This window comes from Ruminococcus sp. AF17-1AC (genome assembly GCF_003461385.1).
GTDB classification, from domain to species: domain Bacteria; phylum Bacillota; class Clostridia; order Oscillospirales; family Ruminococcaceae; genus Hominimerdicola; species Hominimerdicola aceti.
Map to the genome: position 1 here is coordinate 1 of NZ_QTWZ01000001.1, position 115343 is coordinate 115343.

General features: G+C 44.0%; 97 protein-coding genes (1 of these 97 running past the window's edge). 31 read left to right on the forward strand and 66 right to left on the reverse strand.

Features of this window, described 5'->3' with window-relative positions; translation table 11 throughout:
• Positions 1–109: 109 nt before the first annotated feature.
• The 3 genes from mfd to glmU all read right to left on the reverse strand — a co-directional run bounded on the left by mfd (position 110) and on the right by glmU (position 5947).
• Positions 110–3565 carry a transcription-repair coupling factor gene (gene mfd, locus DWW81_RS00005; RefSeq protein ID WP_117896553.1) on the reverse strand — a complete coding sequence of 1152 codons (3456 nt, stop codon included), beginning with the start codon at positions 3563–3565 and terminating at the stop codon, positions 110–112.
• 106 nt (positions 3566–3671) lie between these two features.
• Positions 3672–4295: an aminoacyl-tRNA hydrolase gene (gene pth / locus DWW81_RS00010; RefSeq protein ID WP_117865607.1), complete on the reverse strand. Its 624-nt coding sequence runs from the start codon at positions 4293–4295 to the stop codon at positions 3672–3674.
• 224 nt (positions 4296–4519) lie between these two features.
• A complete protein-coding gene (gene glmU / locus DWW81_RS00015; protein ID WP_117896554.1) occupies positions 4520–5947 on the reverse strand; it encodes a bifunctional UDP-N-acetylglucosamine diphosphorylase/glucosamine-1-phosphate N-acetyltransferase GlmU in 1428 nt (475 codons plus the stop codon).
• A gap of 226 nt (positions 5948–6173) precedes the next feature.
• Here glmU and DWW81_RS00020 point away from each other — a divergent pair, with 226 nt between their 5' ends.
• Together DWW81_RS00020 and DWW81_RS00025 are read left to right on the forward strand one after the other, a co-directional pair.
• On the forward strand, positions 6174–6992 hold the full coding sequence (locus tag DWW81_RS00020; RefSeq protein WP_181982618.1) for an AraC family transcriptional regulator: 819 nt from the start codon (positions 6174–6176) through the stop codon (positions 6990–6992).
• A 13-nt stretch (positions 6993–7005) separates the two neighbouring features.
• Positions 7006–7500 (forward strand): hypothetical protein, encoded by a 495-nt coding sequence (locus DWW81_RS00025; RefSeq protein WP_117896556.1) that lies wholly within the window; start codon positions 7006–7008, stop codon positions 7498–7500.
• A gap of 175 nt (positions 7501–7675) precedes the next feature.
• Here the strand turns inward: DWW81_RS00025 and DWW81_RS00030 are convergent, their stop codons facing one another.
• Positions 7676–8674 carry a glycoside hydrolase family 130 protein gene (locus tag DWW81_RS00030; protein WP_046440570.1) on the reverse strand — a complete coding sequence of 333 codons (999 nt, stop codon included), beginning with the start codon at positions 8672–8674 and terminating at the stop codon, positions 7676–7678.
• A gap of 580 nt (positions 8675–9254) precedes the next feature.
• Between DWW81_RS00030 and DWW81_RS00035 the strand changes: the two genes are divergently transcribed.
• Complete coding sequence (locus tag DWW81_RS00035; protein ID WP_117896557.1) at positions 9255–10532, forward strand: aminotransferase class I/II-fold pyridoxal phosphate-dependent enzyme; 1278 nt, start codon at positions 9255–9257, stop codon at positions 10530–10532.
• A 335-nt stretch (positions 10533–10867) separates the two neighbouring features.
• On the opposite strand, the gene DWW81_RS00040 is transcribed toward DWW81_RS00035, so the two are convergent.
• The 5 genes from DWW81_RS00040 to DWW81_RS00060 form a co-directional block, all read right to left on the reverse strand.
• Positions 10868–11731, reverse strand: coding sequence for a carbohydrate ABC transporter permease (locus DWW81_RS00040; RefSeq protein ID WP_117896558.1), 864 nt, complete (start codon positions 11729–11731; stop codon positions 10868–10870).
• Positions 11731–12699, reverse strand: coding sequence for a sugar ABC transporter permease (locus tag DWW81_RS00045; RefSeq protein WP_022288679.1), 969 nt, complete (start codon positions 12697–12699; stop codon positions 11731–11733). Before DWW81_RS00045 ends, DWW81_RS00040 begins: the two co-directional genes overlap by 1 nt.
• A gap of 73 nt (positions 12700–12772) precedes the next feature.
• Positions 12773–14140, reverse strand: a complete 1368-nt coding sequence (locus DWW81_RS00050; RefSeq protein WP_117896559.1) for an extracellular solute-binding protein — start codon at positions 14138–14140, stop codon at positions 12773–12775.
• 400 nt (positions 14141–14540) lie between these two features.
• Positions 14541–15536, reverse strand: coding sequence for a LacI family DNA-binding transcriptional regulator (locus tag DWW81_RS00055; RefSeq protein ID WP_117896560.1), 996 nt, complete (start codon positions 15534–15536; stop codon positions 14541–14543).
• 138 nt (positions 15537–15674) lie between these two features.
• A complete protein-coding gene (locus tag DWW81_RS00060) occupies positions 15675–16313 on the reverse strand; it encodes a hypothetical protein (RefSeq protein ID WP_117865586.1) in 639 nt (212 codons plus the stop codon).
• 250 nt (positions 16314–16563) lie between these two features.
• On the opposite strand from DWW81_RS00060, the gene spoIVB reads away from it, so the two are divergent.
• Complete coding sequence (gene spoIVB, locus DWW81_RS00065) at positions 16564–17790, forward strand: SpoIVB peptidase (RefSeq protein ID WP_117896561.1); 1227 nt, start codon at positions 16564–16566, stop codon at positions 17788–17790.
• A 270-nt stretch (positions 17791–18060) separates the two neighbouring features.
• Positions 18061–18843, forward strand: a complete 783-nt coding sequence (gene spo0A / locus DWW81_RS00070) for a sporulation transcription factor Spo0A (protein WP_117892584.1) — start codon at positions 18061–18063, stop codon at positions 18841–18843.
• A gap of 249 nt (positions 18844–19092) precedes the next feature.
• On the opposite strand, the gene DWW81_RS00075 is transcribed toward spo0A, so the two are convergent.
• Positions 19093–20508, reverse strand: coding sequence for a sugar transferase (locus tag DWW81_RS00075; RefSeq protein ID WP_117896623.1), 1416 nt, complete (start codon positions 20506–20508; stop codon positions 19093–19095).
• 282 nt (positions 20509–20790) lie between these two features.
• Between DWW81_RS00075 and metF the strand changes: the two genes are divergently transcribed.
• A complete protein-coding gene (gene metF / locus DWW81_RS00080; protein ID WP_117896562.1) occupies positions 20791–21645 on the forward strand; it encodes a methylenetetrahydrofolate reductase [NAD(P)H] in 855 nt (284 codons plus the stop codon).
• A gap of 270 nt (positions 21646–21915) precedes the next feature.
• On the opposite strand, the gene DWW81_RS00085 is transcribed toward metF, so the two are convergent.
• The 5 genes from DWW81_RS00085 to DWW81_RS00105 form a co-directional block, all read right to left on the reverse strand.
• On the reverse strand, positions 21916–23190 hold the full coding sequence (locus DWW81_RS00085) for an ABC transporter permease (RefSeq protein ID WP_117896563.1): 1275 nt from the start codon (positions 23188–23190) through the stop codon (positions 21916–21918).
• A gap of 16 nt (positions 23191–23206) precedes the next feature.
• On the reverse strand, positions 23207–25057 hold the full coding sequence (locus DWW81_RS00090; protein WP_117896564.1) for a biotin/lipoyl-binding protein: 1851 nt from the start codon (positions 25055–25057) through the stop codon (positions 23207–23209).
• Positions 25054–25740, reverse strand: coding sequence for an ABC transporter ATP-binding protein (locus DWW81_RS00095; protein ID WP_117896565.1), 687 nt, complete (start codon positions 25738–25740; stop codon positions 25054–25056). Before DWW81_RS00095 ends, DWW81_RS00090 begins: the two co-directional genes overlap by 4 nt.
• 12 nt (positions 25741–25752) lie before the next feature.
• Positions 25753–27201: an efflux RND transporter periplasmic adaptor subunit gene (locus DWW81_RS00100; RefSeq protein ID WP_181982620.1), complete on the reverse strand. Its 1449-nt coding sequence runs from the start codon at positions 27199–27201 to the stop codon at positions 25753–25755.
• 469 nt (positions 27202–27670) lie between these two features.
• Positions 27671–27946 carry a hypothetical protein gene (locus DWW81_RS00105; protein WP_117896567.1) on the reverse strand — a complete coding sequence of 92 codons (276 nt, stop codon included), beginning with the start codon at positions 27944–27946 and terminating at the stop codon, positions 27671–27673.
• Between the two features lie 336 nt (positions 27947–28282).
• On the opposite strand from DWW81_RS00105, the gene DWW81_RS00110 reads away from it, so the two are divergent.
• Complete coding sequence (locus tag DWW81_RS00110; protein WP_242989547.1) at positions 28283–28912, forward strand: orotate phosphoribosyltransferase; 630 nt, start codon at positions 28283–28285, stop codon at positions 28910–28912.
• A 133-nt stretch (positions 28913–29045) separates the two neighbouring features.
• On the opposite strand, the gene DWW81_RS00115 is transcribed toward DWW81_RS00110, so the two are convergent.
• The 4 genes from DWW81_RS00115 to DWW81_RS00130 form a co-directional block, all read right to left on the reverse strand.
• Positions 29046–29597, reverse strand: coding sequence for a TIGR04002 family protein (locus DWW81_RS00115; protein WP_117896568.1), 552 nt, complete (start codon positions 29595–29597; stop codon positions 29046–29048).
• 215 nt (positions 29598–29812) lie between these two features.
• The gene (gene pdxT, locus DWW81_RS00120) at positions 29813–30382 is read right to left on the reverse strand and encodes a pyridoxal 5'-phosphate synthase glutaminase subunit PdxT (RefSeq protein ID WP_117896569.1); all 570 of its coding nucleotides are present in this window, start codon (positions 30380–30382) and stop codon (positions 29813–29815) included.
• Position 30383: 1 nt separating this feature from the next.
• Positions 30384–31259, reverse strand: a complete 876-nt coding sequence (gene pdxS / locus DWW81_RS00125; protein ID WP_278278267.1) for a pyridoxal 5'-phosphate synthase lyase subunit PdxS — start codon at positions 31257–31259, stop codon at positions 30384–30386.
• A 371-nt stretch (positions 31260–31630) separates the two neighbouring features.
• Entirely contained in the window at positions 31631–32065 is a 435-nt protein-coding gene (locus tag DWW81_RS00130) for an Rrf2 family transcriptional regulator (protein ID WP_117896571.1), read from the reverse strand.
• A 204-nt stretch (positions 32066–32269) separates the two neighbouring features.
• Between DWW81_RS00130 and zapA the strand changes: the two genes are divergently transcribed.
• The 10 genes from zapA (at position 32270) to DWW81_RS00180 (ending at position 42987) form a co-directional block, all read left to right on the forward strand.
• A complete protein-coding gene (gene zapA, locus DWW81_RS00135; protein WP_117896572.1) occupies positions 32270–32776 on the forward strand; it encodes a cell division protein ZapA in 507 nt (168 codons plus the stop codon).
• Positions 32776–34848 carry a U32 family peptidase gene (locus DWW81_RS00140; RefSeq protein WP_117896573.1) on the forward strand — a complete coding sequence of 691 codons (2073 nt, stop codon included), beginning with the start codon at positions 32776–32778 and terminating at the stop codon, positions 34846–34848. Before zapA ends, DWW81_RS00140 begins: the two co-directional genes overlap by 1 nt.
• A gap of 1 nt (position 34849) precedes the next feature.
• Complete coding sequence (gene dut, locus DWW81_RS00145; RefSeq protein WP_022288698.1) at positions 34850–35290, forward strand: dUTP diphosphatase; 441 nt, start codon at positions 34850–34852, stop codon at positions 35288–35290.
• 18 nt (positions 35291–35308) lie between these two features.
• Positions 35309–36457 (forward strand): amidohydrolase, encoded by a 1149-nt coding sequence (locus tag DWW81_RS00150; protein WP_117896574.1) that lies wholly within the window; start codon positions 35309–35311, stop codon positions 36455–36457.
• 837 nt (positions 36458–37294) lie between these two features.
• Positions 37295–39358 (forward strand): chemotaxis protein CheA, encoded by a 2064-nt coding sequence (locus tag DWW81_RS00155; RefSeq protein ID WP_117896625.1) that lies wholly within the window; start codon positions 37295–37297, stop codon positions 39356–39358.
• A gap of 2 nt (positions 39359–39360) precedes the next feature.
• Positions 39361–39804 carry a chemotaxis protein CheW gene (locus DWW81_RS00160; protein ID WP_022288702.1) on the forward strand — a complete coding sequence of 148 codons (444 nt, stop codon included), beginning with the start codon at positions 39361–39363 and terminating at the stop codon, positions 39802–39804.
• A 25-nt stretch (positions 39805–39829) separates the two neighbouring features.
• The gene (locus tag DWW81_RS00165) at positions 39830–40666 is read left to right on the forward strand and encodes a protein-glutamate O-methyltransferase CheR (protein WP_117896575.1); all 837 of its coding nucleotides are present in this window, start codon (positions 39830–39832) and stop codon (positions 40664–40666) included.
• Positions 40663–41652: a CheB methylesterase domain-containing protein gene (locus DWW81_RS00170; RefSeq protein WP_117896576.1), complete on the forward strand. Its 990-nt coding sequence runs from the start codon at positions 40663–40665 to the stop codon at positions 41650–41652. The genes DWW81_RS00165 and DWW81_RS00170 overlap by 4 nt, the downstream gene beginning before the upstream one ends.
• A gap of 25 nt (positions 41653–41677) precedes the next feature.
• The gene (locus DWW81_RS00175) at positions 41678–42142 is read left to right on the forward strand and encodes a chemotaxis protein CheW (protein WP_181982621.1); all 465 of its coding nucleotides are present in this window, start codon (positions 41678–41680) and stop codon (positions 42140–42142) included.
• A gap of 2 nt (positions 42143–42144) precedes the next feature.
• Positions 42145–42987: a fumarate hydratase gene (locus DWW81_RS00180; protein WP_117896578.1), complete on the forward strand. Its 843-nt coding sequence runs from the start codon at positions 42145–42147 to the stop codon at positions 42985–42987.
• Between the two features lie 200 nt (positions 42988–43187).
• Here DWW81_RS00180 and DWW81_RS00185 read toward each other — a convergent pair whose 3' ends face one another.
• Positions 43188–44480 (reverse strand): amino acid carrier protein, encoded by a 1293-nt coding sequence (locus DWW81_RS00185; protein ID WP_117896579.1) that lies wholly within the window; start codon positions 44478–44480, stop codon positions 43188–43190.
• Between the two features lie 142 nt (positions 44481–44622).
• On the opposite strand from DWW81_RS00185, the gene DWW81_RS00190 reads away from it, so the two are divergent.
• From DWW81_RS00190 to DWW81_RS00220, 6 genes are all read left to right on the forward strand, one after another.
• Positions 44623–45078: a hypothetical protein gene (locus tag DWW81_RS00190; protein WP_046440618.1), complete on the forward strand. Its 456-nt coding sequence runs from the start codon at positions 44623–44625 to the stop codon at positions 45076–45078.
• Positions 45079–45102: 24 nt separating this feature from the next.
• Positions 45103–46590 (forward strand): PH domain-containing protein, encoded by a 1488-nt coding sequence (locus DWW81_RS00195; RefSeq protein ID WP_117896580.1) that lies wholly within the window; start codon positions 45103–45105, stop codon positions 46588–46590.
• A gap of 578 nt (positions 46591–47168) precedes the next feature.
• Positions 47169–47702, forward strand: a complete 534-nt coding sequence (locus DWW81_RS00205; RefSeq protein ID WP_022288710.1) for an RNA polymerase sigma factor — start codon at positions 47169–47171, stop codon at positions 47700–47702.
• A complete protein-coding gene (locus DWW81_RS00210; RefSeq protein ID WP_117896582.1) occupies positions 47702–50164 on the forward strand; it encodes a hypothetical protein in 2463 nt (820 codons plus the stop codon). The genes DWW81_RS00205 and DWW81_RS00210 overlap by 1 nt, the downstream gene beginning before the upstream one ends.
• A 216-nt stretch (positions 50165–50380) precedes the next feature.
• Complete coding sequence (locus DWW81_RS00215) at positions 50381–51733, forward strand: MATE family efflux transporter (RefSeq protein ID WP_117896583.1); 1353 nt, start codon at positions 50381–50383, stop codon at positions 51731–51733.
• A 179-nt stretch (positions 51734–51912) separates the two neighbouring features.
• A complete protein-coding gene (locus tag DWW81_RS00220; protein ID WP_117896584.1) occupies positions 51913–52416 on the forward strand; it encodes a hypothetical protein in 504 nt (167 codons plus the stop codon).
• Positions 52417–52767: 351 nt separating this feature from the next.
• Here DWW81_RS00220 and spoVAC read toward each other — a convergent pair whose 3' ends face one another.
• Positions 52768–53214, reverse strand: coding sequence for a stage V sporulation protein AC (gene spoVAC, locus DWW81_RS00225; RefSeq protein WP_022288714.1), 447 nt, complete (start codon positions 53212–53214; stop codon positions 52768–52770).
• A 287-nt stretch (positions 53215–53501) separates the two neighbouring features.
• On the opposite strand from spoVAC, the gene DWW81_RS00230 reads away from it, so the two are divergent.
• The gene (locus tag DWW81_RS00230; RefSeq protein ID WP_117877152.1) at positions 53502–54323 is read left to right on the forward strand and encodes a hypothetical protein; all 822 of its coding nucleotides are present in this window, start codon (positions 53502–53504) and stop codon (positions 54321–54323) included.
• Between the two features lie 261 nt (positions 54324–54584).
• On the opposite strand, the gene DWW81_RS00235 is transcribed toward DWW81_RS00230, so the two are convergent.
• From DWW81_RS00235 to DWW81_RS00255, 5 genes are all read right to left on the reverse strand, one after another.
• Positions 54585–55895, reverse strand: coding sequence for a trypsin-like peptidase domain-containing protein (locus DWW81_RS00235; RefSeq protein ID WP_117896585.1), 1311 nt, complete (start codon positions 55893–55895; stop codon positions 54585–54587).
• A gap of 9 nt (positions 55896–55904) precedes the next feature.
• Complete coding sequence (locus tag DWW81_RS00240) at positions 55905–57326, reverse strand: HAMP domain-containing sensor histidine kinase (RefSeq protein WP_117863610.1); 1422 nt, start codon at positions 57324–57326, stop codon at positions 55905–55907.
• Positions 57319–58023, reverse strand: coding sequence for a response regulator transcription factor (locus tag DWW81_RS00245; protein ID WP_022288718.1), 705 nt, complete (start codon positions 58021–58023; stop codon positions 57319–57321). The genes DWW81_RS00240 and DWW81_RS00245 overlap by 8 nt, the downstream gene beginning before the upstream one ends.
• 381 nt (positions 58024–58404) lie before the next feature.
• Entirely contained in the window at positions 58405–60048 is a 1644-nt protein-coding gene (gene groL / locus DWW81_RS00250) for a chaperonin GroEL (protein WP_117877148.1), read from the reverse strand.
• A 43-nt stretch (positions 60049–60091) separates the two neighbouring features.
• Positions 60092–60364, reverse strand: a complete 273-nt coding sequence (locus DWW81_RS00255; RefSeq protein WP_022288719.1) for a co-chaperone GroES — start codon at positions 60362–60364, stop codon at positions 60092–60094.
• A gap of 1031 nt (positions 60365–61395) precedes the next feature.
• Between DWW81_RS00255 and xylA the strand changes: the two genes are divergently transcribed.
• A complete protein-coding gene (xylA, locus tag DWW81_RS00260) occupies positions 61396–62721 on the forward strand; it encodes a xylose isomerase (RefSeq protein ID WP_022287212.1) in 1326 nt (441 codons plus the stop codon).
• A 104-nt stretch (positions 62722–62825) separates the two neighbouring features.
• Here xylA and DWW81_RS00265 read toward each other — a convergent pair whose 3' ends face one another.
• On the reverse strand, positions 62826–64091 hold the full coding sequence (locus DWW81_RS00265) for a cation:proton antiporter (protein WP_117896586.1): 1266 nt from the start codon (positions 64089–64091) through the stop codon (positions 62826–62828).
• Positions 64092–64311: 220 nt separating this feature from the next.
• A complete protein-coding gene (locus tag DWW81_RS00270) occupies positions 64312–65520 on the reverse strand; it encodes a cellulase (glycosyl hydrolase family 5) (RefSeq protein ID WP_181982622.1) in 1209 nt (402 codons plus the stop codon).
• A 314-nt stretch (positions 65521–65834) separates the two neighbouring features.
• Here DWW81_RS00270 and DWW81_RS00275 point away from each other — a divergent pair, with 314 nt between their 5' ends.
• Positions 65835–68549: a cellulase family glycosylhydrolase gene (locus DWW81_RS00275; protein ID WP_181982623.1), complete on the forward strand. Its 2715-nt coding sequence runs from the start codon at positions 65835–65837 to the stop codon at positions 68547–68549.
• A gap of 128 nt (positions 68550–68677) precedes the next feature.
• On the opposite strand, the gene DWW81_RS00280 is transcribed toward DWW81_RS00275, so the two are convergent.
• The 5 genes from DWW81_RS00280 to DWW81_RS00300 form a co-directional block, all read right to left on the reverse strand.
• The gene (locus DWW81_RS00280) at positions 68678–70441 is read right to left on the reverse strand and encodes a glycosyltransferase family 39 protein (RefSeq protein WP_117896588.1); all 1764 of its coding nucleotides are present in this window, start codon (positions 70439–70441) and stop codon (positions 68678–68680) included.
• 1 nt (position 70442) lies between these two features.
• Positions 70443–72005 (reverse strand): NAD(P)/FAD-dependent oxidoreductase, encoded by a 1563-nt coding sequence (locus tag DWW81_RS00285; protein ID WP_117896589.1) that lies wholly within the window; start codon positions 72003–72005, stop codon positions 70443–70445.
• A 17-nt stretch (positions 72006–72022) separates the two neighbouring features.
• Positions 72023–72484: a GtrA family protein gene (locus tag DWW81_RS00290; protein ID WP_117896590.1), complete on the reverse strand. Its 462-nt coding sequence runs from the start codon at positions 72482–72484 to the stop codon at positions 72023–72025.
• A gap of 420 nt (positions 72485–72904) precedes the next feature.
• Entirely contained in the window at positions 72905–74776 is a 1872-nt protein-coding gene (locus DWW81_RS00295) for a GGDEF domain-containing protein (protein ID WP_117896591.1), read from the reverse strand.
• 148 nt (positions 74777–74924) lie between these two features.
• Entirely contained in the window at positions 74925–75623 is a 699-nt protein-coding gene (locus DWW81_RS00300; RefSeq protein WP_117896592.1) for a hypothetical protein, read from the reverse strand.
• Positions 75624–76411: 788 nt separating this feature from the next.
• Here DWW81_RS00300 and DWW81_RS00310 point away from each other — a divergent pair.
• Positions 76412–77722 carry an SGNH/GDSL hydrolase family protein gene (locus DWW81_RS00310; RefSeq protein WP_117896594.1) on the forward strand — a complete coding sequence of 437 codons (1311 nt, stop codon included), beginning with the start codon at positions 76412–76414 and terminating at the stop codon, positions 77720–77722.
• Positions 77723–77797: 75 nt separating this feature from the next.
• On the opposite strand, the gene DWW81_RS00315 is transcribed toward DWW81_RS00310, so the two are convergent.
• The 7 genes from DWW81_RS00315 to DWW81_RS00345 all read right to left on the reverse strand — a co-directional run bounded on the left by DWW81_RS00315 (position 77798) and on the right by DWW81_RS00345 (position 84979).
• Positions 77798–78502, reverse strand: coding sequence for a hypothetical protein (locus tag DWW81_RS00315; RefSeq protein WP_117896595.1), 705 nt, complete (start codon positions 78500–78502; stop codon positions 77798–77800).
• A gap of 1 nt (position 78503) precedes the next feature.
• A complete protein-coding gene (locus DWW81_RS00320; protein ID WP_046439175.1) occupies positions 78504–79256 on the reverse strand; it encodes a hypothetical protein in 753 nt (250 codons plus the stop codon).
• Positions 79253–80116, reverse strand: coding sequence for an ABC transporter ATP-binding protein (locus DWW81_RS00325; RefSeq protein WP_117896596.1), 864 nt, complete (start codon positions 80114–80116; stop codon positions 79253–79255). Before DWW81_RS00325 ends, DWW81_RS00320 begins: the two co-directional genes overlap by 4 nt.
• Positions 80109–80480, reverse strand: a complete 372-nt coding sequence (locus tag DWW81_RS00330) for a GntR family transcriptional regulator (RefSeq protein WP_117896597.1) — start codon at positions 80478–80480, stop codon at positions 80109–80111. Before DWW81_RS00330 ends, DWW81_RS00325 begins: the two co-directional genes overlap by 8 nt.
• 362 nt (positions 80481–80842) lie before the next feature.
• Positions 80843–81367: a hypothetical protein gene (locus DWW81_RS00335; protein WP_117896598.1), complete on the reverse strand. Its 525-nt coding sequence runs from the start codon at positions 81365–81367 to the stop codon at positions 80843–80845.
• A gap of 20 nt (positions 81368–81387) precedes the next feature.
• A complete protein-coding gene (locus DWW81_RS00340; protein WP_117863600.1) occupies positions 81388–82374 on the reverse strand; it encodes a hypothetical protein in 987 nt (328 codons plus the stop codon).
• 196 nt (positions 82375–82570) lie between these two features.
• Positions 82571–84979, reverse strand: a complete 2409-nt coding sequence (locus DWW81_RS00345; protein ID WP_117896599.1) for a glycosyl hydrolase family 65 protein — start codon at positions 84977–84979, stop codon at positions 82571–82573.
• 343 nt (positions 84980–85322) lie between these two features.
• Here DWW81_RS00345 and DWW81_RS00350 point away from each other — a divergent pair, with 343 nt between their 5' ends.
• A complete protein-coding gene (locus tag DWW81_RS00350; protein WP_117896600.1) occupies positions 85323–86348 on the forward strand; it encodes a hypothetical protein in 1026 nt (341 codons plus the stop codon).
• 16 nt (positions 86349–86364) lie between these two features.
• Entirely contained in the window at positions 86365–86925 is a 561-nt protein-coding gene (locus tag DWW81_RS00355) for a hypothetical protein (RefSeq protein WP_117896601.1), read from the forward strand.
• A 55-nt stretch (positions 86926–86980) separates the two neighbouring features.
• On the opposite strand, the gene DWW81_RS00360 is transcribed toward DWW81_RS00355, so the two are convergent.
• From DWW81_RS00360 to DWW81_RS00450, 19 genes are all read right to left on the reverse strand, one after another.
• Entirely contained in the window at positions 86981–87262 is a 282-nt protein-coding gene (locus tag DWW81_RS00360; protein ID WP_038670225.1) for a hypothetical protein, read from the reverse strand.
• Positions 87263–87495: 233 nt separating this feature from the next.
• Positions 87496–89001 (reverse strand): DUF4340 domain-containing protein, encoded by a 1506-nt coding sequence (locus DWW81_RS00365; protein WP_117896602.1) that lies wholly within the window; start codon positions 88999–89001, stop codon positions 87496–87498.
• 19 nt (positions 89002–89020) lie between these two features.
• The gene (locus DWW81_RS00370) at positions 89021–90745 is read right to left on the reverse strand and encodes a GldG family protein (protein ID WP_117896603.1); all 1725 of its coding nucleotides are present in this window, start codon (positions 90743–90745) and stop codon (positions 89021–89023) included.
• A 15-nt stretch (positions 90746–90760) separates the two neighbouring features.
• Positions 90761–91465 (reverse strand): ABC transporter permease, encoded by a 705-nt coding sequence (locus tag DWW81_RS00375; RefSeq protein ID WP_022287265.1) that lies wholly within the window; start codon positions 91463–91465, stop codon positions 90761–90763.
• Positions 91465–92442, reverse strand: coding sequence for an ATP-binding cassette domain-containing protein (locus tag DWW81_RS00380; RefSeq protein WP_022287264.1), 978 nt, complete (start codon positions 92440–92442; stop codon positions 91465–91467). Before DWW81_RS00380 ends, DWW81_RS00375 begins: the two co-directional genes overlap by 1 nt.
• 282 nt (positions 92443–92724) lie before the next feature.
• Positions 92725–94173, reverse strand: a complete 1449-nt coding sequence (gene gltX / locus DWW81_RS00385; RefSeq protein WP_117863594.1) for a glutamate--tRNA ligase — start codon at positions 94171–94173, stop codon at positions 92725–92727.
• A gap of 27 nt (positions 94174–94200) precedes the next feature.
• The gene (locus DWW81_RS00390; protein ID WP_046439159.1) at positions 94201–94740 is read right to left on the reverse strand and encodes a transposase; all 540 of its coding nucleotides are present in this window, start codon (positions 94738–94740) and stop codon (positions 94201–94203) included.
• Positions 94737–95666: a riboflavin biosynthesis protein RibF gene (gene ribF / locus DWW81_RS00395; protein ID WP_117896604.1), complete on the reverse strand. Its 930-nt coding sequence runs from the start codon at positions 95664–95666 to the stop codon at positions 94737–94739. The genes DWW81_RS00390 and ribF overlap by 4 nt, the downstream gene beginning before the upstream one ends.
• 26 nt (positions 95667–95692) lie before the next feature.
• Positions 95693–96607: a tRNA pseudouridine(55) synthase TruB gene (gene truB / locus DWW81_RS00400; protein ID WP_117896605.1), complete on the reverse strand. Its 915-nt coding sequence runs from the start codon at positions 96605–96607 to the stop codon at positions 95693–95695.
• The gene (locus tag DWW81_RS00405; protein WP_117896606.1) at positions 96607–97554 is read right to left on the reverse strand and encodes a bifunctional oligoribonuclease/PAP phosphatase NrnA; all 948 of its coding nucleotides are present in this window, start codon (positions 97552–97554) and stop codon (positions 96607–96609) included. Before DWW81_RS00405 ends, truB begins: the two co-directional genes overlap by 1 nt.
• Positions 97555–97569: 15 nt before the next feature.
• Positions 97570–97953, reverse strand: a complete 384-nt coding sequence (gene rbfA, locus DWW81_RS00410) for a 30S ribosome-binding factor RbfA (protein ID WP_117856888.1) — start codon at positions 97951–97953, stop codon at positions 97570–97572.
• 65 nt (positions 97954–98018) lie between these two features.
• Positions 98019–100571, reverse strand: a complete 2553-nt coding sequence (gene infB / locus DWW81_RS00415; protein WP_242989548.1) for a translation initiation factor IF-2 — start codon at positions 100569–100571, stop codon at positions 98019–98021.
• A 28-nt stretch (positions 100572–100599) separates the two neighbouring features.
• Entirely contained in the window at positions 100600–100932 is a 333-nt protein-coding gene (locus DWW81_RS00420; protein ID WP_038670206.1) for a 50S ribosomal protein L7, read from the reverse strand.
• Complete coding sequence (locus DWW81_RS00425; protein ID WP_038672821.1) at positions 100925–101194, reverse strand: YlxR family protein; 270 nt, start codon at positions 101192–101194, stop codon at positions 100925–100927. The genes DWW81_RS00420 and DWW81_RS00425 overlap by 8 nt, the downstream gene beginning before the upstream one ends.
• Positions 101184–102260, reverse strand: coding sequence for a transcription termination factor NusA (gene nusA, locus DWW81_RS00430; protein ID WP_117892165.1), 1077 nt, complete (start codon positions 102258–102260; stop codon positions 101184–101186). Before nusA ends, DWW81_RS00425 begins: the two co-directional genes overlap by 11 nt.
• Positions 102261–102333: 73 nt before the next feature.
• Entirely contained in the window at positions 102334–102828 is a 495-nt protein-coding gene (gene rimP / locus DWW81_RS00435) for a ribosome maturation factor RimP (protein WP_117896607.1), read from the reverse strand.
• Positions 102829–103043: 215 nt separating this feature from the next.
• Positions 103044–103442, reverse strand: a complete 399-nt coding sequence (locus DWW81_RS00440) for a hypothetical protein (RefSeq protein WP_242988935.1) — start codon at positions 103440–103442, stop codon at positions 103044–103046.
• A gap of 39 nt (positions 103443–103481) precedes the next feature.
• Entirely contained in the window at positions 103482–104399 is a 918-nt protein-coding gene (locus DWW81_RS00445) for an LCP family protein (RefSeq protein WP_022287251.1), read from the reverse strand.
• A 122-nt stretch (positions 104400–104521) separates the two neighbouring features.
• The gene (locus tag DWW81_RS00450; protein ID WP_242989549.1) at positions 104522–105178 is read right to left on the reverse strand and encodes an SLOG family protein; all 657 of its coding nucleotides are present in this window, start codon (positions 105176–105178) and stop codon (positions 104522–104524) included.
• A gap of 80 nt (positions 105179–105258) precedes the next feature.
• On the opposite strand from DWW81_RS00450, the gene alr reads away from it, so the two are divergent.
• Together alr and DWW81_RS00460 are read left to right on the forward strand one after the other, a co-directional pair.
• On the forward strand, positions 105259–106422 hold the full coding sequence (alr, locus tag DWW81_RS00455) for an alanine racemase (RefSeq protein WP_117856891.1): 1164 nt from the start codon (positions 105259–105261) through the stop codon (positions 106420–106422).
• A 16-nt stretch (positions 106423–106438) separates the two neighbouring features.
• The gene (locus tag DWW81_RS00460) at positions 106439–107716 is read left to right on the forward strand and encodes an amidohydrolase (RefSeq protein WP_117896608.1); all 1278 of its coding nucleotides are present in this window, start codon (positions 106439–106441) and stop codon (positions 107714–107716) included.
• Positions 107717–107814: 98 nt separating this feature from the next.
• On the opposite strand, the gene DWW81_RS00465 is transcribed toward DWW81_RS00460, so the two are convergent.
• From DWW81_RS00465 to DWW81_RS00495, 7 genes are all read right to left on the reverse strand, one after another.
• Positions 107815–108609, reverse strand: a complete 795-nt coding sequence (locus tag DWW81_RS00465; RefSeq protein WP_117896609.1) for a zinc ribbon domain-containing protein — start codon at positions 108607–108609, stop codon at positions 107815–107817.
• 35 nt (positions 108610–108644) lie between these two features.
• Positions 108645–109148 (reverse strand): hypothetical protein, encoded by a 504-nt coding sequence (locus DWW81_RS00470; protein ID WP_147338942.1) that lies wholly within the window; start codon positions 109146–109148, stop codon positions 108645–108647.
• A 69-nt stretch (positions 109149–109217) separates the two neighbouring features.
• The gene (locus DWW81_RS00475) at positions 109218–109979 is read right to left on the reverse strand and encodes a zinc ribbon domain-containing protein (protein WP_117896611.1); all 762 of its coding nucleotides are present in this window, start codon (positions 109977–109979) and stop codon (positions 109218–109220) included.
• 178 nt (positions 109980–110157) lie between these two features.
• Positions 110158–110988 carry a purine-nucleoside phosphorylase gene (locus tag DWW81_RS00480; protein ID WP_117856903.1) on the reverse strand — a complete coding sequence of 277 codons (831 nt, stop codon included), beginning with the start codon at positions 110986–110988 and terminating at the stop codon, positions 110158–110160.
• 14 nt (positions 110989–111002) lie between these two features.
• Entirely contained in the window at positions 111003–113954 is a 2952-nt protein-coding gene (locus DWW81_RS00485) for an ABC transporter permease (protein WP_181982937.1), read from the reverse strand.
• 42 nt (positions 113955–113996) lie between these two features.
• Positions 113997–115049 (reverse strand): efflux RND transporter periplasmic adaptor subunit, encoded by a 1053-nt coding sequence (locus DWW81_RS00490; protein WP_117896613.1) that lies wholly within the window; start codon positions 115047–115049, stop codon positions 113997–113999.
• Between the two features lie 259 nt (positions 115050–115308).
• Positions 115309–115343 carry the end of a carbohydrate ABC transporter permease gene (locus DWW81_RS00495; RefSeq protein ID WP_117856911.1) on the reverse strand. Its footprint extends 1015 nt past the window's final position, so 35 of the gene's 1050 nt are visible here — the last part of the coding sequence; the start codon falls outside the window, past its right edge; it ends in the stop codon at positions 115309–115311.

Sequence of the window (115343 nt, forward strand, 5' to 3'; positions counted from 1 at the left end):
TTGTTCCTTTAATACAAAAAGTGACAGCTGAGCGTCGCTCAGTTGTCACTTTGCTCGGTGTTTCCTCTGCTTTGTGTTAATGATTTACTCGGTATGGCTCCGCCATTCCTCACTCCTCATTCCTCATTAATCTTACCGTTTCCGCCATTAATTCTGCCGCTTTCTGCTTTTTCTCCAATGTCACTGCAAAATACGGTTTCTCTCCGTCAAAAAACCTGATCCTATTCTTATATGCTCCATACAACGCTTGTATCTGCTCCACCTCTGCGGTTTTCACAAAGAACAGCACCTTATCCCCTCTTTGTGTTATTTCTTTTATGCCAAGCTTTGAAGCAGTATTTCTCGTAATTGCAACGTTCACCAATCCCAGCACCGATTTCGGTGGGTCGCCGTATCTATCTATAAGCTCGTCGATAACGTCCCTGGAATCCTCCTCATTGCCTATGGAAGCTATCTTCCTATAGCAATCTATCCTCTGTGACAGATTTTCTATATAATGGTCAGGTATAAATGCGTCTATGGATATATCCACCAAACAATCCTCAGGTGACGGTGGCAGAGCCTCTCCCTTTTGTTCAGCTATAGCCTCATTGAGCAATCTCAGGTACATATCATAGCCTACTGCCTCCATATGACCATGCTGTTTACCGCTGAGTATAGAGCCTGCACCTCTTATTTCAAGGTCACGCAATGCTATCCTGAAGCCTGAGCCGAACTGTGTGAACTCTCTTATTGCATCAAGCCTTTTTGCCGCTACCTCAGTGAGTACCTTGCCACGTCTGAAAGTGAAGTACGCAAAAGCACGGCGGTTTGATCTTCCCACACGTCCACGGAGCTGATAGAGCTGTGAAAGGCCTAATCTGTCAGCGTCCTCTATTATAAGTGTATTTACATTCGGCACGTCAACACCCGTTTCGATTATGGTGGTGCAGACCAGTATATCTATTTCTCTGTCGCAAAGCTGCCGCCATATTTCCGACAGCTCCTCCTCGGGCATTTGTCCGTGTGCGAACGCTATCCTTGCGTCAGGGAGCATTTCCTGAAGCTTATTTGCGGTCATCATGATAGTTTCCACCCTGTTGTGGATATAATACACCTGACCGCCACGTCGCAGCTCCTTGCTTATTGCCTGCGCTATAACGCCCATATTATGCTCTATAACATAGGTCTGAACAGGGTGTCTGTCCATAGGCGGCTCCTCTATGACCGACATATCTCTGATACCGCTCATTGCCATGTTAAGCGTTCTTGGTATCGGGGTAGCCGAAAGTGTAAGCACATCAACACCCTTGAAAGTTTCCTTGAACTTTTCCTTATGGGCAACACCAAAACGCTGTTCCTCGTCTATGATAACAAGGCCCAAGTCCTTGAACTTAACGTCTTTCTGCACAAGCCTGTGCGTGCCTATGATAAGGTCGATAGTGCCACGGTTAAGCTCTCTTATTATCTGCTGTTGCTCCTTTGGTTTTCTAAATCTCGACAAAAGCTCCACCTTCACCGGGAAATGCTCAAATCTTTTTATCGCCGTCTGATAATGCTGCCATGCAAGAACAGTTGTTGGCACAAGTATAGCCACCTGCTTGTTATCAAGCATACACTTGAACGCCGCACGGAGAGCCACCTCCGTTTTGCCGAAGCCCACATCTCCGCAGAGAAGTCTGTCCATTGGGGACGGCTTTTCCATATCTGACTTTATCTCCTGTATAGATCTTAACTGATCGTCGGTTTCCTGATAATCGAAACGCTCCTCAAAATCCGCCTGCCAATCGTTGTCAGGGGAAAAAGCAAAACCCTTTGCCATTTGTCTTTGAGCATAAAGCTTTGTAAGCTCCTCCGCCATATCCTTTACGGCAGACTTTACCTTGTTTCGTGTCTTTGTCCACTCCATAGAGTTGAGCTTATTGAGCTTCACTGCCCCGTCATCTCTAGGACCTATATATCTTGACACAAGGTCAAGCTGAGTAACAGGCACATAAAGCACGTCCGTACCTGCATATTTTATTGTGATATAATCCTTTGTTACGCCGTTCGTTTCTATATTTTTTATTCCTGAAAATCTGCCTATGCCGTACATAGCATGAACAACAAGGTCGCCTGTCTGTATATCCGAAAGGCTTTTTATCTCTTCTCCTGCCTTGTGACGGGATTTTCTCTTCTTTGCACTCATGGCTTTCATCTGAGTGATAGCCGCACAGCCTATGTCAGGATAATCAAAGCCACCTGACAGACAGCCCGTGCGCAGGTATACCTTACCCTTTATTATCTCGCTGTCCTCAGTGAGGATCTCCGCAGAGATGCCAGCATCATTAAGGTCTTTATTTATAATAGGAAGCGTCTTTTCCGAGCCTGCCAGCACAACAGTGCAATACCCCTGAGAGCAGAGATTTTTCAGTTCTTCTTCAAGATTGATGATATTACCGCCCCAAGCCGCCGTTTGTCGGCAGTCGGTATTGATAAGCTTTTTGAACTTCACGCCGTTGTTAGAGCGCATAAAGCTGTCAAGAAACACCGACTTCATTTGTGTTATTTTTAGTTCCGCTTGTGGTATATCAAGATAAAAGCCCTCCAGCTTTCTGAACAGTATGCCGTCCTCATAAAGAAGCTTCATATCCTCCGAAAGCTGAGCAAGAGCCGCCTTGCCCTTTTCGATACAGTTAGTATACTCCGACACAAGGCAAACACCGCTTTGAAAATAGTCAAAAATAGTTGTGAGCTTGTCATAGCACACAGTATAATACTTATCAAGATTAGTGAGGGTGATACCGCTCTGAGCCGTTTCTATATCCCTTGAAATATTCGTTCTTATCTTATCGGTACGGCTTCCACGAACAGACTTCGACAAGGCTTCAAGCTTTGTCACAAGGTCATCAGTGTCAGGGAAAATTATCTCCAAGGCAGGGAAAACCGCTATCTCGTCTATTGGGTCGGTACGTCTTTGGCTTTCGGGGTCAAAATATGATATAGAGTCAACCTCGTCGCCCCAAAGCTCTATTCTCACAGGACGTGACTCCTGCACAGGGAAAATATCGGCGATAGAGCCTCTCACAGAAAACTGCGCCTGACCCTCCACCTGATCTGTTCTTGTATATCCGCCTGCAAGCAGCTTGTTCGTAAGCTCCTCAAGACTCAGTTCGCCCCCTGTTTTTACCTCAAAGGAAAACTCTTTCAGCTTATCCTGCGGAATAGTTCCCTGCAAGCAAGCTTCCATACTTGCGGCGATTATCTTGCATTTGCCCTGAGTGATAAGAGAAAGAGCTTCCAGCCTTTTATGCTCATATTCTCTTGAAACGCCCTCCATGTATGCAAAGTTCAGGTCTTTTGCAGGAAAAACGCAGGCAAGCTGTTCCCCAGCCATTTCGTTTATATCCCCTGTCATTCTAATGGCAGACGCTTCGTCGTCGCATATAACAAGGCAAGGGGAAAGCCTGCTGAGAGCCATTGCGGTCTGAGCCTTGTGTATATTTGAAACGCCAGTGACCGCACAAGGAGTAAACCCTTTGAGCAGGCAGTTTTTCACATCTTTATAAAAGCCAAGACGGCTCGCCATTTCGTAAAAAATATTCATCTTGCTGTTCTCCGAAAAAAAGTTTTAATAACAATATAACTGTAGGGGACGGCGCCCTCGACGTCCCGATATTTGTCTTTATCAATATGTCGGTCAAAAATTGTCCCTAATTGAACTTGTTCATAGCCTCGTTTATCTTGCCCTGCACCATAAGCTCCACAGCCTCGCAGGTGTTTTTATCCACATCAGAAAGCTTTTTCATTTCCTCGTCAGTGAATCTTGAAAGCACCCAGTCAGCCAAGTTGTAATCAGGATGAGGCTTTTTGCCCACGCCTATTTTTACCCTTGGGAAATCCTGACCGCCACACAGTGCGATAATGCTTTTTATGCCGTTATGACCCCCAGCCGAACCGTTTCTGCGTATCCTCATTTTGCCCACGTCAAGTGAAATATCGTCATAGACCACGACAACATTTTCAAGCGGTATATCATAAAAGTCCATAGCGTCGCTGACAGCCTCACCGCTATTGTTCATGAAAGTTTCAGGCTTCATGACAAGACAGCTTTTTCCACCTATAACGGCACGTCCCACAAGAGCCTTGAACTTATGTGTATTCACCGAAAAGCCGTATTTCTTTTCCATAGCCGCCACCGCAAGAAAGCCTGCGTTATGGCGAGTATTCTCATAAGCCACGCCGGGATTGCCAAGCCCCACGATAATATACTCAGGCTTGCCCATAGCCGTTTCCCTCTCGGCAGACAATTTCTTTAATTTCTCAAATATATCCATTGTAAATTCTCCTATCTTTTATAATATGTCAGCCCCGACAGCTTATTCTATCCACGCACAATAACCCCGTCTTTATGCAAGACGGGGTATAAACAAAAGCCGACATTTTACTGTCGGCTTTATTATAGCATATGAGATTTTGTTTGTCAAACGAAAAATGAATAAAATTAGCAGAAAGCAAAAGCAAGTGGCTGTTCGTTCACACTCAAAGCTAATATCCGCTCTTACTTCTCCTCAGACTTGCCGTGGATAGCCTCGAACTTTTCTGTTCTCGCCTTGAGCTTCTTCTCAGCGTAGCCCTCTTTGATAGTTTCTCTGCCACGCTCGATAGCAAGTGCGTTGTCAGGGATATCAGTTGTGATAGTAGAGCCTGCCGCTGTGTATGCACCCTTGCCGACTCTTACAGGTGCAACAAGGTTTGTGTTGCAGCCGATGAAAGCATTGTCCTCGATAACAGTTCTGAACTTCTTGTCGCCGTTGTAGTTTACTGTTACAACGCCGCAGCCGAAGTTTACATTTGAACCGACGTCAGAATCGCCGATGTATGTAAGATGTGCCACCGCTGTGTATTCGCCGATAGTGGAGTTCTTTATCTCCACAAAGTCACCTATCTTCGCACCCTTCTTGATGTGTGAATTAGGTCTGAGCTGAACATAAGGTCCTATCTTAACGTCGTCCTCGATAACAGACTCGTAAGCCTGAACGTTGTTGAGGTTTACGCCGTTTCCTACAGTTGTGTTCTCTATTATGCAGTTGTTGCCGATATTGCAGTTCTCGCCGATAGTGGTGTTTCCTCTAAGTATAACTCCGCTGTGTATCTTTGTTCCATGACCGATAGTAACATTGTTTCCGATAGAAACACCGTCTGTGCAGCAGAACTCGATACCCTCGTCAAGCCACTTTCCTATTATCTCATATCTTGCGATATCATTGAGTGCAAGCAGACCACGTCTGTCATTTGCACCAAGCGCAACATGAGGATTTGCAGAAATAAATGCGTCAGCCTTTTTGCCCTTTGCAATAAGCAGTTCGATGCAGTCTGTAAGATAATACTCACCCTGAGCGTTCTCAGGCTTGATGTCGAAAAGAACTTCCAGCAGATCAGCCGTCTTGAACCAGTAACAGCCTGAGTTTATCTCAGTGATAGCAAGCTGCATAGGTGTGCAGTCCTTGTGCTCAACTATTCCTGAAATGCCATTCTCAGTGCGGATTATTCTGCCGTAGCCTGTAGGGTTCTCAACTCTTGATGTAACAACAGTTACGCCGCAGTCCTTTTCAGTATGAAGCTCCAGCGCACCCTTGATAGTTTCTGCGTCGATAAAAGGAGCATCGCCGTAGAGTATAAGTGTGTTTCCCTCAGCGTGAGCTTTAAGGAAGTCAGCCGCCTGCATAACAGCATGACCTGTGCCAAGTCGCTCTTCCTGCATAACAGTGCAGATATCAGCCTTTGACTTTCTCTGTGCAAGATAATCCTCTATCTGCTGACCCTCGTAGCCTTTTACAACGCAGATATCGTCAAGCTCTGCATTTTCGCAGGCTGTCAGCACCCACTCCAGCATAGGCTCGCCGATAACATTGCACAAAGCCTTTGGCATATTGGTCTTCATTCTCTTGCCCTGTCCGCCGGCAAGAATAATAACATTGTTCTCCATAATACAAATTCCTTTCAGATACGTCCCACAAAATAAGACTTGGCACTTTCGCACCATTTCCTTATTATTATAATACGGTTGGGATAAAAAGTCAACAGTTGGTTCATATTTTACCGCAATTTATTCTTTTGCTTGACAACATATTGCGACACTGCTATAATAAAATGTGTAGTTATCATGTTAATATATTGCAGTTTTTTCTGCTTCAGATATGGGGGAAAAATATATGCAGAAACAATTCTATCCTGTTATAGGAACTGAAAAAGCTCTGCCATTTTATATCATCGGCATAGGCGTGAGCTGCTGGCAGTTTCCTGTCAGCAGACCGGAGGGCTATGATTATCCTCAGCTTTTCGTCTGTCTTGAGGGCGAGGGTGAGGTAACGGTAGACGGCAAGACCGTAAAAATAATGCCTGACAGCATTTTCTATATACCACCGCACTGTCCCCACGAATATAGATCCATGACTCATTCATGGTATCTTGACTGGGTGTGCTTTGACGGCAAACAGGCTCTCGAGCTGCTGAAAGAATGGGATCTTAACAAATTTCATGTTTTCTTAAACTGTGGTGCAGATCGTATGCACAAGCTTTTTGACAGCGCATATTACACCATAAAAAGCGATAAGGCATACGGCAACTATTATGCCTCCGCACAGCTTTACGATATGCTTCTTGAATACCGCAAGCTTTCGGACGATAAGTTCCCATACAAGAGCCGTGTAAATTCCGAAGCCGTCGCAAAGGTCATGAAATACACCGAGGAGAATTATTCAAAGCCTATAAAACTCGCAGATATGGCGGCTGTGGCAGGGGTATCAGAACAGCACCTTTGCAGACTTTTCAAGAAAAATTTCAGCATAAGACCAATGGAATATTTAAACACAGTGCGCATAAGCCACGCAAAGGAGCTTCTTACCTACTCATCAAAGACAGTTGCGGAGATAGCTTCGGAAACAGGCTTCAGCGACAGCTCGTATTTTTATGTTGTATTCAAAAAGCACGAGAACATCTCTCCGGCGGAATACAGAAAGATAAAGGCATAAGGTGGCAATAAATATGGAACAAAAATATATCTATTCCTTTTCTCAGATAGAGGATAAGGTCAAAGCTTTGCATGAAACCAATACTGAGGCTGCAGCAGCCGTTGCCCTTTCGTGGCTGGGGCTGAGCCGTGATGAGCTTAAAACACTCAGGGTATCAGACTACAACAGCACAATGCGAATGCTCCACTCTGCAGGCAGAGTGGTGTACGTCCGTGAAGATCTTATAGCAGATATGCTTAAAGCTATATGTGAGGAGGCTCCTGAATACAGCATGGGCTTTTTCATCACAGACGTGAACTCTGCATACGAAGCCGCAGAAAAGCAGAAGCTTTCCCCTATCAGCGTGCTTAAAATGAGATACTTCTACGAAAAGCACAGTGCAAAGCTTTCAGGAGAGCCTGAGGACAGAGTATTTCTCAAAGAGATACTGCGCTCAGTTGGCGAAAGCGAAGCTGATATGGAAAAGCAATTCGCCGAATACGAAAAGGACGCACCTGAAAAAATATAGACCATTGCTACCGCACAAATACATCGTCTGTATGTAGTTCATTTGCTTACACATCTATTTGTTATAATTCACAAGACGGCTTTCAAAGCCGTCTTTTTTATGTCCTAACAACAAAAAGAGCAAAACCGAAGTTCTGCTCTTTTGTAAACTATTCTATTAGTCTATCAGATCGAAATTAGATAGAAGAATGGCTCTTTACATAGTCAACAACAGCGTCAACAGTTGTGTAAGCAAGACCTACGCAAGTGTCAGCACAGCCGTAGTAAATAGCAATTCTGCCTGTGTCAGCGTCGCAAAGTGTTGCGCATGGGAATGTTACGTTCTGAACATCGCCTACGCACTCATAGATCTCTCTTGGGTTGATGAGATACTCGCCGCATCTGTACTTGACCTTCCATGGCTGCTCCTTGTCAAGGATGCAAGCTGAGAAGCTGTATACAAAGCCGTTGCAAGACTCAAGAACACCGTGATAGAAGCAGAGCCAGCCCTCGTCTGTCTCTATTGGAATAGGACCTGCACCGATCTTCTTGGACTCCCAGCCCTTGAGAGGACCCATAACGTGTCTGTGCTCGCCCCAGTACTTCATGTCAGGTGACTGTGAAATGTACATATCACCGAATGGAGTGTGACCTGAGTCAGAAGGTCTTGAGAACATTACATACTTGCCGTCAATCTTTCTTGGGAAGAGTACGCCGTTTCTGTTGAATGGGAGAAATGCGTTCTCGCACTGATAGAATGTCTTGAAATCATATGTATAGCCTACGCCGATAGTTGGCTTCCAGCCGTATGCATTACACCATGTTACCCAATATCTGTCTTCGATGAAGCATACTCTTGGGTCATAACCATATCCCCACTGATTTACTTCTTCTGTAGACTTTTCAGCCTGCTCGAACATAATTCTTGTTGGGTTGATGTTCCAGTGAATACCGTCCTCGGAGAAACCAGCATGGAGAGCCATGTTTCTTTCCTTATCGTCAACACGGAATACACCTGCGAACTTGCCCTCGAAAGGAACTACCGCACTGTTGAAGATAGAGTTTGATGTAGGAAGAAGATTTCTAGGAATGATAGGGTTTCTGTTATCTCTCCAGATCACTTCATTGCAGTCAGCCGGCTTATCCTGCCAAGGCATATTTGGGATAGCCTGTCCGTTGATTACTTTAACGCTCATGTTAAAATCCACCTTTCATAATATAAAAAATGATTACTTTTTATTTTTCCCCCGAATACATATGCGAATATATCCTCCGCTTATTCAAGGCGATGTCATTCGGCTTGCCATTTTGGTAAAACGCCGTTGTTACTATTAAAGCATACTTTAAGAAAAATTTCAAGTCCCTATTTTTGCTGAAAACGTTTAGAATTTGAATGTAAACGTATTCTTCTTAAATTTAACATTTTATTAACACTTTGCTTGTTTCATATTTTTGCATTGCGATAAAAAACTGCGGTTTTCTGTATCTGCAGGCTCAGTTAGTTCTAACAAAACAAAAAACGGATCATCAACAAGCGTTTTGAATGTAAATTATAAAAGTTGCCCATAATGGCCATATTCGCATAAGCATATTCGTGCAAGTTTCTGATTTTTTGCAGGAATGATAAAAAGCACTTGCAAAAACAGTGAAAAGGGTATACAATATAAGTAAGGATATCAGATACGTTCGGCAGAGTGCGGCGAAAGTCGGGATTTGCCGAATTGTTCTGTATAGTAGTGTACTATAATTTATAATTTACAAGTGGAGGACATTGATATGAAACTAACAGAAATGTCTGCAGAGGAACTGGCAGCATTCAAGGCGGAAGTCCAGAAAGAATATGACGATTTCAAGGCTCAGGGATTGTCGCTGAACATGGCAAGAGGAAAGCCGTCTGCCGAACAGCTCGACCTGACAGAGGGTCTGCTCACAGCAGTAAAGAGCAGCGAGGATTGTTTCGCTGAGGACGGCACAGATTGCAGAAACTACGGCGGTCTTGACGGTCTGCCTGAAGCAAAGGCGCTTTTTGCTCCTATGCTGGGCGTAAAGCCTGACGAACTTATCATTTGCGGAAACTCAAGCCTTAACATCATGTATGACACTATCGCAAAGTTCATGCTTTTCGGCACAGGCGACGGTGAAAAGCCTTGGAAGGATACAAAAGTAAAGTGGCTCTGCCCTGTTCCGGGATATGACAGACATTTTCTTATAACAGAAAAAATGGGCTTTGAGCTTGTAAACATTCCAATGGACAAAAACGGTCCTGACATGGATATGGTAGAAAAGCTCGTTGCCGAGGACGATACTATAAAGGGTATATGGTGTGTTCCAATGTACGCTAACCCTACAGGCACAACATACTCTGACGAAGTAGTAAAGCGTCTTGCAGCCATGAAGACAAAGGCTAAGGATTTCAAGATATTCTGGGATAACGCATATTGTATCCACCACCTTTCTGATACGCCTGACACACTTCTCAACATTCTTGACGAGTGTGAAAAGGCAGGCAACCCTGACAGAGTTTATATGCTCGCCTCCACTTCAAAGGTAACGTTCCCTGGTGCAGGCGTTGCAATGATAGCGTCATCTGAAAAGAACATCAAGTACCTCAAATCCATGATGACAGTTCAGACTATCGGCTATGACAAGATAAATCAGCTCCGCCACGTTAAGTTCTTCGGCACATATGAAAACCTTATGGAGCATATGAAGAAGCACAGAGCTATAATCGAGCCTAAGTTCAAGATAGTTCTTGACACTCTCGAAAAGGAGATAGCACCTCTGGGAATCGGAAGCTGGGAGAAGCCAAACGGCGGTTACTTTATAAGCTTCAACGCTCTTAACGGCTGTGCAAAGAGAATTTGTCAGCTTTGCAAAGAGGCAGGCGTAGTCCTCACAGGTGCAGGTGCAACATACCCTTACGGAAAGGACCCTGACGATTCAAACATCAGAATTGCTCCTACATTCCCGCCTGAGAACGAGCTTAAAATTGCAGCCGACGTGTTCGCTACAGCAGTTAAGCTTGCAAGTGCAGAAAAGCTTCTTGCAGAATAATTCAACAAAGTCAAGATAACAATACTCTCTATATAAAAAAGCGATGACCTTGCAAAAGGCTCATCGCTTTTTTGTTTGCCTATAAAGCAAAAGCGGTATCGACCTCCTAAAAGGTCATACCGCCTGCTATGGTAAGGAAATTAAAGGCAACACCGCACAAGGCACGCCTGTCGGCTTTGCACGCAATCTGCTTGCAGATTTTCCGTCATATAGCACAGAAATTTCTTGACATACGTCAGTATGCCTGCAAAATTTCTGCACTATCTGACAAAAAATCTGACTGCGCATCTTACGCACAATCCTTGTGCGGTGCTGCCTTAAAATAGAAATAAAGCTTATTCTTTTACAGCTCCCGAAACAAGTCCGCTGTAAATGTACTTTTGCAGTAAGAGGAATATAATAAGAGTCGGAATGATACAAATTACGATTCCCGCAAAAACTACCTCCCACTGTACAGAAGTGGCATTCATAAGATTGTAAAGCACAGTTGAAATAACAACGTGGTCATCATCAGGCATATAAAGCTTTGGAGTGTAGAAATCGTTGTAGATACCAACGAACTTGATGATAAGCACTGTTGCTATTGCAGGCTTGAGGTTAGGGAGAATTATGCTGAAATATACCCTTGGATAAGAAGCACCGTCCATAATAGCACTTTCGTCCAGGGAATATGATATCTGTCCCAAAAACTGAATGAAAATATAGATAGAAATAATATCTGTACCGATATTCAAAATGATAGGTGCAAGCATAGATCTGTAAAGACCAAGCTTGTAAACTATCTGGAATACCGTTACCTGCATTGTGATATTAGGCAGAAGCGTTGCAATAAGGAACGCTGTCTTTACTACTCTTGAAAAATAGGTGTTGAAGCGCTGAACCACATAAGCCGTCATCGTACCTGTTATTATCGAACCAACGCAGGATACAACAATTATTATAGCCGTGTTTTTGAATGCAAGAAGAATGTTCTGTGTAAAAAACGCTGTCTTGAAGTTCTCCCACTGAGGCACTTCCGGAAGAGTGAACACCGTGGTGTTTGAAAGCTCTTTGTAGGTTTTCAGCGAGCCTATGAGCACAACAAGTATCGGTACTATTACTATAAGACAGCAGAGTATAAGAAAAGCATACTTGAAAATGTTCAGTACCCTTGAGCCGATATAAAGCGGCTTTGAATCTTTGTTTTCATTCTGTGCCATTATTTCACAGCCCCCTTTCTGCTCCTTTTGTTCTCCTTAGGGGTCTTGTCGTCCTCACGGAAGAAGTATTTTTGTATAAACGTTACGATTATCGTTATGATAAGCAGCACGATACCCATTGCCGAAGCAAGACCCACCTTTTTCAGCGAGAACGCTGTGTTGATAGTCTTGATAACGAATGTGGTAGTGCCCATCATGCCCTTTGTTGTGATATATGGTATCTCGAATACTGAGATAGCACCCTTTACAGCAAGGATAAGCTGCAATGAGATGATAGGCTTTATGCTTGGAAATACGATATATCTGAAGTTCTGCCATGGATTAGCACCGTCAAGGTCAGCCGCCTCGTAAAGGTCAGGGCTGATAGACTGGATAGCACCGATATACATGATGATATCAAAGCCTATGTATTTCCATATGGAAATGAACACCAAGCAGCAGTTTGCAAGAAACGGCCTGTCAACATCGAACCACAGTATCGGGTCAAGACCCAGTGTGGTAAGGATAGTGTTGAGCGTTCCGTCAGGGGTAAGACCCTTTTGACCTTTGAGGAAAAATCTTTGGAATATGATAGATACCGCAACGCCGTTCATAAGATAAGGGAAGAAAAGTATTCCCTTGAAAAGTCCCTTTGCTCTTATCTTTGAGCAGAGGATAGACGCCAGCAGCAAAGCCAGTGCCTGCTGAATAAATGAACCAACAAGATAATAAAGGCTGTTCTTGAAAGTTTCAAGATAGTCCTTGTCGGTGAATATCGTTACATAATTTGAAAAGCCTGCATATGTAGGGTTAGTGCCGTATGGATCTCTGTTCTGAAAACTGAATATGACCATATCCAGAGCAGGGATAAAGGTAAACGTTACAAGCAGGATTATCGGCAGTGCAAGAAACAGTATAGAAGTATAGAACTTTTTACCCGCATAAGTCTTTGACCACTGTGCAATGCCTTTTCTATTGCCGTTTTGCATTTGAGGTCCTCCTGAACACAATTATCAGGCACAGGAACAATGCCTGTACCTGATAAGGGATTTATCTTAAGTCTTAGCCGAGAACTTTATCTCTTGCAGCAGCCCACTTCTTGTTTACATCAGCGATGATCTCGTTGAAACCGTCGTCGCCCTTGCCTGCGAATGCTGCCTCAGCAAGCTTGATCTTGAAGTTGTCCTCGTCGCCCTGCCATACGCCAACGCCTGACTCCTTGTCGATCTCGTCGAACTTACCAACGAGGTCATCCGGACAAACAGCCTTCTCGAAGAATACAGCGTCCTTGAATCCTGCCAGTGTGCTTGGGAGTTCCTTGTTCTGAACTGTTGAGATCATACCCTCCTGCTCAGAGAAACCTGAATCAGAAACGAACCACTCAACATACGCCTTTGCAAGATCCTGATTCTTGGAGTTTGCACTTACGCCGAGAGTATAGTCAGGGCCTTCCTCTGCGTATACCTTTCCGTCAGCCGCAGTGATAGGAACAGGCATATAACCGATATCGTCAGGGTTCTCAGCCTTTTCCATGAACTGTGAAACTGCCCATGAGCCCATTACCATTGTTGCTATCTTGCCCTCGCCGAACCATACCTTTGATGACTCCCACTCTGTGTTAGCGTGGTCTTCTTCAAGAAGGTCAGGCTTTGAGAACAGATCATACATCAGCTTATATACTTCATAATAGCCGTTTCCCTCTACAAAGAGGTCGCTCTTATCCTGAAGAAGCTTGTTTTCAGCTTCAGCACCGCCTGCTGCTGAAATAACAAGGTTCTGCCACTGAGTGATAGTCCAGCTTGCGTCCTTGAAGTTTGTGTAGTAAGGGATAGCGTCTGTGTTATCCTTGATGAGCTGAAGATCTGCAAGGAACTCGTCAGGAGTCTTAGGAGTTTCTGTGATACCAGCCTGCTCCCATATCTTCTTGTTGTAAAGAACGCCTGTAGCTGTTCCGCCTACCGCAAGTCCGTAAACATTGCCGTCAGCCGTCATCTTCTTGTCTGACCAGCGATATGTGTCCTTGAACTCGTCATAAGTTCCGAGAGATACGAAATATGTAGGAAGTTCCTCAAGCTTAAGGCTTGAAGGGATACAAAGAACATCGCCGTAATCATCTGTGCCCATTCTTGTTGCTACATCTGTATCGTAGTCCTTGTATGCAGTGTATTCAACTGTGCAGTTGTAAGCTTCCTCAAACTTGTCTGTGAGAGCGTCGAGCTTGCCGTCCTCTTTTCTGTCAGTTCTGTTTGTAAGAACTTCCAGTTTTGCACCCTTTGCGTCGAATGAGTCTTTGATATCAGCCTGCGATACTTCAGGTGTAACAGCCTTGCTGCTTGAATCTGTAGAGCTTCCGCAGCCTGTGAACGCACTCATTGTTCCCATTGACAAAACCAGTGCCATTGCACCGGCACATATCTTCTTTGCTTTCATACTTGATAACCTCCGAATTAGCTTAATTTTATTAAGTAAATTAATTTGTCTTCAACGACAATATTAAGTATACAGCCTAAATAAAATTAAGTCAATATCTTTTTAGAAATTAATATCTTTTTAATCTCAATTTTGTAAACAAACATAAACTTTAAGACCCGAATTTTAGCAATATGCACAAAAAAACGGCGACAGTCTTAACAAAGACTGTCGCCTAGATCAGACAACCGACACAACCAATGGGGTCATGTCGCAAACAATAGAAAATCATAGATTAGAAAGGTGCACTTAATAAGTACGGTTATATTATAACTTAAAATTACTCATTTGTCAATAGCAAAATAAAAAAAGATCAGCAACCGCCATGCTGATCTTTTTGTTATATTCGATAATAAAACACCTATATCCTCTTTACAGAGTCCTTTATAACGAGATCGCCCTCGATAGTTATTATCCTTGGCTTGCCGTCAGGTTCTTCCATTCTATCCATAAGTGTCATTACCGCAAGGTCTGCCATATAATCTGCGTCAACGTTTATAGTCGTGATAGTCGGGTCTGAAACTTCAGAGATCAGATAGTTATCATATCCCACAATGGAAATATCCTCAGGCACGTTATATCCCATGCCACGGAGCTGTCTTATTGCACGGTAAGCCGCCTCGTCGCAGTTGCACACGAAAGCCGTTGGCATATCGTCCTCAGGGAAAGTCATAGTGATAAAATCACGCTTGTCACGATCGTCGATACGCCACTTTTCGTTGACCTCATAGCCATGCTCTATCATAGCCTTTACATAGCCCATATATCTGTCAAAAATACTCGTTGTAGCAAATTTATTTCCTATGTATCCTATCTTCTTGTGACCCATTTTTATAAGATATGAAGTAAGCTTGTAGCCTCCGCTGTAGCCATTTGTCACAACAGCGTCCAAGTCTAAGGACGGCACATAGTAATCAAGCAGTACAAGATCTTTCACATTGTCATTAAGAAGCTTTGCATAATTCTTTGAAAGCTGTCCCAGTGAAATAAGTGCTGAAACCTGCTTGTCCTCGATACAATGCGGGAGCATGAGCCTGTCCTCGTCCTCCTGATCGAGATTTTCCATTATGCAGTACATATTCTCTTTTTTGAGCCTTGTTACAAGAGCGTTATACAACGCCCAATAAAAAGAACCGTTAGGATTGATGAATTTTGATGGGATAAGCACACCGATAGTATTGCCTCCCCTGTTCTGAGTGCTTTTCACGCCCACATAACCCATTTCGTCAGCGACCTGCTTTATCTTCTCTCTGAGAGCATCGCTAACTCCGCTTTTTCCTGCAAGGGCTTTTGACACAGTGACATTACTTGTGTCACAGGCTTTGGCTATATCTATAAGTGTAACTGCTTTCTTCAAAATTCTCACCGCTTTTTCTACTTAATGAACTTCTTAAAATAAACTCTGATAACATTCTCATTCAATTATATCATTTTATGACATAAAGTCAATAGAATATTGCAAAATCTCACATTTACACAAAAACGCAGACCAAAATCAGTTGATAATGCTCTCAACAGGAGCGTTATCCCTCTCTCTTTGCAGTCTTTTTCGCTCAATGAGTTTTCTTATTATAGTGCAGATGAGCAGAGTCGCTGATATGACAGCAACACCTATTATAGGATAAAATCTCCACATATATTCCTTATCCATATTCTGCAAAGACTGATCTACAGCCGAATTGCTCAGCTTGTCCTGTATCCTTTTTATAAGATATCCGCCCGCTTTAAGAAACGATATCATGCCCCCAAGGCTAAGTATAAAGGAAACGATATATTTTTTGAAAAACGCAAACAATATTCCTGCAAACATGACAACAACGCCTGCCGCCATTGCCCACAGCACCCACTTTGGCGGAACGGGCTCTATATACTTGCCCATGATGCCCACGATAGTTACACCGCCGTAGAAAAATCCCGAATACGCAAACGGCACTATCATAAGAAGCTTCAAAATAAGATAATAAACAGGCTCACCGTTCGGTTTTGTGCGTTTCGCCTTTTTCATCATCTTTTTCGCCGAGCGGCTCTGCCTTTCTCTGGCTTCCTCACGCTCTCTCTGTTCTTCAAGCTCCGCTTCTTTCCTGAGCCTGTCCTGCTTTTCTTTCTGTGCTTTAAGTCTGTCTTTTTTTGACATAATGTACCTCTTTTATGTATTAAAATATTATCGTATCATAGTGTTCTCATCAGATATTTTATTATATCATAGTATGCCACGAAATTCAACACATACAAATGAAATTTTATTCCTTTGCACTGTTAAGAAGGCAGAATAAAATTGAAAAAGGCTTTCCAAGACAAATAATACTTGTGCCGACGGCTGAATTAAATTTCTCAGCAGGTCAACAATAAAAGCGAAAAGAAAAACAGAAAGGAACGTGAAAAAAATGTCGTCATTTTTCAAAAAAACAGCCTGCGTCACAGGGATAATACTGCTGGGGCTGTTTGGTCTTATAGGATTTTATTCCACAACGCTCCCCGATTTCTACCTTGTTTCAAAGGGCAGCGAGCTTAGCGTGAACTCCTTTTTCACCATATCCTCAAAGCCCTGCGAAAGCAAGGTGACAGTGGCGGTGTCAGGCGGTTCGTCAGGAGCGTCACGATACACAAAAAATATGCTCATGCTTTTTGGGGCAGTGCCAGTCAAGGAGGTTGAATCAAAGACAATGGAAAGACCAATGCTTTATCCTTGCGGACAGCCATTCGGCATAAAGCTTCTCACAGAGGGCGTAATGGTGGTCGATCTGCAAAAGGTGGATTCTTCAAGCCCTGCCAAAGATTGCGGTATAAGAGAGGGCGATGTTATAGTATCTATCGACGGAGAAAAAGTCAAAAGCAACACAGACGTTGCAAAGATAATAAGAAGCTCAAACGGTGAAGCCTGCTCAGTGCGCATAAAGCGTGGAAGCAACGACCTGACCTTCAAGCTATGCCCACGCCTTGAGGACGGAAGCTACAAAGCAGGAATGTGGGTGCGTGACTCCTCCGCAGGCATAGGCACTCTCACATTCTATGACCCTGAAAACGGAACTTTCGGAGGCCTTGGTCACCCCGTATGCGACGCAGACACAAAAGAACCCCTCCCCCTCTCCGCAGGCACAGTTGGCGAAATAAACCTCACAGGCTTCAACAAGTCACGCTCAGGCTGTCCGGGACAGCTTTTAGGCGAGTTTGCAAACTCCGCCTCCACAGGTGATATCCTGAAAAACTGCGAAAGCGGCGTGTTCGGCACACTGAATGCAAATCCTTGCCCAAATGCAAAAGAGTTTCCTCTCGGCTTCCGTCAGGAGATACACCCCGGCAAAGCCAAAATACTCTCCTCTATTGACAATGACGGGCCAAAAGAGTACGAAGTTTCTATTGAGCAGATAAATCTCTCAGATTCTGCCGAGCATGACCTTGTTATCAAAATAACTGACAAGACGCTTCTTGAAAAAACAGGGGGCATTTTGCAGGGCATGAGCGGCTCGCCTATCATTCAGGACGGAAGACTCGTGGGCGCAGTGACCCATGTTTTTATCGAAGACACCGCCAAAGGCTACGGTATCTTCGCTGACGAAATGTATTCAAAGACCTCAGAGTTTGCCGAAAGCACCATAGAAAACGCAGGTTAGCGACCTTTGCCGATCGCTGTCGATTTATGAAAAGGCTTTGCATAGAGAAAAATATCATCTGCAGTCGAACAATGCTTAATTATCTTGTTTTGGCATATTCATGCACTGATATTTGTACACTTTGCATTAATTAGTCGATAATTTGTTGACGATTTTTCTAAAAAACTATTGCATTTAACAAATAAATGTGTTATCATTTATCTTGTGAAAGGGAGTTAAAACAAACGCTCTCAAACAAAAATGACAGATTATACGACGGAGGAAATGACAATGACAAACAAGATCAAAATTCTTATTGGCGACGATTCGGCACAGTACGGGGTAGCATGTGCTTCCTCACTGAGAGCAATGGGCTTTTTCGTGATAACACGTCCCAAGGACGGACTTACTATCTATGACGCTATCAAAAACGAACAGCCGGACGTTGTTATCGCAGACGCAGTGATGCCGAGCCTTGACGCAATCGAGCTTATAAGAAAAATACAGAACTCGTCCTATCAGAAACCGCTTTTTATAATTACAAGCGCCTATGAGAACTCATTTATAGAAACACAGGTCATGAACGCGGGAGCATCATATTTCATGCTCAAACCATTCGACATAAAGATACTTGGCGAGAGGATAAAGTCCATGCTGGATATCGACACCGATATATCCTCCGACTCAAGCTATATGAAAAACAAACAGAGCATAAACCTTGAGATAATCGTCACAGACATAATCCATCAGATAGGCGTCCCTGCCCACATCAAGGGCTATCACTATCTCAGGGAAGCTATCATACAGTCCGTGAACGATAAGGAAATGCTTGAAAGCGTTACAAAGCTATTATATCCTGCAGTGGCAAAAAAATTCGCAACTACGCCCTCCAGAGTAGAAAGAGCCATACGCCATGCCATTGAGATAGCATGGGACAGAGGAGATATCGACACCCTCAACAGCTTCTTCGGCTACACCATAAACACAGGCAAGGGCAAGCCCACAAACAGCGAATTTATCGCACTTATCGCAGACAAAATAAGCCTTAAATTCAAGACCACCATGGCGGTCTAGGGGTCATAAGTCATATATGCAAAAAGAGCAGAACGCATTTTCACGTTCTGCTCTTTTGTTACTTGTTGATAAATGTAGGGGCGAACAGCGTTCGTCCGTCTCTGTTCGCCTGCTAAATTTGCAATAAGACAAACTTTTTCGCTTTGGGTGTGACGTTGCATTTCCGAACACAGGCGACCTCAGGTCGCCCCTTCACACAAAATACAAAAAAGAGGGCGAAAATGATCCGCCCTCTGCATTTTCATATTATCACAGCTTTATCTCTTCGCTGTTCTTTTCGTCCTTGCTGTTGTCATGCTCTATCCTGTCACGGTGAGTTTCAAGAGGAGCCGAATCCTTTACACCCTCAGTGGCTTCCGGTATAAAGCAGGTCTTTACCGTCATAAAGAATATTTTAAGATCAAGCATAAGCGACTGATGCTCTATGTACATAAGGTCAAGCTTCAACTTGTCATAAGGCGTAGTGTTATACTTTCCCATTACCTGTGCATAGCCCGTAAGTCCAGCCTTGACTTTCAGCCTGTATTTGAACTCAGGCATTGTTTTTTCATACTTCTGCGCGATCTCAGGCCGCTCAGGTCTAGGCCCTACAAACGACATATCGCCCTTTAGTATGTTTATAAGCTGCGGAAGCTCGTCTATCCTTACTTTTCTTATAAGCTTTCCTATAGGAGTGATACGGCTGTCATTTTTCTTTGCAAGGGTCGCACCGCTTTTCTTTTCAGCGTCAACTATCATGCTTCTGAACTTGTATACCTTGAACACCCTGCCCCCTGTTGTGAGCCTTTTCTGAGAATAAAGCACAGGACCGCCATCATAAGCCTTTATTGCAATAGCTGTCACTAGCATAAACGGTGACGCCACCACCAGTGCTGCTGCTGACAACAAAATATCGAGCGTTCTCTTTATCGCACGCTGTTCCCAGCGCAAGCCGTCATTTCTCGCCAGCAAAAGGGGCGTATCGAAAAGGTGGAAATCCTCCGCACCCCTTACGATAATATCTGACAGCTTAGGGTTTATATAAGTCCTGATAGAATTTTCAAAAGTAAATTTCAAAAGCTTGTTTCTCAGGTCATTTGGGATATCTGAGATTATAACAGCCTCGTGTTTTAATATCTCACGCTCGATATCCTCAAGGCTCTCCTCACAGCTTATAGAAGCGCATATCCTGTATTTGTCATTTCTCACGCTCATTTTTGAAACAAGGTACTTAGCGTTCTTGTTTCCATAAACGATTATCATTCGCCGTGGAGGGTATACCGCCTGATATATCCAAGTGAAAACATAGCTCCACGCAAAGGCTATGGCCACCTGAATGACCGTCATAACAAGTATGGGCGCTATGTTGAGCCTGCCTCGTCCGATAAGAGAAACGAGTATAAATTCTATAAAATTCGCACCCAGCACACCCAGCACCTGCGAACCGAAAAGCCCCGTGAACTTATCATATCCAAGACGGAAGCCGTTAAAGGTCTTTGCCATGGATATATATAGCACCGCATAGATAGCCACCATAAGAATGTTACCATTATGCCAGAACGGGTCACGCATCGCCTTGTTGTAAAAGTTGTTCCAAACGGTGTCGAAGCACTTCATAAAGGCACAGATTATAACAAGTGCGCTGAGATAGTTAAGTATCTTTTTGAACTGATCTCTGTTATTCAACAAAAAACCGCCTTTCTCTGCTGTTTTTGTTATCTGCTCAATGAGTAAAGTATAGCATACTTTTCGCCAATAATCAAGCATTACACACAATTTTCACCGACTGCCACCTTTTTCAACCTGATTTTTCAAGATAATACCTGTATCTTCATTCGATATAGTTTTAAACTATGACAGACCATAGAATAAAAATTATTGATTTACTAGGAAATTTGTGTTATAATACACTTTACAGAAAAAATAAAAAATATATTTTTATATAGATAACAGAAAAGAGGAAAATAAATGAAGACCTGCGAGCTTTTCAAGAAAAAGACAACATTATCCTTTGAGGTATTCCCACCAAAGAGTTCAACACCTGTTGAGAGCATATACAGCACCATATCACAGCTCCAGCCACTTAATCCTGATTTTATCAGCGTAACATACGGAGCAGGCGGAAGCACGAACAATGCGACTATCGACATATGCTCGGCTATAAAAAATCAACACAAGATAGAGTCAGTGGCACATCTGCCATGCCTTTATCAGACAAAGGAGCGAGTATTAGAGCAGCTTGAAGAGATGAAGTCTGCGAATATCGAGAACATACTTGCTTTGAGAGGTGACAGAAACCCTGATTTTGAGCCGGCAGGTGATTTTCACTACGCTTCCGACCTTGTATCTTTCATAAAAGAACACAGCGACATGAACGTAATAGGCGCATGCTATCCTGAATGTCATCCGGAGTGCGACAGCATAGTAGATGATATAAAGCACCTGAAGGATAAAGTAGACGCAGGCTGTTCACAGCTTATCACCCAGCTTTTCTTTGACAACAGCACATTTTACGATTTCAGAGAAAAAACAGCCATAGCAGGGATAAACGTGCCTATCGAAGCAGGAATAATGCCTGTGACCAACAAAAAGCAGATACTTAGAATGACAACTCTTTGTCATGCGACCCTGCCGAAGAAATTTCTGAAGATAATGGACAAATACGAGAACGACCCAATAGCAATGAGAGATGCAGGCATAGCCTATGCGGTATCGCAGATAGTAGATCTCATCGCCAATGATGTAGACGGCATACACCTTTACACCATGAACAATCCATATATAGCAGAGAAGATATGTGAAGCGGTGAAGTCGCTTTTCTGATTTACACAAACGCAAGCAGGCGGAGAATTGATCTCCGCCTGCTTTTTTGTTTTCCGCACAGACCAACTGTAGGGGCGAACAGTGTTCGCCCGTTTCATTTTTTCACGATCCTACTGATTATTACATTGTATAAACACTGCACCCAAATGTAGGGGACGGCGCCCCGACGTCCCCACATCGAAGCGTTAAGGTTTGATTTATCATAAAGCTGTGTAGGCAAACAAAAGCGGGTCAGAGCTTTACACTCCGACACCGCTTTATTATAGCTTATTATTCATATCTCAAAGCGTCGATAGGATTAAGCTTCGCCGCCTTTATGGACGGAATAAGTCCAAATACTATTCCAACTACCATTGAAAATACCACCGACACTACTATTGACGCCGAGGATATCGCCACAGGCACTTCCGCTACCTTCGCTATTACCTGCGAAAGCCCTATGCCCGTCAGCACACCGATTATTCCGCCTATGCTCGTAAGCACTGCCGCTTCTGTCAAAAACTGTGCAAGAATTCTCTTTTTCCTTGCTCCCAGTGCTTTTTTCAGTCCTATCTCTCTCGTTCTCTCTGTTACCGACACGAGCATAATGTTCATTACGCCTATACCGCCTACCAGCAGTGAAATGCTAGCTATCCATATAAGCATCTTATTAGTGGATGAACTCAGATCCTGCAATGACTTCGCCTGCTCCAGCAGGCTATCGCTCTTGTATTCCACAGAAGCGCTGGTTTCCTCGCTTCCGCCCTTTACAGCCGAAACGTTCTCGTTAAGGATATCCGCCGACTTTTTGCCCGCATTCGTCATCGAGTCCGTGTCCACAGCCTTTACGATACAGTTTTCTGGTTCGTCATAGCGGAAAACTATCCCCCAATCGTTTGTGGGGATAAAGATAAGTCCGCTTGATGTCTGATTGTATGTGTAGTAGTCCTCCACTGAGCTTATAACAGGCTCAAAGTTTGAATTTTTCACAGCCACGCCTATTACAGTGAACGGCTCACCACTTATATCTATTACCTTTCCCACAGGGCTTTCACCCTGAAAAAGACCCTCTGCAAGCGTCTTGTCTACCACTGCCACCTTGTCAAATTTGGTAAAGTTTCTCTCCGCAAAGCCCTTTCCCTCAACTATCTCGTATCCAACAGTGTCAAAATAATCCTTGTCTACTCCGTATATAGTTGACGAATCCATTTTGTTGTTAAGATAAAACAGATTGTCAGGATTGTTTCTTGTGCGGTAAAAAGTGCTTGACTCCACCTCTTTAAGCTCGTTGATACGTTTTTTAGTGTCCGATGTGAACATTGCCACATTAGACGGTGGCGTTTCATAAGAAAAGTCGCAAACAGTGTCGCCATTTGAAAGCTGGATCTTCACAGTGTTGTTTCCTGCGCCGATAAGATTGTTCTTTATCTGCTCATTTGTACCCTTGATAGTGGAAACTATAGCAATGATAGCCGCAATACCGATAATGATACCAAGCATAGTAAGAAACGAGCGTATCTTATGTGAAAGTATTCCCTTAAATGAAAGTCTGATATTTTCTATCATATTATCCGCCCCCTTTTTAATACTCAGGAGAAAGGACTTTGTCGGTCTCCTTTGTCCTTACGCCCTCTTTGACGTCCTTGCCGTATGGGAAGCATATCTTGTCTTTCATAGAAAGTCCGCCCTTGACCTCGATATTAGTGCCATACATTATCTTGCCTGTTTTTATGTAGCTTTTCACAAGTCTGCCGTCCTTGTTGGCTTTCATTATATAGTAGTTTCCGTTTTCCTGCCTTACATAATGTATAGGCAGATAAACGCTGTCACTGTTCGTGGTGTCATTCACAAATGAAACGCCTACCCAGTCGCCCACGTTGAAATCCGTGCTGTCGCTGAGCTTAGCTTCTACAGTGTAGGTGGAGCTGTTAGGATTGTCACCCCAGTTGTTTGCCGAGTATGACGTAGGCTCGCTGCTTATCTTTGTTATCTCAGCGTCAATGCTCATTCCCGTGTTGTATGAGTTCACCATAACAGTGTTTCCCACAGCCGCTCTGTCAAGATTAAGCTCGCCCACACTAAAAGTAACGGAAACTCCGCCCTCGCCCTCGATTATAGCGAAAGCGTCATCATCAGAGCTGCCACCGCTGTAGTCCATGCTGCTGTCCATAATGTCCACATCGTCCTTGCCGTCAACATCGTCCGAATTATTGTCCTCTGCGGCAGCGTCGCCTACAGTGCCTATCTTTTTAACAACTCCGTCGATAGTAGCCACTACCTTGCCGTCTGTCTTTTTCTTCAAAGCGTCATTGTAGTCAAGCTTTGCAGACTTAAGGTTAAGCTTCAGGCTCTTTATCTCGTCCTCTTTTTCTGATATCATTTTCTTTATCTCTGCACGGCTGTACATATAGTCCTCAGAGCCTGAATTTGTATCGCCCGTCTGTGACGGGTCAGCAGGAGTGACATCTATGCCGGCGTCATTATCATCATAATCACCGTTATCAGATATGTCCACATCACCGCCATTGTCGATATCATCAGTATCATCGCTGTCGTCAGCACTGTCATCACTGCGGTCTGAGCCTGCAGGCACAACGATAGAGAACTTGCCGAACTGCTCCACAGAAGTGTCAAGTGAAAGCATACCGCTTTCCTTGTCCTCAGTTATCCCCTGGGAAACTGTCCAGTCTGCAAGAGCCTTTTTGCCCATTGTTTCACGGTTGACTATCCACTTGTATATAAAGTTTGAGTTATCATCATAAACGCAAAGCTCCGCATACGCCCCCGTTGTCTTTATCCTTTCAAGAAACGCTCTGGATACCTTGGTGTTACTGTTGCAGTTTATAATGTAAGGATCGTCCTTTGTGCCTGCATTTTCCGTACGGAAAGAAGCCTTTACAACGTCCACGGTTTCCACAGGCTTAGGCTCAGGTGTCGGCTTAGGCTCAGGCTCCGGTGTTGGCTCCGGCTCTGGCTCCGGTTCAGGCTCCGGCTCAGGGTCAGGCTCTTGCGGTGCGTCCTCAGAAGGCTTTAAAAGCTTGTATTTAGCAAGCTCCTTTTCAGCCATTTTGATGTTCTGCTCGCAGACCTTTACCTGATTTTCTTTCTGTGAAAGCTCCAGCTCCACCACCGTCATGTCATATTCAAGTATAGTGTCGCCCTTTTTCACAGTGTCGCCCTTTTTCACAAACACCTTTTTAACAAGCTTCTCGTTGTCAAGAGTAACTCTCTGAGTATTGGCAGAAACTATCTGCCCGTCCATGTTCGTCGAGTTGTTCCACTCATACGCATCCGCACTTTCCGCCATAAGGTCAACAGGAACTACCGCCACAACAGTTTTCTTGTCTTGATTTTTCTTATATTTCATTGCTCCCGCATATCCTCCTCCACCGAGAATAGCAATGCACAGGAGCGTTATTATTATCTTCTTCATTCCTGCTCACCTGCCTTTTCTCCATGAAGCTCGCCATCACGGATATACATTATCCTCTTTGCACATCTTGCAATGTCAGGCTCGTGTGTTATCATAACGATAGTAACACCGTCGTCATTAAGCTCCTTGAAAAGCTCCATTACCTGATCGCCCGACTTTGTGTCAAGAGCGCCTGTGGGTTCGTCTGCAAGAAGAAGCTTAGGATTGTTGACTATCGCCCTTGCAATAGCCACCCTCTGCTTCTGACCGCCTGAAAGCTGAGTAGGCTTGAACATCATTCTCTCTGCAAGCCCCACCTTTTCAAGAGCCGCCTTTGCTCTCTGACGTCTTTCTCTTTTGCCTACCCCCGCATAAAGCAGCGGAAGCTCCACATTTTCAAGTGCTGATTGTCTAGGGAGCAGATTAAAGTTCTGAAACACAAAACCTATCTTCTTGTTTCTTATCTCCGAAAGCTTCCTATCCTTTGCCTGCATAATGTCACAGCCGTCAAAAACAAAGCTTCCCTTTGTCTGCTTGTCAAGACAGCCTATAATGTTCATGAGCGTAGACTTTCCCGAGCCTGACGGACCCATTATCGCCACATATTCCCCCTCTGAAACATCAAGGGAAATATCCTTAAGCACAGGCACAGCTTCCTTGCCCTGCAAATAATCCTTGTAGATATTTTTCAGTTCAAATACCATTGCAAGCCCTCCTTATTCAGCGAAAGCTGCGTCAGCATCAGCAGCGTCGGCATTCTCACCGTCTGCATTTTCTGCATTTTCCTCTTCACCGTAAAGCTTGTTGAAGTATTCTTCTATCTCCTCGTCAGTCATGCTTTCAAACATATCCTCGTTTATAGCCATGCCGTCCTCATCACTTCCGTCATAAGCTATGTCATTGTCGCCGCCCTCGGTATCAGCGTCACTGTCCGTGTTGTCGTTCGGGTCAAGGTCATTAGGCGGAACAGACACATCAGCCTCATTTGTGGTAGCCGTCATGCCCTCCTCGATAGATTTGTCAGGGTATGCGATAAAGTCGCCCTTTTCAAGACCTGACTTTATCTCGCAGTCTCCGTTCTCCTCGTCCTTCTGACCTATCTCAACATATCTCTTTTCTATCTTTCCGTCTTCGTTCTTAGCCCAAACGTAGTTCTTCTTGCCGTCCTTGCAGATAAAGTCGGAATAGAGCCAAATTCCTGTTTTGTTTATAGCGGTGTCCTGACCGTTATCAATCTCGATAAGAACGTGCTGACCGAGCATAAGTCCGTCAAGGCTCTCAGGCTTAACATAGAAAGCGTAGTTTGAAGACTGGCTCATCTCATCGCTTGAACCGTAGCTGTACATATACATATCTTCACCAGAATTTTTCTGCGGACTTGTGTCAACAGAAGTTATCTCGCCCTTCCAAGTGGAATCATCAAGCCTTGACTTTACGATAACAGAAGCTCCCTGCATGATATCTTTGCTGTTCTGCTCGTTGAATCTGCCCTTTATTCTGTAGTCGCCCTCTTCTGTTATCTGCATTATAACGTCGCCGCCGTCCTGCTGAAGCTTGTCCACCGTCTTGACGTTCTTTACAGTTCCGTCGATAGAAGCGGTGACATATGCGTTCTTTGTGGAAGCCTCCAGCTTTTTGATTTCAACGTTTTTAGTCTTTATGTCATATTCGTTCTTGGCATTGTCGCTCTGCAAAGAAAGGATCTGGGTCGTGTATGACACAGCGGCGTCCTGATCGGCGTTTTTCTTTGCCTTTTCAAGCTCAGCTATCTGATTCTTGTTTGAAACTATCTCGTTCTGAAGCCTTTCCACCTCAAGCTTAGCCTGCTCAAGCTGAAGGTTTATAGCCTCAACGTCATATGTAAGAAGCTTGTCACCCTTTTTAACAGAGTCACCGTTCTTGACAAGTATCTCGTCCACCGTCTTTGAACTGTCATACTTTACGTCCACAGACTCCTGTGCCTCAACAACGCCCAAAAACGAGCAATTAGAAAGCTTGAAGTCCGACACAGTGTTAAGCGACGATACCTTCTGCACATATACCTTCTGTGAGCTTTTCGAGCCTCCCTTGCCGGTCTTTTTCCATACGAGAAAACCTCCCACACACACTGCGCAAACGATAACAAGCACTATTATAACAGTGCATATCCTTTTTTTCGTGGTCATTGCAATACCTCCGTTTGTGATTTTTCCAAAACAGCATAAAAAATCCGCCTGACAGCAGCCGGACGGATAAAACGCCCCACCTTCCCCATAAGGGTATAGCATGAGCGTATTATTCTTTGTTATCTTGCTGTCCTGTTGTCTTTTGTTCTTATCTGTTTTTATGTATACATTATACCATAAAAAGAGTATAAGTCAATAAATAAAGCCGTTGTTTTAAGAAACTCATAAGAATTTCCCTCATCTATAAAGACGTGCAATAACCAATAAAGTTGCAAACAAAAAAATCTCACACGCACACTATTCGCCCCCCTACATACAAACAGCATATTTACATTGCTTGTAGGGGACGGCGCCCTCGACGTCCCGCTTGTTTGACATTCTTGGCGAAACAGTGTTCGTCCGTTTCTGCTGTTTATTACATCTACCACCAACAACAAAAAAAGGGCAGCCCAAGCCGCCCTGATATGTATTATTTTTTCTTAGCCATAAGCCCTATCATTATAAGCACTACCACCGCACCGCCACCGATACAGCCGAAAAGCACCCAGTCCGTCTCCGTGTTCTGGGTGGAGTTTTTCTGCGCCTTGATGACCCCCTGCTCCGCCATAGCCTCCGCCGCAGAGCTTTCCGTCACAATGGAGCTGTCCTCCACCTGAGGGCTGTCCGCATACACCGCCCACGGTATTATCATCATAAGCGACATCACAGCCGCCCCAAGCCCCGACAAAAGCTTTCTCGTCCTCATATAAAAAGACCTCCTCCGATACGCCATTTATCAACAGCAAAGCTTTATCACAGAGCTGCTTAAAGTTTTCCTCATTCAATTATACACATTTCCCAATAAAATTACAAGCAGAATTTTGTACAAATCATACATTAGTTTACACAACAATATACACAACACCTCACGGATTACAAATAAATCGCTGTAAATTTTGATTTATCAGTTTATTAATTGTGTATTGTCACAAAAATATATAGCAAAATTCATCAAAAATAGCATTGAAATTCTTGCCTATATGTGATATAATAACGAATAGCAACATACTGTTCACACTTTACTTGTAAGGAGGTCTTTATTTTGGAAGAACGTATGCAAATTATACAGGCAGCAGGCAACAGCAAGATACAGATAGGCGTTATACCGGGTCACTATGCAACTAACCACTCGCATATCAATTATTATGTAGATATAACATCTCTTAAAACTGGTTATAAAATGGCAAAAGAAGCCGCAAAGGCATTGGCAGCCACCTATGTTTCAACACATATCGACACTATCATATGCCTTGAAGGCACAGAGATCATCGGTGCCTTTCTCGCTGAAAGCCTTGGCGAAAGCGGCATAAACAGCGGTGCAGACGTAAATGTAGTAACACCTGAGCTAAACGCTGTAAATCAGATGATATTCAGAGATAACACTCAGAAGAAGATATGGGGCAAGCAGGTGCTTCTGCTTATCGCTTCCGCATCTACAGGAAAAAGCATAAACAGAGCTATCGACTGCCTGAAATACTATAACGGCAACCTTGTGGGAATAGCTTCCATATTCTCCGCTATCAAAGAGAACAATGGCATTGCTATCCATGCCCTTTTCACAGAAAAGGATATTCATGATTACATGACATATACATCATCAGAATGCCCAATGTGCAAATCAGGACAGAAGGTCGACGCTTTGGTAAACAGCTTCGGCTATTCAAAGATATAGCTTGTAACTTCATTCTCCATAAAAATAACGTTAAAGGGACGGAATTTGACTTCCGCCCCTTTTTCTTTTGCCAAAATGCGTAGGGACGACCTGATGTCGTCCACTTTGCTTATCACGCTTTTATGCCAATAAATTATCCAAACAAATGTGAAAACTTCTTTTTAAGCCCAGCCTTGTCAAAACCAAGACCAAGCACTATATAAAGTATCGAGCTTGCAAGCACCTGTATGCAGTAAGCAGGAGTCTGGCCGAAAGCCGAAATTATTGCGCTCTTTGAGAAACCGCCTGCCATAAAAATTCCCTCATAAAGACTGTAGCATACCACGCATATAACAAGTGCAGGGATAATGCCGAGAAGATTTCTCACGCAGATTATTTTCTCTGTCTTTCTTGAAAAGCAAAGAGCAGTTATCGCCTTTATAACGATAGTTCCCGGAAGCCATACCACAAATCCCGAAAGTCCGTCTGCAAGACCTGCTCCGATAGCGCCTGCCGCCATTGCATAAGGTGTAGGAAGCATTGAAGCCGCAAGATAAATAAGTCCGTCACCTGCGTGTGTGTAGCCTGCACCTGTAGGAATGTGCAGCCATGCCGTAAGAACATATATCATAGCCGCAAAAAGGCCTGTCACACAAATAAGCTGAATATGCTTTGTTGAATTTTTTACCTGAGCTGTTGTACTCATTATTATCACTCCAATTTATTTTTTTACCATTTGTCGATAAAATCATATCATGTAGGAGAACGGCGCAATTTCTGTTTCACAGAAATTTGGCATCCCGTTATTTCCAGTAGAACTTAGTGTTTCTGGCAATATCCCCACAAATGCACCAATGCCTTTACACCATTTTCAGAGAAAAGACATATAATGCAATATTTGTGGTCGCCCACCATTATTCTTTATTTTCCGCTTATCATATCAAGAAAATACTGATGAACTGTCCTGTCATCAGTAAGCTCAGGGTGAAAAGCCGCCGCAAGCTGATTTTTATATCTCACCCCAGTAATGAAGCCCTCGTGCTGCGAAAGCACCTGGCATTCATCATCAAGCACCTTTTCGATATAAGGAGCTCTTATAAATACCTGGGTTATTTCCCTGCCCGCAAAATCTTCCTTACATGAAAAGCTTCCAAGCTGTCTGCCGTAAGCGTTTCTTTTTACCCTCACAGGCAGTGTGCAGAAATTCTTTCTGTCATCATTGGATACCTCTTCTGCAAGCAGTATAAGCCCTGCACAAGTGCCGAAACAGTATCCGCCATTTTTGATGTATTCGCTCACAGGCTCAAAAAGTCCAAGCTCTCTTAACAGCTTTCCCATAACAGTGCTTTCGCCACCTGGGATAATGATGCCGTCAAAGCCGTCATCAAAATCACGAAGCTGCCTTATCTCTTTTACCTCTGCTCCTAAAGCCGTCAGAGCTTTTTCGTGTTCCGCAAATGCCCCTTGCAGAGCCAGAACTCCGATCTTCATATTACTTGCCTCTCTCTGCCATGAGCAGCTTGATCTCCTGCTCGTTGATACCTACCATAGCCTCGCCAAGATCTTCAGAAAGCTCAGCCAGCATCTTAGGATCATTGTAATTTGTCACAGCCTGAACGATAGCTCTTGCTCTCTTCTCAGGGTCGCCTGACTTGAAGATACCTGAGCCTACGAATACGCCCTCTGCCCCAAGCTGCATCATAAGAGCAGCGTCCGCAGGAGTAGCAACTCCGCCTGCCGCAAAATTTACAACAGGAAGTCTGCCGTTATCAGCAACATACTTAACGAGCTGATAATCAACTCTCAAGTCCTTTGCAGCCTGATAAAGCTCGTCCTTTGACATTGAAGTAAGTCTTTTTATCTCGCTCATCATCATTCTCATGTGGCGAACAGCCTGAACAACATCGCCCGTACCGGGCTCGCCCTTTGTTCTTATCATTGACGCTCCCTCGCTTATTCGTCTGAGAGCCTCGCCCAAGTCCTTTGCACCGCATACGAACGGCACCTTGAACTGCGTCTTGTCAATGTGATACTTGTCGTCAGCAGGTGAAAGCACTTCGCTCTCGTCAATGTAGTCTATCTCTATAGCCTCGAGTATCTGCGCCTCAGCAAAATGACCTATCCTGCACTTTGCCATAACAGGGATAGAAACAGCCTCCTGAATACCCTTTATCATCTTAGGGTCGCTCATTCTCGAAACACCGCCTGCGGCTCTTATGTCAGCAGGGATACGCTCCAGCGCCATAACAGCGCAAGCTCCTGCCGCTTCAGCTATCTTAGCCTGCTCAGGTGTAGTAACGTCCATTATAACGCCGCCCTTTAACATCTGTGCAAGATTTTTATTAAGTTCATACTGTTCGCTCATGATATTTTCCTCCGATAAATTAATTTCTATCCTTATTTTATACCTCCAGACTATGATTTGCAAATGCCTCAGTTTCGCACTTTTTCCACCGCAGATTGTATCTTTTGCACAATCCAAAAGTCCTATCCGAACATCACATTTGTGCATCAAAGCAATACCATATCCCACAATAATTTTACAATAACATGACAAAATCAATCATGCACAAAACCAAGCTGTAATATAGGCTTTCTTTTGTGCTATAGGTAGAAGATAAAAAGGCGTAAAAAAAGAGCGGTCATAAGCAAGACCACTCAATTCTGCAAACAGACAGCTTAAGATCGCACAAAAAACGCATAAAAAAACGGGCGAGCAAAGCCCGCCCCTACAAAATATCAAATAACGTAATCATCTATCCTTGCATTTTCCTGATTTACAAGGTCCTGCAAAGTAATGCCGTCAACAACATCATTTATAGCACCGTAAAGCTTTTTCCATACCATCAGCGTTGAACAGCTGTCCTGACGCGGGCAGGTATTTTCTTCCCCCTCCAGACAAGCCACAGGAGCAAGACTTCCCTCTGTGAGCCTAAGTATCATTCCCACAGTGTATTCCTCAGGCGACTTTGCCAGCTTGTATCCGCCACCTGCACCACGAACGCTCTTTACAAAGCCCGCTCTTGCAAGAATGGATATTATCTGTTCAAGATACTTGTCGCTGATGTCTTGTCTTTCAGCGATCACTTTGATAGGCACATATCCGCTCTGCTCATGTAAAGCAAGGTCAAGCATAAGCCTCAGTGCATATCTTCCCTTTGTGGATATTTTCATCAGCGTCAGATCCTTTCATAAATCCTATAGAAAATCTATGATTAATTATATATCATATTTGTAAAAATGTCAAGCAAAAACCACCGCAAAGGGCGTATTTACAAAAAACTTCTTTTTACCCTCTTTATTTTTCTCAAAAAGTAGTGTATAATACAATTAAGTATACAAGTTCACAGCAAAGAAAATAAAGGGAGGTCAAAAGCTATGAAAAACAAGCTTAAAGTAAATATTTACAACCGTACATACAATCTGCTTTCCGAAGAGTCGCAGGAGTATACCAATAAACTTGCGTTGGTGATAAATTCAAAGATAAAAGGCATGATGAAAGCTATCCCGAGCCTTTCCGTTCAGGACGCCGCAGTGCTGACAGCACTTGATTGTCTTGACGAGCTTAGCAAGGCAAATCAGAATATCGAGAATATCCGCACCCAGATAAAGGACTATGTTGACGACGCAGGCAGAGCAAGAAGTCAGGCTGACGAAGCTCAGAAAGAAATAAGAGAGCTTCAGGCAAAAGTCCATGACCTTGAAGAACAGCTCGAAGCACGCACAGTTGTAAAAAGAGAGCCTGAGGACGAAGTTATAAACGCAAACGAGCTTCTTTCGCAGGAGATAAAGAACGCTATTGAAAGACCTGTCCACCCTAATCAGCCTAACAACGGCAATTTTGTCGGCACAGTGAATTACAGACCCGAGGGAGGAAGCCGTTAATGGCTCACAAAGCTGAGATACTTGCCCCCTGCGGTTCTTTTGAAACTCTCGAAGCCGCCCTTAGAAGCGGCTGTGACGCAGTTTATCTTGGGGGAGAGAAATTTTCCGCCAGACAAAATGCCGCCAATTTCACAGATGAACAGCTAAAAGAAGCCGTAAGGCTCTGTCACCTGCGAGGTGTAAAGGTCTATCAGGCGATAAACACTGTTGTCTTTGACGAACAGCTCGAAGAGTGCAAAAAAGCCGTCAAGTTTGCCGCAGAAATTGGTGTTGACGGACTTATCACCCAAGACCTGACCCTTGTGAAAATATGCCGTGAATGTTGCCCCGACCTTGAATATCACGCCTCCACCCAAATGACCATCCACAGCGAAAGCGGTGTGAAAATAGCTAAAAGCCTCGGTTTTTCAAGAACCGTCCTGTCAAGAGAGCTTCCCGAGCATACCATAAAAGACCTCACCGCCCTTGGCATCGAAACAGAGGTCTTTGTCCACGGCGCACTTTGTATGTCCGTGTCAGGTCAGTGCTATATGAGTGCGTTGATAGGCTCACGAAGTGCCAACAGGGGACTTTGTGCTCAGGCTTGCAGACTGCCTGCTCAGGGGGATAAGATAACAAAGGGGCAGGAGCGTTACGCCCTCTCGCTGAAAGATATGTCCTATGTTGATAAGCTCCAAAGGCTCGAAAAGGACGGAGTTTCCTCTCTTAAAATAGAGGGCAGAATGAAGCGCCCCGAATATGTTGCGGCGGCAGTGAACTGCTGTAAAAATTCTCTCGAAAACAAGCCTTATAACCTGAAAGCCCTTGAAGCGGTCTTTTCCCGCGGGGGCTTTACAGACGGCTATTACAATGGCAGATTAGGCAGAGAAATGTTCGGCACAAGGCAGAAAGAGGACGTTTCCGCCACCGCCAGAATTCTTCCCGAGCTTCATGAGCTTTACCGCAGATGTGAAAAGCGCACAAAAGCCTTTTTCACCATAAAGCTTCAGGAAAGTTCTCCGGCGGAGCTTTCTCTCCGTGACAGCGAGGGAAACACCGTGACCGTTTACGGCGATATACCACAAAAAGCCTTGAAAAAGGCCTGCGACAGCGACTATGTAAAAAAACAGCTCTCCAAGCTTGGGGACACCATATACGAGTTCGGAGGACTTGAAGCCGCCATAGGCAAAGACCTTGCCTATCCAGCTTCCGCACTTAATGACCTAAGACGGCAGGCGGTAGAAAAGCTTGACCAAAAGCGTATAGACTTTTTCACCCATACCGCCGATTTTACCGACAAAGCACTTGCCGATCTTCCTTCCCTGCCAAAAGCCTATGAACACAAAAAGATCCGCATAATGCTCTCAAAGCTCTCTCAGCTTGAGGGTATTGACCTTGACAAAGCAGAGCTTGTGGGCGTGCCAATAGAGATAGCGTCAGAAGCGGTAAAGATCGTGTCAGACAAAAGCAAGCTTATGATAATAATGCCACGCTTCACATTCGACGAGAAAGCCCTATGTGAAAAGCTTTCAGCCGCAAAAGAAGCAGGCATAACAAAAATGCTCGCCATGAATATCGGCCACTGCCTTATTGCGAATGACCTTGGCTTTGAGCTTCACGCAGGCTATTCATTCAATCTTTGCAACTCAGCCGCATTGGACGAGATAAAAAAACTCGGTGCAAAAGACTGCACAGTGTCCTTTGAGCTTAAAGCGTCGCAGATAGAAAAGTTAAAGAAGCCCATTGAGATAGGCTTTGTGGCATACGGCAGACTTCCCCTTATGCTCACTGCAAACTGTCCTATAAGAAACGATATGGGCTGTAAAAACTGCAAGGGCAAGCTTTTTGACCGCACAGGCAGAGAGTTTCCGGTGAGATGTCCAAAGGGCAGAGATTGCGCAGAGATACTAAATTCCGATATTTTGTACCTTGCAGACAAGCTGACGGATTTTGACAATGCCGACTATATGGAGCTTCACTTCTATGAGGAGAATGCCCACAGGATAAACGAAATAATAAAAGCCTACAGTGGCGAAAGGGGCGCAAAACCCGAAAACGCCACCAATGGCCTATACTACAGAGGAGTTTTATAAAATGAGATTACTTATAAAAAAGCTTAAGGAAAATGCAGTTATCCCTGCAAGACAAACAGAATTTAGCGCAGGCTATGACCTTTGTGCCTGCACAGATGCACCTGTTACCATAAAAGCAGGTCAAACCGAGAAAATACACACAGGCATATCAGCCGAGGTTCAGGGAGAGAAAAACTGCGTTCTTCTTATCTATGCAAGAAGCTCCCTTGCATCAAAGTTCGGCATCGCCCCTGCAAACTGCGTTGGCGTTGTTGATTGGGACTACAGAGGTGAGATAATCTGCGCTCTCCACAACAGTTCAGACAAGGACTACACCATAAACAGCGGCGACAGGATCGCACAGCTTGTGATAACCCCTGTTTTCACTCCCGAAGTAGAGGAAGTAACAGAGCTTTCCGATACAGAGCGTGGCGCAGGCGGATTTGGCTCAACAGGCAAATAAGAATGGTGAAAACTGCATATGAAAATTTACAACGTTAAAATAAAGACCATGGACAGCGACAGGCGTGTTATTGAAAACGGCTGGGTTGAGATAACAGACGGCATTATTTCCGCTGTAGAAAGTGGCTCTCCCGAAGCTGTCACAGCCGAGGACATAGACGGCAACGGCAGAACAGTTTACCCTGGTTTTATCGACATTCACACACATCTTGGACTATCCACAAGCGGCGTAGGCATGGAGGGCGAAGATTTCAACGAGGAATCTGAACCATGCACAGCTCATATCCGCATTGTTGACGGCATAAACCCGATCGACTATTCCTTTGAGCTTGCAAGAAAAGCAGGCGTAACTTGCTGTCTTGTATCCCCAGGCTCAGCAAACCCAGTCGCAGGCAGTATTGCGGCAGTAAAAACCTATGGCAAGCGAATAGATAAAATGCTTGTAGGCACAGTTGGAATGAAATTCTCAATGGGTGAAAACCCTAAGCTCACCTATTCCGACAAAGAAGACGCCCCCTACACCCGAATGGCGGTAGCAGGAATAATAAGAGAAGCGCTTATAAAGGCGCAGAAATACGGTGAAGCGGTCGAGCGTGCAATGGGAAGCGAGGAGGATATGCCTGAGTTTGACATGAAGTCGGAGGCTCTGCTCCCTGTTCTCAGAGGCAAAGTCAAGGCGCATTTTCACTGTCACAGGGCGGACGATATTTTCACCGCCATAAGGATAGCGAAAGAATTTGAGCTTGACTATGTGCTTATACACTGCACTGACGGTCATATCATAGCTGACGAACTTGCAGAGGAAGAAGCAAGCTGTGTGATAGGTCCTGTAATATGCGACAGATGCAAGCCTGAAATGGCAAATCTGACCCCAGCCAATGCCGGCATACTTTCTTCTCACGGCATAAAGGTAGCTATCTGCACCGACCACTCAGAAGTGCCGGTAGAATATCTGCCCTTGTCAGCGGCAATCGCAGTAAAGAACGGTCTTGACTATGAAAAGGGCATTGAAGCTATCACCTGCACAGCGGCAGAGATAGCAGGCATTTCCGACCGAGTAGGCTCTATAAAGACAGGGCTTGACGCAGACCTCACCCTATTCAGCGGCGACCCCCTTGATGTAATGGTATCACCTGACATGGTGATATGCGGCGGAAAAATAATTTGATATGATACCAATGCGGAACGGTTTTCGTTTCGCATTTTTTATTTGTACTTGTGTTATCTGCACTTTGTTATGCACTTTACAAACCATGTAGGGGCTGGCGCCCTCGACAGCCCGCACCTGTTTGCCTGTCCAATCCTGCGATAACCATACAAAGTTCGGCACGTTGTTTCAAAATGCCATACGACACATATACACAATATTGCGAAACATAACCACTAAAAATTATTGCACAAACCCCGATAACCCCACAAATGGCGGTAGGGGCGAACAGAGTTCGCCCACCTTTATTCACCTACATGGTTTGTACAAATTCAACCCTCGCAACTCCTCGAAACGGGACGTCGTATTTCTGCAAAGCAGAAATTGCGCTGCTCCCCTACAGGTATTCGGGCAAGTTTCTGCGCCGCAAAATCGCTCCGCTCTTTGCGGATATACGTTTTGCTTTGGGATAGAATAGCGGTGCAGATTGTGTTACTCCGATATTTCTTTTGTCTGATATCTTATTTCTATATGCTTTTAATACTACAATCTGCACCTAGTCGGCTATCGCCGAATGAGGCTCTGCCTCATACTCCGCTAGGGGCTTTGCCCCTAGACCCCACAAGCCCTCCAGCGCCGAGCTTGAGCGTGCGCTTTATCTCTCGCTTCGCTCGGTGCTTGGGGGCAGCTTTGCTCATTCCTCATTCCTAATTCCTCACTCCTCACTTACTCCCCTCCTCACTTGATCGTTTCTTTTACTTAAAATGCACAAAAATGCTTGAAAAATATCAAAAAATTTGCTATAATATTATTGATTATATCCGTATGCTTCAACAGCACCGAAAGGGAGTGACTTTTTTGCCGAAATTTGAAAGCGGTATGGAAAATATGGCGGATATGTTCGTCTTTGAAACAGGCGACCTTCTGGAAAAGTTGGACGAGATCCTTATGCGCACCGAGCAGGAAGACTCTATCTCCTCCGACGATATCAACGAGATATTCCGTACCATGCACACTATTAAAGGCTCTGCCGCCATGATGAGTATGCACAATATGTCTACCCTTGCCCACTCAGTTGAGGATCTCTTCTACATTATCCGTGAAGACCCTACTGTGAAATATGACAAGCCTGCTCTCTATGAGCTTCTTTTCTCAGCCTCCGATAACCTTAAATCTGAGCTTGATTCACTCTATGACGACGCACCGCTCACCGATTTTTCAGAGCTTGAAAATAAGATACACGCCTTTGCTGCCACCATGAAAGGTCAGCCTGCCACAGACAGTTCCGATACTTCCTCAGCCGATACCGCCACCTATGAGGGGCTTTTCCCTGATGATGAAAAAGAGGGCGTTCTCACCTATAAGATCACATATTCCGAAAGCTGTGCAATGCCTGATATGCGTGCATTGGTGCTTTTGCGTGCCTTAGGTAAAATGTGCGAGGTAATAAAAACTTTCCCTGAGGATCTTGACGCCGACAATGCAGGGGACGAGATATCCAAAAAGGGACTTTACATAAAGCTTATCACTGATGACCCGAATGGCGTTCTTGACCTTATGAAAAACGCCGTGAACGTTGACAAAGCCGAGCAGGCGAAAAAGCCTGAGCAACCTGCTAACGCAGCCAAAAAACCTCAGCCTGCCCAAAAGTCTGCTCCGGAAAAGTCAGCCCCAAAGCCTGCTCAGCCTGCAAATGCAGTCCCCAAAAAGCCTGCCGAAAAGCATGAGCAGTCTATGATATCCGTCAAGCTCGATAAGCTCAACAGACTTCTTGACCTTGTGGCTGAGATCGTTATAACCGAAGGTTCTGTTATCTCATCTCCCGACCTGAAAAAAGCCGAGATAAACCTTGACCGCTTCAATAAATCCTCCCGTGAGCTGAAAAAGCTTACCGATGAGCTTCAGGACGTTGTAATGTCCATACGAATGGTACCTGTTTCCACAGCATTTCAGAAGATGAACCGTGTTGTCAGGGATATGAACCAAAAGCTCAAAAAGAACGTTACTCTTGTGTTTGAAGGGCAGGAAACGGAAGTGGATAAATCTATCGTAGATATCCTCAACGACCCCCTTATGCACATTGTGAGAAACGCAGTTGACCACGGCATAGAAGACCCCGAAGTCCGTGCAAAAGCAGGCAAGACCGAGCCTGCCACAGTTACTCTGAGCGCAGGCTATGACTCCAACGAAGTGGTTATCTCCTGCCGTGACAACGGTGCAGGAATGGATACCGCAAAGCTTATGGCAAAAGCCAAGAAAAACGGTATGCTCACGAAGCCTGAGAATGAATATACCGACAAAGAGATATTCAATTTCGTTGTGGCGGCAGGCTTTTCCACCAATGATAAGATAACCGAATATTCAGGCAGAGGCGTTGGAATGGACGTTGTAAAGAAAAACCTTGAAAAAGTAGGTGGCAAGCTCTCTGTTAACTCCAAGTTTGGCGAAGGCTCTGTCTTTACTATAAGGATACCACTTTCTCTGTCTATCCTTGACGTTTTAAGCGTTGACGTAGGGGGCGAGAATTTCTCTCTGCCTGTTTCCGCAGTTTCCGAAGCTTTCTCCTGCAAAGCCGAAAGCTTTATCACCGACCCCGAGGGCAACGAGTTTATAATGCTCCGTGAAAAATGTCTGCCTCTTATCAGAATGAGCGACCATTTTGATATACCAAATGCCGAAAAGGACGTAACAAAGGGCATAATGCTCTGTTGTAAAGACGGTGGCAAGGAAGCCGTCCTCATGGCAGACAGGATAACAGTTGACCAGCAGGTGGTAGTAAAACCGTTCTCACCTCTCCTTGATGCCTATCCCCTCAAAGAATCAGGCATGGCAGGCTGTTCAGTCCTCGGTGACGGCAGTATAACCATAATACTGGATATGAAAGAATTTCTCGGCAATTATGACTTCCGAAAGGGTGAATAAAGATGTCAGAACAGGATATAAACGAATTTTGTCAGAAGGGCGGAAAAATACTCTCCTTTGTTTCTGATGAAAAATATTACGCCTTTGAGGTAAAAGATGTCACCGATATAATAGGGCTTCTCCCCGTCACAAGGCTCCCGAAAACACCAAAGTTCATAAAAGGCGTTATAAATCTGCGAGGAAAAGCCGTTCCCGTGATAGATCTCCGCCTGCGTCTTGGACTGCCCGAAGGGGAGTATGACAACAGAAGCAGTACCATAGTGATAGAAGTCGGCTCAAATCAGGCTGGCATAATATGCGATAAGGTCTTGGACGTTGAGGATATCCTCCCCCAGCAGACCGCCGTGTCGCCCGTAAAAAACAGCCTTGTAAAATGCTTTATAAACGCAAACAACAAAAACATATCCCTGCTTGACCCTGATATTCTGGTCAGAACAAACAGGTAAAACATAATAACAAGGAGGAAGAGGAATGCTGTCACGTCTTGAGATCTCTCAGTCAGACTTTGACGAGCTTACTGCATTCATAAAAGAAAAATACGGTCTTGACCTTGCAAGGAAAAAGTCTATCGTTGAAAGCAGGCTGAGCAACTATGTATTGGACTGCGGCTTCAACAGCTTTTCAGAATATCTCAGCGCCGTCTACAGCGATGAAACAGGCAGAGAAACTGCCAACCTTATAAACCGCCTTACTACCAACCATACATATTTCATGCGTGAAACGGACCATTTCCAACACTTCATGGAGAAATTTCTTCCCTATGCCGAAAAAAATGTCCTCGATCATGATATGCGTATATGGAGTGCAGGCTGTTCATTCGGCAACGAACCATATAATCTTGCCATGTGTATGGACGATTATTTCGGCTTTGACCGCCGTTTCTGGGACTTGAAAATACTTGCCACGGATATCTCCCTTAACGCACTGCGTTCTGCCAAAAACGGCATTTATACCAGTATGTCCATAAAGAATATTCCCGAAGATTGGCGTAAAAAGTATTTTCACCCATATTCAAACACCAAGGATCTCTGGCAGGTCAGCGATACAATAAGGCAGAATGTTGAGTTTCGCTACCACACTCTTATGGATGATTTCACTTTCAAAAAGAAATTCGACCTTATCGTCTGCCGTAACGTCATGATATATTTTGACGACGATACAAAAGCCGAGATATGCAGAAAATTCTATGACGCAATGGAGGAGGGCGGATATTTCTATATCGGTCACGCAGAATCAGTGCCGAAGGATATGCCTTTTGTAAAAGTTGCCCCCGCAATATACCGCAAGCTGGGAGGGGATAAAAAATGACGCCTCTCTTTCTTGTGATAACTGAAAACAAAGCCTTTGCACAGCTTTGCAGAAAAGCCCTTACAAATGCAGGCTTCCAAAGCTCAAAGCTCGCCTCAACGTGCCTTTGCAACGGCAGAAAAAGCGTCACTGCCCTTTCTCCCGACTATGTTCTTCTCGACGGTGATTGCCAAAACAATATGGACGACTACATTATAAGCCTTGCTCCACGATATTCTGTGCCTATAATCTATCTTACCATTCAGCACAACAATAAATATCCCATGATGCAGGCAGGTGCCATAGACGTCGTATATAAACCTGACGGCACTCCGTCTGATAACGAGCGTTTTCAGAAACGCTTTACCGAAAGCATACAGCGCCTTGAAAAAGCAAGAGCTAATTCTGTTGTGCATATACCTGCCATAAATACCTCCGGAATAATAGCCATAGGCGGTTCAACAGGCTCAACGGAAGCCCTGAAAACTATCCTTAAAGACCTCCGCCACGACCTGCCTCCTGTAGTGGCAGTCCTGCATATGCCTGCAGGCTATACAAGGATATATGCCGAACAGCTATGCACTGAAACCGGTCACAACGTTGTGGAAGCCAAAAGCGGTCTGTATCTCAGCCAAGGCATGGTGGTAATAGCGCAGGGCGGTCAGCACCTTAGATTGTTCAAGGATAAAAAAGGCTATTTTGTCACCTCTGAAGCAGGTGTAAAGGTTTCAGGTCACTGTCCGTCAGTTGACGTGCTTTTTGACTCTGTGGCATACAGCGCAAAGCGTAACGCTATCGGCGTTATCCTCACCGGCATGGGCTGTGACGGCGCAAAGGGTATGCTCAACATGAAGAAAATGGGAGCTTATAATATCGGACAGAACGCAGAAAGCTCCATAGTCTATGGTATGCCCAAAGCCGCATATGAAAACGGCTCAGTGTCAAAGCAGTGTCCCCTTGACAAGATAGCACAGGAGATACATTATCGCATCGACAGCGGCTTATGATAAAATATAACAAGGAGGGATAGCTGTGGAAAACAGCAGATATCTCATTTTCACCTCAGCAGGGCGAAGCTTTTCACTGCCCTTTGAGGATATAAAAATAATCATAGCGGCGCAGACCCCAACTCCCGTGCCTGATTTTCCCGATTATGTGCCGGGAACAGTGGTGAACGAGGGCGAGGTAGTGCCTGTCATAGACCTGCGCAGACGTTTCCACTATGAGCCAAAAGAGATCTCCGACAGAGATTGCATAATAATCACAATGGGCGAAGAAGTTTCCGTAGGGCTTTTGTGCGACAGCGTAACAGGCTTCACGGATATTCCCGAGGATAAGCTGTGCAAAGCCCCAAATGTCAACGAAGAAGCCTGCGCAGATTTTCTAAAAGGAGAATTTCTTCTGGAGGGCAAGCCATGCTATGTCCTTGACAGCGAAAAAGTAATAAGGCTCAGCGACCGTGAAAAGGTAGCAAATACAGAGCGAAAGGATAAATAAAAATGAGAGAGATAAACGTTTCAGAAGTAGAAGAACTTGTAAGAGATCTGTGCATAAAAGCTAATCTGTATCTTCCTGAGGATATGGAAAGCTGTATAGAGTGCAACGCCAAGAAAGAGCAGTCCCCAGTGGGAAAGAACGTCTTTGCTGATATCCTTGACAATATGAGAGTAGCAAGAGAAGAAACTATCCCTATCTGTCAGGACACAGGCATGGCAGTTATCTTCATGACCATAGGACAGGACGTGCATTTTGTAGGCGGTTCGCTGAATGAAGCCATAAATAAAGGCGTAGCAAGAGGCTATACAGAGGGCAAACTGCGCTGTTCCATAGTATCCGACCCATTGGAAAGAGTAAACACAGGGGATAATACACCGCCTGTTGTGCATCTTAAAATAGCAGAGGGCGAAAAGGTAGAAATAATGGTGGCACCAAAGGGCTTTGGCAGCGAAAATATGTCACAGCTTAAAATGATGACCCCGTCAGTTACCGAGGACGAGATAGTGGATTGGGTAGTGTCAGTGTGTGCAACAGCAGGTTCTAACCCATGTCCGCCAATAGTCATAGGCGTAGGCATAGGCGGCGACTTTGAGAAGTGTGCATACCTTGCAAAGAAAGCACTGTGCAGAAGCGTATCAAAGAGAAATCCAAAGGAACGTTATGCAAAGCTTGAAGCGAAAATGCTGGAGAAGATAAACCTCCTTGGCATAGGACCGCAAGGCTTTGGCGGCACACAGACCTGCCTTGCAGTAAATATAGAAGAAGCACCGACCCATATCGCAGGCCTGCCGGTGTCAGTGAACGTAGGCTGTCATGTGACAAGACACGCAAGCGGAGAGATATAAGGGCATAATGTGGAGGCGAACAGTGTTCACCCAGCTTTGTTCGTTTGAATGACTTCACGAAAAAACAAAACTTACTACTTCGATAATGGGACACCGAGGGCGTCGTCCCCCTACAACTTCATCGTGCCGCAAATTCGCTCCGCTCGGTGCTGACTTTTACGTTGTGCTTGTGCACAACTCTGGTCAGCTTTGCCAATTCCTCACTCCTCATTCCTCATTCCTACCTCTTTTCTCCACAACACCAACACCCCGATAACATTCGGCACTGCCATAAGTCCATTGAAAATATCCGACACTCCCCACACAAGCTCCATGCTCCACATCGTTCCAATGCACCCACAAGCTATCGCCATGATCCTATAGATCATATCACTTCGAGGGAAAAGGTATCTCCAAGCCCTCTCCCCTATGAAAAACCACCCTGCCACTGTCGCTAATGCAAAAAGTATCAGCGAACCTGACATGAAATACTTCCCCGCTCCACCAAGAGCAGCATTGTAAGCCCTCACTGCCATATCCTCCCCCGTGAGGTCAGTGCCGCTTATTATTATCACAACAGCCGTCAGAGTGCATATGACAAAGGTATCTATAAAAACCTCAGCCATTGCCCATGTTCCCTGCAATTCAGGCGACTTTATCCCGCACGAGCTGTGTACTGCCACCGTCGAGCCTAAGCCTGCTTCGTTTGAAAACGCTCCACGCTTTAACCCCTCCACCATGGAAAATATTATCGTCCCTGCTACCGAGCCTGTTATGCAGGCTGTGGGGCAAAAGGCGTTTTTTACTATCATTGCTATGGCTTCTGCGGCTTTTAATGGGTGAAATATTATCACTCCCAAACTGCCGCCTATGAAAAGCACCGCCATTATCGGCACAAGCTTTTCGCAAAGACAAGCTGCTGAGTTTTTTCCCACAGCTACTAAAAATACGAAAATAAGCACCACAAGTGCAAATATATACGAGGGTATCCCAAACCCCTCTCGGGCAGCCGCAGCCGCCGAACCCGTCTGCACCATGTTGCCCATTCCAAGGGACGCACCCACCGTAAAAACTGCAAACAAAACAGCCGTGAGCTTCGTTCTGCCTATCTTTTCGAGATAAGACGCCGCACCGCAAAGCTTTCCGTCAGAGCATCTCACTCCCAGATAATTTTCGCAGTAAGCAAGCCCCATTCCGAAAAATGCAGACACCCACATCCAGAATACCGAGCCTGCACCCCCTATCCTGATACATTCCCCCACGCCCACCACCGAGCCTGTTCCTACAGTTGCCGCAAGCGCCGTGGAAAATGTCTGAAACTGCGAGAGAGAATCGCTTTCGGAGCTTTCTTTTTTAAACAGCGTAAAAACCGTTTTCTTCATTATTTTTATAATGTGTATCTGTGGAAATCCAAGCTTTATGCTCAGATATATTCCGCCCCCAAGCAAAAGTATCAAAAGCGGAACGCCCCACAAAAACGAATTTATCTTGTTTATTATAGCCGTAAGTTCCATAGCTTTCCCCCGAAAACACTTTTTTCGTGCAAATAATTGCCTTATAAATGATATGATATAAAAGGGAGATTAATTCTTGAAAACTGAGATAACCATACATACAAATACGCAAAAAAACAAACAGCGAGGTGAACGTCCTCAAATGCACAGATATAAGCCCTCAAAAATACCGCTTTTTATCTTCTGGGCTATCCTTGCGGTAATATTGTTTCTTATCCGCTATGCGGTCAATCTCATAGAAAAACTTATCCCATTTTCCGTGAATTATATCCTTATGCCAATGTGGATAATCGCCGCACTTTTTTGCCTGCTGGTGCTTCCCTTTTATTTCATCAGATCTTATTTCACCGTCAGTTCAAAAGAAGTCACCGCCTTTACAGGGCTTTTCTTTACCATGCGGCATTTTATGCCCACCTCGGCAATAAAATCCGTCACCACCATAATAACTCCCCTGGGCAGTATAACAGGACTTAACTTCGTTGTCTTAAACGCCTTGGGCGCAAGACTTCTTATACCTTTTATGAGCCGCCGTGATGCCATGGAAATATCCGCCATAGTAAACAGCTCCATACGAAACAGAGAACGCAAAGAAGACTAGATACCATAGACAGGAAAGGTTTAAATGAGCCGCAGAGAAACTATCAAAGAAAAAAGAAGCTGGCTGAAGAATTTCTTCACCCACCGCCAGCACCCTATAATGATATTATCTTATACAACTAAATATATGTGGCTTCTTGCTATCCCTCTTGCCAAGTATCTCATAGCCGCAAAATTCAACTTTCAAAGCTGGTTTCAGGCACATTGGGTTGATATCCTCACTATCACATTTATCTTCGGCTACGCTTTCCTGCGCTGGATATTTGTCTACTATGAGCTTGAAGAAGATTGCATCATAGCCCACACAGGCTATTTCGGCATAACACGAACTAAGGTCTATTTTGCCGAGATAAGCTCGTTGTCACTGTCACAAGGATATATTTCCAGACTTATACATTCCTGTGCCGTATACATAGACACCGATGCAAAATCACTGCAAAATGCAGATATAATGCTCACCCTTACAAAAAAACGAGCCTTTGAGCTTTATCATTTTGCCACTGCCAAATGCAAAAACAAACCTAAATACGTCTACAACTCAAAGAAAAGCCTGCTCGTTATATTCTCTCTTATCTTTTCATCAACTCTGTCAGGCATGATAATCGTGCTGTCGGTACTTTACGAAGCATATAGGATAGTAGGACGAGAGGCGGAGGAACAAATACTCCGCAGAGTGAATACGGAGATAGCAAAAGTTCCGGTGCTTGCAGAAGTGCCTGAATATATCCTTATCGCAGGCGGTGTGCTGGCAGGAGGCTGGCTCATATCATTTCTGTCGAATCTAATGCGCCACTGGAATTTTTCCTGCACACGCTGTGCCGACCTTTTCATAATCAGAAGCGGGATAGGCACAAGACGCAGACACGTCCTCTATAGAGATAGAGTAAACTATATCGACCTAAGACAATCATTGCTTATGAAGATATGCAAAATAACCTCTGTGTCTGCCCACTGTACAGGATACGGAAAAAGACGGCTTGAAATATCAGCACTTATACCGATAACGACAAACGGACAGGTAGACCGCTCCCTGAAGATGCTCATGCCGAAAATACCGCCGGTGAAAAGCGACATCTCCACAGGAAAAGCCGACCTTGGCAGATTTATAACGATACCGCTCATATGCACGTTTATACCCATCGTATCAGGAAGAGGAGCGCTTTACTTTTTTCCTAACTGGAAAAGAGAAATAACCATACTTGTTATACTAACTACCATACCATTGCTGTGGCTCGTGATAGTCAAGGCAGCGGCAGCGTTCACAACGTCAATAGGCTTTGAAAACGGATATTGTACATTATCATATTGTAAATGGTATAGCTTTCATAAATCAATAGCCGCACTTGACAGAGTGTCAATGGTAACGGTCATGCAAAATCCGTTTCAGAAGATAAGCCATACTTGTGCCGTTAGAGTTTACACCAATTCGGAGAATACAGACTATCATGCCGTAAAGGGACTTAATTATGATAAGGTCATAAAATTGTTGAACAGGAATGGGTATGCGGTGTGAAAAATGAGAAATGAGGAATTAGCATAGCAGACCAAAGTTACCCCCTCAGCACCGAGCTAAGCGGGCAAAAGGTCCAGGGACACGTCCCTGGTCAGGGTCAAGGGGTGAAACCCCTTGTGGGTACAGGGCAAAGCCCTGTCGGAGTTTGAGGCAGAGCCTCATTCGGCGCAAGCCGACCAAGCGGTGCAGAGTAAAGCAAAAAAGCATATAGAAGTAGTGCTTTATTATAAATGTATATCGAAGAAACAAAATCTGCACCGCTTTTCTATCCTCCTGCACAAAGTAAAATCCGCAAAGAGCGAAGCGATTTTGCGGCGGTAGAACTTGCGACCATAATGTAGGTGACGGCGCCCCCTATATTATGGTTTGTAAAAATGCACCAAAGCGTGCGGATATGCAGGGTTTGACAGACGACCGACACGGGCGACCAGAGGTCGCCCCTACACAGTTTGATAAACAAATATCATCAGGGACGACCACCTCGTCCCCGATTTTTTTATTCAAAAAAATTTTTTTCACTGCAACATTTCAGTGAAAAATATACACTTATATTATGACGGACGACAGGGGGGATCAGATTGGACAAAAAGGGAAGAAAAAAGCTCGCAGAACTTGCGGTGAACGGCGATACGGACGCCTTTTCTAAGCTCTATGGAGAGATATATAAGGAGCTTTATTATTACGCCCTCGCTAACCTGCAAAATGCCGAGGACGCCGCCGATGCAGTGCAGGACGCTGTGCTGGACGGCTATATGAGCATCTCCTCGCTGCGGAAAAGCGAAGCTTTCGATAGCTGGATGTTCAAAATTCTGGTCGCCAAGATCAAACAAAAGCAAAAGGAATACGCCCAAAGACGCTCTAACCTCGATTATATTAATGAAAGCGACGCAATAATCAAGGACGAAAACGGATTCGAGCGGTGCGAGATCTTAGAAGAGTTTGCTGATCTCAGTGAAGCGGAAAGACTCTGTATATCACTTCACTGTATAGCAGGCTACAAAGGCAGGGAGATAATGGAGATAACAGGTATTAAAGATACGACAGTCCGTTCCCATATATCCAGAGGTAAAGCAAAAATACGCAGTAAGCTGTTTGGAAAGGAGGTGACATGATGAGAAATTTAAGAAAACGCAGAAAGCTTATCAGACAAATGGAACAGGCAAACAAAATTCCTGATAAGCTCATGCCCCAGGAAATAAAAGATATGCTGGACGTGGCAGGCTTCAGACCCGTTATCGAAAATACTCCAAATAGTGCAGAGATAAAAATAAACAGCGGCAGAAGCAACGCCCTGAGATGTCTGGCTGTGGTGGCGGCTTTCGTCCTTGTGGTAGGCGGATTTGCTGTGCTTAGGTTCAGCAATACCCAGTTCGTCAAAAAATACCCCAATTCCGCTTCTTCACAGTCCGCTGACGCCTCAGGTCTTGACGGCCTCCGTGGAACGACCTATAAGGGTCTTTACAACTATATAAATAGCAACAGCAAAAACATAGAGGACTTTATAGTTGACAATAGCTATATATTCAAAAATATCGACACTTTGACTGTTGATGACGATGACTATGTGGCTTTGTATAAGCAGGCACTTAGAGATCACCAGCTCACCCCTAACCCCGCTGATATACAGCTCACTCGCTCAGGCGTGGATATCACCCCCACAACCAGCATAGATGAGCTGGAAACAAACATAACCTACGGAAATGCCCATTTCATTACTGACAATGGCGGTATCGACGTTTATATTACCCAAAACGGAAATATCACAAAGTCAGAACAGGATATCTTTGCGGAAACCTTCCTTAAAAAAGGTCTTGTCGACATTGCCGAATACGAACAGTACGGCTGTAAGTTCGCTCCAAGCGTTGTTGCAATGTATTTGGATAATAACGAACTTTACGCTTTCTTCGACTTTATCTTACCCGTGAAGTCAGGAAAGAAAAACCTCGATATCGAATACTGCGGAATGTGCGGGTTTGACGTGAGCGACCCTGAGAATATCAAGCTCATAAGCGAGTTTGAACAACCCGGCGTGCTGGAGGGCATAAGAAAAGTTGACGGAAAGTTTTTCATCGTGTCACGCTACACCCGAGCAGCTTCACTGCTATTAGATGACCAAAAGCCCGAGGATATCGCACCCGTGCGATACATCAATGGTGAAAAACAGCTTTTTGAAGAAAGTGAAATGTATATCACAGCCAGAGATAATACACCGTCCATGATCCTGCTTTCGTCCTTTGACGGAAAAAATCAAGGCTCATACATGGCTTCAAAGCTTATCGCCTGCGGTGAAAGCAGCATCTTAATGGGAACAGACAACATTTATATTTTAAGAGCATATGGCTTTGAAAAAACAGACGATGATTACAGCACAGTGCCAACAAGAGCGCTTATTACAAGAATAAACTACGGTGGCGGCGACATGGAGCTTAACAAAACCCAGACCGTCACAGGCGCAGACGCCGAGCATATAAGCCACGCCATATCAGGAGATGAGTATAACGGCAGATTGTCGCTGTTCTCAAACGACTCTGCAAACATTTACGATATCAGCACACACAATATCTATTATAGCGGCATTAATATCTGCACCCTGTGGCTTTTTGACAATGACCTTGGCGGCCCTGTGAAAAAGACCCTCACATACGAGGACACTGATTTCGAGAGTGCAAGATATAACACGTTCTATCATTCTATGCTGTATGTTTACAGAGATTATTCTTCCGCTTACAGCAATGATGACACTTATCAGGCAGCGAACAATATCCAGCTTGATGAAGTATATGATTTCTCAGACCCAAACAAGATAACTCAGGTGACCCCTGATGATAAAATGATAGCAGTGTCAACGGCAAACAACTTCTTCCATTATAGCCTGACAAACTATAATGACGATATCGCCGTGCGCACCGACAGCACGTCATTTGACTCTTTCAGCGTAAAGATACTCGACAAGAGCAAAACAGAAAAGCAAGAAACGCTTTTATACGGCTCAAGCGGCAAGGGCATAGCGAATGCTAACGGCACAGTGGATCAGGTGCAGGTTTATGACACAAAGGTAGTAAAGAAATTCAACTTCTTCAAGACTATACAGGAATACAAATATCACGAGAAAGAAATGGGAACAACAGTTGACGGAAAGGATATGACCCAAAGATCCGCAAGCACTGTTTTTTCAAATTCAATAATAACAGACAACGAAAACGGATATATAGCCATACCATTATATGACGTTACCTCAGTTGGAAAGACCGATGACGGCGACAATTGGGAATATACCTATTATGAAAAAACTATTGAAAAAATTCTGGTAATGAAATATAACATAGAAACCAAAACCTTCAGCGAGTATGGAACTATAAAGCTTGACGAATACACGGATTATTATGACGATTATTTCGATCATGCTAACGAGGACGAGATCACAGCTATGGTCAATGACAATGACCAAAGAGATTATTACCAAAGCGCATTCGTTCAGGACGGATATATTTATATCTTCTCCGACAGACAGATACGCTCATACAGCTATGCCGATCTCTCAAAACCCACTGACAGTGTAGACATAGTTAAATAGCATTACACCAAACTTCCCCTTTAGCACCCGACGGATAAATTTCTGTCGGGCGTTTTTTTGCTAAAACGTTTTCGTTATTGCACACAAATAAAACCACCGCAAATTGTATAGTATGTACAATAAATGTTCACAGTAATATAACCAATTGAAATTCTGTTTGTGCTAAAATAATATGGTTTTAGGAATAAATATCAGACATAAACAGGAGAAAGAATTATGAAAGACCTAACGAAAGGAAATATCACAAAGCTTATTTTGACGTTCGCTCTGCCCCTTCTGCTTGGCAACGTTTTTCAGCTTTTTTATAATCTTGCCGACACCCGTATCGTGGGACAGACCCTAGGCAAAAACGCCATAGCCGCCCTTGGCGCAACTTCATCAGTGAACACCGTCATAATAGGCTTTCTGAACGGTCTTACAAACGGCTTTGCCCTTGTGACAGCACGCTTTTTCGGTGCAAAAGAGTTTGACCGCCTGAAAAAGTCCGTCGCCCACGCCCTTACCCTAGGTATCGCAACGGCAATAGCCCTCACCGCCCTCAGCCTTGCCTTTATCGACCCACTGCTGAAAGCGTTGAACACGCCTGACAACATCTTCAAGCAGGCAAAAACCTACATAGTCATAATCCTTGCAGGAATGATAATATCAATGTTCTATAACATCTGCGCAGGTATCCTCCGTGCAGTCGGCGACACTGTTTCGCCACTTATCTTCCTTATAATATCAACTATCGCTAATATCGGGCTTGACCTTCTCTTTATCCTAGGCTTTAAAATGGGTGTTGAGGGTGCGGCATATGCCACCCTTATCGCACAGGGTATCTCAGTTGTGCTTTGTATAATATACATCATTAAAAAACACAAATTTCTTATCCCATCAAAAAGCGACTTCCGCTTTAACTTCAAGCTCGCAGGAGATATGTATGCAACAGGAGTTTCAATGGGACTTATGATATCACTTGTGGGTATCGGTACTGTTATAATGCAGGGCGCAATAAATATCTTCGGCACTGACATAATAGTCGCCCACACCACCGCAAGAAAAATATCTGAGATCTTTATGCTCCCTATATCCGTTTTCGGTGCAGCTTCAGCAACCTTTTCAAGCCAGAACTACGGTGCAGGCAGGATAGACAGAGTAAAAGAGGGCGTGAAAAAAGCGACCCTCATAACATGGGGCTGGTCTGTTATCGTAATAGCCGCAACATGGCTTTTCACACCATTTTTCGCACACCTTATCACAGGTATCAGCGACCCTGAGATAGTGGGTACAGTGGAAAAATACATGAAAATAAACACAGCATTTTACTTTATCCTCGGCATAGTAATAGTTTTCAGAAACGCACTTCAGGGCGTAGGAGATAAGATAACACCTATAGCTTCAAGCATAATAGAGCTTTTGGGCAAGTTCGCAGTGGCAATGATACTCGCCCCACGCATGGGATATTTCGGCATCATGATAAGCGAACCCCTTGTGTGGGCAGGCATGGCTGTAATGCTCGGCATAGGCTTTGCCGCAAATAAGACCTTCCGTAAAGAGAATATTCCCAATACGGCAGAGCAAATGTAAATAGTTTGTTAATTTACATAAAACAGATAGCTCCCTATGTAGAAAAAAACAAGCCACTATTGATTTTATCAAAGAAACGTGTTATAATTAGTAAAAACATACAATCCACAAAAGTGTGGCTGACATACCATAGACGTGAAAGGGGGAAATGCCTGCAAACGGCAGGCATCACAGAAAAAATGCTTTCAAAAATATTGTCAAAAGAGGAATGTGCAAAGTGCAGGATATGCTGCTGCTTTGACAGCTATGATATATGGGAAACACCATATATCTCACCAACGCTTGCAAGCAAGATATTGCAGGAATATGCCCCTAAGCAGGAATTTATAAAGAAGGAAAACCATTTCTTGTTCAAAATGGATAAGGAACAGAATGCAGACCTGTATTATTGCCCAATGCTGGATAACGAGAAGGGCTGTATATTAGGCGACGACAAACCGTTCGACTGCAGGATATGGCCGCTGAGAGTAATGGCACTGAATGAAACTAAAGTAATAACATTGTCGCCGGTCTGTCCTACTATGAATGAAAAGTCCATAAAGGAGCTGACGAAAACGGCTAACGAGCTGGCAGATCAGATATTTGAGTATGCAGACGAAAATCCGGAAGCCGTGAAACCGTATCTTGACGGCTATCCAATATTGGTGGTAGAGGGCAAGAAGTATAAGGATACCCTCGTATAAAAAGTAAAAACCCAAAAACAAAGCGGTGTCGGAGTGAAAAACTCTGCACCGCTTTTTCTATCCCATAGCATAAAGTAAGATCCGCAAAGAATGCCAGCGATTTTGCGACGAAAAAAATCGTCACAAATGTGTAGGGGCTGGCGCCCCCGACAGCCCTCACCTGCTTGCTGCTCAACCATGCGGTATATGCACAATGAACTGCACAATATTTTCCAACACGGCACGTCTACACAAATTCGTGATAAAACCAAACCTTATCGCTCTCAGAACGGGACGTCGTATTTTTGCAAAGCAGAAATTGCGCCGCTCCCCTACAGTTAGTTTGTGCGGTTATCATGAATTGCAAGCAGCTTATCTCAAAAACAAATAATAAATAAGCCCGTAAAGCACACTAGCCAAAGTGCCGTAAAGAATAACAGGACCGCTGATAATGAATATCTTCGCCCCGAGCCCAAGAATATATCCCTCAGTCTTGAACTCAAGAGCAGGCGCTGCCACAGAATTCGCAAAACCTGTTATGGGTACAAGCGTACCTGCACCTGCGTGCTTCGCTATGCGGTCATACCAGCCAAGACCTGTGAGAAGAGCCGATAAAAATATCAAAGTTATTGATACCGACATTGACGCATTATCTTTGGATAAACCTAAATATAAATACATATCCATAAGCGATTGCCCAATAACGCATATAAGTCCGCCAAATAAAAACGCCTTCGGTATGGTCACCCACCACTTTGTCCCCTTTGACGCCTCCTTGTACATCTCGCTGTATTGTGCCTTGCTTAAATTTATATCCATTTCTTTCGCTCCTTTTTTCTATCGTGTTTGCACCTATTGTTCCTCAAAAATCAGTTCTTATTCATTTTTTAAGCTGCACTATTTTCGCATGATTTGTTCAATATGTTGCTGTAAGGTTAATATTTTTATATAGTTTCAACAAGTTTTGTATAATGTAAACGATTTATCATAGGGAAATTTGTTTAAATAGTATCTTGAAAAAAATGCGAAAATTTTGTATCATATTCATTAGAGATATTCTATCTTAGGGGCAGTGTAACTGCCATTATTTTCAGGAGGTTATTATAATGAAAGCTAAAAAAATTCTTGCTGCTGTCACAGCTCTTTCTCTGACAACAGTAGTATTCGCATCATGCGGCGATTCAGCTGATTCTTCAAGCTCTACTGCTGCCGTAACAACTACAACAACAACAGCAGCTACAACTACAACTGCTGCAACAACTACAACAGCTGCTGCCGAGTCTGCTGCTGATTCAGCTGCAACAGACAGTTCTGCTGACACTACAAAAGGCAGTGACTCTGATTACACACCTGTAAAGACATTCGAGGGCTATGATGCATTCCTTATGTTCGGTGACGGAGAGTGGCTCTGGGGCAACTGGGAAGGTCAGGGCGAACCTGAAGCTACTAAAGCATTCGGCGTTGACGCTGACATAACAGGCGACGGTGAGTACACAGTTTCTATCACAAACGCTTCTATCTCTTATGACGATCCGGACGAGGGCATCAACCCACAGATCGCTCTTGACGGCGACTATGCTGTTGGCGCTCAGGGTTGCGTAGTAATGTGCGTTGATATCATCGGTCTTCTTAACGGCGAAAAACTCAAGGGCACAGGCGATCCTAAGACTGATAAGGAAACTCCAGGTAAGTACAACGCTGACGATCTCAAGGTAGAGCTTAAGTCTATCAAGGCTGACGGTCAGGAAGTTGCATTCGATAAAGCTAAGATCAAGTATGGCAACATCGAGGACAACAACAACTGCTACAGAATCGAGATCTACAACGATTACGGCGATACAGCTAAGGATTCTCCTATCGACAAGGACAATCTTGCATTTGAGGACAGCCTTGAGATTACATTCTCTATCGAGGGTCTTTCTGAATAATTTTTCATGAAAACTAAGAGCAGACCGCAATATGGTCTGCTCTTTTGTATTTTTATACATTTTCCCAGTGACAAAAAGTGTGACAGATTTTTTTGAAATAGCTGTCACACTTTTATGTTGACATGAAACTAAGGGGAATATATAATTATAGTATTATAGTAATTCTATAATATCATCACATATTTTATTAATCCCCTAAGAAAAAAGCCGTGGTACCCTTTCTTACCACAGCTTTTTTCTTTTTTTATCCACTTTTGTTATCTATTCCGCCTGACTGTCTGCCACCAGACCGCCGTTATCCGCCATAAGCTTGAATTTTATCTCAAACTCTTTCTCATCACCGCTGTCCGTCTTTCGATATACCTTGCAGACGACTTCATCTCCTGCCTGCTTTCCTGAAAACAGCGACGCTATATCCACCTCTCCTGCGGTGGACTTTCCGTCTATTTCCGTGATGATATCGCCCTCCGCAAGATCTGTGTTGGCAACGTCACAATCAGGGTTTATGGATACAATACAAATACCCGGCTTTATGCCGTATATCTCAGCAGTGGTGTCGCTGACAGCATAATAAGTCACACCTATCTTTACTCTGCCTGCCACATAGCCCTTTTCCATAAGCTCCTCGATAACAGGCTTCGCCTCGTCAATGGATACCGCAAAGCCTATGCCCTCATAATCGCTTGAAGCAAGCTTCGATGAGGTTATCCCTATGACCTGACCCCACATATTGAACAGCGCTCCACCTGAGTTACCGGGGTTTATAGCTGCGTCTATCTGTATGCAGTTCATTATTATTGACGAGTTTTCAAGCCTTATCCTGCGGTTCACACCTGACACGATACCCTTTGTCACAGTGCCGTAATAGCCAGCCGGCGAGCCGATAGCGACCACCTCTTCACCTGCATTCACCTGAGTTGAATCACCGAACTCAGCCGCCTGCAAGCCCTGTGCCTGTATCTTTATCACCGCTATATCCGTGGCAGAGTCCTGCCCCACCACCTTGGCTTCATACTCCGAATTGTCGCTTAGAACAACTTTTATACCCGACTCCGCCGCATTTACAACATGGGCATTTGTGACGATATATCCGTCAGCGGACATTATAACGCCACTGCCCTGACCTGCCGCAACATATCCACCCGAATTTTTGTAAACCTCTATAGATACCACAGCAGGAGAAAACCCCTTTGCGATACCCTCGGCAGTGTATCTTCCGTCAGCCTGATAAAATTCATCATCAAGCTTCGGCTTGTCAGCCACAGGAAGCGTAAAGCTTATCTTCTCATCCCCTGTAACAAGATTTCTCACCCAGCCGCTTCCCCTTATGGAGGTTATTGATATGGCTATTCCGATGCCTACAAAAAGCACCATAAAGCACAGCCTTGCAGCTGCATGGCGCATACGCTCTCTGCGGCGGCTTCTTTTTCTTGCCGAATCAACAGCCGACCAAAAATCTTCGTCCACCTTGTGGGCGGCTACCGCACCCTCAGGCAGCTTGTAACGCCCGGTTTCTTGGGCTGTATCTTCATTTTCATCATGCAGACAAGGCTGCTCTTCAAACTGCTCCATATGAGCCTCCTAGTCGCCCTCCGCCTTGTTAGGCAGCGTGAACACAAATTCCGTATACTCGTTCTTAACGCTTCGTACCATTATCTTGCCCCCATGGAGCTTTATGATAGAACGCACGATATTAAGTCCCAATCCAACGCCCGTCTTGTCAAGTCCTCTTGACTTATCGGTCTTATAAAATCTGTCGAACACCAGCGGAAGCTCGTCCTCAGACAGACCCTCACCGCTGTTTCTGATAGAAATGCTCGTCATGTTACCCTCAGGCTCAAAGTGAAACTCTATATAACCGCCCTTGTCAACGAACTTTATGGCGTTCTCTATGAGGTTATACATGACCTGATGAACAAGGTCGTTATCAGCATAAAGGGTCACTCTGTCAACGTCAAGACCCCTTATCTCTATCTGCTTTTCCTCAAGCCTTGGCTCAAAAGTCACAAGGGTATCGACTATCGGCTCAAGCACAGAGAAATACTGCAAATTAGGTTTAAGCTCGCCTGCCTCGATCTTTGCAAGATTGAGCATACTTCTTACGAGCCTTGCAAGTCTGTGTACCTCAGAGGAAATTATTTTAAGATAATATCTCTCCTGCTCCTTTGGTATGGTGCCGTCAAGCAGGCCGTCCACAAAACCGCCTATAGACGTCATAGGCGTTCTAAGCTCATGAGAAACGTTCGCAAGGAAGCTGTTTCGCATGGTGTCATAGCTTTTCAGGCTGGCCGCCATATCGTTGAAAGCGTTGCTGAGCTGTTCAAGCTCCGAGGTAGAATAATCAGGCAGGGTGACGGAAAAATCTCCTGCTCCTATCTTCTTTGATACTTCCGCTATCTCTTTTATAGGCTCTGTAAGCTTCAGCGTCATGAAATATACCAGAAACATTACTATGACCAGAACTATTATAGCGGAAACTATAAATATTTCCATTATGTTGTAGGTATAGTCGTCCTGAGCCGCCTTTGAACTGAATGCAAGCACATAATATTCAGGTCCATTCGCTTTGAACGACTTACCTATCACATGATATATAGCATCGAAAGCTCCTCCGAGATCCGAATAAACATACTCGCAATTGTCAGAAAAAGCTTCAAGCTCATGGACAGATATATTATGAGGGCTGCACACAGGATCCTTACTGGAGTTCACAAGCACTGCTCCCGTAGAGTCGCACAAGATAAAATCAGCGTTGCACGCCATTGAATACTGCGTCATCTCATCTGTCACCGACTTTTTCCAGTCGGCAGGCTGAGCCAGCATTTCTTCCTGCGTATATAAAGCAAGAGCCTTGGTGTTTTTCTCCAACAGGCTCTTTTTTTCGTCAATAAAATACCTTGAAGAAACCAGCAGTAATACCGTTCCTAAGCACACAAAGCTTATAAGTATTACTGCTGAACAAATTACAAAGTATTTAAAGAATATGCTTTTACGATTACTCATGCGGTGTTTCAGCGACTTCAAACTTGTATCCTACGCCCCATACAGTTTTAAGTGCCCACTTGTCAGAAACGCCCTCAAGCTTCTCACGCAGACGCTTAACGTGAACGTCGATAGTTCTCGAATCGCCGTAATATTCAAAGCCCCATACCTCATCAAGGAGCTGATCTCTTGTATAAACTCTGTTCGGATTTGAAGCAAGGTGGAACAGAAGCTCAAGCTCCTTCGGCGGTGTGTCAAGCACCTGACCGTTTACTCTCAGCTCATATCTTGTCATATTGACTGAAAGCTTGTCATACTTGACTTCCTTTATCTCAGCTTCGCCTGATGACTGACCTACTCTTCTGTAAACAGCCTTTATTCTTGCGATAACTTCTTTTGTATCGAAAGGCTTTACGATATAGTCGTCAGCTCCAAGCTCCAGACCAAGCACCTTATCAAATGTTTCTACCTTTGCGGTTATCATGATGATAGGCACGTTGGACTTCTTTCTTATCTCACGGCATACCTGCCAGCCGTCTATACCAGGCAGCATAATGTCAAGCAGTATGATGTCAGGCTTAAGAGCGTTGAATTTTACCACTGCTTCCTCACCGTCATGTGCAAGTATTACTCCATAGCCCTCCTTTTCAAGGTAAAGCCTGAGCAGCTCGCAGATGTTCTTATCATCGTCTACTACCAATACTCGTCCAAGCGACATATTTCATCTTCCTTTCGTTTATTTACTTCTTTTCATGCCCATTATTTCAAATTTTCACACTTCTGAAAATTTGAACAAAAGACAATAATTATTCAAATTGATATAAGTATTATAACAAATTCACAAACCCATTGTGTGAATAATTATTTAACTTTTTATTAAATATCATAATTTGCTTTAATTTTAAGCGGACGTCTGCAACAATATGTATATATTTAATTTAATTAATCAATACTTTTGGATTTTACTTACAAAAGCATCGAGGATATTATTTGATTTTTGTAAACTATATCATAAAATATTACCCATTCCATACAAACAGCCTCCGCAGGATAACTACGGAGGCTGTAAATTATATCAGATATTAGTCATGGGAGCTTATTAGTACATACCGCCCATTCCGCCTGCACCTGCTGCTGCGGCTGCCATAGCAGCGTCAGCCTGCGGATCCTTCTTGTCTGCAACAAGGCTCTCAGTTGTGAGCACCATTGAAGCAACAGAAGCTGCGTTCTGGAGAGCTGAACGTGTAACCTTAGTAGGGTCAACGATACCTGCAGGTATCATGTCAACATACTCAGAAGTATAAGCGTTGAAGCCGTAGCCGACCTTTCTTGAACGGATTATCTTGTCTATGATAACGCTGCCCTCAAGACCTGCGTTCACTGCGATCTGTCTAACTGGTTCTTCAAGAGCCTTGTAAACGATCTGAGCGCCTGTCTTTTCGTCACCGCTGAGCTTGTCAACGAGCTTCTTAACTGCTGGCATAGCGTTGATAAGAGCTGTTCCGCCGCCTGCTACGATACCCTCTTCAACAGCTGCCTTTGTAGCTGCCAGAGCGTCCTCGATCCTCAGCTTCTTCTCTTTCATTTCTACCTCAGTTGCAGCACCGACCTTGATAACAGCTACGCCGCCTGAAAGCTTAGCAAGTCTTTCCTGAAGCTTTTCTCTGTCGAAATCAGAAGTTGTATTCTCGATCTGTGACTTGATCTGACCAACTCTTGCCTTGATATCGTCGCTGTTGCCTGCGCCGTCAACAATGATAGTGTTCTCTTTCTGAACGACTACCTGTCTTGCTCTGCCCAGCTGCTCCATAGTTGTTTCGCTGAGTTCAAGACCAAGTTCAGATGAAATTACCTGACCGCCTGTGAGGATAGCGATATCCTGAAGCATTTCCTTTCTTCTGTCGCCAAAGCCAGGAGCCTTTACAGCTACGCAAGTGAATGTGCCTCTCAGCTTGTTTACGATAAGAGTTGAAAGAGCCTCGCCCTCAACGTCCTCGGCAATGATAAGGAGCTTCTTGCCAGCCTTTACGATCTGCTCGAGAAGTGGAAGAATTTCCTGAATGTTAGAGATCTTCTTGTCTGTGATAAGAATGTAAGCGTCATCAAGAACAGCTTCCATTTTATCTGTATCTGTTACCATGTAAGGTGCGATATATCCTCTGTCGAACTGCATACCTTCAACGACTTCGCTGTAAGTTTCAGCAGTCTTTGACTCTTCAAGAGTGATAACGCCGTCAGCAGTTACCTTTTCCATAGCCTCAGCGATAAGCTTACCGATGTTCTCATCAGCGGCAGAAACAGCACCTACTCTAGCTATCTCATCAGAGCCTTCTATCTTCTTTGAGTTAGCGACGATAGTTTCAACAGCAGTATCTACAGCCTGATCCATACCTTTTTTAAGTACCATTGGATTAGCACCTGCTGCGATATTCTTCATACCCTCTCTAACAAGAGCCTGAGCAAGCAATGTAGCTGTTGTTGTACCGTCACCGGCAGCATCGTTAGTCTTAGTAGCGACTTCCTTTACAAGCTGTGCGCCCATGTTCTCGAATGGGTCGTCAAGCTCGATCTCCTTAGCTATAGTAACACCGTCGTTTGTGATAAGAGGAGCACCGTACTTCTTATCAAGAACTACATTTCTGCCCTTAGGTCCCAGTGTTATCTTAACAGTGTTTGCGAGCTTGTCGATACCGCTCTGCAAAGCTTTTCTTGCGTCTTCGCCAAAAATTATATCCTTAGCCATTGTAAATTACCTCCGTTTATATACTATTTAAAATGCAGTGAAATTAGTCAACAACTGCGAGAATGTCGTCCATTTTAACGATAATGAACTCTTCACCGTCCAGCTTAACATTAGTACCGCTGTACTTAGAGATAAGCACCTTGTCACCCTTATTAACGCCCATAGTAACGTCCTTTTTACCAGGGCCTACAGCTATTACCTCTGCGACCTCAGGCTTTTCCTTAGCTGAGCCTGTGAGAATGATACCGCTCTTTGTGGTTTCCTCAGCCTCTGTCATCTTAACTACAACTCTGTCCTGCAATGGTTTGATCGCCATGATAAGTTCCTCCTTTTATAATACCTTTTAATATGCTAAATTAGGATCCTTCGTGGTCGCACCTATGTTTTCAGCACTCTCACGATCGGATTGTTAGCACTCGGTCTTTCTGAGTGCTAATTATATTTTAGCACCTTTTTCGCAAAATTCAAGTCATTTAAGGTCATTTATGTGATTTTTGTAGGGTTGCACAATATCTATTAAGTTGCAAAATGATTTTGAGAGCAAATTGTACAATTTATTGTGGGGGTATTGCAGGTCTGAAATCAGATTTTCGGGTGGGGATAAATGTATTCAATGGAGGTATGCGTATCAACAGTATCCATAATTGTAGGGGACGACGCCCTCGGCGTCCCGTTCGGAGGAATAACGCATAATTGTTGTATCATTGATGCCAAATTATTTTCGGGGTGACATTGTTGTGATAATCTCTGTTAATTCAATGGGTGAGGAATATCGGGACGCCGAGGGCGTCGTCCCCTACAGATTTGTTGCCGTTGGGTTCGTGTTTCAGCCGTTTATATTCGATTTTCAAGTTACGTTCGGGGTATGACATTTGGTATTATGTCCTAGGTGTTGCATACACAAAATATCACAATGCACGCCCACGTCCTGATACAAGTACTCTACAGCCTGTTCCAGAATCTCTCATCGTATTCACTAAGTCGCAGGGCTTGTACGTGCCCGCAAGTATCTAAGACGCTTTCTACTTATACACGAAAAACACCTCTTTTGTTGCATAAAAAATGCAACAATTGCAGAAATGTTGCCAAATTAAAAGATAAATCATTTGTTTGCACAAGTTTAGTTGTCAAAATTTGTGCAGTTATTACAGAAAATTATTACAGAAATATTGATGAAAATACGAGAAAAAATAGTGTGTCTATGCAGTTATCCCACAATTTTAATATATATCAATATATGCAATTTTGATAAAAAACAGTTGACAAACAGGTGCGATTTGGTGTATTATTGTATTGTAATCGTTTAATCGTTAAGATCAAACAATAATATATTCGGAGGTCAAAATTATGGCAGAGTATTTTAAGGATATTCCAAAGATCAAGTATGAGGGTGTAAACTCAACTAATCCCCTCTCTTTTAAGTATTATAACCCAGATGAGGTTGTAATGGGCAAGACTATGAGAGAACAGCTCAAGTTCGCTCTTTCATGGTGGCACACAATGGGCGGCGACGGCACTGATATGTTCGGCTGCGGCACTACTGACAAGACTTGGGGCGAGGCTGCTCCTGAGGCAAGAGCTAAGAAGAAGGTCGATGTTGCTTTCGAGATAATGGACAAGCTTTCTATCGACTATTTCTGCTTCCATGACCGTGACCTTTCTCCTGAGTACGGTGATCTCGGCACCACTAACGCAAAGCTTGCTGAGGTAGTTGACTACATAGCTGAAAAAATGGCTGCTGACCCTACTAAGAAGCTTCTTTGGGGTACTGCTAAGTGCTTCGATCACCCAAGATATATGCATGGTGCAGGCACATCACCTTCTGCTGATGTTTTTGCTTATGCGGCTGCACAGATCAAGAACGCTGTTGACGCTACTATCAAGCTTGGCGGTAAGGGCTACGTTTTCTGGGGCGGAAGAGAAGGATATGAGACTCTTCTGAACACAAACATGGGTCTGGAGCTTGACAACATGGCAAGACTTATGAAGCTGACTGTTGATTATGCTCGTTCAAAGGGCTACACAGGTGATTTCTACATCGAGCCAAAGCCAAAGGAGCCTACAAAGCATCAGTATGATTTCGATACAGCTACAGTTCTCGGTTTTCTGAGAAAATATGGTCTTGACAAGGACTTCAAAATGAACATCGAGGCTAACCACGCTACACTTGCCCAGCACACTTTCCAGCATGAGCTGAGAGTTGCAAGAGATAACGGTGTATTCGGTTCTATCGACGCTAACCAGGGCGACCCACTGCTCGGTTGGGATACAGACCAGTTCCCTACAAACGCTTATGACGCTACACTTTGTATGTACGAAGTTCTCAAGGCAGGCGGCTTCACAAACGGTGGTCTGAACTTTGACGCTAAGGCAAGAAGAGGCTCATACACAATGGAAGACATTTTCCTGAGCTACATTGCAGGTATGGACACATTTGCACTTGGTCTTAAGGCTGCTGCAAAGATCATTGAGGACGGCAGACTTGACAAGTTCGTTGATGACAGATATGCAAGCTGGACAACAGGCATTGGTGCAGACATCATTGCAGGTAAGGCTGACATGGAGAGCCTTGAGAAGTATGCAGTTGAGAAGGGCGAAGTCACAGACTCACTTTCAAGCGGCAGACAGGAATATCTGGAGAGCGTACTCAATCAGATCATGTTCAATCTTTAAGCAGGGGCGTGCCCCTGCACCCATATCCGCTATCATTCGTGGCAGCGGATTTTTTTGTACAAAAAAGAGCGGAGTTTTTTGCTCCGCTCTTTGCTTTTTTTTCATTACTTTTCTTTTCTTGAGAGTTCCTGCAGCTCCTGTTCATACTGTGAGAAGCCCTCCACAGACTTCATAAGCTCGTCCTCAACGTGTTCTTCATGATTATCCTTAAACACAAACTTCAGGAATACCGGTGTGATTATCGTTGTTGCAACCACCATGATGATGATAGGTGCGAAAACTTCGTCGCCCATAAGTCCAAGCTTCTGTCCTTTAGCCGCTACTATAAGTGCGACCTCACCTCGTGAGATCATACCCATTGCTATCTGCAAGCTTTCCTGATTTGTATACTTACAAACCTTTGCGCCTAGTCCGCAGCCTATTATCTTTGTGATTATTGCCACAGCAAGGAGCAAAACTGTAAACAGCACCATTTTGCCGTTCATGTTGATACCGTTCATTGTAAGACCGATGCTTGCAAAGAACACTGGTGAAAGGAACATATACGAAAGTGTTTCAAATCTGTTTGAGATATACTTTACGTCCTTTTCGCTTGAAATTGCAAGACCTGCAACAAATGCGCCTGTGATATCTGCTACGCCGAAAAGCTCTGCTACATACGCCATGAGCAGGCAGAAAACGAAGGAAATGATAACGTGACGTCTAAGGTCTTTTTTATCTCTTTTTCTCCACTTTGTGAACACAACATGGTAAACCACTGTACAGCCGATAGCCACTGCAAAGAACGCTACTATCTTAATAAGAACTGTTGCAACGTGAACGCTTGTATCTGCAAGGCTTGTGATAAGGGTCAATGCGATGATACCAAGGATATCGTCTATGATAGCCGCACCGAGAATGGCATTACCTGCTCTTGTAGAGAGCTTGCCAAGCTCTTTCAGAGTTTCTACTGTGATAGAAACTGATGTTGCAGTAAGCACAACGCCTATGAAAAGGTGCTGCAGGAATGGTGAGCAGGCGAGCTTATCGCCCTTGCCTACGCCCATTGCAGCGGCAAGTCCAAGTCCGCCGAACAGTGGTACGATAACGCCAAGAAGAGCGATTATGAATGACGCTTTACCAGTCTTTTTAAGCTCCTTAACGTCTGTTGTAAGTCCTGCGGTGAACATCAGCACGATAACGCCAATTTCTGACAGTTCTGAGATGAACTCAGTTTCTTTTACAACATTAAGAACAGCAGGTCCGAGTATTACGCCCGCCAACAACGCACCGACTACCTGCGGCAGTTTCATTTTCTTTGTTACAAGACCGAGAATCTTGGTCGAAAGCAGTATAAGTGCAATAAACAATATGTAGCTATACTCTTCCATGATTTTACTTCCTTTCCACACCGCCATTATATGACGTTAATGCGTAAAAATAACGATTCACAGCATTTTACTTTCTGCAAATCGTCATTGATTTTCCGTATCTTATTATAGCATTATGCCGCACTATAGTCAACAGACAGCACAATTTGTTCACAAAAAAGAGCAACAAAAAAGAGCCGCAAAAGTCGGCTCTTTTTGTGATTATTTTATCAAAGTTTGTTTATACAGCTTTTTTGCCGTTAGGGAATATCTTATCCTCGCAGATACCTGCCATTTTTTCTATAGCAGGCTGGATATCCTGCCACAGACCACAGCCATCGTCCTGACCGCTTGTTTTCCATGCAAACACACCGTTCCAACCATTGTTGTAAGCGTCCTCATAAGCTGAGGTGATGTCGAAATCGCTGTCGCTTGCAACGGCTGGGCATTCGCCTATAACGCAAGGCTTTGTACCGTCAAGGCCAAAGTCTGTTGGAGATTCGCTGAAAGGATATCCCCACATTCCCTGCATCCAAGTGTACCAATGAGTTGAATAGAAGTCAACATAGGCAAGGCTCTTGTCATACTTATCACCGCTCAAAACGTTCTGAAGCTCGCTGTCGGATATTTTGTTGCCCTGCTGGCTGTCGGAGTTATACTTTATCATACCCAGACCCACGGTTACGAGAACGTCTGAATTTGCATGGATAGCTGCAGCTGCCTTTGCATAATACTGCTCCAGATAGGGCCAATCAAGCTTGCCGCACTCTTCATTTTCAACTATCCAGTCAGGCTCGTTACAAAGGTCTACAGACCAGAAATAGTCGCTCTTGCCGTATCTCTGAACGAGAGGAACTATGTAGTTATCTACAAACATATCTGTCTTGTCGCTGTCCTGAATGAGCGTTCTCCAAGCCTGATAATTCTGGTTCTGATCCTTGAAGTTATCAAAGGACTGAACTGTTGCCATTATATAGATCTGATACTGTTCTGCAAGATAGAACAGATTGTCAAGATCCTCCCAATGAGCTGTTGTTGCACCGTCAAATGTACCGTCTGCTGAGATAGCCATACCAACGTCGCCGTTGCAGATTATCCATATTCTTGCGGCATTTACGCCTGAATTGTGAAGCTTCTGGAAATGATCCTGCCAGAACTCAAAATTAAAGCCTCCGCCAAAGTCGTTCCACTTATCCCATGGAGCGTTCACTCCATTGAACCAAAGCTCCTTGTCGCCCACCATGAATTTTGTTCCGTCGATCTTGACTTTCGCTGAGCCGTCGGTCGTTGTTGCATAATCCTTTTCAGGCATTGCAGTTTCCGAAACAACGGCAGAGCTGTTGTTTGATTTGCTTTCAGCTTTTGAGCTTGAGGAATTATCTCCGCAGCCCACGGTCGAAACAAGCATCAGCACTGCAAGTGATGATGCAAGCCACTGTTTAACTTTCATAAAATACACCTTTCCTTTCTTTGAGATAAAGCTATGAACACATTTGATTATAGCACAATACCGCTTCATTTTCAATAGCAAAATCTGATTTTTGGCAGATAATATCCTCTGAATTTTTAACATCGTATAATTATATCAGCGTTAATAAATCAGCACTTTTTCATATAGCGATTAAAAATATGAACATTTGAGATTTATACACAAAAAGAATGTATGTTATTTGTTTAATAAGCGTATTCTAATTTGAACAGAGATGTGGTATAATAAAAGGTACTGATGAGGTTAATATTTTATATATGAAAGGACGGGAAAGAATGAAATCAGTATCAAAAAGATACCTGAGCTTTATTTTATCTCTTTTAATGGCAATGACTATATTTATTGGTCTTGACCTTGGGGATATAAATGCGCAGGCATTGTCGGGAGATACTCTCAAAAACGCTGACACGGAAGCCATACTTGAAGATATGGGTCTGGGCTGGAATTTGGGCAACTCTCATGACGCAACAGGCGGTTCAGGTCTTGACACGGAAACATCGTGGAGCAATCCTAAAACAACTCAGGCTCTTATAGACAAGGTAAAGTCTTTAGGCTTCAACACAGTGAGAGTGCCTGTTTCTTGGGGCAAGCACGTATCGGGTGACAACTACACTATCGACTCGGCATGGCTTGCAAGAGTAAAGGAAGTAGTTGATTACTGCTACAAAAACGATATGTATGTTATTTTGAACATTCATCATGACACAAAGTCATCTGCAAGCGCTTCGGGAGCGGGATATTACCCAAGGTCTTCTGCATATTCAAGCTCTGAGAAATTTGTTACCAGCGTATGGTCACAGGCGGCAGAATACTTCAAGGATTATGACTATCATCTTATATTTGAAACATTGAATGAGCCTCGTCTTATCGGCTCCAGCTATGAATGGTGGTTCAACAAGTGGAGCATTCCGTCAGAGGTAAAGGACGCTATAGGCTGCATAAACAAGCTCAATCAGAAGGCTGTTGACACCATAAGAAACACAGGCTCAAACAACAAGGGCAGACTTATCATGTGTCCCGGTTACGACGCTTCCATAGACGGTGCAACCGTTTCAGGCTTCAAGCTTCCTACAGATATCTCAGGCAACAAAAACCGCATCGCTGTATCAGTTCACGCATACAGCCCTTACAACTTTGCAATGAATGTTGGTCCAGGCTCGACCTCTGCATATACATCTTCAATAAAGAGTGAGCTTCGGGACCTTTTCAGCACGCTGAAAAGCAATTTCCGTGACAAAGGTATACCTGTCGTTATAGGTGAGTTCGGCTCAACAGACAAGAACAACACTGCTGAGCGTGTAAAGTGGGCAACAGACTACACTGCGCTTGCAAAGAAGAATAACATTCCATGCGTACTGTGGGACAACAATGCTTTTGCAAGATACAACGGAAGCAGCATTGTTCTCAACGGTGAATATCACGGCTACATAAACAGAAAAAACAATACTGTTACAAGTCCTGCAAAGGACGTTATCGAGGCTCTTATGAAGCCTTACGGCAACAGAGTAGATCTTAACTGTTCTTCAAGCGTTACGATAATTGCGGGACAGAGCAAAAACATTGGAGCAAGTTCATCAACAAGCGGGGCTGTTCTCACATACAAAAGCACGACTCCGTCAATATGCACTGTTGACAAGAACGGAAACGTGACCGCTCTCAAGACAGGCACAGGATATGTTACTGTTACGGCTTCTGCAAATGGTTATGACAGCGTTTCAAAGGACGTTAAGATAGTTGTTTCAAAGAAGAGCCTTAACAACGGACTTCTTACGCTTTCAGAAACAAGCTATGTTTATGACGGCACATACAAAAAGCCTGCGGCTACAGTTACGCTTGACGGCAAGGTGCTTCAGGCAGGCAAGGATTACACTATCTCATATAGAAACAATCTAAACGTTGGCGTTGCAACTGTTATTGCGACAGGCATGGGCGACTACACAGGTTACACATCAAAGAACTTCACTATCACAAAGCGTGCAATGGCAGGCGGAACTGTTTCAGTGGCTTCAAGCGTTTCATTCACAGGAAGCAATATTACTCCGTCAGTTACAGTAAAGGCAGCAGGCAGGACGCTCACAAGAGGCACTGACTACACAGTTTCATACTCAAACAACAAGAACGTCGGCACGGCTAGCGTTTATGTATACGGCAAGGGCAACTATTCAGGCACACTGAGCGCTAAGTTCGACATTCTTCCTGCAAAACAGCAAATACAGAAGCTTGAAACCAGATACAAGGGCTTCTATATTGATTGGGCGCAGAAAGGCTCTGCAACGGGATATGACGTCGAGTATTCTGTAAACGCAAACATGAATGGTGCGGCTTCAAGGCATTTGACAGCAAACAAGCCTGACACGCTGACAATAAGCGGTCTGACAGGGGACAAGACATATTATGTTCGTGTTCGTTCCTACACAAACAGAAACGGCAAGGTATACTACGGCGCATGGTCTGATGTAAAGAGCATAAAGACGGCTAACAACGACATCACAAAGGCTACTGTTTCGGGCATTTCCACAAAGGCGTTCACAGGAAAGGCTATCACGCAGAACGTAACTGTAAAGGTCGGAAACACTGTTCTTAAAAACGGCACTGACTACACTGTTTCATACTCCAACAACAAAAAAGTTGGCAAGGCTACTGTAAAGATAACAGGCAAGGGCAAGTATGGCGGAGTTATCACAAAGACGTTCAAGATAAATCCTGCAAAGCAGGAGATACAGAAGCTTACGGCTAAGTCGAAGGCATTCTTTATCGACTGGGCGCAGAAAGGCTCTGCTACGGGATATGAAATTCAGTATGCTACCAACTCAAAGTTCACTGGTGCTAAGAAAGTGACTATCACAAACAACAAGACAGACAAGACCACTGTTTCAAAGCTTTCTGCCAACAAGAAATACTATGTTCGTGTGAGATCTTACACAACTGTAGGCGGCACAAAGTATTACGGCGCTTGGTCGGCAACAAAAACTGTCACTACAAAGAAATAAGGCTATATTGGCATAATGAAAATACCGACGGCTCGGGTTGAGCGGTCGGTATTTTTTTTGCGATATTTTTCAGTTTGTGGGGAAGCTAGGCGGGCGAACGCTGTTCGCCCCTACATGGGGTCGGGGTTTTATCCGTTGGTGCTTGCCACAAAGAAGTATGTTATGTAGGACAGGACGATAAATGCAGAAGAAAGATAGCTCAGGGTGCTGACTATGGCTTTGCATGGGGCTTTTTCGGAGCGCTTGCAAAGGTCTGTGAAAAGTCCGATATTTATAAGTCCTATGAGCATACATGGTACTATGTATCTGAAATTCATTGTGCAGATAAAAGGATATCTGATGCAGAAGTTATAATAGTTGCCTAAGATAGTGGCATAGACCACTGTGAGCATGAGCTTTTCGGTAAATCTTGCGTTATCGGTCTTTACAAAAAGCACTATGAGCATTGCAATAAACGCTATGACCGCAAGAACCAAGGCTATCCAGAAAAGTGCATATGGCACGAGCATTGCGTTTTTGGGGAAGAAAGTTTCGTTTATGCCCTCGCCAAAAAGCGAGTTTTTAAGCATTGCTATGGTAGGGTTATACTCTTTATAGCTTTCGCCGCCCCACTGCTCAAAGACTATTTTAAACTGCGAGAAGCTGAAGTCTGTAAGGCGGTGTTTGGCTGTAAGGTCGCCTATATACTGGACGTCGGCATTTGAAAGGCTTGGGACATAGTTTGGTTTTACGCCGAAACGCAGGTAATTTCTCACGCTCCACCAAAGTCCAAGAGGACAGCATACTACACCGAAAAGGCACATTTGGCCTAGGCGGTTTGCCATATTCTTACGATTTTGCACAAGCGCCATAAAGAAAAGTATGGCTACGGCAGGGGCGATAAGCCCTACGGATATTTTTGTCATCATGCCAAGACCGATACAGAGGGCTGCTTTGACGATATTCTTTGCGGTCTGTTCTCTATACCATTTCAACACGCAATATATTGCTCCCACTGTAAAGCACAGCATGAGAGGGTCGTTATTTATTCCACCTGACATTAGGACAAGGTATGGATACATACAGCACATACCGAACGGGATAGTCAGGGCTTTGCCTTTAAGGTCAAAGAGCCGTAATATCTTATAGACTGTTATTGTAACGGCGCAGACATAGAAGAGGGTCAGAGCTTGTATAGCCTCGCACGCCATATAATACTCTATGCCTATGGAGGTGCAGAATTTCAGCCACACCGCACAGATGATATGGTGGAGAGGCGGGTGATAATACTGCCAAAGGGTGGTAGGGTCGAAATTCGGCAGGGCGTTGTTATTATAGATATACTCTATATAGCCTGCGTGACCGCCCTCGCCGCCGAAATACCACACATCATTCTGTCTTGTATAGATATCGGACATAAAGACATAAGAATAGCGCAGGACAAAGCCTGCTCCTGCCAAGGCAAGGCAGGTGACACGGTCGTGGAACTTTTTATCGTTATTGAGCAACGCGACATACATAACAAGCACGGCGCAAAGTCCTGCAAAGCAGATAAAAGCCGCTTTATATTGGGTATGTACGAAATAATTCACTGCCGCAAGGGTCAAAAGGGTCTTGCCTGCAAAGGTCAAAACTGAGCCTACAGTATGCTTTCCGCTGTCATCGAGCTGTTTCAAAAACCGTCTGAGGTAGAAAAACTCTATTATCATGAAAACGCCACACACAATGACGCCGTTTAAAAACTTATAGCTATAGCTTCCAAAGCCTGTGAGTGCAAGGCATATGAACGCTGCAACTATATAAGTGTGACGGCTGAGGGTGCGGAAGATCGCCTCAAGCCGTCTGTCGCTTATGGCTCTTCTGTTCATGTCTTTCCGCAGGGACAGAAGAAGTCCACCTTTCTTTTTGTTCATATTAGTTTCCAGATTTTTCTTCGTGATATTCTTTTTCTGTGTTCACGTTCCAGATATCTTTTCTGCTCTTTTTGCCTGTTTTTATGGCTTCGGCTGTTTCCATGGCGGTGAGCATTGAATGGTCCATATTATTATATCTATGCTGACCATTTCTGCCCACGCAATAGAGGTTAGGGAAAGTATCGAGGAACTTTATCATGGTATCGAAATGCTTATATGTATCAAAATAAGCAGGATATGCTTTCTTCACCTTTTCTCTATGGGAATCAAGGACTTCATTTTCGGAGATAACTCCCATTTTAACAAGCTCAGCGGTGGCGAATTTTACGCAGTCCTCCTCGGACATATTCCAGAAATCGTCCCCCTCGGCACAGAAATACTCAAGGCCTATCCAAACTGTATTCTCAGGCTTTTCCACCATATAAGGCGACCAGTTGTTGAATATCTGTATTCTGCCCAGTTTCACGCCCTTATCCTGAACATATATCCAGCAGTCAGGGACGATATTGCCGAGAGTTGTTTTATTTGTTTCATTTTTAAGGTTGAGCTTATTGACAAGAAGTCCAACTGTGACGAAATCACGATACGGCAGGCCCTTGGCTATCTTTATGACGGTATCGCAAGGCTTTGTGCCATCCATGCCGAGGATAAGGTCTTTGACAGGCATTGAGGAGATAAAGATATCACCTGTGAAGGTCTTTTCGCCCTCAGCGGTATCGCAGACAACGGAGGTGACTTTTCTGCCCTCGCACATTATTTTCTTTACCTGACAGCCTGTGAGTATTTTTCCCCCAAGCTCTTTTACTTTCTCAGCAGCGGTTTCCCAAAGCTGACCAGGGCCGTATTTTGGATACCAGAACTGTTCGATAAGGGAGGTTTCCACCTCGCCTTTATTCTTTGTGCCGAACACCTTTTTGAACATATCTTTCAAAAGGGCTGTGATAGAAAGACCCTTTACACGCTGTGAGCCCCAATCTGCGGATATCTCGCTTGGGTGTCTACCCCAAAGCTTTTCGGTATAGCCCTCGAAGAACATGGAATAGAGGACCTTTCCGAAACGGTTTATGTAGAAATTCTCAAGGTTTGTTTCAGGCATTTTGAACACGCACGCCCACAGGTAGCTAAAACCTGCTTTCATGGTGGTGACAAAGCCCATGTTCTTTATGGTTTCGGGCTTCATTGAGATAGGGTAGTCGAAGAAGTGCTTATTGTAATAAATTCTCGACACTCTGTCACGGACGAGCATTACATTATCCTCAGTTTCAGGGTCGGGGCCGTTTTCGGCAAGGGGCTTTTCGTGGCCTAGCTTTTTATCGTCATAGGCAGGTTTGCCCTGCAAAGGCATAAGGTCTGCCCACCAATCCATGACCTGCTGATTTTTGGAGAAAAATCTGTGTCCGCCTATATCCATGCGGTTGCCGTTATATCTCACTGTCTGTGATATTCCGCCCATTGCCTGCGAGCCTTCAAGTATGGTCACGTCATAGTCACCGCCGTTTTTAAGAAGCTCTATTGCCGCAGTCAGACCGGCTGGGCCTGCGCCTATAATAATTACCTTTTCCATGTGTTATCCTCTCCTGTTCAGTCTTTATTTTTATCAAATATAATAAATTTTCTGCCTGCAAAATTCCATATGAAAACTATCACTGTGGAAACAAGTTTGCCCACAAGATAATATTTATCCTGCGGAAGAAGCGTGCCGAATATGAGCTTTGAAGCAAGGATATCCTTGAAAAACCATATTATTGCGGCATTTATGCCAAGTCCCACAACGCCCACGGCGGCAAATGCCGCAAACTCTGCAAAGCGGTTTTTTATCTTTGAATTTTTGAATATCCAAAACGTACTCAGGGAATAATTCACCAAAAGTCCTGCCACGAAAGAGATAGTCGCGGCAATGACGGGGTCGAAGCGGCAAAGCTCCACAAGTGCTGTCATAATGCCGTAATCCACCACAAATGCGAATCCGCCCACAAAGACGTATCTGAAAAACTGTATGAATGTATTATCGGTATCACCCGAAAAAAGCTGTTTTATCTTCATTTTCACGTTCCGTTCCTAATATGCTGACACATATAAATGCGTTCACAGGGGCAAAAAGTTGCACACAGGTGGTTACTGCGGCTCAACTTCTCCCTTTCGCACAAATATACGTTCTGCTTTTTGTACACATTGTTAGAAACACATAGTTCACAAAGCATTAATTAATATTATACAACTTTTATGTCGTTTCGTCAAGCAAAATTATGCAAAAAATAAAAAACGGACGGTTTTATCCGTCCTCTAAGCCTATCGAAAAACACTCAAATAACGGGCGAACGCTGTTCGCCCCTACATACAAACAGCGTATTTTCGCCATTTGTAGGGGACGGCGCCCTCGACGTCCCACTTGTTTCAGACTTTTTCAACAAGCTAAAAGGACGGTTTTATCCGTCCTCTAAGTTTTTTCAGAACCATTACAGATCATATCCTGTTATGAGGTTTAAGTCTTTTATCCTCATACATATATTTATCGGCGATGTGCATTACATCGTCAAACCAGAAGTTTTCCACCGGAGCTACTGCTGCACCGACGCTTACTGAGAGGACATAGGATCTACCGCTTCGCCTGTTCAGCTCTGCCATTTTATCCTTTATCTCCTCCTTGACCTGCTCGGAAAGGTCTGTATCAACGATAGCGAAAAGGGCAAGCTCATCTCCGCCAAATCTGCCGCAGACTTTATTTTCTATGCTCACGCTGTCGATAGCGTTTGCGGCGGCTCTTATTGCATAGTCGCCTGCTTCGTGTCCGAAATTATCGTTTATGTATTTAAGTCCGTCAACGTCAACGGAAACCACCAATGCAAGCTGATCGTTTCTTCTTGGCAGAGCCTCAAGGGCATTATAAAAGCCAGTACGGTTATAAAGCCCTGTTAGCATATCGTGACGGTACATTTCTTCGATATGCTTTGTCATATACTTCTGATAGGTGACGCTTCGGAAGCTGCCCAAGGCGGTATTCAGGGAATTTACATAGAGCGGTATTTTAAAATACTCGTTGAGCCTGACAGGAAAATAGAAGCAGGCATAGCCAAGTGGTATGCCGATATAGGCAAGTGCGGAGAATATGAGGGGAACTTTATAGTCCATTATATTCTCTATATCGGGAATGATGTTGGTGCGGTCAAAAGGCTGTGGGACATCTCTATCTTCCACGGCACGGCTCCGCAAAAGTATCATTTTATCGCTAAAAAGCGGTTCTCTATTGCTTACACGAGGGTCTTTACGTTCGTCAAAGAAATCACCATTCACCACAACAGCCATATCGCCAAAAGCATACTCTTTCAGCAGGGCGGCAAGAGTCTTAGGAGTTTCGCAATTCATGACATTCACTGCAAGCTCATATAGGACACGCTCCTCGTCCTGATAACAGTTCATTCTGTCTCGGAGCATTCTGATATGCTCACCAGTATTTATCTGCTCCACTGAGGGTTTACAGCCGCAGGAATTTTCAACGGACAGATCATAGTCAACTGTATATACCTTTTCCGCCTTTTCACCAGCCAAAGCTTTACTTATAGTATTGATGATGGTTTTAGCAGTATCATCATAGCTACAGCCGCTTGTTGTAAGCATAGGTGTACAGTACCTAGCCTCTTCAAGTCCGTCAAAGCCTGTTATGATAATATCCTCAGGTATTTTATAGCCACGTCTTTGAAACTCAGCCCCTGCGGCTATAGCCATCATATCGTTTGCACAGATGATCGCTCTTGGGACTTTATTTCCCTCTATCATATCGTCCACTGCTTTCAAAGTAGGTGCTGACCAATAGTCACCGTAATAAAAGACATCATTTCTGAATGGGATATCATACTCCTCGAGTAGCTTTCTGAAAACTGCTATACGCTCTTCTGAATTTTCTTCGTCTTTTCTGCCTGCGATAAATCCTATATCTCTTATGCCATGCTGTTCTATCACATGGCGAACCACTTGCTCAAAGCCTTTTGCATAGCCGAATTTGATGCTTATGCAATCGTCATGCTCTACGCCGACTGATATGACAGGCTTACCATATTCGGCGGCGTCCATTCTGATTTTTGTCATTATATTCTCAGCATACACACCCTCTTCAAAGGTCACGACGGCATCTGTTATATTATAATCAATAAGGTCAAACACAGACTGCTCGCCTTTTTCAGACAGAGTCTTCCAATAAAGGTCTGAGCAGGTGTGATATACAAACAGTCTGTAATCGTTTTCAACAGCAAAATTATTAAGAGCCCGTATGATTCTATAATTACGCTCATCATAGACTTTACACATACAGACAGCAATTATTTTGATGTTACCGATCATACAGCACAGCTCCTTTCCTATAAATTCAAATACAGTGTTATTATAACATGATTTAATGAATAAATCAAGAGAAAATTGAACAATTTTTAAGAAATTAAGACATAGTTTCGCACACTTGATTAAATAATTAAAGAAAAGGAGCAGTTTGTTAATCCAGCCTGCTCACATCGTTCCATGACCTTACACGCTGATAAGACATTTTATGCTGTTGGAGATACTCGTCGGTATTCTCAGGAGGGGTCACGATATCCTGCGGTTTATCGCTTGTAAAGATATCCTCATAATCATTTGTTATGACCTTATCGTCCTTTTGGTTATCCAGCAATTTTTGCAGGTTTTCGGTCATTTTATCACGGGTAAGCCCCTCGAAATCTATACGCTCTTTTCTGCCGTCGAAGGGAAAGTTGGGGAGTTTACGCATGAAATTAAGGTCAGACACGGTTTTTGCGGTGATGACAGCGGCTACTATAAGGTAGACGAGCATAACGAAAGTATCGCCTGACACGCTGTCAAAAAGGGCGAATTTCAGACCCATATATAATATCATCACGGCAGGGGAGGCGACTATCAATTTAGTTGTATCCGCCATGAGCAAAGCACCGCAGGCGGCAAACGCCGCATAGTTAAAAAAGGCATTTGAGCTTGCATCAAAAAATGCGAACATCGCACTTTCCGCCGCAAAATAATTCGCCCATCCTATCATTCCGTATATTATAACCGCAGGAATAAGCAACGCAAAGGTAAAAGCTGCAAATCGCCGCTGCCTTTTTATAAGCCTGCGGAAATGCCTGCGAAGAGTTTCGTCAGGCAGTGTTTTATAGTCGGCTCTCAGATCAAACATTTCCATGTTATGTCACCTCCTGAATTTATTATAGCATGGGGGGAGGGGATTGTCAAATGGTTTCTGGGGGTGTTAGCACAAACCATGTAGGGGAGCGGCGCAATTTCTGCTTTGCAGAAATACGACGTCCCGATATTTCTTGCCCGTTAAATTATTGGAGAATTTCACAATAATGTCACCCCCGAATAATTCAACATCAAAGATACAAAAAATACAGCAGTATTCCTCCGAGTGGGACGCCGAGGGCGTCGTCCCCTACAATCCTGAATTTACAGCAAACTCCAAGCACAGGCGAACAATGTTCGCCCCTACATCTCATTCGGGCAAGTTCCTGCCGCCGCAAAATCGCTCCGCTCTTTGCGTATCTACATTGCGCTTAGGGCTAGAAAGGCGGTGCAGATTTAATTCCCCGATATCACTTTCATCTGATATCCTATTTCTATCTGCTTTTGATACTACAATCTGCACCTTGTCGGCTTGCGCCGAATGAGGCTCTGCCTCAAACTCCGACAGGGCTTTGCCCTGTACCCACAATGGGTTTCACCCCTTGACCCTGACCAGGGACGTGTCCCTGGACCTTTTGCTCGCTTCGCTCGGTGCTGGGTACTCTACTTTGTGCGACACTGTCATTCCTCACTCCTCACTTAACTTCGCTCCTCATTTAGCCTCGCCCCTGATTTATTCAAATGTAATCGTTTTATGCCTATTGCATTAATTTGCTTTTTGTTGTATAATATATTTGTTAATATATACAGCCATTTGGCAAAATCAAGATATGAAAGGACCTTATTACTATGAAGAAATTCCTTGCGGCGGCTCTTGCTCTTTGCATGACAAGCGCTGCTCTCACAAGCTGCGGTGATTCAAACAGCTCTTCTGCTGCTGACTCAAACTCCGCTGCGGCAAACTCTCAGGCTTCCGATTCAAGTGCGGCTGATACCGAAAGTGTTTCAGACAAGCTTCTTGCTAAGTACCCTGCGTCTACGGAAAAGATAGATGTTAAAAATGGTGCTACTGAGAACATGATCGCCAGAAGCGTTATCAACGAGGGCGACACTTCCCGTCTTGCGGCTAAGCTCGACTACGCTCTGCAAAATCCTAAGGAGACAACAAAGATCTGTTTCATCGGCGACTCTATCACGGCAGGTTCGGGTGCTAACTCATCAACTAATCAGTATGTAAACCAGTTCAAGAGCTGGTGGGAGGAAAACATAAGCTTCTATGTTGATGTTACTAATGCCGGTATCGGTGCAACTGACTCATACATAGGTGTTCACAGGGCACAGCGTGACGCTTTGGAAGCTAAGCCTGACATTATTGTTATCGAGTTTATCAATGACGCTGATGATGAATTTTATGAGTCCTGCATGGACAGCCTTGTAAGAATGTGTCTTGAGCAGGACAACAATCCTGCAGTTATGATACTTGAGCCTTCAACTGAAGGGGGCACATCTCCACAGGCTGCACATCTCAAGGTAGCACAGGCTTACAACATTCCTATGATTTCTTATCATGACGCTGTTATGCCTGAGATAGAGGCCGGCAACTTCACATGGGCTGACATTTCACCTGACAACGTTCACCCTAATGATGACGGACACGTTATAATGGCTTCACTGCTCACAAAATTCGTTGGCAACATAAAGGACAATATTGACAGCGTTGACAAGGAAGCGAAGGCATTTGACACAAGCACTGTTGCACCGACGGGCGATGTATTCGCTGACGCTACTATCGGAAGCCGTCAGACAGAGGACATTGTAAAGACAACTGACGAGGGAACATTCACAGATGTTACAACATTCCAGAAGTTCACAGACGGTTGGGGAACAACAACAGGCGGCACTATCAAGTTTGAAATAACTGCAAAGAACATTGGTATGATATACTACATGACAGTTGACGGCAAGTCCGGCGTGGCTGCTGTAAAGGTCGATGGCGAGGACGTTGCGACGATAAACGCTGACTTCACAAGCGGCTGGGGCAACTACGCAAAGGCACAGCAGATATACTCATCTGACGAGGTGGCTACTCACACTGTTGAGGTAACTGTCGTTGATGACGCAAAGCCTAACTTCCAGATACTTAACTGGCTTATTTCATAATATGTGAAACTAATAGCCGCAAGGCATAAAAAAGCGCTGATACGTTCGGTCGTATCAGCGCTTTTTGTTGGCATATTATCTTTTAACGTCCATTCGCCTGCAAGCTACTGCGAAAAATACTGCCAGCTCTGCAACGGCAAGCAGACCAAGAGTTCTGCGGTATACGATGCTTTCAGCAAAATTTCCTGCATACAGCTCAGAAAAAAGTTTTATGAAAAGTGCGGTGTACGCCGCCGCTGTAAGTATAGCGACAGACCTGTTAAAACGCTTTATCACCACGCTCAAAAGCAGTGCGGACAAAAATATTATGGCAAAAAACATCATTGCCGAAACGAAGCTGCCAAGCCGTGAGCCGCTGAAAAATATATCGAATATCTGCGATCTTTGTTCAAGAAGTTCATATTCGACAGAGCCTGCGGAGCTGCCGAACATAAGCTCTATGACACGCAGCCACAGGAGATAGCCGCCTGAAACGAATACCGACATTGTTATCATACTAAGGAGCATACAGGCTATGCCGCATTTTCTTGGGGTATTCTGTGCACAGGTTATCTGAATGGTGTTCGTGCAGACCACATATGCACACACTGCGGTGACGACACAAGAGGCTATCAGCAGCAGGGGCAGCACAAAATCGCAGGCTATTGCCATATCGCCGCTGCCGCATAAAAATGCAGATGCTGTGATGACGCCGTAGAGGCAAAGCATAAAGGCATATATCACAAGGCAGTAATATCTCTGGATTGTCTTGAAAAGTGTGAGTGTTTTGATCTTTCCCATTTTATTTCACACCCCTTTGTCTTTTGATAGGCTTTCTGTGCCAAAAAAGGTAAGCTGTCAATGCGGCGATGATCGTAAGTGCCGCATAGGTAACGGAAAAGGCTATCGGTGCAACATCGGGAACGATATTTTCAAAGAACTCATAGCTCAGCAAAGGACTTCTCAAAGCCTTTGTGAAGATACCGCCGCCGATATTCAGTGCCGCAAGGATAACTATAACGCCGCAGTTGATGAGTTTGCCTGTGCGTTCAAGTCGGCTCATTATAATGAAAAATGCCGAGCCGCTGAAAAATATGAGAAAAGTTCTCACAAACAGCATCGAATAGATATAAGCTGCACTTTTGCTGAATGACAGCGATAAAAGAGAATAATTTTGCAGTATCTCTGCGTGTGTATAGTCCACTGCCACGCCGTCAAGGCGTATAACAGTTCCTTTCAGCTTATCTGCAAAAATAAAGCTCTCTATGCTGTGTGCGGCAACAACTATAAATGCTGTGACAAAAGCACAGATAAGTATTGCAGCAAAGGACGTTTTTCTTGACACACCACAGCAGACTGAAAGTGAGAATATCTCTTTTACCGTAAAAAACGCCGCCGCAAATGCTGCCGCCCCCGTAAGCAATTCATAATATTCCGACACCCCCTCCACGCTCAAAGCCTTTGCCGCAAGCAGCACAAGGAAAAACACAAGCACGGCTGCAAGGGGAAGGAGAGTTCTTACAACAGTAGTTTTACAGAGTTTCAGCTCATTCATTGTTCCCCCGCCTCACCTGTCAGATTTATGAACACCTGCTGTAGGTCGGGTCTTGAGATCTCAAGACCTTCGGGGACATTTTCGGGCGTGCCCTTTAGATACGCCGAGCTTATTGTTCCGATGTTTTTCATGCAAAGCACCTCTTTATTTTGACAATAGGCAGAAACTAAACTCTTTGCACCTGTGACGGAATAGCCATCCGTCAAAATATCCTCCGTTTTGCCTGCCGCAAGCACCTTGCCCTTATCTATTATTATGACATCCTCCACAAGGTTCTCGCACTCTTCGATAAGGTGGGTGGATATTACCACGCCGCACTGAGTTTCGGCAAAGCGTTCTACCAGCAGGCGGTAAAAAAGGTCACGGTGGTTTGCATCAAGCCCAAGAACAGGCTCGTCAAAGAAGAGAAAGTCTGCACCGCTCGCCAAGGTGAGAATGAGCTTTGAAACTGTCAGATAGCCTGTTGACAGTGCAGAAAGGCGTTTTTTCGGGTCAAGCTTGAACTTTTCGGCAAGAGAATAGGCATAGTCCTTATCAAAACCGCCGTAAAAATCAGCCGTGATATTCACCGCCTGCTTAAAGGTCAGACCTGCCGGCATTGTGACGCTCTCGCTCATTGCGTATATACGATTCAGTGCTTTATCATTTTCCAAAAGGTCTTCGCCGTCAAGAGTACACCTGCCCGAGGTGGCAAAAACACGGTTCGTTATGATATTCATAAGAGTGGATTTGCCTGCGCCGTTTCTGCCCAAAAGTCCGTATATCCTGCCCTTTTCTATCTCCACAGACACACCCACAAGGGCATAGTTCCTGCCGTATTTTTTTATGATGTTATCCGCCTTTATAACGCTGTTACTCATTTTCAAATCCCCTTTCTATCATTGCGATTATCTCATTTTTTGATATGCCGAGCTTTTTGGCCTCTGCGCACATTTTGTCAATGTAGGTCTGCTGAAAATCCTGCTGTCTTTCTGCTTTGAGTTTTTCCACTGCTCCGCTGCTCACGAACATTCCAAGGCCTCTTTTTTTGAATATTACCCCTTTATCCACAAGCATATTTATTCCTTTCAAGGCTGTGGCGGGGTTCACTTTATACTCCACTGATATTTCTGTTGTGGACGGTATCTGCTCTCCCTCAGGTATCGTTCCGCTTATTATCATATCCGACAGCCACTCGCACAGCTGAACATATATAGGCTTTTCGCTCTCCAGTCTGAGTTCCATATCATTTCCCCCTTTCGGTTTCGATCTTTGTTGTCTTTTTTCTCACAAGTTTATTAGTTAGTTACTCATGTAACTAACTATACAACAAATAGCGGCTTTTGTCAAGCTTTTTGGCAAAAGATTTTTCAAGACAGGCAAGATACACAATTTTATACTGCGTCTTTTATGCAATATAAATGTTATAATATTTTATGAATATACAAAATATTTAGCGAAAACTAAGCAGCCAGCTTAACAAAAACGAAAATAGATATGATATAATAAATATGCTGAAAGAAACAAACACAGCGATAACTTAATGATCCCCTTAATAAGACTTCACCCGACAGGCTTTCCGACTGTCGGGTGACTTTTTTTGCATATTAGTTTTCTTTTTGTTCTGTGATAATATCCGAAAGCTTATTTATCAGATCTTCAGGCACGTTGTAGTAACACTTATTTATCTTTACGTTATACGCATCTGCCGTTGTTTGTCTGACAATTATGCTATATTCTTTACCGTCTGATACTTTCCACTGAGCAGTACCCTTTGAAAGCATTCCATTTTTTGCTGTATTTTTATCGACCGCATAGCTTAAACTTTCGTTGAGGAGCTGGCGAAATTCTGTTATAGCCGTTTCATCTGTTATATCCCAGTTTTTCCCCTTTGCATATGGGTCGCCATACTCGGCGGACACACCAAAGCCATTTATATTGCTGAAATCAAGTTCTGTGATACTATCATTGTCCACCGAAGCTTCACTTTGTTCAGTGCTTTCACCGAGCACAACAGAGCTGTTTGCAGGCGTTGGGGCGGCACTGCTTTCTGTGGTATTTCCGCAGGCTGTCATTACAGCTATTCCTGACAAGGTGAAAATAAATAATATTTTATATTTCGTTTTTTTCATAATATCGCCTCCATAACAGTTTATTTACATTTTGTAAGATATACTATGCCATCACAATAGTTGCTGTTAATCACTACATTATCATTACCCCAGCCATCATTTACTATATACCATTTATAGATAATCTTATTACCATTATATCGTAGTTTTGTCCCATATGCTACAACCCAATGGCCTTTATAAATAGGGTGATTTGCCAGACCCGCAATTACTGGAGTATTTAACGCATTCACATTGTAATATGTCATTCCCCAATAATCACCCGAACGTCGTGTAACTGTTTCAAGCGATGTTAATGACGTAACTTGTTTATACGCTTTTTCTATGCCAGAAGTTAATTCTTCATAATTAGTTCCAATTTTTTGGGGTTCAATTATTTTTCTTAAAGTTTCAAAGGCTTTTTGGGGATCGTTAGCATATGCAGATTTCAAATAATCATGAGACACATAATCATAATAATAGAATAACAGAATAGTCGTAGCTAAAGAACCACAAGCGTTTAAATCGCCTCCATTGTAATTTAAAAGTCTCGTTTTTCCCTTTACTGTCCATGAAACATCTCTAATATTTGAGGTTGAACTGAATGTCTGAATAGAATATTCGGACGATTCTATTGGCTCAAAATCAAAATCACTGACATTATTACCAGTAGTGATATCAAAGAACTCACCATTTTCTTCTGTCACATATTCTAACGGACCGCCATAATAGACAATATCGTCATAATTTGCATATGGTGACTCTGCTGTTGGACTATACTCTATAATGCAATCATTTACATCATAGATGATATATCCATTCTCACAGTCTAAACAAGTTGCCACTTGTTCATTTTCCTGATTAAGTAGCTGGTGTCTGTTCACAATATCGCCCATGTTATCATTCTCAATGGTGTATTGAATCATACTAGGCACAGAATAGTAGCTTTCATTTGAGTAAGCTAACACATCAGTTGACATTGTTCCCATGATAGCAAAAGCTAATACTGTTGATATAATTTTTTTCATAATATCGCCTCCTGTAATAATTATACTTGAATTGGATAATTATTTCAATTGGCAAATTTAACATATTATTTGTTTATGTTTTGTACAATTTCCTAAATAAATCTAAATATTATTAAAAATCGTCAAAAAAATCGGCAGCAGGCACATGATAGCGTCTGCTGCCGAAAGTTTTATATTGTTTTAAGCATTAAAGCAATTATCCAAGAACAACAACGATGTTTGTCTGCTCTGTCATCTTGCACTCGCACACGAAGTTGCCTTCAACTGCTTCGCCGTTGACTGTCATAGACTTTACGCCGCTCTGAACGTGGTCTGGGTTCTGAATGTCGATAGAAAGGTGCTTGCCACGGAAGTTCTTTTCGATCTTGAAGCCGTCCCATGTGTGTGGGATAGATGGGCTTATTACAAGTCCCTCTGCGTTTGGTCTCATACCGCAGATACCCTCTACGCAGCCTACCATTACTGTTGAGCCTGTACCTGTCAGCCAATGAACGTGTGAACGTCCTGCATATGGTGAACGTGTTGACTCTGTAAACTGACCGTGAACGTATGGCTCAAGTATTCTTACTTCTGCCTTATCGTTCATGTTAGCAGGTGAGGACTCGAGGAAGTACTCGAATGCTCTGTCACCGTGACCGAGAAGTGACTCTGCAAGGATAGCCCAGCCCTGTGTCTGTGAGAAGATACCACCGTTCTCCTTTGTATCAGGGTTGAAGATGTGCATGAGAGCACCGTCAAAGTAATGATCTACATAAGGTGGCTCCATGATCTTTACGCCAAATGGAGTATTGAGTATCTCGTGTACCTTTTCCATAGCAGTTTCAGCCTGCTTCTCAGATGCGAAGCCTGAGATAACTGACCAAGACTGTGGGTTGAGCCACATTGAAGCCTCTGGATCCTTCTTAGCGCCAACGATCTCGCCGTTCTCTCTGTAGCCTCTGATGAATCTATCCTCGTCCCAGCAAGCTTCAAGACTCTTGCCGAGTTCAGGCTGTACCTTATCGATATAAGCAGCGTACTCATTATCGCCTCTGTCAAGAGCATAGCCCTTGATGATGCTCATTGCATAGTAGAGCTGGAATGCAACGAATGTTGACTCACCCTTCTTGCCAAGTCTGAGGCAGTCATTCCAGTCAGCATAAAGACCTGCCGGCATTGTATGAGTGCCAAGTCTTTCCATTGAGAAGTTGATAGCTCTCTTAAGATGCTCGTAAACTGTATCCTCGCCGCCGTTTGCGTATACGATGACCTCATCGAGGAACGCCTTGTTTCCGCTCTCACCGATATACTTATTAACTGTTGGGAAGAGCCAGAGAGCGTCGTCTGCTCTATAGCATGGGTGGCCTGTTTCCTTAGCGTAGATAGAGTTCTCGTCGTTCTCGTCCGGGCAAGTTTCGTGACCTGCCTTGTGGTCGAACTTAACAAGTGGAAGTCCGCCGCCGTTATCTACCTGTGCAGAGATCATAAATCTGATCTTTTCAGCAGCAAGCTCAGGGTTGATATGGATAATACCCTGAATATCCTGAACTGTATCTCTATAGCCATAGCCGTTTCTCAGACCGCAATAGATGAATGATGCGGCTCTTGACCAGATAAATGTGATGAAGCACTGATAAGCGTTCCATACGTTTACCATGTTATTGAACTCGTCAGAAGGAGTTTCGATCTGGAAGTTATTGAGCTGACCATGCCAGTAAGCGATAAGCTCCTTGACCTCAGCGTCTACCTTACCAGGCTCGTTATATGCAGCGAGTATCTCGTCTGCTACCTTAGGGTTCTTCTGACCAACAACATAGATGATCTCCTTTGTCTCGCCAGGAGCAAGGATAATGTCAGACTGGAGAGCGCCGCAAGCGTTGGAGTTATAGTTGAGCTTGTTATCGCAGAAGCCTCTTTCAACTGCAACAGGGTTGCCGTATGTTCTGTAAGAGCCGATAAAGCTGTCCAGATTACCGTTATAAGCGGAAACAGGAGCGCCAACTACGCCGAAAAATCTTTCTCTCCAGTTAGAGCCGTTCTCGTCCTTACCGCTGTTCTCGTTAATGTGCTGAACGATCTTATTGCCCTCAAAGCTTGTTCTTGTGATGAACAGTGTATACTGGAGGTTTACCTGATCCTGCTCATAGTTGTTCTCATTTGTGAACTCTACAAAGCCGAATGTTGAAAGGTTTCTGTATCTGTCAGAGTTATTTGTGATCTTAGTTCTCCATACCTCATAGGTCTTGTTCAGAGGAACATAATATGTAAGCTCGGAGTGGATATCTGCATAGTCAGACTTGATAGTTGTATAAGCTGTACCGTGGTGGCACTCTGTCTTATACTGATCAAGAGGCTTGCCTACAGGCTGCCATGTGCATGACCAATAATCCTTGGCGTCGTTATCTCTGATGTAGATATATCTGCCAGGAAGACCGATATTTGAATTGAAACGGTAACGGATTATTCTTCCGTTAGCACCGCTCTTTACAAAGCTGTATCCGCCGCCGTTGTTGGATACGATAGCACCATACTCAGGTGAGCCGAGATAGTTAGCCCAAGGTGCAGGTGTGTCAGGTCTTGTGATGACGTATTCCTTGTGTTCAAGGTCAAAATAACCATACTGCATATTTTTTATACGCTCCTTTTCAATATTTTAAAGTTGTAAACGTTTCACCAAAATGGCGTAAACGTTTCCCTCATAGATCCCGTCATTATTCATAACGCTTATATTATTTTAGCATACTTCCGATAGCTTTACAAGGGGGTAAAGCCAAAAAAATGGGCGTATTTTCAAAAAACTTTTTCGGGATTGTTGACTTTTGAAACTTAAACGATTGAAAATCGTCATGCTTTTTGTCGTTGTTCAAGTCGCACTAATAGCTGATATTTATTTGTATATATTGGATATTGACAGTGATACTTAAATGTGGTATATTGTGTATATAATAAATTATAGGAGGTTTACCATTATGAACATTAAAGGAAGAGTTTTAGCTATGGTTTCTGCTTGTGTTGTGATTTTCTCACAAAGTTCAATCGCAACGTTTGCTCTTGATAACCAGGAGGTTCTTACATTACCAACTTCTGTTTCAGATTTAACCAGCGCTGAAAACATGGGACAAGTGGTTAAAATTCACAACTTACATGGAGCAGATGAAGGAACCATTGCTTTCTGCGCTGAAATGGAGTCGGGATATGTGATATATGATTTGTCAGGAAATACAATAGAGTATAGTCCTACATCATCATCTCCATATAGCGACTTACAAGGCGATTTATATTATGCTGGTCCACTTGAATACTTGACTAAAACAAGCACTGATTACAAAAATTTGCGAACAGGTGAGATTTTAACAGACGAGCAATTCAACGAAGTTACTGAGAGTTTTACTAATGAGAGCATAAAACTTTCATCAACTAATTTTATAAGTTCAAGTGCTTCCAGGGCTAATTCAGGATTGCACACAACGGTTTCAAAAGTATCTGGAACACCTAGAAAACTGAACTACAACACATCTAATCAATGTGGGGCGTTAGCAGCTGTTATCAACTTATGCTATATTGATGACTACAAAGACAACAATTGTTTGAGCGATTCTTATTCTAATAATCCCAGAAGTCTTTTCAACACCCTTAACAATTATATTCCGAGAGAAACAAGCCGAAATGGAATAATAAATGGACTTAGTAACGCAAAAAAGGATAAAATATGTAGTTTTACTTCATCGCCTGATGCTTACTATGGCGGTGATTCATGGGGATTTTGTTTTTACAGGATACTCACGTCAAATTCTCCAACCATATTACTTATTATAAAGCATCCGAATTATGGCGGAAAAAATGATAAAAATCATTGGGTACTAACATATGGCATTGTTCAATGCTTCGATAATAATAATAAATTAGTTGATAAATATTTTATTGTTAACGATGGGTATGGAAAAAATGATATACGGATTCATTACACATATCAGGACGACTGTGTTTACATTTAAGGGTAGGTGACAAAACATGAAAAAGACAGTTTATTTGGTTTTAGCGCTCTCACTGCTTCTTTGCTCATGCTCACAGACAACAGACAATGATAACAAAAGCAAGGTCAATGACAGCAGTACAGTTGTGACAACAGCTTCTACAACAATGACAACTACCACAACTTCATCATCAAAGGTTGATGAAAATGCTGAAATTTCGGCATATTATATTCATCACTGGTATGGAGAAGAACCATATGAGATAACAGACAAGGACACTATCGACAAAATAACTGCGTGGATAGAGAACGCTAAATCGGTATGCAAGGATTATCCTTACATTGACGGCTTAGAATATGGTGGCGCAGACGCTTATGGAATCTCTCTCGAAAAGGATGAATCAAGTGATGCGTATGAGAGCATTTGTGTTATCGATGTTTCACAGTATTCGTGGGACACCTCAGGCGGTATGCACTCTGAAAATAAAATATGCAATTTCAGCATAAAAGATGATACAGGCGAATTTCAGGATTACAATTTGCCAAAGGAAATGATAGATGAAATAATGCCCCTTATAACAAGACCGAACGTTGAATAACACATACAAAACCGGCGTGTATCTTCGTGATACACGCCGGTTATTTTTTGATGTATTATGATACCTTGAGCCATGCGCAGGCAAAATCAAGTGCTTCATAGAGGCTTGATTTTTCTGCCACCTTAACGATCTGCTTATTCGGAGGCAGTGTGCTGTCTGTTGCAACTTTTCTTATTCTTACCTTATTTGCAACGTCGATACCGCCGACCTTTTCTGTAGAAAGTATTTCTATCATGACTACGAACTCGTCATACATATTTCCAAAATAGATATTATTTCCTTTTCTCACCAGTGGAACGCCCTTATAGGTGAAAAAAGCTTTCTTTTCTTCTGCCATTTATCTCTCCGCCTTTCTCATAATATATTTCTCTTTTTGTTTACTATTTTATTATACCATACTTTTCACATAATTAAAAGAGCTTTTGACAACTTTTTTGCGCAGGTTTTCAGCCTTGCTTTATGTGGGATACATATTGTATCACATATTCTTTGTGAAAGCTGTCGAAACATGACCGTAGGGGCGAACGCTGTTCACCCGTCCGATTTTGTGCTTAGCATGGGATATGCGTTTTAGTAGTTTTCGTCCACAGCCTCGCCTTTAAGAAGTCTGTCCATATTTGCAACGAACGTATCTACCCAAGTTGACTGTATTCTGAATGAGGTTTCACCGTTTAGCTTGACCACAGAACGTCTTGAAGAATCCTTATAAAGCTCCATAACGTCCTTTTTGCCGTCCTTGCGGTCGAATGTTATAGTCAGATAGCTTTCGCCCTCAGGGTCTGTGAAGTAAATCTCATTTGTCGGGCAACCCATAAGATACTGATAGAAGGTCTTAAAGTTGTCAACGTCAAGCTCCTTGCCGTCTGTTGTGACCTTTGTTACCTGTGCGGTAGTTTTGCCGTCAGAATCAGTATCAGCACTTGTGCCTGAGCTTTCTACCTCATAAACGGTCTTTTTACCGTTATAGACTACTTCAACGTCTTTAAGGTCAACAAGGTAATTTGAAGTCATAAGGCTTGTTATAACGTCCTCTGCTTTGATCGTTGCCCATGGGAGGTTATCGGCTGAAACGAGGTATATAGCGTCAACGCCCTTTACGCCCTCAAAGTAGCAATAATATGCAGACACTGTATCTGTTGTTTCACTGCTGTCGCCTGCGGTAGCATAGACAGGGTCGCCTATTTTAAGGGTATAGTCATAGCCGTCTCCCGAGAGTCTTACTGTTGCGAACGGGTCGGAAAGTCCATGCTCCTTCATTGCAGTTTCATCAGGTGCGATGACCTCACAGCTCTGTGCTGTAAGTCCCCACATACCATGGGTAGTTGCTGAAGAATTTGTGATGTTCAGGTATGAGAAGATAGGCTCTGTCATTACCTGACCTGAAAGTCCCTCTATTTCGTTCGGGTTATTTTCAAACGCCATTTCATAGTCCAGGTCTTTTCTTGTAACTGTTTCCTTGCCATAGTCAGGCCAATCGTCGTCAGACGGCTTTGTGAGCAAAGTGAGGTTCGCATATGCGGTCACCGGATCTGTATAGTATGAAAGCTTTGTTCCCATTACCATATAGACGGTCTTTTCATCATCAAGGCTCACATATCTGTATCTTTCGTTGCTTGGTGAAACAGAGCCTACATGAAGGGTAGTGGCAGTGCCGTCGCTGTATTCAACTGTGAGATCTGCTGTGGGCTTATCAAGACCGTATTTTGACATATCCTCAACGTTTTCTTCAACGAGCTTTTTCGCCTTGAAGCCGTCAAGATTCGATATCATGGAAGCTTCTGCGGTGGTATTGGCATTGAGAGTGCCAAGCTCAGGTATGCTCCATGTGGATTTGCCTGACTCGGACTTATTAACGGAATACTCGCCATGTTCGTTTGAAACCTTTACGCTTGTTATATCGTCGCTTGACTTTGTAAGGATAACAACGCTCTCGTCCTGACTTGAAACTGCCGCTGTTGACGATGAGCTGGAGTCTGTGTCTGATTTGCCTGAGGTGGAGTTGAGAAACGCCATTACTCCCACCAGACAAGCGGCTGTGACTCCGCAGATAATGATACCCTGCAATTTACCATTCATTTGTGATTACCTCTGTGTTTTACTTATTCTTTCTTCTTGCCCAGATAATGATACCCACTATAAGAACTACAACAGGTACGCCAAGGCAGAATGTCCATTTAAGAACTGTTTTCTGCTGCTGAGTGATGTCGAAAACATTGCCTGTGATAGTTTTTGGTGTGATAGTGATACCTGCGGTCTTTCCGGTAAGGCCGTTTATAACGCTTATGAAATACTCGCTGTTCTGATATTGTGAATACTGCAAGTAGGTATCAGACAGCATACCCTCTGAACCTACTGCGATAACATTGCTATAGAGAGTTTTGTTATCGTCTGTAAATTTTGCCTTTGAGCCGACAGCCATATAATTCTGCTGACCCTTTACCAGAGCGTCGCCTATATTCACCTGACCTGTGGTCTGTGATATATCAACATTTGCGGTATAGGCAGAATCTGAGGACTTGAGGTAGGCGTCTGTAGACACCATATCCTGCTCGTCAAAGAGTGTGTTTACAGGACGGCAGAGTGCTGAAAGGATAGCCGGTTTCTCTGTAGAAACGTCCTGAGTGAAGTTATCGGAAACTGTGGAAGCTACTGTTATGCAAGGCGAGTTATAATACTTGCCTGAGTCGCTTTCGCAGATAACGCCCTTGCCGACAGAAAGTCCATACTCTGACAGGAACTCATCAAGATTAGGGGTGTCCTCCTGACCATAAGAAGCGATATAGAGAAGCTGTTTGCCAAGATTTCCGCCATTATTGAGGAAGTCGCTGACCTTTTTGATATCCTCCTCCAGATAGTCAGTCTTAGGAGCAGGGATAACCACAACGTCTGTATCGGCAGGGATATCCTCGGAGGTTATATCCACTGTGTTCACGTTATAGCCGTTAGCTGTAAGAAGCGTCTGGAAATATGTGAGCTGTGTAAGCTCGCTTCTGCCTGTGAGGATAGTAACATAGACAGGGTTAGGGTCTGTTACTGTCATAAGTGCAGAAGTGAAAGCCTGCTCTGCGTTTGAGGACTCAACATAGCTGCCGTAATAGGACAGGAATGAAAGGTCACCGCCTGCCTGCTGGGCAAGGGTATCTATGCTGTAGCCTGATTGTGACAGCTTCTGCTCGAACTCGTCTGTGAATGTAAGAAGGTCGAGCATACCGAGCTTTCTTGTTCGGCTTATCTCTTTGCCGTCAACCTTTGTTTTTGTTTCAAATATCATATCGAACTGGCTGATAGTATCGGTATACTCCTTAACGATCTCAGGGTGTGAGTCGATATCAACGAAACGATATGTGATATGGTGATTGAGCTTACAATAGTTTTTCAAAAGCTCAACAGCCTGCTTATTATAAGAGCTGTAATTTGTATAAGTATTCTCGTCTGCGAAGATAGTTACCTGAACGTCTACGTTCACTTTCTTTACATAATCTTCTGTATCGTTTGAAACTGAATATATCTTATTGCTTGTCAGGTCGATAGTGATAGGATATCTGTCAAAAAGCATTGTTGTGACAACATTTACTAGGACAAGCAGAGCGACAAAAACGCAGGTGAACACTGTTGCCATTGTTCCATGCTTGAGCTTTTTGGCATTGAACTTTTTGCCGTCCTTTGTCTTTTTCTCTTTTTTATCTTTCTTTTTGTCTTTATCTTTTTTATCCTTTTCTGTATCCTTTGGAGCGGTCTTTGCTGCCTTTTCGTCTGCTACAACGTCTTTAAGCAGGTCTGCTCCTGATACAGAGATCTTTTCGTTATTATTCTCTTCCATTTAAACAGCCCTCCTTTAGCCCCAGCGGCGTTTTTCAAGCACTCTCACCGTGAGGAAAAGAAATGCCACTATTGCACTCAGAAAGAACACAACGTTAGAAAAATCAAAAAGTCCATAGGTGAATGAATAATATCTCTCGCCGAATGACACCTTTTCGCACACTGTTGTGAGCCATTCAAAAGGCAGAAGATTGCCTATAGTTGACAGGAACGACACGAAGATAAGTGCGATAAAGCTTATTACTGCGGCAACTATCTGGTTTTCTGTGAAAGATGAGCAGAAGATACCGATAGCGATATAAGCGCCGCCAACAAGTGCCAGAGCGACGATATTGCCCACAACGACGTTCCAGTCAGGCGTACCGAAAGCGGATACGACAACTGCGAAAACGCCTGTGATAGCGATAGCTATGATATAGATAAGGAAAGCGGCAAGGAATTTACCTACAACTATGCTGCCAAGACCCACAGGGGCGGTGAGCAGACACTGGTCTGTTTTTGTTCGCTTTTCCTCGGATATGGTCCTCATGGTGAGGACAGGTATAAGCACTATTATGATTATAAGAAGCGCACTGAAAACGGAATCAAGTCTTGTATAGCCGCTTTCAAGGCTGTAGTTTGCAAACATTACGCCTGAATAGGCATAGAATGCCGCAAGGAAAATATAACCGATAGGTGAGGTAAAATAGCTTCTTACCTCTCGTCTGAATATTGCGCCCATTAGTCATTTCCCTCCTTATCGGAAGTATTTTCAAGGGCTGGCAAAGCCTCGCCCATTGTGAGCTTGAGGAATATATCTTCAAGTGAAAGCTCAGAGGTCTTAAGTTCAAGCATATACCAGCCGTTTTTAACAACTGTTTCAAAGACGTCACGTCTGATATCCACGCCTTCTTTTGCCTCTATTCTTATATCGTTCACGCCGTCTTTATGGCTTGCGTCGCAGATAACTTTCTCAACGCCCTTTATGCCCTGCATTGCTCTGACGATCTTATCCTTATCGCCCTGTATCTTTGCAGTGAGCTTATGCTCGCCTGAGAGCTTCTGTGAGAGGTGTTCCTCTGTATCGTTTGCAACGACCTTGCCCTCGTTGATGACTATTATCTTATCGCAGACAGCCTGCACCTCAGAGAGGATATGGGAAGAAAGGATAACGGTATGATTTTTGCCGAGCTTTCTTATAAGAGTTCTTATCTCGATTATCTGCTTAGGGTCAAGACCTACTGTAGGCTCGTCCAGGATAAGAACCTTTGGGTTGCCGATAAGAGCCTGAGCAAGACCTACTCTCTGTCTATAACCTTTTGACAGGTTCTTGATTATTCTGTTATAAACATGGTCTATCTTTACAAGTCCGCATATATCTTTAAGATGTGACACCTTTGGAAGCTTACACTTTTTAAGGTCATAGACAAAATAGAGATATTCTTTTACGGTCATATCCATATAAAGTGGCGGAAGCTCAGGGAGATAGCCTATCTGCTTTTTAGCCTTGATAGGGTCTTCAAGGATATCTACGCCGTCTATAAGGGCTTTGCCGTCTGTACAGGATATGTAGCCTGTAAGGATATTCATGGTGGTGGATTTTCCCGCTCCGTTAGGACCGAGGAAGCCGAGAACTTCGCCGTCCTCCGCTTTGAAAGAGATATTATCGACAGCTTTTTTGTCGCCGTATCTCTTGGTAAGGTTTATAACCTCTATCATTTTATTTCCTCCTCTTAGGAAAAGCATTCATAAGTCTTTACAATTTTATAATACTTATGTGACAGGGGAGTGATAGCTGTACGAAATACAGAGCATTTTAAGTAAATTTAAAGTAGCAAATACTCAAAATGCTCCGCTGTTGAATTATTTATCCGTCTAAAAGCGATGTATCTATGTAATTTGTAGGGGAGCGGTGCAATTTCTGCTTTGCAGAGATCCGACATCCCACTTGTTTGGAAATTATTTCGCCCCTACACATATTCAACATTTTCGTAGTTTTTATTATGACAGCTTCTCAATGCCCTTTCTTATTCTTGCAAGAGTATCCTCCTTGCCGATAAGATATGATATCTCAACGCCGCCGCCCGGAGTGAATGCCTTACCTGAAACTGCAACTCTAAGAGGCCACAGAACGATACCGTTCTTTACGCCAAGCTTGCCGATAAGGTCAAAGAGTGCGTCATGGATATTTTCCTCTGTCCAGTCCTCAACACCCTCGAGTACAGGGAGAACTTCTTTGAGAGATTCCAGAGAATTTTCAGGGTTTGTTTTCATCTTCTTATGTGTATAGAGAGCTATATCATACTCAGGGAGAGCGTCGATAAAGTCTACCATTTCAGGTATCTCTGTGAAAAGCTCTGTTCTTGCCTGCAAGAGCTTTGCGATCTCGTTAAGGTCAACGTCCTCTCTATGAACGGACTGCTTGATATAAGGTATAGCATACTCAACAAACTTCTCAGAAGTCATAGCCTTTATATACTTGCCGTTGATAGCTTTAAGCTTAGCAGGGTCAAAGATAGCAGGTGACTTAGAAAGTCCGTGGATATCGAATTCCTTAACAAGCTCTTCAAGTGAGAATATCTCGTTCTCGCCCTTTGGCGCCCAGCCAAGCAGAGCGATATAGTTTATAACGGCTTCTTTAAGATAGCCCTTTTTCATAAGATCCTCATAGGAAGCGTCGCCGTCTCTCTTTGAGAGCTTATGCTGCTTATCTTTCATGATATGCTCAACATGGATATAGGTTGGTATCTCCCAGCCGAAAGCCTTATAGAGCAGGTTATACTTAGGTGCAGAAGCAAGGTACTCGTTACCTCTAACAACGTGGGTGATACCCATAAGGTGGTCGTCAACAACGTTTGCAAAGTTATAGGTAGGCATACCGTCTGTCTTTATAAGTATCTGGTCGTCGAGAGTAGAGCAGTCAACAGTGATATCGCCGTAAAGCTCGTCATGGAAAGTAACTTCGCCCTCTGTAGGTATTTTCTGTCTGATAACATAAGGAACACCTGCGTCAAGCTTTTCCTTTATCTCTTCAGGTGAGAGGTTACGGCAATGTCTGTCATACATTGGAGCGATACCGCTTGCTTCCTGAATGGCTCTTACTTCCTCAAGTCTTTCCTTGTCGCAGAAGCAATAATAAGCTTCACCCTTTTCAACAAGCTCCTCGGCATATTTTTTGAACATACCCATTCTCTGTGACTGGATATAAGGACCTACAGGTCCGCCGATATCAGGGCCTTCGTCCCAATTAAGACCAACGTCCTTGAGTGTCTTATAGATGACCTCAACTGCGCCGTCAACATAACGCTCCTGGTCTGTATCCTCGATACGAAGAATAAAGTCTCCTCCGTTCTGCTTTGCAATAAGATAGGTAAAGAGTGCTGTTCTCAGGTTACCTATGTGCATATAACCTGTTGGTGAAGGTGCAAATCTTGTTCTTACCTTGTTCATTTATATCTTCCTTTCAAAATTAGAGTCTTATTTCATATCCTGCTCATCAAATGCAATTTTTACATATTTTGCAGGATTATTTGCAATATACTGCCTTATTTCTGCGTGTTGCTTTCTGTTTTTGATTATCGTATCATAAAAAGATTTTTGCCATATGGAATAACCTAGTTCTTTTGTGACAGCCTCTTTGAAATGTTTTATGACCCTTGAAAGTGTCGGTGTTTCACTTGTAGGGGCGAACAGTGTTCGCCCGTTTTTCGGCTGTTTTTCAATTTTGATTATAATATGCACATGGTCAGGCATGATACAAGACATCTCTACAAAAACGTCGGGATAGTGCTCAGATATCTCTGTGAGTTTTCTCTTTACAAGTTTTCCTGTAACAGAAAGTTTTGGGTGCAGAATTTCATTTGCAGTCAGCGGGCGAACACTGTTCGCCCCTACATTCTCCCACAGGACTTGGTATTTTTCAGTAACACATATCGTCACAAAATACAAGCCGTTCGCAGAATAATCATAACCCTCAAGACGTATTTTCTTTCGTCTTGGCAAATCTTCACTTGTCATAATTTATTTTCCTCAAAATATCTGACCGCCTGCTCTTTGTTTTTTGCTATCTCCTCACGGAGGCTGTCAAAGCTGTCAAACATTTTTTCGGGGCGAAGAAATTCATGCAGTTCAAGTTTTAGCTTTCTGCCGTAAAGATCCCCATGATAATCCATGATGAAAGTTTCCGCAAGGGGAGCTGTTTCAACATGGACGGTAGGCTTTACGCCTATATTTGTCACGCCTGCATACTTATTTCCGTCTATTTCAACAGCAGAGCAATAAACGCCGAATTTCGGCATTACCCTGCCCTTTGGTATCTGCTGATTTATCGTGGGGAAATCCCACGTTCTGCCACGCTGAAAGCCGTGTTCCACTTCAAGGCAGAATCCAAAATGATAACCCAGCATTTCATTTGCTTTGGCTATCTCGCCCTCACGGACGCATCGTCTTATCTCAGTGGAACTTATGACCTCGCCGCCCATGAGCAGTGGACTTACTATTTCCACATCTATATCATATTTTTCACCGAGCCTTTTAAGGTCAACAGCCTTACCCTGTGCGCCTTTGCCGAATGTAAAATCGTTTCCGCACACTGCGCCGCTACAATTGAGCCTTTCTTTCAGCACCTTTTTCACAAAGTCCTCCGGTGACATGCCTTTGAACTCTGCAAAATCAGGTGAGAAAAGCACCTCGACCCCAAGCTCTGCCATTTTTTTATGCTTTTCCTCGTCGCTCATAAGCATTTCTATCCTGCCGTCATGACCTTTTGAGGTCACTGTGTCGGTCTTGAAACAGAAAACTGCCGAATGTCCGTCAAGGCTCTGAGCCTTTTTCACAGCCGTTGTTATTATGAGCTGATGTCCTCTGTGGACTCCGTCAAAAAGTCCAAGAGCGCAAACTGTCTTTTTTTCGGGGATAAACCCGCTGTTTGTTATATCCGTCAAAATATCCCTCCGAATAAAACAAATTATCAGAAATTTTTGAAGCTTCTGAAGCTGCCCTCATGAAAAGTGCCGATACCGAGAAAGCTGTTATCACTGCCGTAGACACGGTAGAGTTTGTCCTCTGACAGATCTTTTATCCCTGTCTGCTCAGGTCTGAGCTTTACACCGTTTCTATAAAGCTTTGTTTCCCACTGTCCAAGGGTAGTCTTTTCGTAGCTTACAAAGGCTCTGTCAAGTGGGATAAGCATTTGTGACAGCTTATCCTGCTCACAAATTTCGGCTATCTCCTCTATGGTATAGCAATCTTTTATATCAATGCCCCCTGAATAGGAACGCTCAAGAGAAGTCATCATTCCGCCGCAGCCAAGCTTTTCACCTATGTCGCTGATAACGGAGCGTATATAGGTGCCTTTTTCGCAATCAACTTTCATTACGCCCCTGCGTGAAGCTTCGTCATATTCTATTATATCAATGCTGTCGATATGGACAGCTCTCGGCTCACGCTCTATTTCTTTGCCTGCTCTTGCAAGCTCATAGAGCTTTTTGCCGTTCACTTTTATTGCAGAATACATAGGCGGCACCTGCATGATATCGCCTACAAAACTGCTTTTTGCACATTCAAGGTCGGCTCTGGCAACTGCCTTGTCGCTTGTTTTTAACGTCTTTCCTGTGCTGTCTAGGGTATCGGTGCTTACCCCAAGCTGAAAGCCTGCGGTATAGACCTTTCGTCTGTCGGGGATAATATCGCAGGCTTTTGTGGCTCTGCCCACGAAAACAGGCAGGACGCCTGTTGCCATAGGGTCAAGGGTCCCTGAATGACCCAATCTTTTTATCCTTAGAACTCCTCTGAGCTTTGCGATAACGTCAAAAGAAGTCCAGCCCTCGGGCTTTTTTACAGGCAAAATGCCGCTGATATTATCCTTGCTGTTATCCAAGCTCATCAGCCCAAGACCTTTTCCGCTTGCTTGAGAAGCTTAGCCTTGACTTCTTCAAGGCTTCCTGTTATCTCACAGCCTGCGGCTCTTATGTGTCCTCCGCCGCCAAACTCACGGCAGAATGCAGAAGCGTCTATCTCATCGTCGCTTCTTACTGATATTTTAAAGACGTTCTCGTGTCTTTGCTTAACTGTTATGCCTATTTTCACGCCCTCAACGGACAATGGTATAGAAGCAAGTCCCTCGAACTCGGCAGCGTCAACGCCACTTTTCTCCATAAGCTCTTTTGTAAGCACTATCATAGAGCATTTGCCATCGCAGTAATACTCCATATTCGCTGTAACGGACTGCTCCACCATAAGTCTGCCCTTGCTTTTTACATCAAACATTTTTCTGTTGATATAAGCAAAATCTATGCCATATGACATAAGCTCTGCACAGGCGATATGAGCCTGCGGAGTTGTGTTTTCATACTTGAAGCAGCCTGTATCCGTTGCAATGCCTGTATAAAGGCATCTCGCTATCTGACGTGATATCTTTCTGCCTGAAGCTTTGAATATCTTATACATTATAAGTGCTGCGGCAGAAGCGTCTGCTTCTACATATGACTGCTTTGCATAATACTTGTTTGAGATGTGGTGGTCGATGCAAAGGTCGATCGCACCCTCCTCGGCATACTTTGAAAGATTGCTGCCAAGAAGATTTGTGTCTGCGATATCCACTGCGATAACATACTTCACATCAAATTCCTGAGGGTAATAGTTCTCATAGATAAGATCATATCTTTCGGGAAAACTGTCAGAATTTACAACGTCAGCCTTTTTCCCCATATCTCTCAGAAAAGCGCACAGGGCAAAGCCTGAACCAAGCGTATCGCCGTCGGGGCTTTTATGAGTTAAAATAAGAAAATTGTCATTTTCTTCAAATATTTTAAGAATATCCTGAAATGTCATAATATCCTTTCTCCTCTATTGTTCTTCGCCGTCTTTCTCTTCTTTTTCTTCTTCGGGCAGAACTTCTTTAAGAAGCTTGTTTATCTTTGCTGAATGCTCGATAGAATTATCTGCGATAAATTTAAGCTCAGGGCATTTTTTCAGCTTCAGCACGTTTGATATCTCTCTTTTGAGAAATCCTGTTGCCGACTCAAAGCCCTTAACGGCTTCTTTTGCCTTTTCATAGCCCTCAAAGCTTGAAACATACACTTTGCAGAATGAGCCGTCACCTGCCACGTCGCAGCGGACGATAGTGAGCATATCTCCTCCGTGTATCCTTGGGTCTTTAAGGTCTCTCATTTTGCCCGATATTATTCTTCTTATATCTTCGGACATACGTCCTGCTCTGTAACCTGCCATAATATCTTTATCTCCTGCTTAAATATGCTCTTACGGGGCGGCTGTCCGTCCCGTAAGCATGCTTATCAATCTCTGTATTCTTCCATATAGAACGCCTCGAAAATGTCGCCCTCCTTGATATCGGTGAACTTTTCAAGAGTGATGCCGCACTCAAAGCCTGCGGCAACTTCCTTGGCGTCGTCCTTAAATCTCTTGAGGCTTGACATCTTATCCTCGGCGATAACGATACCGTCTCTTACGACTCTTATCTCGTTATTTCTGCCCACCTTACCATCAAGAACGTAAGAACCTGCTACAGTACCAACATTGGATATCTTGTAGACCTGTCTTACTTCGATACGAGCTGTTTCCACCTCTCTGTACTTAGGAGCGAGCATACCCTTCATAGCATCTGTTATTTCTTCTATTGCATCATAGATTATTCTGTAAAGTCTGATATCAACGCCGCTCTGCTCTGCATTCTGCTTTGCAACTGGGTCAGGACGAACGTTAAATCCAACGATGATAGCGTTTGAAGCGTTTGCGAGCATAACGTCGCTCTCAGATACAGCACCTACGCCGCCGTGGATGACCTTAACTCTGACCTCGTCATTTGAAAGCTTTTCAAGTGACTGCTTAACGGCTTCAACTGAGCCTTGAACGTCAGCCTTGACGATGATAGGAAGCTCTTTCATTTCTCCCTCAGCTATCTGGCTGAACAGGTTGTCGAGAGTTACCTTCTGATGCTGCTGGAACAGTTCTTCCTTAGCTTCATGCTTTCTCTGCTCAACAAGCTCTCTTGCAAGCTTTTCGTCTGCAACTGCGTTGAAAACGTCGCCTGCACTTGGAACTTCGCCCAGACCTGTTATCTCAACAGGTGTTGACGGGCCGGCTTCCTTAATGCTTCTGCCCTTATCGTTTGTCATCGTTCTTATACGTCCGACAGAAGTGCCTGCGATTATAACGTCGCCTGACTTCAAAGTACCGTTCTGAACGAGGAGTGTAGCAACAGGGCCTTTACCCTTATCAAGTCTGGCCTCGACAACAGTACCTCTTGCAAGTCTGTCAGGGTTAGCTTTAAGCTCCTTGACCTCTGCAACGAGGAGAATGTTTTCAAGAAGCTCGTCGATACCCATACCGGTCTTTGCGGAAACAGGAACTGCGATAACATCGCCGCCCCATTCCTCGACAACGAGGGACTGCTCTGTGAGCTGCTGCTTAACTCTGTCAGGATCTGCGCCTTCTTTATCCATTTTATTGATAGCAACGATTATTGAAACGCCCGCTGCCTTTGCGTGGTTGATAGACTCGATAGTCTGCGGCATGATACCGTCATCAGCGGCAACAACGAGGATAGCGATATCTGTAACGTTCGCACCTCTTGCTCTCATGGCTGTGAAAGCTTCATGACCAGGAGTATCCAGGAACGTTATCTTCTTTCCCTCATACTCTACCTGATAAGCACCGATATGCTGTGTGATACCGCCTGCCTCAGTGTCAGTAACGTGAGCGTTTCTTATTCTGTCGAGGATAGATGTCTTACCATGGTCAACGTGACCCATAACGACAACGACAGGGCATCTTTCCTGCAGGCTCTCCTCCGGATCTTCGTCAGTTTCGATAAGTCTTTCTTCTATTGTAACGTGTACTTCCTTTTCAACCTTTGCGCCAAGCTCTTCTGCAACAAGTGCGGCGGTATCAAAGTCGACTACCTCATTGATAGAAGCCATTACGCCAAGACCCATGAGTTTTTTGATGACCTCGGTAGCTGTTACTTTAAGTCTGCTTGCAAGCTCTGAAACAACGATCTCGTCAGGTATCATGACCTTGAGCTGCTGCTTTCTTGCTCTTTCAAGCTCCAGTCTGCGAAGCTTTTCGCTCTCAGTTTCCTTCTTATGTGAGAACTGCTGTTTCTTTCTCTGCTGAGATTTCTGGGTGAGTTTCTGCTTCTTTGTGAAGTTATCCTTGCTCTTGTTCTGCTTTGAGTTTGCAAGGTTATCATACTTCTCGTTATACTTATCAAGCTCTATATAGCTTCCTCTTGTGTCGATAGTTCTCTGTGTGCCGAATGAATCGTTATCCTCAGAGATAGTATATCCGCCTGAAGCTTCTTTCTTATCAGAAAAACCGCCAAGCTGCTGACGAACGCCATGCTCTTTCTTCTTTGCTGGCTTCTGTGGAGCTGGCTGCTTTTTCTTCTGTTCAGGTGCAGGCTGTTTTGTTTCGGCCTTGACCTCCGGCTTCTTTTCCACCTTTGGCTCTGCCTTAGGCTCAGGCTTTGCTTCCGCCTTTGGAGCCGGCTTAGGCTCAGGCTTTGCTTCTGCCTTTGGAGCCGGCTTAGGCTCAGGCTTCTTTTCAGCCTTTTTCTCCTTTTTCTCAGCCTTTACAGGCTTCTTATCTGCCTTCTTTTCTTCCTTGGCAGGCTTTACGTTATTTGCATAGAAAGCATCAAAGCTGTCCACCTGATTGTTCTGTGTATAATACTCCAGAACATAAGAGATCTCCTCAGGGGTAAGCACTGACTGTGTTTTCTTTGGCTCTCCGCCGAGCTTGCCAAGACACTCGATAAGGTCGTTATTTGTAACTTTCAGATCCTTAGCCATATCGCTAAGCTTATATTTAGTTGTTTTCATACTCATAGGCTATAAAATACCTCCTCAATAAATGCTAAATGCTATAAAACTCATTTTCGTCTATAGGGATCTCCTCAAGCCCTTTGGCGCAAGCCTTTGCGAAGCCTCCTTCGCAAATAGCGATAACGCCTGTTCTTTTGCCAAGGCCAAAATGGATATCGTCCATTGTCATGCCAAGACTGTAAAGCTTTATCCCGTTTTTGTAGCAGTTGAACTTTATCTCTTTAAGAGATTTAGGTGAAAAATCCGTTGCCGCAAACACTGCGCAGGCTTTGCCTGTATTGCAGGCATCCTTCACCATATCCATACCCATTACAAGCTTTCCTGCTTTTCTGCACATTGTAACAAGCCCTATTTTATTATTCATTTTCCCTAAGCTCGCCCTCCATGCTGTTATATATATCCTCGCTTATCATGCAGGAAAAGCTTCTTTCAAACTTTCTTGCTTTTCTTGCTTTTTCAAAGCATTCGACGCTTTTGCATATATAAGCGCCTCTGCCTGATTTTTTGCCTGTGAGGTCAAGGGAGATATCCCCCTCTTTTGACTTCACCACTCTGATAAGCTCTCTCTTGGGTTTCATTTCACCGCACCCAAGACACATTCTCATTGGTATCTTCTTAGTTTTCATCATCAGCAGCCTCAGCCTTTGCAGAGCTTTCGGATACAATATCTATTTTATAGCCTGTCAGACCTGCGGCAAGCTTTGCGTTCTGACCCTTATTACCGATAGCAAGTGAGAGCTGGTTATCAGGAACAGTAACACGGCACTCTCTTACGCCCTCCTCTTCGCTGAGAACAACGTTTATTACCTCAGCCGGAGCAAGAGCCTTTGCGATAAACTGTGCAGGGTCTTCGCACCAATTGATAACGTCTATCTTCTCGCCCTTAAGCTCGTTCACAACAGAAGTTATTCTTGACTTTCTAGGACCGATACAAGCGCCTACAGCGTCAACATTAGGGTCCTTTGAATAAACCGCTATCTTGCTTCTTGCGCCTGCAACTCTTGAAATAGCCTTTACTTCAACAGTGCCGTCTGCTATCTCAGGAACTTCAAGCTCAAAAAGTCTTTTAACAAGCTCTCTGTGAGTTCTTGATATCTTGATAGAAGGCTTTCTGTCAGGGTTTGCGATACCCACAACATATACCTTGATGATATCTCCTGCCTTGAGTGTTTCGCCCGGTATCTGCTCGTTTCTTACAAGATAAACTTCGTTCTTGTCGATAGTAAGTATAGCGTTCTGAGTAGCAGGCTCGACCTTCTGGACTGTGGCAGAAACGCACTCATGCTCCTTATCGTGATACTGCTCGATAAGTCTTGCTCTTTCAAAATCCTTGATATCGTGCTTGATAGACTGCTTTGCATTCTGAGCGGCAACTCTGCCGAACTTTGCAGGGTCGAGAGGTATCTCCACCATATCGCCCACCTTGATGTTAGGGTCATAGACCTTTGCTTCGTCAAGGAAAATCTCGTTGTCAGGGTCGTCAACATACATAACGTCCATAACTTCCTTGAGAATCCTTATATCGAGCTTTCCTGTAACAGGGTCGATATCCACTCTGATATTCTCGCAGTAAGGATAATCCTTCTTGATAGCCTTTTCGATACCTGATTTTATTTTCTCAATAAGTATATCGCTGCCAATATTATTTTCCTTTTCCAAATCCGTCAGAGCTTCAAAAAATTTGCTGGTCATTTCCTTATTCATTTTCTGATCAATCCTTTCACACTTGATTCGGGCTTTGCCCATATTTATTAAATTTCTTCATTCAGAACAGGTCTGCGTCATCATTGAGCTTTACATAAGCACAATCTGCAAGCTTGAACTCTACATTCTCCACGCCGTTCATATCCTCGTCCAGCTTCTGACAAAGTATCTTATCCTTGTCATATCCCACAAGACCCACAACGAACTCTTTTTCACCGTTTTCGTCAGGTCTTATGAGCCTTACCCTTACAACGTCGCCTATGCAGACCTCAAAATGCTCGGGTCTTCTAAGCTCTCTGCCAAGTCCGGGACTTCCGCACTCCAGCACATAGCTCTGAGCTATAGGGTCTGCCTCGTCAAGAGCCTTGTTCATCGGTCTTGTGAAAGCCTCGCAATCGTCCATATCTATGCCGCCGTCCTTGTCGATAAGCACCCTGAGGTACCACGTTGCTCCCTCCTTTTCAAACCTTACGTCCCAAAGGAAAAAGCCAAGCTCGTCTGCGATAGGCTGTGCAAGCTCTCTTACTTTTTCTACCGTAGTTTTCTTTACTTCCATACAGCACCTCCGTTAATGCTTCCCAAAGCAAAGCCATCAGGCTTTGCCATGAAAAAAAGCCCCATACAAAACCAAAAGACCGGAAGTCAAGTTCCAGTCTTTCATTAAAAGCCTATTGTGATTATTATACCACACAAAACAATTTTTTGCAAGGACATTCAAAAGTTTTTAATGAAAAGAATTAAATATTATGTTAATAGTCTGTAAACATTTCATCAACTGACGTTCTTTTCATTCTCCTCAGGGATATCCTTAGGTTTTGCTTTTTCTTTATCCACGGGTTTCTTCACTGTTCCCTCGACGAAATCCAGCGGAACGGTGAACATTATTCCCGTATTGGGCTGAGATAGATCGCCCACAGTATTATAAACTATTTTTCGTGCGGTATCCAGCTGATTATTCTTTATTACCGACAGGATAGTTCTGTTATCCTCGTCGCCGCTGAAAAGTCCTCGGATAGAGGCGCTGAGAAAGCTGCTGTCAAGTCTTGAAAGGGTCATTGCCATACCTGACGACTCGATTATAGTCGCACCCTTTATGCCTGCTGCTGAAAGTCCCTCCAGCAAATAGTCAAGCACGTCTGTTTTATTAAGGATTATGACCAGAAGTTTCACGTTATATCGCCCCCTGTTAAAATTTCAGCCTTTACGTTTTTACTTCTCCGCTGCTGACGGTGCAGTATCTTTGAGCATTGTCTGAACGCTCTCCTTGAACTTATCAGACACCTTAAAGTGAGAATCGTCCGTCCACTCGCCCTCTGGCACAAGAGCTTCTGCAGGAGTAAGGTTCTGATCCAGCATATCCTTGAGATATGACTTTTCTTCCTTATACTGTGCACTTGTCCAATCGGTATCGCTGTTTGCGGTGAATATATTATAGAAGTTATCAAGATTATCCTTAGTGATATTCGTCTGCTGGAAAGCGTTGTTTATAAGCATTGTGACCGCAGTTCCAAGGAACTTCATATTACCGTTCCTGCCCTCTTTGAAAACAGGATACTGACAGATAAGTCTTATCTGATGACCGCTGAGGTTAGTCAGATCGCCGCTTGGGATAGCGATATCGTTCTCGTCATTATCCTGAGAGAGATAGTAAAGCTCCTCATCAGGAGTATATGTAATTCCACCCACAATATCCGCCGCATTCTCGAATGCGTCATTTGTGAGAGAAACGTAATTGTCTATAGTGATACCGAAAGTGTCTGCAACGGCTGCTTCAAGCTTCACCATGCCGCCCTCTTCGTGTATCTCACGCATTGTCTGGCTTCCGCTCACTGTGAACGCTGAAACAGGCATTATGATTATCTTCTTTGCGTCCGGTGCAACTCTTATGACTGTTGCGTCTGCAAGAACGCCCTTGCTGTTCACTCTTGCAAAAAGGGTATTATAAACCGGGCTTTTTATGCCTGCGTCGCTGTCGCTGTCGTCATTACCGATAACGCCAAACTCTCTGAGGGCATACAGTGCAAGCATGCCGATAACAAAGAGGAATATTATCATTGTTATGAAGTAGACCAGAGCGATAGGAGCCTGAGATCTTCTTTTTTTCTTGTGAGCTTTCGTCTGAGCCATGTTATTGATCTCCTTACTTTCAAATATATACAGGCAGGCATACTGTCCGCCATATTTTCATATATAAACTTTTTCGGAAAAATTCTCGAAAACTATTGAACAATTTGCAATTTAGGTGTAAACTAAATAGGACGGCTGTCTGAGTCTGAGTCGATATAAAAAACAGGATTATCGTCAAGGCATATGATGTTCAGCGTAAGGCCTGCACGCTTTGCCATGTTTATGGTCTGCAAAGTGCCTGAGCCTTTGGCTTTCTCTTTTATGACCCCGATCACACGAGAGGAATGTTCAACCATAAAGCTGTTTCGCTTTTTATAGCAGCCGTTTTCATACTTGGGGCTTGTTATCACGACCGCACTGCAAGAGTTCAGAATAAGCGAATATGTATAGCTGTCCAAGGGCGTTTTCATCTCTGTGCGCTGACCTGCATAGGGCAGAACGCACACGAGCTTCATATCCTTATATTCGGGCTGAGCCGAAAGGCTGTGGACTATCTCAGCACAGCGCAGGTCGATACCTTTTGACATACCTGATATAAAAGTACGGCAGCCTTCGCTATATGCTTCCTTTATCATAAGGACGAGCATACTCAGGAGATTTTTCATACCCTGCTTATGGACATCGCCGCCGAAAGGCAGATCCCTGTCCCTATGACCTGTAAAGCAGCAAGAGGTATCTCGGTTGCAGAAAAATTCTTCTGCGGGGACGATATTACTCACATCAAAGCCTCCTGAAAGATTTGGCGACACAATGCCCATGATAAGAACATTATAACACATTGATTTATCTTTTTCAATAGAAAATGACAAATATTTTGTGCAAAGGCACAATTATAAAACCGAAAGGGAAGAAAAATAAAATGGATTTTTTGAAGAGAGCATGGGCTGAGGTAGATCTTGACAGCATTGAATACAATCTGAAAGAATACCGCAGGCTCATAGGGGAAAAAACAGAGATAATGTGCGTTGTAAAGGCGAGCTGCTACGGACATTTTGACAACGGAGTAGTTCCGTTTCTTGAAAACGAGATGGACATTCGCTGGTTTGCGGTATCGAACATACACGAAGCCCACAGGCTCAGGGATATGGGCATAAAGGGCGAGATACTCATTTTGGGCTACACACCTCCTGAGAATGCGAAGTGGCTCACAAAGCTTGACATCATTCAGGCTTGCACAGAGCTTTCTTATGCTAAAGCACTTTCAGAAAACGCTGACGGCAAGGTACGCATACACGCCGCTATCGACACGGGCATGACGAGGATAGGTCTTCACGGGGAAACCGACAAGATATACGGTGAGCTTAAAGAGATATCGAAGCTTGAAAACATTGCGCTGGAGGGCATTTTCACCCACTATGCGGTGGCTGACAGCCTGAGAGAGCAGGACGAGAAATACACAAAGGCGCAGACGGAGAAGATACTTGCCGTTGCTGACAAATGCGAAGCAGAGGGGCTTCACCTTGAAAAAGTGCATTTTCTCAACTCAGCCGGCGGAGTATACTATTATAATGAGAGAAGCTCTCTTGCAAGGCTTGGAATAATACTTTACGGGCTTTATCCTGACCCTGCAAAGGCTCTGCCTTTTGAGCCAAAGCCAGCTATGGAATTTAAGGCGGCTGTTGCGCAGGTAAAATACATAGACAATGGCACTGACGTAAGCTACGGCAGGACTTACACTGCAAATGGCAAAGTGAAGCTCGCAACTGTTACGGCAGGCTATGCAGACGGATATCCCAGAGCGCTTTCAAACAAGGGATATGTGCTTATCAACGGAAAGAAATGTCCTATCACAGGCAGGATATGTATGGATCAGTTCATGTGTGATGTAACTGAGGTAGAGGACGTAAAGGCAGGGGACGAGGCTGTCCTCATAGGCGCACAGGGAAATGAAAAGATAACCGCCGACGATATCGGCAAAATGACAGGAACGATAGGCTACGAGATAGTTTGCGGAATATCTGCAAGAGTGCCGAGAGTTATCTCACGCCACGGAGAGCAGACGGCTGTTCTTGAAATAGAGTAAGGGAGGATAAAGAGCTATGATAAGATTTTTCGGCGGCAGGGTAATGACCCTTGCCAACGGCATAGAAACGCAGGATATAGAGGTCTGGACGGAAGGCTCAAAGATAGTTTTCGTTGGCAAGCCTAAGGCTGAGGAGCTTGACGGAAAGGTTTTTGAACGTGAATATGACCTCAAGGGAAATCTCCTTATGCCGTCATTCAAAAATGCGCACACACATTCTGCAATGACTTTTCTGCGATCATATGCTGACGATATGCCTTTGCAGGACTGGCTTTTTAAGCAGATCTTTCCAATGGAAGCAAAGCTTGACGGAGAGAAAGTTTACTGGCTCACGAAGCTTGCTATACTTGAATATCTCACAACAGGCTGTACGGCGGCATTTGATATGTACTTTGAGCTTGACGATTATGTAAAAGCTTGCATAGAAAGCGGCTTCCGCTCTGTGCTTTGTGGTGCGGTGAGCGGTGACAAGTCTAATCTTGAAAGGCTTGAAAACAACTATCTGAAATACAACAATGTTGACCCTCTTATAAGCTTTATGCTTGGCTTCCATGCAGAATACACCTGCGAAAAGGAGCTTATGGAGGGCGTTGGCAAGCTTGCGGCAAAATACAAAGCGCCTGTTGCAATGCACAACTCGGAAACCGCAAAAGAAGTCAGAGAGTGCATAGAGAAATACGGCATGACGCCAACTGAGCTTTTTGACAGCTTCGGAATTTTCGACTTTGGCGGTGCAGGCTTTCACTGCGTTCACATGAGCGACAATGATCTTGAGATATTCAAAAACAAGGGCGTATGGGCTGTTCACTGTGCAGGCTCTAACGTAAAGCTTGCAAGCGGCATTGCGCCTATCGTAAAAATGCAGGATATGGGCATAAACATCGCTATCGGTACTGACGGTCCTGCAAGCAACAACTGTCTTGATATGTTCAGAGAAATGTTCCTTATGACAGGCTTGCAGAAGATAGCTTGCGATGATGCTTCTGCCTGCCCTGCTGACTCGGTGCTGAAGGCGGCAACTGTAGGCTCTGCAAGGGCAATGGGGCTTTCAGACTGCGACATTATCGCAGAAGGCAAGCAGGCTGACCTTATCGTTATCGACCTTTTTCAGCCTAATATGCAGCCTCTTAACAACATAGGCAAAAACATTGTTTACAGCGGTTCAAAGCAAAACGTAAAGCTCACGATGTGTGCAGGTAAAATGCTTTATGAGGACGGCGAGTTCAGGATAGGCGAAGAGCCTGCGGTTATTTACAAGAAAGCTAACGAGATAATCGAGAGTATGAAAGATTAAAGTGCAGGGGCGACCTTGGGTCGCCTTTATCTTTTACGCAGTACAGTATTGACACACAAAAAAGGGACGCTTTGAAACGTCCCTTTTTACATTATATTCTATTCTTCAAAGAAAAATGCTTCGTCAGCTGTATCGTCAGCCTCGTCTGCCAGTGTTATCACTGCACAGCCATTTGAGCTTTCGTCCTTTTTTCCGAATATCTGATCTCTGAAAAGCCAGAAAACGTCAACGCAGATAACAGCAAGTATAAGAATGATAAGTATTATCGGCACAAGTGCGCCTGCACCCTTTCCAGGTGTAACGCCGTTCATTTGATTCATCTGATTTGGCTGGATAGGCTGTCCACCCTGATTCATCTGTGGCATTGCATTGTTCACAGGCTGAGCAGGCTGCTGATAGCCCTCTGGTGTAAGAACTCTTTCAGGCTGCTGAGGCTGTGGGGCAACGTTCGGTGTTTCAGCAACTGTTGGCGTCTGAGGTATTTCCACAGTTCTTGAAGCCATTGCAACTTCCTCGGCTGTCGGCTGTGCAGGCTGAACAGGCTTTGCAGGCTCTTGTCCTGGCAGATAAACGCTGTCCATAGTCGGCATATCAGGAGTCGTTGGCGGAATAGTCTGATTTTGCACAGGAGTATCGTCAAAATGCAGCTCAGGCACTTCGATAGACTCCATTTCAGGATTTCTTTCGTCCACTACAGGCTCGTCGGCAGGCGTTTCGTCCTGCGGCACGACTGTTCCGCAGACGTTACAGAACTTAGCCCCTGCGTTAAGTGTGTTTCCGCACACTGAGCAGATCTTGCTCTTTATAAGCTTCTGCGGCATTCTTGTTCCGCAGGCAGCGCAGAACTTTGCGCCGTCGGCAACAGGCAGACCGCATTTTGGACAATTTTCCATATTAATACCCTCTTTTCATATTATTATTGATCCCCTCAGCCCTTTTGGCTGAGATCAAATTTTTCGATAACTTTCCCGAAAATATACCAGTTGTTTTCTATTTTGACCACTGTTATCTCACGGCTGGCAGACAGCTCGCCGCTGTCGGTGGTCTCTGTGAGCTTTGCTGTCATTTTAACAGCTTTTTTTATAGTCACATTTTTGTGATAGCTTTCCTTATAGCTTTTTTCAAGGTCTTTCAAGCCGTCGCTGTCAAGCTCTTTTTTATTGCTGAGCTTATAAGAAAGCTCTGTTTTATCCTCGCCCCTTGTGAGCAAAGTTTCCGCAAGGGCTTCGTTATAGCTGTCGCTGTTTTTATACTCCGCCTCCGCTTCCGGGGTAAAGCAGGAAAGATATGACTGTGTATCGCTATACTGTGCCGCTGTGACAAGTGTCGCCACGGGCTGTTCATATCCCAGAACCGCTCTTTCTTCCTTTCCGCAGGAGCAAAAGAGCATTGCCACACACAAAAGCATACACAGAACTGATATTTTTTTCATTGTGCAAACACCGTATTTTTTCAAAAACGGGCGGAAAATTCTCCGCCCGTTACTGATAGTTTATATATCTTAGAAACCTGTGCTTATTGGAAGGTCGCCCTCGTCCAGAAGTACCCATGTGCCGTCCATCTTGCCAACAATAACAGTTGTCTTGTCGGTCTTGTCAGCGTCTTCGCCTTCGATAGTGTACTTGATCTTTACCTTGTAAGCCTTTGTGAGCTTATACTTCTTAGCCTTTTTAACACTAAGTACAGAGGCAAGATCTGACATATCGTTGTAGCTGTCGATATCGTCTGAGTCTACCTCAGTCTTTTTAACGACCTCATAGCTTATCTCAGCGTCATCGCCGTATTTCTTTGTAAGTCTATCTCTCTGCTTTTCAGCCTCTTCATCAAAATCCTCGTCGCTTATCTCAATGATACCGTCCAGAGCGTCTGCCATATCTTTATAATAAGGAGGCATAAGCTCTTCATAAGCCTTACCGTCACCGTCATTGAGAACGTCCATAACGTTATTGATAGGAGTTTTCCAGCTTCCACCGCCGAAGATCAGACAAAGGATAACGACTACCAAAATAACAAGCACGAGCAAAACTGCCAGAACTGCGATAGTGAGCTTATTAGGCTTGTTTTTCAGATTTTTGATATTTTCAACAGAAACAGCGTCCTTGATAGCGTTCATGTCAATATTCTTGGCTGCCTGCTGAAGATTTGCCATTGGTGAAGCGGTCTGCTGTGCAGGCTGCTGAGGTGCTATTGTTGCACCGCACTGAGTGCAGAAAGTCGCATTGTCGTTAAGCTGAGCTCCGCACTGTCCACAAAATTTTGCCATATAATTCTCTCTCCATATTCATTATAATTTTTTTGAAGACATTTACTTCATAATAATATATTAAACTAAAGCGTTTGATTTGTCAATAGTTTTTCACAAAGTTTAGCAAAAAAGTACACATCATCAGCCCTTTTCGCACATTTGTTACATATTATTTTGAAAAAGCTGTTACAAAACCTTAAAGCTGTTTACCTATTCTTATAATGCTTTCTGTGATAAGCTTTTTGAAAAGGGGAGCAGCCTTGTCTGCACATTCCTGAACTTCAGCATGAGTGAGAGGATTATCCGTCATGCCTGCTGCAAGGTTTGCAACGCAGGATATTCCGCAGACTTTCATGCCTGCATGATTTGCGGCGATAGCCTCGCAGGCTGTTGACATTCCCACTGCGTCAGCACCGATAGTTCTTGCCATTCTTATTTCCGCAGGGGACTCGAAAGACGGTCCGGTGAGCTGGAGATAAACGCCATGGCGGAGGGTTATGTCAAGATCTTCTGCCGCACCTGAGATGATATCCCTGAGCTTTTTGTTATATATCTCGCTCATATCAGGAAATCTTGTTCCAAGCTCGTCGATATTCTTGCCAATAAGAGGATTAGGAACAAAGCTTGAGATATGGTCTGTTATAAGCATGAAGTCGCCTGCCTTGAAGCCTGCGTTCACTCCGCCCGATGCGTTTGTAAGGAAAAGCACCTTTGCGCCCAACATTCTCATAAGTCTTGCAGGCAGCACAACGTCCTCCATTGCATATCCCTCATAATAATGCACTCTGCCCTGCATTATAACAACAGGCACTTCTCCAACATATCCGAAAACGAACTGACCCTTATGACCCTCTACCGTTGATGTAGGGAAACCCTCTATATCCTTATAGCTGAGGGTGTATTTCACGTCTATGGAATTTGCATAATCGCCAAGACCTGAGCCAAGCACAAGGGCTACCTTTGGCTCAAAGTCTATTTTGCTTTTTACGCACTCATAACATTTTGTAAGCTTTTCATAAGCTGTCATAAAATTTCCTCCTATCAATCCTCACCAAGCTTCAACGCCTGACTTATCTTTATCTTCTTTATAAGTCTGCCAAGCACCACAAAGGCTGTGAGCAGCATTACTCCTATAACTGCATAAAGCTTCAGATAATCGCTGCGTTCAGGTATCACTGCAAACGGCGGCACTGACTGGCTTGCGTCGAAGATGCTCTGGAACAGCGGTACGAAAAGGTCGCTTGTTACGCCGCCGATAAAGATAGCGGCGAATATTGCAACGCCTGACACCAAAAGCTGTTCATAGACTATCATCATTATTATCTCTCTGAACTTCATTCCCATTGCTCTTAGGATACCAAACTGCAAAGTCCTGCTCTTTATGGAGAGTATCCAATAGATAAGGAAGCCTATTATGCACATCACCATGATGATGATAAAGCCGAGAGTGAGAGCGCCGTTCATGCCCTGGAGCATAGGGTCGTTTTTCTTTTCTATGGTCTGCTGGCTTGCAGATTCAAGGGTGAGGGGTTTAATGCCTGCTTTGTCTATTGAGTCATAAAACTCCTGAACGGAAGCTCCGTCTTTGAGCTTGAACCATACCTCATAAGGCTCCATGCTTGTCTGAACGTTCACATAATCGTAGTTCATAACGGCAAAGTCCATATAACCGCCGTTTTTCGCCTCTTTATAAGGGCTTAGTCCCGGCCAGTAGTCAACAAAGGCAAGGACGGTCACTTCAAAGGGCTCGTTTCCGCCCCACTTACACTCTACAGTATCACCAAGCTCCAGACCGTAGCTCTTGAAGCTTGAAGAGAGGATAACTCCCGGGGTGTACTCTGCGAGGGCATTCAGGTAGTTATTTAACTGAACCGGCAGAAGTCTGTCCTCAAATTTGCAGACCTTTGAGAAATCGCTTGGCACTATGGTCATAAGCTGGACATTGCTTGTTGAGCTTTTGCCTGAGCTTGTGTCAACGCTTTGGTCAAGGAAATCGTCACGGGTCTTTTCCTCATCGTCAGACTTTGTCTGCTGTCTTGGAACGTTCATTTTGTTTGAAGATATGGTCACGTCGTCTTTTCTGAAAACCTTTGTGACATTTTCCACTCCTGCGAGCTTTTCAAATCGCTCAAAAACAGGCTCTACATACTGTATGGTAGTTTCTGTATCTTCTTCGTCGCTTTCTTCGGAAGTCTGCTTTGTGCCTGATTGAGCTGTCTGAGATGCGCTTTGAGGAGTGGTCTGCTGTGCAGATTCTATTTTACTGCTATACCACTGCTCTGTAAGAACAGCGTCGCAGCCAACCCCATAGGCAACGCTTTCCTCTGCATTTCTGTTCAAGGCTCTTGCGGTATTCGCAAAGAACACGCCCAATGATACAGTAAGAACAAGGAACAGCATCAAAAATCTTTCCCTGCCCGTTGAGGAGCGACCGATATTAGTCAGTGAAACATACTGTGCAGGCGACCACACTCTTCTGCCTATTCTTGCGAGAAGCCTTATTATATAAGGATATATCCTTATAAGAAACAGACCAAGGCCAAGTATAAAGGCAGTGGAAGCCACGAACATTATAGGGTTTACTGTTGCGGTGGTGTCTGTTACGCCTTCTGCAACAAGCTTTTCCTGAGTTTTGTTGTAATAATAAAGCCAGCCAACTGAACCGCCCACAAGGATAAAATCAAGGCAGACCTTTTCCCACAGAGCGTGCTTTTTCTTTTTGGCTTTTGACTGCTTATGCTCAACAATAGTTGTTTTTGTGGCAGGAACGATCGGTATCATAGTTGTGACAAAGAACACTGCCACGGCTATTGCCGCATAGACGACAGCTTCTATTGTCATATGAACAGGGAGCGAACGCCTGTTGACAAACTCCAAGAATCCGTTTGACGCACCAAGTACCTTGCAAAGTCCAAGACCTGCGAATGGTCCTATTATAACGGTCAGAACGCCCAGTACGAGAGATTCCAGAGCATAAATGCCCATTATCTGCAAGCGGCTTGCTCCACGGCTTTTAAACACCGCTATCTCGTTACGCTCCTGCTCAACGTTGAGCTGCGACACCATAAAGAGATAGAATATTATCATAAGTATGACAGGTATCTGCAAAAGCCACAAAACAAGCTGGAGCTGTGATGAACGGCTCTCATAGTCCTTGAGGATATCTGAGGCAGGCATCGAAAAGCCTATGGAATTTTCACCAAAATAGGTCTTTTGCTTTGCTATCATTTCGTTTGTGCTTGCAAGGTCAGTCATATCCATGGAAGCATAATCCACCGCATAGTTATGGACAGCCTTTGTGATATTCACAACGCCAGTATCAACGCAATCCCCGAGCATTGTGTCATAATCTGTAAAGACAACGGCTGTATACTGAGAATCAAGACCCTCTGCCCAATATGCGTCATTTTCGTCCTTAACGTCAAAAACGCCCACGATCTCTATTTTTATTGACTTGTTATCATCAAACACGTCGGCTATCTCATATACTGTGTTTATAGCAAGCTCTGTGCTTTTCAGGGCTTTTTCTGTGGCAACGCACTCGTAAACGCCGTCTGAACGCTTGCCTGCAGTGAACATTCTGCCCTGCTTTATGCTGATATGGTCAGAAATATCCGTCATACCGCCGAGAGTGAACCTTGCCTGCGAATTGCCATCTGAAACGGCAAGTGAACGCACATAGAGATACTCGTCACTTATATACTTCTTATCAAGCTTTTCAGGCAGACCAAGCTCCTTGAACTTAACCTCCACTTTGTTATTATAATTCTCAACAGCTTTCTGCTGCTCGCTGCCTGAGATATCCATTTTCAATCCATAGCTGGTATTATACGCACCTGGATAGATCTCATATTCTGTCTGGAACGACTCAAGATCCTTTACAAGCATTCTTTGCAGAGAAGCGTTCATATAAATAGGGATAGTGCTCATCATGGCAGACGCCATAACAAAGCCTATCAGCAGGCAAAGCACCATCCATTTGGTGTTTCGCATTTTACGGAACAATAAGGTGAACATAAGCTTATCCTTTCAAACCTATCTGATAACAATTTCGTCGCCCTCTTTAAGACCCGATTTTATCTCGGTCTGAGAGCCTGTAGAAAGTCCTGTTTCCACTTCAACGGCAGTTTTTTCACCGTTTTTCAGCACATAAACTACCTTTGTGCCGTCAACCTTTTTTATCAGATTATTTGAGATAACGATAGCGTCCTTTACGCTGTCAAGGACAAGTATCGTATCTGCAAGCTGACCCACTGTTTCCGCAGGGGCGGTATCCTTGAAACGAACATAGATAGTATCCGCCTGATAATCTATACCTGTATCGTCAACATTATTGTGATCCTCATTCTGCTCAGCCTGATAATCAGCAAGCTTTTTAGGAGTCATAAAAACAACACCGTCATAATAATCCTCGCCTATCCTTATCTGCACTTCTGTGTCGATATCATACTGGGTGAGGTCGTCAGGCTGTATTGCGATATAAAGAGCCGAAGTATCTATAACAGTTGCGATAGTCTGACCAGGATTTACGTTGTCGCCTGCTCTTACGTCAGAGAGTGACGAAACAACGCCGTCTATAGGTGATTTCAGGCTTGAATCCTCCTTCTGAGCCTGAAGCTTTTCAAGCTCTTTTTCAAGGAGCTGCACGTCAACATAAGCAGAGTCTATCTCTGCTTGGGAGCCGCCGCCCTCATAAATTATATCAACTTTAAGCTTTGCTTTTTCGAGATAAAGCTGTTTTTCTTCTATCTGATAGTCAAGGTCATATGTATCAAGGTCACAGATAACATCACCCTTTTTGACCTTATCGCCTGCTTTTACATAAAATTTTGACACTGTGCCGCTCTGCTTTTCATAAGAAAGAGTATACTGATTTTCCGCTGTGACAGTGCCTGTTGCGACTATCTTCTTTTCAAGGTCTTTTTTCTTTGCCGTCACTGTGGAATATGTAACATCGCTTGCCTTCACGGTCGGCGCATCGAGGACTTCCTCCTCGTCAGGAAGCAGATAGCAACCCCCTGCGGAGAGGCACATTATCGCTGATACTGCGGCAGCAAAAAGCTTTTTTAAATCAACTTTTATATTCATGTTCAGACTCCTAACTGAATATTTTTATAAACAACTTACCATGGGCAATAATACCCAAAGTAATTATATCAAAAAAAAGATGTTTTTTCTATACACGATTGTACTAAATTAACCTGACATTTCAAAGCAATATGCACAATTGCGTTGCTTTATATATGTACAAATTTAATAAGTCTTAAATATATGAACATAAAAAGGGGCTTCACGCAAAAAAAGTCCCGCACCGAAGTGCAGGACTTTTGATAAGCATATTTGCAAATTAGTTTGCAAGACCGGATCTTTCAACACCCTCGA

Excerpts from the sequence above, each read along its gene's own strand:
- DWW81_RS00195 (WP_117896580.1), top strand. The coding sequence starts at position 45,103 with ATGAGCCGCAGAGAAACTATCAAAGAAAAAAGAAGCTGGCTGAAGAAT.
- DWW81_RS00245 (WP_022288718.1), bottom strand. The coding sequence starts at position 58,023 with ATGTCGCTTGGACGAGTATTGGTAGTAGACGATGATAAGAACATCTGC.
- DWW81_RS00045 (WP_022288679.1), bottom strand. The coding sequence starts at position 12,699 with ATGCAAAACGGCAATAGAAAAGGCATTGCACAGTGGTCAAAGACTTAT.
- DWW81_RS00230 (WP_117877152.1), top strand. The coding sequence starts at position 53,502 with ATGAAAGCTAAAAAAATTCTTGCTGCTGTCACAGCTCTTTCTCTGACA.
- DWW81_RS00255 (WP_022288719.1), bottom strand. The coding sequence starts at position 60,364 with ATGGCGATCAAACCATTGCAGGACAGAGTTGTAGTTAAGATGACAGAG.
- DWW81_RS00485 (WP_181982937.1), bottom strand. The coding sequence starts at position 113,954 with ATGCGAAACACCAAATGGATGGTGCTTTGCCTGCTGATAGGCTTTGTT.
- DWW81_RS00025 (WP_117896556.1), top strand. The coding sequence starts at position 7,006 with ATGGAACAAAAATATATCTATTCCTTTTCTCAGATAGAGGATAAGGTC.
- truB (WP_117896605.1), bottom strand. The coding sequence starts at position 96,607 with ATGAGCTTGGATAACAGCAAGGATAATATCAGCGGCATTTTGCCTGTA.
- DWW81_RS00020 (WP_181982618.1), top strand. The coding sequence starts at position 6,174 with ATGCAGAAACAATTCTATCCTGTTATAGGAACTGAAAAAGCTCTGCCA.
- DWW81_RS00340 (WP_117863600.1), bottom strand. The coding sequence starts at position 82,374 with ATGAAAAAAATTATATCAACAGTATTAGCTTTTGCTATCATGGGAACA.
- DWW81_RS00280 (WP_117896588.1), bottom strand. The coding sequence starts at position 70,441 with ATGAACAAAAAGAAAGGTGGACTTCTTCTGTCCCTGCGGAAAGACATG.
- DWW81_RS00315 (WP_117896595.1), bottom strand. The coding sequence starts at position 78,502 with ATGGGAAAGATCAAAACACTCACACTTTTCAAGACAATCCAGAGATAT.
- xylA (WP_022287212.1), top strand. The coding sequence starts at position 61,396 with ATGGCAGAGTATTTTAAGGATATTCCAAAGATCAAGTATGAGGGTGTA.
- DWW81_RS00085 (WP_117896563.1), bottom strand. The coding sequence starts at position 23,190 with ATGATAGAAAATATCAGACTTTCATTTAAGGGAATACTTTCACATAAG.
- DWW81_RS00465 (WP_117896609.1), bottom strand. The coding sequence starts at position 108,609 with ATGGAAAATTGTCCAAAATGCGGTCTGCCTGTTGCCGACGGCGCAAAG.
- DWW81_RS00040 (WP_117896558.1), bottom strand. The coding sequence starts at position 11,731 with ATGGCACAGAATGAAAACAAAGATTCAAAGCCGCTTTATATCGGCTCA.
- DWW81_RS00170 (WP_117896576.1), top strand. The coding sequence starts at position 40,663 with ATGACGCCTCTCTTTCTTGTGATAACTGAAAACAAAGCCTTTGCACAG.
- DWW81_RS00310 (WP_117896594.1), top strand. The coding sequence starts at position 76,412 with ATGAAGAAATTCCTTGCGGCGGCTCTTGCTCTTTGCATGACAAGCGCT.
- pth (WP_117865607.1), bottom strand. The coding sequence starts at position 4,295 with ATGGATATATTTGAGAAATTAAAGAAATTGTCTGCCGAGAGGGAAACG.
- DWW81_RS00335 (WP_117896598.1), bottom strand. The coding sequence starts at position 81,367 with ATGAAAAAAACGAAATATAAAATATTATTTATTTTCACCTTGTCAGGA.
- DWW81_RS00235 (WP_117896585.1), bottom strand. The coding sequence starts at position 55,895 with ATGGAGCAGTTTGAAGAGCAGCCTTGTCTGCATGATGAAAATGAAGAT.
- nusA (WP_117892165.1), bottom strand. The coding sequence starts at position 102,260 with ATGACCAGCAAATTTTTTGAAGCTCTGACGGATTTGGAAAAGGAAAAT.
- DWW81_RS00100 (WP_181982620.1), bottom strand. The coding sequence starts at position 27,201 with ATGACCACGAAAAAAAGGATATGCACTGTTATAATAGTGCTTGTTATC.
- rimP (WP_117896607.1), bottom strand. The coding sequence starts at position 102,828 with ATGGAAGTAAAGAAAACTACGGTAGAAAAAGTAAGAGAGCTTGCACAG.
- DWW81_RS00185 (WP_117896579.1), bottom strand. The coding sequence starts at position 44,480 with ATGGAACTTACGGCTATAATAAACAAGATAAATTCGTTTTTGTGGGGC.
- DWW81_RS00345 (WP_117896599.1), bottom strand. The coding sequence starts at position 84,979 with ATGCAGTATGGTTATTTTGACCTTGAACACAAGGAATACGTCATCACA.
- DWW81_RS00300 (WP_117896592.1), bottom strand. The coding sequence starts at position 75,623 with ATGGAAATGTTTGATCTGAGAGCCGACTATAAAACACTGCCTGACGAA.
- DWW81_RS00060 (WP_117865586.1), bottom strand. The coding sequence starts at position 16,313 with ATGTCAAAAAAAGACAGACTTAAAGCACAGAAAGAAAAGCAGGACAGG.
- DWW81_RS00160 (WP_022288702.1), top strand. The coding sequence starts at position 39,361 with ATGTCAGAACAGGATATAAACGAATTTTGTCAGAAGGGCGGAAAAATA.
- DWW81_RS00180 (WP_117896578.1), top strand. The coding sequence starts at position 42,145 with ATGAGAGAGATAAACGTTTCAGAAGTAGAAGAACTTGTAAGAGATCTG.
- pdxT (WP_117896569.1), bottom strand. The coding sequence starts at position 30,382 with ATGAAGATCGGAGTTCTGGCTCTGCAAGGGGCATTTGCGGAACACGAA.
- DWW81_RS00265 (WP_117896586.1), bottom strand. The coding sequence starts at position 64,091 with ATGGAAGAGTATAGCTACATATTGTTTATTGCACTTATACTGCTTTCG.
- gltX (WP_117863594.1), bottom strand. The coding sequence starts at position 94,173 with ATGAACAAGGTAAGAACAAGATTTGCACCTTCACCAACAGGTTATATG.
- DWW81_RS00370 (WP_117896603.1), bottom strand. The coding sequence starts at position 90,745 with ATGGAAGAGAATAATAACGAAAAGATCTCTGTATCAGGAGCAGACCTG.
- DWW81_RS00095 (WP_117896565.1), bottom strand. The coding sequence starts at position 25,740 with ATGGTATTTGAACTGAAAAATATCTACAAGGATTATTTGCAGGGCAAG.
- rbfA (WP_117856888.1), bottom strand. The coding sequence starts at position 97,953 with ATGGCAGGTTACAGAGCAGGACGTATGTCCGAAGATATAAGAAGAATA.
- DWW81_RS00165 (WP_117896575.1), top strand. The coding sequence starts at position 39,830 with ATGCTGTCACGTCTTGAGATCTCTCAGTCAGACTTTGACGAGCTTACT.
- DWW81_RS00405 (WP_117896606.1), bottom strand. The coding sequence starts at position 97,554 with ATGACATTTCAGGATATTCTTAAAATATTTGAAGAAAATGACAATTTT.
- DWW81_RS00365 (WP_117896602.1), bottom strand. The coding sequence starts at position 89,001 with ATGAATGGTAAATTGCAGGGTATCATTATCTGCGGAGTCACAGCCGCT.
- DWW81_RS00140 (WP_117896573.1), top strand. The coding sequence starts at position 32,776 with ATGGCTCACAAAGCTGAGATACTTGCCCCCTGCGGTTCTTTTGAAACT.
- DWW81_RS00130 (WP_117896571.1), bottom strand. The coding sequence starts at position 32,065 with ATGAAAATATCCACAAAGGGAAGATATGCACTGAGGCTTATGCTTGAC.
- infB (WP_242989548.1), bottom strand. The coding sequence starts at position 100,571 with ATGAGTATGAAAACAACTAAATATAAGCTTAGCGATATGGCTAAGGAT.
- DWW81_RS00360 (WP_038670225.1), bottom strand. The coding sequence starts at position 87,262 with ATGGCAGAAGAAAAGAAAGCTTTTTTCACCTATAAGGGCGTTCCACTG.
- DWW81_RS00215 (WP_117896583.1), top strand. The coding sequence starts at position 50,381 with ATGAAAGACCTAACGAAAGGAAATATCACAAAGCTTATTTTGACGTTC.
- groL (WP_117877148.1), bottom strand. The coding sequence starts at position 60,048 with ATGGCTAAGGATATAATTTTTGGCGAAGACGCAAGAAAAGCTTTGCAG.
- spoVAC (WP_022288714.1), bottom strand. The coding sequence starts at position 53,214 with ATGGATATAAATTTAAGCAAGGCACAATACAGCGAGATGTACAAGGAG.
- alr (WP_117856891.1), top strand. The coding sequence starts at position 105,259 with ATGGATTTTTTGAAGAGAGCATGGGCTGAGGTAGATCTTGACAGCATT.
- DWW81_RS00090 (WP_117896564.1), bottom strand. The coding sequence starts at position 25,057 with ATGAAGAAGATAATAATAACGCTCCTGTGCATTGCTATTCTCGGTGGA.
- DWW81_RS00190 (WP_046440618.1), top strand. The coding sequence starts at position 44,623 with ATGCACAGATATAAGCCCTCAAAAATACCGCTTTTTATCTTCTGGGCT.
- spoIVB (WP_117896561.1), top strand. The coding sequence starts at position 16,564 with ATGTCGTCATTTTTCAAAAAAACAGCCTGCGTCACAGGGATAATACTG.
- DWW81_RS00490 (WP_117896613.1), bottom strand. The coding sequence starts at position 115,049 with ATGAATATAAAAGTTGATTTAAAAAAGCTTTTTGCTGCCGCAGTATCA.
- DWW81_RS00450 (WP_242989549.1), bottom strand. The coding sequence starts at position 105,178 with ATGTGTTATAATGTTCTTATCATGGGCATTGTGTCGCCAAATCTTTCA.
- DWW81_RS00425 (WP_038672821.1), bottom strand. The coding sequence starts at position 101,194 with ATGAAAACTAAGAAGATACCAATGAGAATGTGTCTTGGGTGCGGTGAA.
- DWW81_RS00380 (WP_022287264.1), bottom strand. The coding sequence starts at position 92,442 with ATGATAGAGGTTATAAACCTTACCAAGAGATACGGCGACAAAAAAGCT.
- DWW81_RS00350 (WP_117896600.1), top strand. The coding sequence starts at position 85,323 with ATGAACATTAAAGGAAGAGTTTTAGCTATGGTTTCTGCTTGTGTTGTG.
- DWW81_RS00035 (WP_117896557.1), top strand. The coding sequence starts at position 9,255 with ATGAAACTAACAGAAATGTCTGCAGAGGAACTGGCAGCATTCAAGGCG.
- spo0A (WP_117892584.1), top strand. The coding sequence starts at position 18,061 with ATGACAAACAAGATCAAAATTCTTATTGGCGACGATTCGGCACAGTAC.
- DWW81_RS00355 (WP_117896601.1), top strand. The coding sequence starts at position 86,365 with ATGAAAAAGACAGTTTATTTGGTTTTAGCGCTCTCACTGCTTCTTTGC.
- DWW81_RS00115 (WP_117896568.1), bottom strand. The coding sequence starts at position 29,597 with ATGAGTACAACAGCTCAGGTAAAAAATTCAACAAAGCATATTCAGCTT.
- dut (WP_022288698.1), top strand. The coding sequence starts at position 34,850 with ATGAGATTACTTATAAAAAAGCTTAAGGAAAATGCAGTTATCCCTGCA.
- DWW81_RS00445 (WP_022287251.1), bottom strand. The coding sequence starts at position 104,399 with ATGGCTCAGACGAAAGCTCACAAGAAAAAAAGAAGATCTCAGGCTCCT.
- DWW81_RS00420 (WP_038670206.1), bottom strand. The coding sequence starts at position 100,932 with ATGAATAATAAAATAGGGCTTGTTACAATGTGCAGAAAAGCAGGAAAG.
- DWW81_RS00050 (WP_117896559.1), bottom strand. The coding sequence starts at position 14,140 with ATGAAAGCAAAGAAGATATGTGCCGGTGCAATGGCACTGGTTTTGTCA.
- DWW81_RS00275 (WP_181982623.1), top strand. The coding sequence starts at position 65,835 with ATGAAATCAGTATCAAAAAGATACCTGAGCTTTATTTTATCTCTTTTA.
- DWW81_RS00240 (WP_117863610.1), bottom strand. The coding sequence starts at position 57,326 with ATGAGTAATCGTAAAAGCATATTCTTTAAATACTTTGTAATTTGTTCA.
- DWW81_RS00285 (WP_117896589.1), bottom strand. The coding sequence starts at position 72,005 with ATGGAAAAGGTAATTATTATAGGCGCAGGCCCAGCCGGTCTGACTGCG.
- DWW81_RS00030 (WP_046440570.1), bottom strand. The coding sequence starts at position 8,674 with ATGAGCGTTAAAGTAATCAACGGACAGGCTATCCCAAATATGCCTTGG.
- DWW81_RS00290 (WP_117896590.1), bottom strand. The coding sequence starts at position 72,484 with ATGAAGATAAAACAGCTTTTTTCGGGTGATACCGATAATACATTCATA.
- DWW81_RS00375 (WP_022287265.1), bottom strand. The coding sequence starts at position 91,465 with ATGGGCGCAATATTCAGACGAGAGGTAAGAAGCTATTTTACCTCACCT.
- DWW81_RS00460 (WP_117896608.1), top strand. The coding sequence starts at position 106,439 with ATGATAAGATTTTTCGGCGGCAGGGTAATGACCCTTGCCAACGGCATA.
- DWW81_RS00105 (WP_117896567.1), bottom strand. The coding sequence starts at position 27,946 with ATGAGGACGAGAAAGCTTTTGTCGGGGCTTGGGGCGGCTGTGATGTCG.
- DWW81_RS00480 (WP_117856903.1), bottom strand. The coding sequence starts at position 110,988 with ATGACAGCTTATGAAAAGCTTACAAAATGTTATGAGTGCGTAAAAAGC.
- DWW81_RS00220 (WP_117896584.1), top strand. The coding sequence starts at position 51,913 with ATGCTTTCAAAAATATTGTCAAAAGAGGAATGTGCAAAGTGCAGGATA.
- DWW81_RS00330 (WP_117896597.1), bottom strand. The coding sequence starts at position 80,480 with ATGGAACTCAGACTGGAGAGCGAAAAGCCTATATATGTTCAGCTGTGC.
- mfd (WP_117896553.1), bottom strand. The coding sequence starts at position 3,565 with ATGAATATTTTTTACGAAATGGCGAGCCGTCTTGGCTTTTATAAAGAT.
- DWW81_RS00210 (WP_117896582.1), top strand. The coding sequence starts at position 47,702 with ATGAGAAATTTAAGAAAACGCAGAAAGCTTATCAGACAAATGGAACAG.
- DWW81_RS00150 (WP_117896574.1), top strand. The coding sequence starts at position 35,309 with ATGAAAATTTACAACGTTAAAATAAAGACCATGGACAGCGACAGGCGT.
- metF (WP_117896562.1), top strand. The coding sequence starts at position 20,791 with ATGAAGACCTGCGAGCTTTTCAAGAAAAAGACAACATTATCCTTTGAG.
- glmU (WP_117896554.1), bottom strand. The coding sequence starts at position 5,947 with ATGGAGAACAATGTTATTATTCTTGCCGGCGGACAGGGCAAGAGAATG.
- DWW81_RS00390 (WP_046439159.1), bottom strand. The coding sequence starts at position 94,740 with ATGACAAGTGAAGATTTGCCAAGACGAAAGAAAATACGTCTTGAGGGT.
- DWW81_RS00270 (WP_181982622.1), bottom strand. The coding sequence starts at position 65,520 with ATGAAAGTTAAACAGTGGCTTGCATCATCACTTGCAGTGCTGATGCTT.
- DWW81_RS00470 (WP_147338942.1), bottom strand. The coding sequence starts at position 109,148 with ATGAAAAAAATATCAGTTCTGTGTATGCTTTTGTGTGTGGCAATGCTC.
- DWW81_RS00475 (WP_117896611.1), bottom strand. The coding sequence starts at position 109,979 with ATGGCAAAATTTTGTGGACAGTGCGGAGCTCAGCTTAACGACAATGCG.
- DWW81_RS00295 (WP_117896591.1), bottom strand. The coding sequence starts at position 74,776 with ATGATCGGTAACATCAAAATAATTGCTGTCTGTATGTGTAAAGTCTAT.
- DWW81_RS00320 (WP_046439175.1), bottom strand. The coding sequence starts at position 79,256 with ATGAATGAGCTGAAACTCTGTAAAACTACTGTTGTAAGAACTCTCCTT.
- DWW81_RS00325 (WP_117896596.1), bottom strand. The coding sequence starts at position 80,116 with ATGAGTAACAGCGTTATAAAGGCGGATAACATCATAAAAAAATACGGC.
- zapA (WP_117896572.1), top strand. The coding sequence starts at position 32,270 with ATGAAAAACAAGCTTAAAGTAAATATTTACAACCGTACATACAATCTG.